This is a genomic window from Caballeronia udeis (genome assembly GCF_001544555.2).
Lineage (GTDB): Bacteria > Pseudomonadota > Gammaproteobacteria > Burkholderiales > Burkholderiaceae > Caballeronia > Caballeronia udeis.
In genome coordinates this window covers 1-82,500 of sequence record NZ_FCOK02000041.1, presented here as the reverse complement: position 1 = coordinate 82,500, position 82,500 = coordinate 1, and the positions used below count along the sequence as shown (strand labels likewise).

Genomic DNA, 82,500 nt, shown 5'->3' with positions numbered 1-82,500 from the left:
CCAGTAGCTATCCTGCGCTCGCACGCATAACAGCGTGAAATCAATGGCTTATGTTTGTGATCGAGTCAAAGTTCGGGCTAGCGGGCAATTTCGGCTCTGCCACGGCAGGCGTGCAATTTTCTCCGTTCGTCCTCGCGCTAATCGAGTCGGATGCGCGTGGAGCATCGGATTTCGGGTCTCTGGCGCCAATATACGTGGGCAACGTCATCACGACCGGGCTGTTTAACTCCAATGCGATTACCTACTCGAGTCCGACTTTTGCTGGACTGCAGGGAAGTGTCATGGTCGCCCTCGGCGGAGAAGCAGGTAATTTCCGGGCTGCAAGGCAGTACTCGGGAAGCGTGACCTATAACCGGAACGGCTTCTTCACTGACGCAGCCTTCTATCGCGGGAACTCAGGAGATGCAAATACTTCTGCTCCGGCAATCTCGACGATAGCGTTCACGGGAAGCACCATTGGGGCAGGCTATGCATTCGACAATTTGACACTCAAGGCAGTGTTCGTGACTTTCAAGGTTGCGGGATCCTTCGATAGCCGTGTGTATGGGGGCGGCGTAAGTTATACCGCGACGCCTGCGCTAGTTCTCGATGCCGGTGCGTGGCTGACTCGGGACGGCAACGACTCGAGCAATCATTCGATACTCGCCGCTGCCGGTGTGCGGTATTTCTTCTCGAAGCGGACGATGCTGTATACACAGCTCGGCTATGTGAACAATAGCGGAAAGATGAACACGGGTCTTTCCAACGATGGGCCCGTGTATTTGCCATCGGGAGGGACTTTCGGAGCCAATGTCGGGATCACCTATTCCTTCTAGCGCCAGGTCGAGTGCAATGGGGGCGTCGCGTGCTTTGGGTGTGTATGTCGAACAAACGGCGAGACTCATCGCCAACAACGCGGCCGGGATGGTAATAGCAGACTACGGACATTTTAGTCCCGAGGAAGCACCCGATACGTTCCTCGACGCAATCGAGCCATTTCTGCGGCCTCTCGATTCGCACTGACGTTTGAAGTTCAGTTAAAGAAGCTGTGGCGAAAGACTAAATAAATCGAGTGGATAACAGCTCCATTAACCTACGTAGTACTCAGTCAATATTCCAGTGACGATCCAGCCATATTGATCAAAAGCGGAACATCTTTTTTGACGAACGAAACGGAGACATTAGATGGGAAAGCTAACAGGAAAGGTCGCGCTAGTAACCGGAGGCGCACGCGGGATTGGCGCTGGCATCGCTCAGCGTCTTGCCAGGGACGGCGCGCACGTCACGATCACCTATCCCGGTGCATTCGACGGGCCCGATAACGTACTGCGTGCGATTAAGGACGAGGGTTGCAAGGCGTGGGCAATCGAAGCGGACAGCGCAGTGCCTGAAGCTGTAGCGGCCGCGGTCGATCAGGTGGCGCGGGAAAGGGGCGGCATGGACATTCTCGTGAACAACGCCGGCATCATTGTTGTTTCGCATATCGATGAGTTCTCGGCCGAAGATTTCGATCGCATGATGGCAATCAATGTCCGCGGTGTGTTCGTGGCCTCGCAAGCTGCGGCACGACATATGAAGGACGGGGCGCGCATCATCACCATCGGAAGTTGCAACGCCGACAGAATGCCGTTTGAAGGGGGTAGTGTGTACGCATTGACGAAGGCAGCTGTAGCCGGGTTCACCCGTGGACTGGCTCGCGATCTTGGTGCGAGGGGGATCACAGTCAACAACGTTCAACCCGGTCCCACGGATACCGATCTGAATCCGTCCGATGGCCCTTATGCGCCGATCTTCCGGCAGATGCTTGCACTACCGAGGTTTGCTCACGTGGACGAAATCGCGGGAATGGTTGCCTGGCTCGCGAGTCCCGAGGCCGCGTTTGTGACAGGTGCCAGTCTGACGATTGATGGAGGGTTTAACGCATAAGAAGGCGAATTGGTTAGGGGCACACTTTCCCGTCACGTCCGGATCGCCACTGAGGCGAACATTCGTGGCGACAAGAACGAATTCTTTGTGAGTTCTGTGATTCAAGGAGATAGAGATGAAAGACCGTTTCGCCGCTGTGGTCCACCTGAAGATCAAGCCTGAGAAACTCGACAGGATCAAGGCTTTGCTCTCGGACGTTGGGGATGCAATGAGCGCGGAGAAGGAGTTCGTTCACGCATGGGTGCATCATTCGAAGGACGATCCGACATCGCTGGTGATCTACGAAGCCTGGTCCTGCGATATCGACTATTTCATGGAGAACCTGTTTAGCAAGCCCTATCGAAAAACATACGAAGCCGAGATTGCCAGCGCTCTGCGGGAGGAGCGGAACATCGAAGTTCTCGACTACGTTCAGAGTTATCCGGGGCGGCGGGAGAGCTAGCAAAATGGGAGCGCCGGCTGCACGCACGAGTGCCATCGGCGCGCACCCCATCAGTATGCGCCGGCAAAGAGAATCTGTTTCCTGTGTGAAACAGTCCAGCGAATTAGAGATGATTGGAGACGCGCTTTGATCAAACTAACTGTATTCCTGCCGAGGAAAACTTCGATGACTCGGGAGGAGTTTGTGAACACCATCGAGAGATTCATGCGGCGTTGCTTCGCGGAGACGAGTTCACGAGATCGCTGGTAAAGCGGTACGAGCAGGTGCACAACACCGGCGTGACGATCCCCGGTATTGATCTTCCAGACCATCATTTTGATGGAATCGCGGAACTGTGGCTCGACAACGTCGACGACCTCGTTAAGTACTATACCGACGACCACTATTTCGAAGTAGTACAGCCAGATGAAATGCGCTTCATCGATCACTCGCGGGCACTCGTTATGATCTCGACCGTCAATGTCGTGTTTTGAAGAGCGGATCGAGAAGCCTCAGATGCTGGCCCAACGTGTACGCAGCGGGCAAGTGCGTTCCTTCATTATGTGGACCACAGATGTCCGGCCTTTACCGCTGAGCGATGCCAGCCGATAGCAACTCGCGTACTCAACTATCAAACAGGAGACATCTAGCTATGCAAGCGATATTTGAAGAGAGCCGTTCGACCCGCCCTTCTCTCGAAGGAAAGGTAGCCATTGTGACCGGCGCGAACGGTGGTATCGGTTCTGCGATCGCACAACAATTTTTGGCCGACGGCGCATTGGTCGTACTCACCGATCTCGCACAATCAGGCGAGCAACTGTCGTCACTGGGCAAGCGAGCAATCTTCCTCGAGCATGACGTCTCGCAGGAACAGGCCCGGAGCGAGGTCGTAGAGCGGGCGCTAAGTAGATTCAGAAAGATAGACGTCCTGGTTAATGCCGCAGGAATTCATCGGCACGGTGTGATGACCGACACAACAGTCGCCTCGATGGAGGCACTGTTCCGCGTCAATCAACTGGGCACGTTCCTGGGCATGAGAGCGGTCGTCGACGCATTTGCGAGCAACCGCCATGGTGCGATCGTGAATATCTCCTCCTGCCTCGCGACGCGCGGCGTGCCCGGGCAGTTCGCTTACGCAGCGTCTAAGTGGGCAGTTCGAGGTATGACGAAAAACGCGGCGCTCGAGCTCGCATCGCTAAACATCCGAGTGAACGCGGTTATGCCAGGTCCAACTGATACGCCAATGTTCCGCGGGCTTCCTGAGGCAGACCAGTCGGCGATCGCGGCAATGATTCCGTTTGGGCGAGTAGCGCGCCCCGACGAGATTGCGGCTGCGGTTGCCTTCCTATCTTCGGATGCAGCAGGCTATATTAGTGGCGCCGAACTGGAAGTCGATGGCGCGGTCTTCGCGTAGCGCAACTTCTCGATTGTTGACTCTCCTCGTGAACAATCGCTGCGATCTTATCGACTATCAACAGGCACGGACGGCAGGCCGTCAGGTGTCGTCTGCGTCCGCCGAGTCGGTTACGAATCCCTTGATAAACCGGCGACTCACGAAACATCAACAAATGCGTTGGTCGATGAAGGGCGCTCACTATCTTTTACAAGCGCATGTAGAACTGCTCGACGGCAGGTTGGAGACCTGTTTCGCCAAGCGGTTCCCTCGTTTAGATTGCCTGAGTTCGCCCGACACTGAACTTCCCTCCCCCATTTTTATCCGCTCCCGTGGAACTCGGGTCTGGTGCTGGTGATCACGTTGCATGGACCTTACGGCAGACGGACTTCAGACGTACCGCAGTTGAGGGCCGCCACGCCGATGGCCGCTTTGGCCTGCTTGACGTTGGGGTCGCCTGCTCGTAGAAGTAGTTTGCAGCATGAGCAATTTGCCCAAGAGTGACCAAAAAATGCGGCGACATCGATGGATGTGTGGACCGGAGTCCAAGGCGCAGATTACGATGACTTTCCTGGCCATGGTCGCTCCTCTGCTCGTACTTTTGATGTCATGCCTCGCGGCTCGTCGCGGATGATCTGGGCCTAGCTTCCCGGGGAAGCTCCGCGAATAGCCTCTGGGGTAAAAGAAAGTGTGCAAGCGCGGGAAGGAGTACGAGTGCGCCGACCATGTTCCAGACGAACATGAAGGCAAGCAATATTCCCATGTCGGCCTGAAACTTGATTGGCGAAAAGGTCCAGGTTGCTACGCCGGCCGCAAGCGTAAATCCTGTTAGCAGGACAACTTTTCCTGTGAACCGGAGGGCACGGTCGTAAGCCTCAGACAATGTTTTTCCCATTCGAAGTTCAGTCAGAATGACACTCATCACATACAGCGCATAGTCCACGCCAATGCCAACTCCTAACGCGATGACTGGCAGGGTGGATACCTTGACTCCAATGTTCAACCACACCATCAGTGCCTCGCAAAGTATCGAGGTCAGCATCAGAGGAAGAACGGCACATACCACTGCCCGCCACGACCTGAAGGTCAGAAGACACAACGCAATGACAGCGCCATAGACCCAATAGAGCATTTCGTGACTTGCACGTTTCACGACGGCGTTCGTTGCAGCCTGTATGCCCGCATTTCCCGCTGCAAGTAAAAATTGTGCATTCGGATTGTTGTTGTCCTCCGCAAACTGCTGGGCAGCTCCAGCAACGGTGAGCAACGTGTCCGCCTTGTGATCTTTCAGGTACGCAAACACGGACAGCAGGTTGCAACTCTGATTGAACGATTCCGGGGGCACACGTAGCAGTATCGAATTCAACATGCTTTGAGTCCGCAACAATTCATACCATTTCGGACTTCCTTCATTCATTCCAAGCATTACATTCCGGCTGATACTGGCCAGCGACGAAGTGGACTCGACACCCGGCACCTGCCGAAGCTGCCATTCGAGCGCGTCTACACGCATCAAGGTGTCGTAGTTGGCACATGCGCCGTTGGGCGTCTTTACCATCACGGCGAATACATCGCTACTCGCACCATAGTTCTTGGTGATGAATGCGTTGTCGCGGTTATAGCGGGAGTCCGGCCTGAGCTCCGGCGCTCCGGCGTCCAGATCCCCAATCTTCAAGTGCGTGCTACTGGCATATCCCGCGACCGCAAGGCCGGCGGAAACGAAAATGGCAATACCAGCGTTTCGGCGATTGGTAAAGCTACCGAGGAATCGCCAAGCCGCCCGTTGAGCACCGTTGTAACCAGAACTGGTCTCGGACACGAGGCTACGGCATGCAGCGTTGCCACTCACGCCCACATAACTCAGCAGAATTGGAAGAAGAATCAGGTTTGTGAATATGAGCGCGGCGACACCGATGCTCGCGATAACCGCTAGCTCCTGAATAACGCGAATCTTGATGACGGTCAACACCGCGAAGCCGACGGCGTCACAAAGCAGCGCGGTCAGCCCGGCTAGAAACAAACGTCTGAACGTGTATCGCGCCGCTACGACTCGGTGAGTTCCGCGTCCAATGTCCTGCATGATGCCGTTCATTTTCTGCGCGCCATGACTCATGCCGATAGCGAAAACGAGAAACGGCACCAGCACCGAATACGGGTCCAACTCGAACCCCACCATCGGGAGCAGGCCCAATTGCCACACAACAGCGACTAAAGAGCAGACCACGACCAGCACGGTGCTTCTGACGCATCGCGTGTACCAGTACAACATCGCTGCGGTTAGCAGGATCGCCCCTGCGAAGAACAGCATAATTTCCTTCAACCCTGCAATCAGATCACCGATGACCTTGGCGAAACCGATGATGCGGATGTGGATATGCTGGGTCTGGTAAGTCCGCCGGATTTTCTCAAGTCGATCAGACAGTGCTGCATAGTTCAGCGGCTTTGCAGAGTCCGTGTCGAACGAAAGCAACGGCACGAACACGACTGCGGATTTTCTGTTCGGCGCGACAAGCTGACCGATCTCACCCGATCTGGAAACGTTCAGTTGAAGCTCGTCGAGACTTCGCTGGGAGCCATCATAGGTGTCCGGGATCACCGGACCACCTTCGATACCATCTTCGGTGACCGCTATCCAGCGGGTATTTGCCGTCCACAGGGATTTCATAAACGGCCTGTCTACCCCCGGTACGAGGAATACTTCATCGCTGATTTTCTGGAGCGTATTCAGGAATTTTGCATCGTAAATCGTACCGTCAGTCTCCACAGCAATCCGAATCGAGTTTCCAAGCCCCTTCAAATCCGATCGATGTTCAAGGTAGTTCTTGATGTACTCGTGACCGGTCGGAATCATGTTCTCAAAGCTGGCGTTCAACCGCACCCTGGTAGCCGAATAACCAAGCAGGACCGTGACCACCGCACAAATGATGGCGACCACGAGCCGGTTATTGAACAGAAGCCTTTCGATACTCGAACCTGATGCCTGGTCAAACTGCGCCAGATCGCGGATTACTGGTTGGTCCGCTTTTTTAGACGTGTCTTTCACTTTACCGCTCCTTGCGGGATCGTGGACGCGATGGTGTTGCGACCCACGACTCTGACGCCCCGAAACCCCACTGTAACCAAGGACCCGTTGGCTGCCTCTACTGCTGCGTTCACGCTATGGGATGAAGCCACACCCAATGATTCCACAGGATGATTCAGGGATGGTTGGACAAAAAACTCGCCTGCTTCGTTTGCGAAAAGCAGGCGGCCATCCCTCATTCGCACAAGCGCTGAAAACGATTCGGATGATTCGAATGTCGTGGGTTGCCACGCGTCTCCCCGGTCGGTCGATTCAAACGCCGACCCTCGCAGACCCGCTACCACTACCCCGCCTCCTGGCATCACTTGCATGGCGAAGTAGCTCGCGTCGCGGGGCGTAGGAATATGTTTGAAGGATTTTCCACCGTCGCCGGATCGGGCGAAGTAGCCCTGCTCCCCTGCCAGATAAAGCGTGTTGCCATCACTCTGGATGCTGTACAGGTTCAGACCTTTAGGATTGTCTACAAATCGCAGCCACGATTGCCATGACTCGCCGCCGTCAGCTGTGTGGAAAATGAGTCCATAAGCGCCGACCACATACCCATGCAACACGTCGTCGAAATGCACATAGAGAAAGGGCTTGTCAGGTCCATCGGACAGAAACTGTTGAGCGGCTTTCAATGTGGCTTGCGCGCTTGATCCTGGGTTCGAGGCAATCGCGTGTTTCGCGTCCTCGACGATCAGCGACGCTGCACGAACGCCGTCGAGTTGCTTGGTCCAACTCGCGCCGCCGTCTTGTGAGCGAAGAACGACACCCGAGTGTCCGACGGCCCAGCCGTTCTTTGAATCGACAAACTGGACAGCAGTGAGGGTCACACTGACCGGAACGCTAGACTGACACCAGGACTGGCCGTTGTCGTCGGACGTAATGACGATGCCCCGCTCGCCTACAGCGACCAATCTCGTCCCTGCCCGGGCAATGTCGATCAGCACACTATGTGAGGCCTGCGGGGTTGCAAGTGCAGGCCTCACGAGTACCGGCATAACGGGCTCGGAAAACGCAGGTGATGCCAGGAAGGTCCACACGCTCGCCAGCGTGACAACGAGCGCGGACCGTGGAAGGAAGCTACTCATGGTATCAACGCAAGCGGCGGCGCCGCCTGCCTCCGCGCCAGGTTCATCAACGTACGCCTTCTGCCGAGAGGGCATCACCGGTAAAATGCGAGTCCGGCCACGGTTTGGTGAAATCGATGGTGTAGGACTTTTCGTTCATGATGTTGTTCGCCACCCAATCACCCGTCTGCAGGTTGTAGGTCATGAATGCTCCACTGACCACGCCAGGAAGGTCGGGACAATCGACGTTAAGCATCGTGAAGGTCTTCCACAGCTTCCCGCTCGCGTCCCACCCGTCTTCCAATTGCGCGAGCCACGTGTCTTCGTCGAGATAGAAACGACGGCGCGGCATGACATGTCGCTTGCCGGCGGCGAGCTTCGCCTCGACGACCCATACGCGATGCAATTCCCATCGAACATGGTCGGGATTGGTGAAGTGCTCACCGATGACATCCGAGTCCTTCACGGGCTGATAGAAACCGTTGTCGTTATAGGGGATATACATCTCCTTCTTGCCGACAATGGTCCAGTCGTATCGGTCCAACGGCCCGGCGAACAGGTAGATCTCGTCGTAGTTCGAGACACCTGACACGAACACACTTGGCGTGTCATAGGCCGCGTTAGGCAGCTTTCTCACGCGGCGTTGACCGGTGAGGTACTGCCACGCCTGTCGACCGATACCCACCTGGTCGAGAGGATCGCGTGTCACGACGGCTTCACCGGCGTGCTGCGGCGGCCCATTCGTCACGATGTGGATCATGTTGTACTCTTCCTTGTAGTCGGACTTGGGTCCGTCCTTGAAGTAGTACGGTGATTGCTCGTCAACCTGGATGTCACCCGCGAGGAAACGCTGGCCGTCAGACGCCGTGACGAGCACGTGGAACTGATATCGCCAGGCTTGTCCCTGCCACGCCAGGAGATGGTTCCACATTGCCTCGGCACCAGTCTTGGGAATGGGAAACGGAATCCCTCCGTAAGCCCCTTTGATCGAGTAACCGTTGTTGCTGGAAGTTGCGCTTTCGGCGTTCTTGCGCGTGTTCTCGTAGACCCAGGCGGGCGCAGAAGCAGTTCGATGAGTTGGGTAAACGTCGATCCGGTAATCGGGGTACTTCTTGAGCAATTCGATCTGCCCATCACTCAGCTTATCTGCATACTGGGTGTAATTTTTTCCCGTAATCGAGAAGAGCGGCTTCTCGCTGGCGAACGAATCGGGCCGGCGCGCCGTTCCCTTAAGCCCTTGCGGTACATTCTGATCGCCGCCTGTCCATGCCGGAATGGTGCCATCCTTATTGCCCGCCTTCTCCGCTCCGAGCGGCGTCAGCACGGTGCCCAGCTTGGCTGCCTCTTCCGCTGACACCGCAGCGTGTGCGAACTGAGTCGTGGCGAGCACCGTGCAAACCACGGCAGCGATCGCGTATTTAGAAACCATATCCGTCTCCCTCAAAATGTTCTTGATATGGACAGCGATACAAAATCGCGGTCCTTGTAGGACTGTCCGAATGTGTAGGCCTGAACCGCGGCGGTTGCCGGCCCAGTGACAGGATCAGCCGCACCGAAGTAGTGAGTCAGGTTCAGAGAGAAGTTCCATGATTGAAGATAGACACCGGAAATGCCGATGCTCATGTCCCCGCCGCGATAAGAACCGCCGTTGAAACTGCTGATGACCGACGAGCGGCCGATCGGGTTAAAGCCAATGCCGATCGGGATATTGATATCGAGCCCAGGCAGTACCTGGTAATAGGCCGGAGAAAGTACAACGCGCATCGCCGCAGCACCGCGCGTGGTATTGGGGTCAAGCGCCTGTGGGTTGGCCGTGATGTTCAGCCGCCGGTTATAGGCCACTTCGGCAAGCAGAAGTCCGCCTTGCCACAACGGCGTGCGCGGCAGAGTCGTGATCGACGACACATTGATATGCATCGTGTTGCCAACCGGATAGCGCGCGTTGTCGCCGTTATCGGCAAGTTCGCCGTACGGAACGGTGACCGCGCCGCCCTCGGGCACCAGCGGCATGTTGTGCCTGAACGAAAACTCGCCGGCGAAATTGGTGTCGCCGATTGAAGTCGTGAAGCTCGCGCCGAGCGTCTTGATATCGTTCGGGTAGACAAGCTGATACGTGCCGATCTGGCCGGAGACCGGATTCACCCCCACTCCCGGATGGACATAAACGATCGGATCCTTGGCGTTAAATTGTGCCGCGTAGAATCCGAACTCAGTCTCCCATTTCTCTGGCCTCCATCTCAGTTGAAATCCGCCTTGTCCGGAGTTGCGTCCGTACTCATCGGCCGTATGGAAGAATGCGGCCGGACCGCCGCCGGGCACGAGTGGCGGCCCGGCCAAGATCCTTTCCGCCCCCTGCTGCAGCAGGTCGACGTTGGAAAAATACCCGCCTACAGGCGGCAGCCGGTCGGCCTGCCAGCTGAATTGGTAGTACGCGCCAACAGACAGGTTCGATTTGACCTGAATCTGCGCCGATATTTGAGGCTGCGGAAGCACGACCTCCTTGAATTGCGAATCCGGCACGCTCAGGAGCCGGTTCACATCGATCGGTGACTGCGCGCCAGCGATCCCGTTGTTGCCAAAAAAGAGCGTCTCGCCGTAAAGCAGCGAGTATTGACCGAGCCGCACCGTCACGGGCATGTCGGCTACTTCACCCTTCTTGTAGACGAACGCGTCGAGCAACTGGATGTCGCGACCGTCGATGACCCGGGTTGCGCTCGTGAACTGGTTATACGGTACGGATACGGCGTTCGCGGTCCGCGGCGAATTGTTGGCGTTCGAGTGGTTGTAGACGGTGTCGTACCACGCCTCGGCACTGATGCGAGCACCGAAGTCCTTGTATGAAATGTCGAACTCAGACAATACATCCAGCCGATTCGAGATCAGGCCTCGATGGAAATTGCGGTCGCCGTCGTCCAGGTTCGGATTAGATGTCAGCAAAGACGACGGCGAGTCGAGGCGAAACGCATTGCTGTACTGAATGGTGTTATCCCAACGCACAGACAGGTCCGGGTTGTCTGTCGTGAACTGGTACGCGCCCGCCTGGCCGGACACCGCGAGTAGTGCTGCAGCGCTAATCCCGGATAGTCGATAACTTCCATTGGGTCTCGACAGCCTTTTTAAAGCTGCTTGCCTCCTTTGCCTCTTCATCTCCGTCTCCTTGGTGTAGCTTTTTTTATGGTCTCTGGTGAATGCCGGCGGTTTAGACCGGCTCGGTCATCCGGTCCCACGCCCGCCGCAAAAGACCTGCAAAGTCAGCGTCCGCGGCAGGATGGCCCGCCCATTCCTGCAGTTCCCACTGACCAAGTTGAAAGGAACTGTCAACAACGAATTTGCATCGTGTATAGCGGCGCTGTGCGAAGGCGGTGAGTACCGCGTCGAGAGGCTCTTCGGTGTCGAGCATGCTCGCCAGGACCACCGCGTCTTCGATTGCAATGGAAGCGCCTTGCGCAAGATGAGGGACTGTCGCGTGAACTGCATCGCCAATGAGGACCACGCGGCCTTTGTGCCATGGCTGCGGCAACATCATGGTTTCCAACGGCTTGTAGACAACCTCCTTTGGATCGGTGACCTGCTCGGCAAGCTCGGCAACTAGTCCGCTGTATTCCGACAGCCGTTGGCGAAGCAACGTGTGCAAACGATCGTCCGGCATGCGAGGATTTCCTGGCTCTGCCGTCACCAGCAGCAGGTACATCGATTCCTCGCTCACCGGTACGAGGCCCGCCTTGGTCTGCTTGCCATACCAGATCGAAGCCCAGGTCATGTCCTTCGGGCGCGGGAAGCTGTAACGCCATACCGACTGACCTGTGAATGTCGGGGTTGGTGTTTTTCCAAAAAGCAGCGACCGTACTTTCGAGTACGTGCCGTCGGCGCCGATGACGAGGTCGTATTGCTCGACGCTACCGTCGGTCAACGAGACGGAAACGCCTTCGGTATCCGACTCCAACTCCTTCACCGTGACCCCGAGCCTGACCTGGACACCGGCGGATTGAGCTGTGTCGACCAGAATTTGATGCAGCGCTCTGCGGGGAATCCCGTTGTTCGCGAGAAACTGCGGCGCAGCAGAATTGAGGTTCGGTACGTCCGCGATAAGACCACCCTCACTATTGAGGATGCGCCAGCCCGGGAACGGAAAACCAGCCGCGACGCACGCCTCGGCCAGTCCCAAACCGTGCAAGGCACGCAGGGCATTGGTGGGCTGTATGATCCCAACCCCGTACACGGTCCATTCCGATTTCAGCTCGACGATGCTGACGTCCACGCCGTTGCGTGCAAGTGCGACACTCGCCGTCAGACCTCCGATACCACCACCAACAATGAGAACCTTTTTTACTCGCGACATCGTTAAAGTCTCCTAAATGCATACGCCTATGGCGTGCGCAAATCTATGAACTGTTTTCTGTGTTACTTGCCGCTGGTCAAGGCGTAGCCAGGCTCAGCACCCGTCGCGAATTCGTCGAAATACCGGACTTCCCATTCCGGCGGTTCAATCAGGAAGTCCGGGAGGTTGTGAACGAACGAGATGTACCCGAACGACGGAACAAACCAGTCACGGGGTACCCACGTGTCGTCTACATAGTCACCATCGGTTCCATATTCAGCCTCGCCCCCGGCCGGGCATGGAAGGTAGAAAAACAAGGCAGAGTCAACGCGGTGCCGGCCAAGTCCGAGATGCGAGCGCTCCCATCCTTGCCGCTCCATGTGGTTGGCACCGACCATCATTTCGTCGATATCCTCAACGCCATAGTTGGCATGGTGGAATCGGACCTCTCCGTCGAAGCCGGGAAGTGGGAGATTGGCGTTAAGGAAGAAGATGTTGTGGTGGTTGTTTGCACCTTCCGCACGCATGTAAATGCCATACGTGCGTTGGTAGTCGCTCAAGCGAAAGCCCAGTCGGTCGCGCATGAAGAAAAACGACTGCTCAAAATCCTTCACTGCGAAGACGACATGCTGAATCGCTTTCGGGCGGGCTCTGCGGCGCCACTTCCGGTGCTGGTTGAACCGATTGATATTGCCGGGGGAGTTGACAGCATCCGGCGCGCTAAGGATCGGTGTCTTGTGAAAGACACGCAGTGCCATCGGCAGGCCGCAATCCGTCAGGAAGTGCGCTGTGCCGTCGTCATCAATATTGACTTCCCGATCTCGGCGCAAGTCGGCGACGAAGGCACTCAGACTGCCTGGGGTGTCAACGCCCCACACGACTTCCCGTACGCCGTTGCCCACAACAGCTGAACGGGGAATCGACGGATCATCGAGTTGCCTGATAACGATCGTCGAACCTTCGTCTAGCCGGAAACGTGATTCGGTATCCGACTCCACTTCAATGGGTAAACCAAAGTCAGTGAAAAAGCGCGTCGAGCGCTTCACGTCTTCGACGCCATAGAGAAGCGATGCGATTCCGACAATAGCCATTTTTATCTCTAGAAAATTGAAGGCGATACGACTCTCTGCCTTGGCAAAAAGCATCCGGGACCATTGGAAGGATGATTGCGACCGCACGAGCTATCTCGTGCGGTCGCAACAGGGGGAACGACTAAGTGATCAGACGGAAAAAGGCAGGCATGGCGTCTCCGATATCTTCGTTATGCGCCGCGGTGCTCTGGCGACTGGTGTAGGGGAAGTTTCGTATACCGCGATGCGTTTGGACAGTTTATTGTTTGCACACGATGCGTTTAAGCGATAAACACCAGGAGCACAGGCATGCGATTCAACAAGCTCGATCTGAACAATCTCGTGTGCCTGGACGCGTTGCTCGCAGAAAAAAGTGTCACCCGAGCGGCTGACCGGCTGTATCTCAGCAGGCCTGCGATGAGTTGTGCGCTCACTCGCCTGCGCGAATACTTCAATGACGAGTTGCTGACGCAAGTGGGGAAGACGATGGTTCCGACTTCTCTTGCCTTGTCGCTGGAACATCCGATTCGCGATGTATTGCTACAACTGCAGGCGATAACCTCCTCCACGTCGGCGGGCATCGAACTGGCGAACGTGAACCGGAACATTACGGTCACCTGCTCTGACTACGTGGAAACCGTATTCATGCCTGCCGTCGTTGAACGAGCTTCCCGTGAAGCTCCGTTGGTACGGTTCGACTTTCGCGCCCTCACCCCTCGCTTCGAAGAGGAACTTGACAGTGGCGATATCGACCTGTTGATTATTAGTGACAAGTCAGAGGCCAAGAAACATCCTTCAGAAGAGCTGTTCCGGGACACGTTTTCCTGTGTTGTCTGGAATGAAAATGATCAAGTGGGCGATGCAATTTCCGCCGACCAATACATCTCGCTTGGACATGTCAACACGCAGTGGGGTGCGGGTCGTCTGAGTACGGACGATGTCGAATTTTTTCGAGCACATGGCATCTCGCGACGAACGGAGGTATGGGTGTCTACATTCTCACGGGTGCCCATGTTTTTGAGCGGTACAAACCGGATTGGAACACTACAGACGCGGCTGGCGCAGAAGGCCTCTGCGCAGTGGCCCATTCGTGTATTGCCTTGCCCGATGCAGGTGCCGCCGTTGGTGGAGTTACTGCAGTGGCACAAATATCAGGAAAACGACCCCGTGATTACCTGGGTTCGTCAATTGATGCGGACGGTCGCGTCCGAGATGGCGCTTGTCGAATATTGATGTGGAAGATTGGGAAGGTAACGCAGCAAGCCGCGCACTAGTCCACTAGCCTTTCGCCGGGTACGCATTCGCTTGCGCATCAGGCTCTCCATTTTCAGCGCGAGCACCGTCGTCTCTCCCTCCTGCATCAGCAAGCCCGCCATTGAAATCTTCGCGCAGGTATCTCCTGACGTTTATGGTTTAAACGCATCGCGTAGAAACAATAAACTGTCCAAACGCATCGCGCTATACGAAACTCCATCTACACCAGTCGCCAGAGCACTTCGGCGCATAACGAAGATACCGGAGACGCCATGCCTGCCATTTTTCGTCTGATCACCTAGTCTTTCCGCCTGTTGCGACCGCACGAGATATCTCTTGCAGCCGCAACCACCCGTCCAATGGCCGCAGATGCTTTTTGCCAAGGCAGGGCGCCGTATTGCCTTCGATTTCCTGAATACAAAAGTTGCCATCGCAGGAATCACATCGTTTTTCTATCGCGTCGAGGAGATGAAGCGCTCGACTCGCTTCCTCGCTGGCCCTGATCTGCCGCTCACTGCTAGCCGATGAGATTTTCTTTCCACGATTGACCTACAGCCACGGAGAAGACCAATGCATTCCGCTGTGTCCACTATCACGCCACTTGCGCGAGAGACTGAAGTGAAGTTCGGCAAGAGCGTCTGGGCGGTTCTGATGCTCCTGCAAGTCATCGCGCTTGGCAGTGTGCAGACGCAACCCGTTTTCACGGGTGGACTTGCAGACCTGCTGGGGCTGACCCTGCAACAGATCGGCGTGGTGTTCTCCGCAGAGCTTATTACGGCCGCCGCGACATGCACCCTCGTGGCGATGATCGTGCATCCTTCCGACCGTCGCCGAATTTTGCAATGGGGATTAGTTGCGGTCAACGTCGGCACGTTTTCCAACGCGCTCGCGGGCACTTTCGCTTCGGTAACGGCTAGCCGCATCATCGTCGGAGTCGGGATCGGTGCCGTTCAGGCCGTCATGTACGCAACGATTGCAGGTTCGGGACAGGCTGCACGCGGTTATGCCATGGTATCCGCCGCCGCTTTGTTCTGGGGACCGCCTGCGGTCATTGGCTCGACTTTCCTGCTGCGCAAGTTCGGCATGCCGGCTTTCCTGATGCAGTTCGCTCTGCTCGCGGCGATCGCCCTCGCCGCCTCGTCTCTCATCCCTCGATCGCAGGCTCGGCCAACTGAAGCGGGGCGACCCCATCCTGCTCGACCTGGAAGTCTCCAACACGGAATCGGTCTGACGGCATTTCTGTTGCTCGCCTGCATTGGCCTGGTCCTCCTGGGCCACCAGGTGCTTTGGGTCTATCAGGAGCGGATTGGGCGCGCCATTGGTCTGGATCCGCAGACGATCGGCCTCGCCCTCGCAGCGGCCTTGATTACCGGCGGGCTCGGCTCCGTTCTTGCCGCGCTACTGGGGCGCCGGCTCGGCTACTGATGGCCCCAGGTCATCGGTTTCGGTGGTTCGATCATTGCGACCGTGACGATGGCCTATGGTCAGACCGTCTTCAGCTATTCGGTGAGTGCCTGCGCGGTCATGGGTGTCTGGTTCTTCGGCCTGCCTTACCTCCTCGCGCTCGCGGCCGAAATCGACCCGTCCGGACGGCTTCCGGCCTTGGGTGCGTCAGCGAGCACCTTCGGACAGGCCCTCGCCCCCGCGGTCGCCGCGGCAGCCGTCGGCAATTCGAACTTCCGTGCCTTGGGCTGGGTGTCAGCGACCATCTACGTTGTTTGCCTGATCCCCGCCGGCACGGCCATTCGACGACACGTGGCCGCTCGCGTCCAACGGGCGGCGTAACGATGGTGAACCCGTTCTCCTGAGCGGACAGTGCGTCCTCTTATAGCTTTTTCCTTGAAGGAGTTGTGATGCTGGAGTATTTCCCAACAAACTACGTCTGGAACCTCTCGACCAATCTCGCGCTGACCATGGGTGCAAACATCGGTGAGGTGGACTCCATTTGCCGCCACCTCGTCGAGCCATCCACGCGTGGCGACGACGGGGGCACCGAGGCGTTCTTCAACGCCTGGTGTGAGCAGGCCGATCGCCTCGTCGAACTGGCCAGGGAAGACCTGACGCTCAATCGTCGCCTGAGCGCCGGTGCAAAACACGGACGTGCTTCGACCTACTATCTGACCGCCGAGCGCATGCAGCACCGTGACTACGCGCCGCGCAAGGCCGTCTATCAGAAGATGCTCAGCAGTTTTGCAAGCTTCGTCGAACTGCACGAGGAGAACTGCGAGCGGGTTGATATCCCCTATCAAGGCACAACACTCGCCGGCCTGTTCGTCAAGGCTTCGCGTGTCGACGACCTGCCCGTGCCGTGCATCGCGCTATTCAACGGGTTGGACAGCACCAAGGAAATGATCTACGGCTCGGGCATCCAGCAAGCGCTCGCCCGCCGCGGCGTGTCGAGTATCTCGGTCGACCAGCCAGGTGTTGGCGAAGCGCTGCGCCTAAAAGGACTGACGGCAGTGATCGAGTCGGAAGTCTGGGCTGGCGCTGTCGTGGATTACCTCGAAACGCGCGAAGACGTTAATCACGGCTTCATCGGCGTAGGTGCCTGGTCTTTGGGTGGCTACTACGCACCCCGCGCCGCGGCTATGGAGAAACGCTTCAAGCTTTGTGTGGCTTGGGGCGCGAACTTCAACTGGGGTGAGTTGCAGAAACGGCGCCTTGCCCGTGAGGGTGACACGCCGGTACCGCACTACTGGGAGCACGTTCAGTGGGTTTGGGGCAAGAATTCGCTCGATGAGTTCATGGAGTTCGCGCCGGGCGTCACGCTCGCACCGGTCATCGACAAGATCACTGTCCCGTTCCTGACCACCCACGGGGCACATGACCGCCAGATCCCGCTTGAGTATGCACATCAGCAGTACGACGGTGCGGTCAACAGCCCGAAGCGTGAACTCAAATTCTTTACGAAGCGTGAAGGCGGCGTGGAGCACTGCAGCGCTGACAACCAGGATAACGCTCGCGACTACATCGCGGACTGGATCGCGCAGACGTTCGGCGAACTGGGCGCGCAAGGCGTCCGCACGTGACCGGTTGCCATCCACAAGGAGAATGAAAATGCCCACCTACATTGATTTGTCTGTCCCGCTCGAGAACAACGAATTCGCGGACCCACGTCATCAACGTGTGAACATCGAGTACACGGCGCACGCCGAGGGCGGCAAGGATCTGATCGCGTCGTTTCCCGGTGCACGTTTGGAGGACCTCCCTGAAGGCCTCGGTTGGGCCGTCGAGAATGTCCACATTTCCACTCACAACGGCACGCACGTCGATGCCCCCTGGCACTACCATCCGACCATGGACGGCGGGGAGCGCGCCCTGACAATCGATGAGCTGCCGCTTGGCTGGTTTTTCCAGCCCGGCATCAAGCTGGACTTCCGACATTTCGAAGATGGCTATCTGGTGACCTCGGACGATATGCGACGTGAACTGGATCGCATCGGCCACGAATTGCGTCCGTTCGAAATCGTGGTTGTAAATACCAGCGCCGGTGCCCGCTACGGCCAGAAGGACTATGTGAACTCTGGCTGCGGTATGGGACGCGATGCCACGCTGTTCCTTGCCAATCAGGGAGTCAAGGTCGTAGGAACCGACGGCTGGAGCTGGGACGCTCCGTTCGTTCATACCGCTCGCAAGTTCGCCGCGACCGGCGATGCGTCACTCATTTGGGAGGGACACAAGGCCGGGATGGAAGTCGGCTACTGCCAGATCGAAAAACTGCACAACCTCGAGCAACTGCCGGCCAAAGGGTTCCGCGTAGCCTGCTTTCCAGTGAAGGTGGCTCACGGCTCCGCAGGCTGGACCCGCGCGGTGGGCATCATCGACTAGGTATCCTGATGAAATGAGGGTGTCGTGCGACGCCTGTCTGAATTGGACTTTTTGAAAGGTGAATTTACGAATGAAACTCGCATCTCTCATCAACGGTGAAAAAGATGGCCGCTTGATTATCGTGTCGCGCGACCTCACCAGAGCCGTGAAAGCCGACGCCGCAACGACCTTGCTCAGCGCCATTGAACTGTGGGACAAGGTGGCCGACGCACTCGCCGCCCAAGCTCAAAAGTTGGAGAACGGCAATGCCGAAGGAGTGTTCGCGTTCGACAAGAAAGACACGCAGGCGCCCTTGGCCCGGGCACCACAATGGCTAGACGCATCGGCCTTCAAGACTCATAGCGAGCTGGTGGCAAAGGCCTGGAACAACAAAAACCGTTGGAGCGACACGACGCCACTTATGTATCAAGGAGCGTCGGATGACTTGTTGCCTTCATACGGGCCGTCGTACCTGCCGTCAGAAGCCCACGACATGGATTTCGAGGGCGAGGTTGTCGTTGTTGTGGACACTGTTCCGATGGGTATCTCCCCGGAACATGCTTTAAGCCATATCAAGCTGGTCGGCATGGCAAACGACGTGAGCTTGCGAGCTTTTGGTGCCGCGGAACAAGAAGCCGGATTCGGATTCTTGAGGGCCAAACCCTCGACAATATTCAGCCCGGTGTTCGTTACGCTCGACGAACTCAACGACAACTGGAGAGATGGAAAACTCCACGGTGCCCTTACTGTCCATGTGAATAACCGTTGGGTCGGCTCGCCGCGCGCCGAATATATGAATTTCAGCTTCGGCCGACTCATTGCCCATGCAGCAACGTCACGGAAGCTCGCCGCAGGGACCATTCTCGGTAGCGGCACCGTATCCGATCCGCTCGACGATACCGGATCGGCCACTCTGCTGGAGGTACGCGCCGTTGAGCAATTACAACACGGTGAGTGCCGAACCCCATTTCTGAAGTTCGGCGACACCGTCAAGATCGACATGACGGACCAGAATCGGCATTCTATTTTTGGTGTGATCGAGCATCAGGTCTTAAAAGGCTAGTCATTCGCTTAGCCATCAAGAAGCATCTATCGACGCCTCATGTTGCTGTTCAATGAGCCTCGGTCCGCTGCGCACGTCAGTTCGGGCCGGCGCGTGGCGTTGTTAGCCCAAACACCTCCGCGGCCACCCATCCCGGCAAACAGGCCGAGCCGCTTCGTACAACGACTAAGGGAAATCCTTCCCAATCCGTCAATTGACAATTCCCCATTGTAGGAATATAAATTCTATCCATGCAATCCAGTTCGTGATGCGAAACACGGCTTTGCGGACGCGATCGGATTCAGCACCGCTGTCTGGCGCGCTTCGGTCGCGAGAACTGTAATCGCATCTTCAGCGAAGTTTTCCGATAAAGAAAGCGCCGGTGGCCCACCTTGCACCAAGGGAGCGCGAAAAGGCTGGAGGTCGCCAGACGTTCGCGGTGAAATGCTTTTTAAACCGTTTCATATCAATTAGTACTATTAAAATATATATCGGAGACAGGCATGAATCGGATCACAGCGATCTCAGGCGTTCTCGTAGCTGCGCTCGCTTCAACTTGGTGTAGCGCGGCCCGCGCCCAGAGTGTCACGCTATACGGGATCATCGATACGGGCATTGAATACGTGAATCACGCGAACCCGACGGGCGGCTCGCTTGTACGGATGCCAGGCACCACGGGCGAGCTACCTTCGCGGTGGGGTCTGAAAGGCTCGGAGCCGCTCGGCGACGGCTACAACGCGGTGTTCACACTCGAAAGCGGTTTTGCAACCGGCACGGGCAGCCTCAATCAGGGTGGCCGGTTGTTCGGCAGACAAGCCTTTGTCGGGATTGACGGTCCGCTCGGTGCGTTGACCTTCGGTCGGCAGTATTCAATGTTGTTCTGGTCGCTGCAGCCTGCCGATATCGTCGGCACCAACATCTATGGACTGGCCTCGCTCGATGCATGGATTGCGAATCCCCGCAGCGACAATACCGTCGTCTATCAGAAGCACGTTGGAGGTCTGACGGTCGGCGCAAGCTACTCGTTCGGTCGGGATGCCTCACCGGCAAACGGATTCAATACGCCCGGGGAGGGAACGTGCGCAGGTAGCATTCCCGGCAATGCCGCGGCATGTCGGGAATGGTCGCTCCTGCTGAAATACGACGCCAGAAACTGGGGTGCCGCTGCGAGCTACGACCGTCAGAATGGTGGTCCAGGTGCCGCGGCCAGCCTGTTCAACGGCCTGACACCCGTTGCTCTGACCAGCAGCGGCAATCGGGACGCGCGTCTGGTGCTGGACGGGTATGCGAAAGTGGGCAAATTCACCTTCGGGGCAGTATGGCTGAATCGTCACGTGAACTCAGCCTCAACGACAACGCCCACCATCACGTCGAATCAATATGCGCTGGAGGCGGACTATCAGATGTCGCCGGCGCTGTTTTTCGACATGCTGCTGCAGCGGATTATCGATCGCCAGCAAGATACGCGAGCGACCATGGAAGTGGCCCGCGCCACCTACATTTTGTCGTCACGTACAGCAGTGTATGCGCAACTTGGTTTTCTGCAGAACAGCGCCAATGCCGCTTATTCCGTAAGCGGCGGCGGAGCGTCCACGCCAGGCAAAGGGATGAGTCAGGTGGGCAGCATGCTTGGAATCCGGCACTCGTTCTAGCCGTCCCCTCGATGAACGGCTGCCTGCGCGATTGTTTTGAGGCTGGCCGTTCTGCAGCAAACCTTCCGGTTACTCCGGAATGCTGGCCAGTTCGGGATCGATCTCGGCCAGCAGCCTCACATCTTCCTCGGGATGCTTGATCAGAAACTCCGGCAGATTCGCAACCCAATGCTGATTTGCAAACGGCGGGTTCCAGATCCTCGGTTGCCAGCGATCGTCCAGACAGTCGGTATCGGCCGAATACTCCGCCTCACCGCCTGCAGGATTGTTGATGTAGGCGTAAATCGTCGACGAAAGCCGATGTCGCCCCAGCCCCAGGTTGCTTGTCCAGCCCGTGCGTTGCATATGATTCGCACCCGCCACAAGCTCATCCAGATTTTCGACGCCGAACGAGATATGGACAAATCGGGCGCGCGTGTCTTTTAGCCAGAACAGGTTGTGATGATCGGACCGCCCGTCGGCTCGAAGAAATATGCCGCGATCGCGTGAAACATCCGTTACGCGGAACTTAAGTCGATCCCGATAGAACCGGGCCGCCTTCTCGTATTCCGGACAGGCAAAGACGACATGATGGATGAGCTGAGGTGCCGCGCGCTTGAACCATTTACGGTGGCGATTCCAGCGTAGCGAGCGGCCAGGCGAGTTGACCAGCTCCTCGTCCGAGATGAGCGGTTGGCGCTCGAAAAGACCAAACCCGATCGACAACCCCGCATCGTCGAGACAATAAATCCGCCCGTGAGCGTCTTTTTCGACGGTACGGTCGCTACGCAGGTCAGCCTCGATCGCGTCGAGGCTTTCCTGGCTATCGACTCCCCAGATAACTTGCCGGACACCCGGACCCGAACCAAAAGACGGCGGCAGCGAGGAATCTGTACTTTGCTGCAGAACCACGTGCGAACCTTCGCGTAGTTTGTACTCTACGGCATCGGTATCTTCTCTTGCCAGGCCAAAATCATCGAAGAACTGTGTGCAGCGCGCCATATCGTCGACGCCGAACACCACTGTTTGCACACCCAATATTGCCATTTGTACCTCCATTCAAGAACGCGAAAAAAGCCGCTTATTCCAATTCTCCGAAGCGGCCACGCTGTCACAAAGACAGCTTCAAACGGAGATTTCTTCGAGAATGCGGCCCTTGGTTTCGATCGCGGCAACGGCAACCGTCAGTCCACCGATCAATCCCATCACGGCAAGGAAGAGAAACACCGCACCAACGCCGATGTGGCTAAGGAGTGCCCCAATCACAAGCGGACTCACCACCTGAGCGATACGCAGCCAGGCCATGGCCGCGCCTGCACCTAGCGCCCGCATGCGGGTCGGATAAATTTCAGTGGCATAGGTATGGATACTGCCGAGCCCGATTGCGAGCAGGTAGTTACTCACCGTCAGCAACGACACCACCGCGAGCATCGGCAGATGGCCGGCCAACCCCAGCGCGATCAGTGGCACGGCGCTGCCGAACAACGACAGCATGAAAGTGCGGCGACGACCGATGCTGTCGATCACGAGAACGCTCGTAATGGCACCAGACAGGCCCGCGATGCCCAGCACACTGCTCAGCAGGAACGTGTTGGTGAGGGTGACGTGATAAACGGTCTTGTAGATCGTCGGCAGCCAGGTAATCAGCGCATTACCACATGCGGAGATGCAGAACATCAGGACCCAGATGCAGACGGTACGAACCGCATAGCCGTTGCGGAATAGATCCGCGAATCGGCCGTGTCGCCGTATCGGATGAAGTGTGAGCGGACCGACCGCCGGAAGGGGTCGCGTGCCCTGCTTCGATATGGCCGCCTCAATACGCTCCGTGGCTGCGGTGGCCTCATCGATTCTGCCTCGTAACGCGAGCCATCGCGGCGATTCCGGGACCACGCCGCCGATCACAAATATCAGCAAGCCCGGCAGCGCGCCCAGGTAGAACATCGATTTCCAGCCAAACTGCGGAATCAGCCAGACCGCCGCGAACGACGTGAGGAAAAGACCCGCGGCGAATATGCTCTGTAACGAACTGATAACGCGGCCACGAAAACGGGCCGGCGTCAGTTCGTTGACCAGGGTGGCGGCAACCGGCACTTCGCCGCCGAGTCCCAGTCCCTGGATCAGGCGCAGGATAACGAAGGTCATGTAACTGCCGGCGAAGGCAGTCGCCAGGCTAAGAACGGCCATGATCCCCAGCGCGAGTCGCAGTACACGAAGGCGCCCGAAGCGTTCCGACAACCAGCTCAAGCCAATCGCCCCGACGATCTGTCCGAGATACCCGATGGAAAAAACCAGGCCGACCTGCCCCGGCGAAAAGTGCCAGAGTTCGATCAGTACAGGCAGCACGAGCGCAATGGCCAGCGAGTCGAACGCATCGAGAAGATGCGCGATACCGACCACTGTCACCAGGCGCACATGCCAGGAGGAGAATGGCAGCCGCTCGATACGCGCGGTGATATCTGCCGCAGCGGCCGCATGATTGGCATCGGCCGCTGTTGCCGGCGAATGGGTTGCATGCTCCTCAGTGGGAACAATTGCTTTTACCGTCAACACGTCAAGTCTCCTGATATCGTCTGCCCGTCGACGAGGGCAGCTATTATTGAACGTCGATTCCGACGATGAATGAATCTAGGCTTGTCCCACCATGCGGCCGATGGCTGGCCAGGGATCGACGGATATCTCTTCGAACGGCGCCCGGTCCACCGCCGTCATGCTGCTGACGATTGCGCGCTCGACCGCAGGGCGCTTTCGCGTGCGCTCGTACCATGCCACCACATGGGGATAGGAATGCCACATTGGCGCGAGGCGCAACATGTCCAGACGGATCACGTAGGGTATGACCGCGATATCCGCGAGCGATAATTCGTCACCGGCCAGATAGTCATGATCGAGCGTTGCACGTTCGATCCACTGCAATAGCTTGATGAAATGCCCGACTGCCTCGACACAGAATTTCGAGTCCAGGCCGTGGGCTATCACATCGCGCTTGTGGTCGGAGCGCTTCTGATTCGGTGCGCCCGATAGATAGCTTTCGCGGTTGACCGGATCCATTTTCTGGAAGCGCGTCCGGAATGCGATAGCGAAAGTCAGCACGGTGCACGCGTTGTGCACGTACTCGTCAATGAACTTGTTGAACAGCCGCACGGTAACGCGATCCGTCGGGTCTTCCGGCATCAACCGCACGTCAGGAAAACAGTCCTCCAGATAGTAGAGGATGACCGACGATTCGATGACGGGCTGTCCGTCATGGATCAACGTCGGAACCACACCGTTCGGATTGAGCTTGAGATAGGCCTCGTCGAACTGGTCGCCGCGTAGGGTCATCTGATGGCTTTCCCAATCCAGGTCCTTTTCTGCCAGTTCGATCCTGACTTTCTGCGCGCAGACGGAGTTCACCGTGTGATAAAGCTCAAGCATTGACTTTCTCTCCTATCCGCTGAACACTGTCAATGATTTAATTCCCATTTATGGGAAATGTCAATATGCTTCGACTACGGGTACCGCCAATCTCGTCCTCACTACAATCGCGGATTGGGCATAATTCCGCTGCGATGCTGCAATCCCCCGAGTACGATTACCCGTCATAATCAGGAAAAGAACCAACCGGATATGCCAGCCCGAAAAACTGAAAAGACTCGACGCCCCCAGGGCCGCCCGTCCACGTCTGGGGCCGTCGGCAAGGAAGCCATCCTGGCCGCGGCGCGGGAGACGCTGAAAACCGTACCGCCGGGAGAGATCACGTTCCAGCAGGTAGCGCTGCTGGCAGGCATCGACAAGCGGTTGATCCGCTACTACTTCGGTCAGATGCCGGATCTTCTCAAAGTGGTCGCCATCCAGATCACGGAGGAACTGCGCAACCGCTTCGTCGCCTCCAACATCCACGACGGTTCCGTCAGAGATCGCCTGCGTCTGCGCATCTCGATCTTTTTGGACTTTTTCGGGAGCAACCCGCACTACCATCGTCTGGTGGTCGACTATCTCTTCAACACGATCGGCCCCGAGCGCGATGCCGCACTCGACAGGTTCCGGCATTCCATCGGCGAATTGCAGACGCTCCTGAGCGGTGAACACGCTACCGGACAGGCCTATCCCCTGGATGCGCGGTTTATTCACGTTTCGATTGCGGCGCTTTGCGAATTCATGTTCAGCGCGAAACCTGTCTTCACTGCATTGTTCGGAAACGAAGTCGACTCCCCTGCATTCAAGGAACGATTTTGCGACTTCGTCACCGATCTGGTGATGGGCTCCGCCGCACTCAACGTAGCGACGAGCGACAAAAGCACGGACAAGTCATCGGCAGCCGCACGAACGCCGCGCAAGCGATAACCGGTGAGCGTGCGCCCTTCACCGCTCTCCGACACTATCTAGATCGGCTCCGCGAGGCGCCGTTCGTGCGGCCGCGGCTGCGGGTCCTGGAAGGCAGCGCGCATTCGTTCATTGCGCAGTTCGCAAAGGACAGGGTCGTCGAGATTGCCGTCCTGTCCGATCTGGTGCGAGATGTCCTGCACGAATTTGCAACGCTCATAGCGGCGTTCCATGAATCTCGCGAGCGTTTTCTCCACGTTCTCACCCTCCGCAATCAACTCCGCCAGCACGACCGCGTCCTCGATCGCCATAGTCGCACCCTGCGATACATGCGGACCAGAGGCATGCGCGGCATCGCCGATTAGCAACACACTGCCGCGGTACCAGGGCGATGGAATGATGACCTCTTCGATCGGACCATAGATGACGCGCGCCGGGTCTTCAATCTGTTCGCGGATCTGTGTGACGAGAGGCGCAGTAAATGATTGCAGGCGTTCGCGCAGCAGGCGTGGAAGCTGATCGGCTTCGAAGCGCGGATTGCCGGGTTCGTTGGTGACCAGGAGGAGATACATCTGGTCCTTGGAGACCGGCATGATCCCCGCTTTAACCCCGACACCGAAATACATGATCTGATGGTCGATCTCAGCAGGCCGGGTGGTCGTAAAACGCCAGACACCGTGGCCCGTGTATTGAGGATCGAACTGACTGCCGAATAGCAGCGTCCGGATCCGCGAGCGGATACCGTCTGCCCCGACGACGAGATCGTATCTTTCCCGCGAGCCATCTGTCAGTGTCACGTCCACCTCGTCGCCGACCTGTTCAAGCGCCTGCACGCTCAACCCCAGCCGAATCCTCGCGCCCACAGCGGTAGCCGTCTCCGTCAGGATGCGGTGCAGCGCCGTGCGCGGCAAACCGTTGACGGCCGGAATATCCGGACTGGCGATCCGCAGCAGCTTCATCCTTGCAATGAACTCGCCGTCACTGTCGTTCATCACGTAGTAGTCGATCTGAAGCCCTTCGGCGAGACAACGCTCCATCAGGCCAAGACCGTTCAACGCACGCAGCGCATTACCGGGTTGGATGATGCCCACACCGTAGACGTTGTGTTCAGACTTGATCTCGACGATTTCAGCCTGAATCCCCCGGCGCCCCAATGCGACGGCCAATGACAGACCGCCGATGCCTCCACCCACAATCAGCACCCGCCTAATCGGCTTCATCATATTTCCTTTCATAGTGTTCAACTGCTGAGGATCTTCATTCATAAATTTGCGAATCATGCGGTCAGTGCAGCTGTGAATCATCGGCAAGTGGTCAGTAGTGGCGACCAGTGCCTTTGCGTCATCCGACCGCGGTCATCGCGTCGCCCGCGATCGTCACCGGCACCGCATCGATCAGGACAAAAGCGATGACACATGGCGTATCACCTCGATTGACCCAGTTGTGAATCGTGCCGCGCTGCACGAGCACATCTCCAGCGCGCAGCATCACGGCCTCATGATCGATTTCCATCGTGATCTCACCCGCGAGCACGATGGCGTAGTCGATCGAATCGGTCCGATGATTGCGCGGCGCGACACCCGGCGCGTATTCGATGACACGGAAGACCGAGCGCCCCTTCATTGCAGTGCCAACGATCTGTTTCGCTCCGTCGCTGGGGTCGTCGTTATCGGCCGGCAACGCCGCCGACCAGATATTGCAGACGGTGGCGCCTGGACGGAAGCTGACAACATCGTTGGACGGTTCGTCGATCAGGATCGTGGCCTCGCCGTTCGGCTTGTGTCCGGTGACTACCCTTCGAATCTGCATCGCCTACTCCTCTCAATCGTTAGTGCTGGGGATGTGGGGAAGCGTCAGATAGGACGCACGAGTCCCGCCGGTCAGAATGCGACTGCTGCCCTGGAAAGTCGCGCCGCCGCGGTCGGATGCATGCTTGTGCAGGATCCGGCCTGGAATGTCGGGGAACTCGAAATCCTTACCCATAATGGTCAACACCAATCGATAGCCCTTCGGAAAAACCATCGATGTTGGCCAGATCTCGACGTCCACTTCGTAGAACTCACCCGGCACCAACGGCTCGACCCGGTCATGAGCGTGGAAGGGACGTAGCGCATTGCTCCGCTGTGGATCGAGCCTGCGATGCGACACGCGAAGCCAGCCGCGCGACACGGGAGACGCTTCGTGCGCACCACTGATGACGAGCTCCTTGCCGGCCGCATCGACGATACGCAAGACGGCAAACAGGTCCATGTCTTCCGTCGATGAAGACACCCAAAGATGGGCCGTGATGAAGCCGGTAAATTCGGTATCGACTGCAAAGGGTGCTGTCGTGAAGCTCACCCCGTCTCCCATGGCGTCGAAGATCGCGCTGCACTCCTCTGCGGGACAATCGGTGGAGAGCATGCCCGACGCGACGTCAAGGTAGTGGCGTGTGGGTTGCGTCGCCGGCAATGGGAACGACGACGCTGTGCGCACCCGGTCGCCTCGTGGATCGCGCACAACGATCCGCACTTCAGGCTCGTTCTGCCAGCCGTTCTGCTCATCGCGCAGAAAATGATTGAAGAAGCGCTTCTGCATGGCGACGTATTCGGGAAGATAAAACCCCTCCCAGTGCTTGCCAACGTGCAGCGAGAGCCACTTCTGCTGCGAACCCGCTCCGAGAAAACCCTCGATGTTCCCGCGTAGATGCATGCCGGGGCCACCCCAGTTGCCGGCCGACAGGACCGGCACCTCGATACGATCGAGCACTGGCGTTCGTTCACGCCACCAGGCGCTATCCAGCGAGTGCCGCAGAATATCGGCGACGTAATCAGTGCGATTGGCAATGAGTTCCTGTTCACTCAATGCATCTTCGCCGGTGACACGCTTGCCGGACTCCCGTTCCCGATGCGGTGAGGCGCCGTTGCCGTGCTGCACGGCGAGACATTGCTTCGGCCACCAGTAGTTAGCGAAGCCGCTGCTCAGGATGCCGCCGTGATGCGTGCTGTCGCGGTAGTAGTCGGTATAACCCTCCCAAGGGCAGATCGCTGCCAGATGTGGCGGCCTTAACGTCGCGACGCGCCACTGCGTCACGGCGTAGTAGGAAATTCCCAGCAAACCGATCTTGCCGTTCGACCAGGGTTGCCGGGCCGCCCATTCGATGGCGTCGTAGTAGTCCACGATCTCGCGCGGCGAGCGAGGATCCAGGTAGCCGGGCGACTTTCCGCTTCCCCTCGAATCGATCTGGATGATCACAAAACCATCCGGAACCCACCGTTCAGGATCCGCTGTTTCCCAGCGGAGATATTTGCCTGTGGATCCGTTGCTGCAGAGGTCCGGATATACGCCGATTAGCTGATCCCATTGCGTCTTGAAGCCGTCCTCGAAATGAAGATCCTTGCCGTATACGCCCTGCGCCATGATCACGGGAAAGTTGCCTTCTGCGTCCGGACGGAATACGTTCGCACGCAAAACGAGCCCATCGCTTACGGGAATGGGAACGTCCTGTTCGAAGATCATGCCGTAGGGATTTTTCTGATCCGGCTCGCTTCGTTCCAATGCTGTTTCTTCAGTCATCCTCATCCTTATCTCCACTTCTTTGCACTGGACCGATGCCTTCATCGGTCGCTGTTCTGAACAGCCCGGAACACGTAGCCCGCCCGGACCGTGGACGACACCAATCGCCCTTGCTTTCGTACAATATATTCCCCACATTGGGAATATGTCAAGACGGTACTCACCTCCTTCGCTAACTGTCCTGCCTCACGGAACAACAGCCTCGACGGCGAAGAGAAATGCGGCTTCCACGGAAGCCTCTGGATTTCAGTTGAAATATTCCTTATTTTGGGAATAAACTGGCGACTGCACGATTCGCTGACAACAGAACTGGAGAACTTGGAATGTCTGATCGACCCGTTTTACTTGGAATCTCAGGAAGTTTGCGTAAGGCCTCGCACTGCACGGCGATCCTGCAGAACATCGTCGGTGCCGCTGAGAGCCGCGCGACACTCGAAATTTTTCCGCTCGACTCTGTGCCCTTGTACAACCAGGATCTCGATAACGGATCGCCTCCCGAGTCGGTGACTGCCCTGCGGCAGGCAATCGAACGCGCGGCAGGTCTGGTGATCGTCACGCCGGAATACAACTACGGCATGTCCGGTGTTCTGAAGAACGCGCTGGACTGGGCGTCCAGACCCTACGGAAAATCAAAGCTGAAGGGGAAAGTTGTGCTGACGCTCTCGGCATCGCCGGCCTTCACGGGAGGTGTGAGAGCACAGGCGCAACTCAACGAAACGCTGCTCTCCAACGCTGCCTTACTCGTATTGCGTCCGCAGATCGTCATCGGTATGGCGCATGAAAAAATACGGGACGGCCGAGTCGTTGATCAGGAAACCACACGATTTCTTTCCGACGGATTAAATGATCTGCTCCGCGATATCGCCGGCAAGACAACAGTCTCCGATCGAGAAGGCTGAGCCGTCCCGTAACAGCTATTCCTTCACCGTGCTTGCGTATCGGTATCTATGGCAAACGTTCGGGATAGCCCCGGCAAAGTCGTCGCCTCAATCGACCCAATGGAGATAACATGAAATTTCTGTCTTACGAGTTCGAAGGCGCTGCCCGTCTAGGGGCGCTCGTTGATGACGGTGTCGTCGACATCGGCAGGCGGCTCGGTGTGAACAGCTTGCGCCAATTGCTCGAGGCCGGGAAGCTCGCGGCGGCGGCTGAACTTGAGGGGGCACAACCCGACCACGCTCTCGGCGATGTGGTCTTCCTGCCGCTTATCCCTGACCCTGCCCATTTCTATTGTGTCGGCGTCAACTATGCGGACCATTTGAAAGAGGTCCAGGATGCCGGCATCGCGCGCCCGAAACCGAAGCACCCATCGCTGTTTCCCCGTTTTCCGGAATCGCTGGTCGCGCATGACCAGCCTCTGCAGATACCCAAGGTATCGGACGAATTCGACTACGAAGCAGAACTGGCCGTGGTCATCGGAAAAGGTGGGCGTTATATCGATGAAGCCGACGCATTGAGCCATGTCGCCGGATATACCTGCTTCAACGACGGCAGTGTGCGCGACTGGCAATATCATTCGAGCCAGGTCACCTCAGGCAAGAATTTCTGGCAAACCGGCGGGCTCGGTCCGTGGCTGGTCACGGCAGACGAGATCCCCGATCCGAGTTGCCTTGACATCAAGCTTTTGCTCAATGGCAAGACCCTTCAGAACAGCAATACCCGTCACCTGATCTTCGATGTCGCGCAAATCATCGCTTATGCGTCGGCACTCATACCGTTAAAACCGGGCGATGTCATTGCCACTGGCACACCATCTGGTGTGGGCTTCTCCCGCACGCCACCGATTTTTATGAAAGCTGGCGACATCTGCGAGGTCCAGATCGAGAAAATTGGTACTTTGCGAAACAAGGTGGAGAAGGCAGTCAGCTAATCCGTTCGCCGCGCAGGCTTCCGCTGAAGCAACGCCATTGTCTCGTAAGGCAACTGGCTGATCGCGAACAGCAATGTCAGACCTGATTTGCACGCGGTCCGGGTAAAATTGCAGGTTGATCCAGCCGGAGGGTTAGTGCGGCTGAACAACCGCACGATTGCATTCTTCGATACGAGCCGGGCCATCATTCTAGTTTTTCCGTGCGTTCCGGCACTTTGATGTCCGCTCGGCATCCATAAGGCACCCTTCGATTGACTGCGACTCAGGTCGTTTCGTCGGACAACTAGCCACTCGATTGATGTTTCCCGGATCATTCATTGCGGGTGGGGCGCAGCGTCAAGCTATGTCTCCGTCCCGCAAGGCTCGTGGCGCCGCCAATTCGCGCCGTCATATTTCAGAACCGCTATCGGAGTAACATGGCGCAATTTCTTGGCGAAGCGGAATGAGATGATTACCAACTACCGAGTCCGGCCGATGACTATAGGTCCGGGAAGAACCTCCGTGATTCTGCTCAGGACGCCACGGCTAGCCTACGACGCAGGGCTGGCGTGGCGTGTGAGCTCTGAGTATTGGCGCCACACGTGAAATCGTATATCAATACGTATATCACTCACTGAACCAAGCAACATATCTACTTATAGTCAACGTATTACGTCATTGATGAAAATCGCCACCTGGAACGTGAATGCCAACGCAATGTTGAGTTGATGTGGCTCACGGGTCGCCTGGCACCGGACTTCAAGACCATAGCTGACTTTCGTCGTGAAAACGGCGTCGGCATTCGCAACGTGTGTCGCCGCTTCGTCCTTCTGTGCCGTGAGCTAAAGCTGTTCTCACAGGCGCTGGTCCCCATAGACGGCAGCAAGTTCAAGGCGGTCAATACGCGCGATCGCAACTTCACCGAGGGTAAGGTCGACAAGCGCCAGAAGCAGATCGAGGAGAGCATCCAGCGGGATCTGAACGCGCTGGAGACGGCCGATCGTACGCAACCTGCTGAGCTGGAAGCGAAGACGACTCGATTGCAAGACAAGATCGCGCGCTTGCGCGAGCAGACGCGAAACCTTGAGCAGATCAAGGAGCAACTCAAGACGGAGCCTGACGGCCAACTCTCGCTGACTGATCCCGACGCGCGCTCCATGGCGACGAGCGGCAAACGCTCGGGAATGGTGGGCTACAACGTGCGGGTGGCCGTTGACGCCAAACACCACCTCATTGTGGCTCACGAGGTTACAAACTCTGGCAGTGACCGGGCGCAGCTTAGCCCCATGGCAAAAGCTGCACGCGACGCGATGGGTAAGACCAGACTGCGGGCAGTCGCCGATCGTGGCTACTACACCGGGACTCAGATCAAGGAGTGTGCCGATGCGGGGATTGCGGTCATGCTCCCGAAGCCGACAACACCAGGTGCGAAATACCGTGGCCGATTCGACAAGGCAGACTTCATCTACAACATGGTGTCAAATACAAAGGATTACGATGTAAATTTTCGACTTGCGAACGATCGGTTGGAGCACCCCAACCCACTCCTCCCTAGTTACGGCTGTTACTCGTCTCCGACGATGCTGGACAAGCGAGGTCCTTGCCCCAATGTCCATCGCAGACACGCCAGCGACAAATCTCGTCTGTGAAGAAGTTGTCCTTGCCGCATTCTCTCAAGCGGGCGGCCAGCGTCGCGTCGGCCTTCACGGACGACCGGGTCGCCTCTGCATCCTGCTTCCCCGTAGCGGGCGGCGTGTAGGGTTTGGTGTGCGAGACGAGCGCGGCAAGCAGGTCCACATCCTGATCGTCCGGCTTGCCCGCATTTTGCGCGGACGGATGTTTTTTGCTCTGCGCGGCAAGCGTCTCATGCCTGGACGTCTTGCTGTCGCGCGCTTCGCGCACGTCCTGCCTCAACGATCTCCTGGCGGCCTTCGCGTCGGCACGTGCGCCACCAGTCGTCTTTTCGGATTTCGCGACCTTCTTGCCGGCTGCGTCCGTCGTGTTCGCCACCTTGTTGGCCGGTGCCGCAGCGGACACCGCGACCTCCTCCGATGCACCGTTCTCGAGCGCGCTCGCAATCCGGCCTGTTGTCTTCGACGCGGCGTTGTCATCGTCGTCCGCGACGATCGAGGCCGCCTGCGAATTCACCGCCGCCTGAGCGCCGGCGACCTGCACTGTCGCGCCGCTCGGAGGCTTCGGCGCTGCAGCGGTATTACCCGCCGCACTCGTCGGATGGCTGAATGCGTCTGCCGCGGTAATTGTTTTATTTGCATTTGCGCCGGCCTGGGCGCTTATTGGCGAACCGGTCGGTGAGTCAGTCCGTGCATCATGGAGATAATGCCAGCCACCCCATGCGGCCGCGCTTGCTATCAAAAGAGAGAGTAGCGCATAGGCCGATTTAGAGCGCCGCGGGCGTACTGGCCCACTTTCCACTCGGCCTTCAAGACTGGCGAGAATTCGCGAGCCATTTGCGTGCTCGCCCTTCTCCTTGCCGGAAAGGAGGCTAGGCGGCGCTTTGGAATTCGACGGGTCCGGCACACTCATTAAAATGTCTCGTTGATACTTGATTAAATTCACCCGGATAATACGCCGTAAGCAGCCTCCGGTGGTTCAATGGACGCCTGATTCTAAAAGCAAGCAATACAAAATACAATGACCATAAATTCCCGGGGCAGATCTTGATCGCAGTTGCAATTTTCGCGTATTTCCTGATTGCTGTCGCAATAGCCGCGCTGTTGTTCTTACCAGGACTGCGATCGGCGGCATTCAGACTTTTATTTCAATGGTTTGACAATCTGCGTATTAGGTTGTCCGCCAGGCGGGCCTTTGCGAAAGACCGGCTGGCTTATTCGGTCAAAATTTCCCGTTCCTCGGTTATCGATGCACATCGGATCGTTGTCGGCAAGCGCTTGCTGATTTTGTCTACCGCGGGTATTCTTGTCGCGCCGCCATTAGTCGCGCTGGTAATGCGAAAGCGTCAATTATTTCAATATGACGAAGACCTGCGCGTTCCCGACGAGAAAATCGCGGCGCTTCTTAACGGCGAGCAACTCGTTCCGCCGCCACCCTTACCACCCGATGTGTTTGCAACACGTGAAGTCGAGCAGGTCCGGCCAGCCCTGAAAGACGCAAGCCGCGACTGGAATTTGCTGGATGCTGATTTTCGGACGCGTTTGTTGCTCGTGTACAAAGTCATGCGCGAACAACATGGATACGAAATGGCGCTACTGGAAGGATATCGAAGCCCGGAGCGCCAGAATAGATTGGCGCAAATGGGGAGCAATATAACGAATGCCGGGGCGTTTCAAAGCTATCACCAATATGGCCTTGCCGCAGATAACGCGTTCTTGCTAAACGGGAAGATTGTAATTTCCGAAAAGGATCCCTGGGCAATGCGGGGTTATCAGTTGTACGGCGAGACTGCCGAATCGGTCGGGTTGACCTGGGGCGGCCGCTGGAAATTGATGGATCTCGGCCATGTCGAGTACCACAAGCCTGGCTTCAAGATCGGGCAGGCGCATTGAACGCTTCACTGGACTCCCTGTTCCAGCGCTCGCTGTTGCGTCGTCGCCATTCGCGCGGTTGCCATGAAAATTTCAAAGACCTGACTGCACTATGCGACGTTTCCTGAACTTGTTGACTCGATCGGGCACGCTGACTATTGTCGGCGCCATTACGCTGGCCGTATTCCTCTTCGTGGTCGCCGACCTGTTCCAGATCGACTGGACCTGGCCCGCCGCGATCTTCGGCGCGGCCGTGTTCTTGTGGTTGCTCTCGTGGGCCTGGAAGCGTCACAAGACGCGGCGTGCCAACGCGAAACTGGGCGACATGCTCGAACAGCAAGCGGAAACCGGCCGAGGGCATGCATCGGCGGACCCGGGCAAGCGAGCCGAGCTGGAAACGCTACGCGCACGCTTGTCGGCGGCTGTCAAAACCATCAAGACGTCGAAAATCGGCCAGGCCTCGGGCGGCGCCGCGCTCTATGAACTGCCGTGGTACATCGTGATCGGCAACCCGGCTGCGGGCAAGAGCAGCGCCGTGTTGAACTCGGGCCTGCAATTCCCGTTCGCGGACAAAAACGATGCCGTGGTCCACGGCATTGGGGGCACGCGCAACTGCGACTGGTTTTTCACGACTGAAGGCATCCTGCTCGATACCGCCGGGCGCTACTCCATTCACGAAGAGGACCGCAGCGAATGGCTCGGTTTTCTCGGCCTGCTCAAGCACTATCGGCCGAAGGCGCCGATCAACGGAATCATCGTGACGGCAAGCATTGCCGAGCTTACCAACAACCGTCCCGAGTTTGCGATCAACCTGGCCAAGAACCTGCGCCAGCGCGTGCAGGAACTGACAGAAAAGCTGGAAGTGTTCGCGCCGGTCTACGTGATGTTCACCAAGGCGGACCTCATCACCGGTTTCACCGAATTTTTCAGCGGCAACGAGAAACAGGAATACGACCGCGTCTGGGGCGCCACCCTGCCCTACGAGCCGGATGAAAAGCGCGACGTGGTGGGCCTCTTCGACACCCGCTTCGATGAACTGCATGAAGGCCTGAAAGAAATCAGCATCGCGCAGATATCGATGAACCGCGGCCTGAAGTTGTCGCCCGGGCAACTGAGCTTTCCGCTTGAATTCTCGGCTATCAAGCCGACCCTGCGCACCTTCCTCGCGACCCTGTTCGAAAACAATCCATTCCAGCACAAGCCTATTTTCCGCGGTTTCTATTTCACCAGTGCGCTACAGGAAGGCGTGACCAGCAGCGCGGCGATACAACGTATTGCGCATCGCTTCGGACTGGAAGGCGAGGGATTGCCCAAAGCGCAAAGCACGTATTCGAAGAACGGTTTTTTCCTGCGCGACCTGTTCTCCAAGGTCATCTTCGCGGATCGCGAGACCGTGCGCCAGTTTGCGAGTCCGATCAAGACCCGCACACGCTACACCGCGTTCTTCGGTTTCGTCGCCGTCTTGGCGCTGTTGCTCGGCGGTTGGACCTGGTCGACAATCGGCAACCAGCAGCTTGCGTCGAATGTCGCAGCCGACCTCGACAAAGTGGTCAAGCTGCAGCAGAACCGAAACGACCTGCAGTCGCGGCTCGAAGCCATGGATATTCTCGAAGACCGCATCGAACAGCTCGACCAGTTCCGGCGTGACCGGCCGCTCTCGGTTTCGCTCGGGCTGTACCAGGGCGATCGTCTCGAACAGAATCTCCTCACCGAGTATTACTTTGGCGTGAAGCAACTGTTGCTCGCGCCGGTATCGGCGAACCTTGCTTCGTTCATGAAGGACGTCAACGCACATCCGGAGCAACTGTCGCCCATGACCCGTCCGCCCGAATCCGGTGCGATGGCGGTGTCCACTGCGAGTGCACGCAACGCAATGGCCGCGGCGAACAATAATGGCGGCCTCTATAACGATGCGTCGCCGTCCAACGTGGAAGACGCCTACAACGCGCTCAAGACCTACCTGATGCTGAGCGACAAGCGGCATGCGGAGACCGCTCATTTGACGGATCAGGTCGCACGTTTCTGGCGTGGCTGGCTGGAGCAGAATCGCGGCAACATGCCTCGCGACGAGATGATCCGCAGCGCCGAGCGCATGCTCACGTTCTATCTGTCGCGCGTCAATGATGACGACTGGCCGATGATCGATTCGAATCTGGCACTCGTCGACCAGACGCGTGAAAACCTTCGTCATGTGGTACGCGGCTTGCCCGCTCGCGAACGTGTCTACGAAGAGATCAAGGCACGTGCCTCCACCCGTTTTGCGCCCATGACCGTTGCACGCATCGTGGGCGAAGACAACAACGGCCTCGTGGCAGGCAGCTATGCCATTCCCGGCACCTTCACCCGTGAAGCTTGGAGCGATTACGTGCAGCCCGCGATCCGCGATGCTGCGACCAAGGAACTGCAGGCAAAGGACTGGGTGCTCAATGTGTCGGCGCACGACGACCTGACGCTCGAAGGCAGCCCGGAGCAGATCCAGAAGGCGCTCGTCGCGATGTACAAGACCGAGTACGCAGCGCAGTGGACCCGCTTCATGCAGGGTGTCGTGGTGCAAAGTTTCGGCAGCTTCGGACAAGCGGTCGATTCGATGAACCGGCTTGGCGATCCGCAGGACTCGCCCATCCGCAAGGTACTGGAAACCGCGTACGAGCAGACTTCGTGGGACAACCCATCGCTTGCCTCCGTCCAGGTCGACCGCGTGAAAGCCGGGGCCATGGAACGGGCGAAAAGCTGGATCACGAACCTGTTCTCGCGCTCGTCCAACGGTGCGATCAACGCCAACATCGACCTCAATGGTCGCCCTGTGCAATTGCCGATGGGTCCGGTCGGGCAGGAGTTCTCAGGGCTCGCACGCATTGTCGTGAAGCATGACAGCGGATCGCTGCTGCAGAACTACATGGACTCGCTCTCGAAGGTTCGAACCCGCTTCAACGTCCTCAAGAACCAGGGCGATCCGGGACCGGGTGCACGCCAGTTGATGCAGCAGACACTCGATGGCAGCGGCTCGGAACTGTCTGACTCACTGAAACTGGTGGATGAACAGATGCTCAACGGTCTCACCGAGTCGCAGCGCAGAGGCTTGCGTCCGCTGCTCGTGCGCCCGCTGATGCAGGCCTATGCGGTGGTCATCCAGCCGGCTTCCGTCGAGGTGAACAAGGTGTGGAACGCGCAGGTTTATCAAACGTTCCAGTCGTCACTCGCCGACAAGTATCCGTTCTCGGCAAACGGCAAGGTGGAGGCAGGAGCCGGCGAAATCGCGCAAGTGTTCGGGCCGGACGGCTCGATCGCGAAGTTCGTGGGGACGACCCTCGGACCGCTCGCGGTACGTCGCGGCGATGCACTGAGCGCGCGAACGTGGGGTGACATGGGTCTCGCGCTGACGCCTGGATTCACGAATGGATTTGCAAGCTGGGTCGCACCGCTTGCGGGCGGCGCATCGAGCGGAGTCGGCGCCGGCGGCGCGGGCTCGGCGGAACCGCAGACGGTGTTCCAGATCCTGCCTCAGCCGAGCTCCGGTACGACCGAATTCACCTTCGAGATCGATGGCCAGCAATTGCGCTATCGCAACACGCCGCCGCAGTGGACCAACTTCGTGTGGCCGAATCCGCAGGGAACGCCCGGCGCGCATTTGAGCGCAACCACGTTCGACGGCCGCACGGTGGAATTGGTCAACGAGCCGGGCCGCTACGGCCTCGAGAAGCTGATCAACGCGGCACAACGCAAGCGCCGTCCTGACGGCACCTTCGATCTCACCTGGACCCAGGGCAGCGTGTCGATCTCGGTGAGCATGCGGATCATCAGTTCGGCGCAGGCGGCCGGCGCCGGTGGCGGCAGCAGCAGTGGCAACAGCGGAGATCAGCCACAGCGTCAGAGCCTGCGCGGTTTGCAACTGCCTTCATCGGTAGCGGACGTTGCAGCCGCGGCGGCCAGAACGGCGGTGCCCGTGGCGCCGGCCGGATCCAGACAAACTGCTGCCGCGACATCGGCTAATGGAGACACGCAATGACGCAGACCGTACAGGCGCAGGTCGCGTACTTCGGCAAGATTCCATCGCGCGGCGACTTCGTGAAGAGCGCGAACAATCCGCAGTTGCTGAACACGCTCGACCGATATGTGGCGCAAGGCATGGAACTGCTCGCGGAAGATCCGCGCTGGAAGATCGTCTATGACGAAGCCAAGCCGGTTCACTTCGCCTTTCTCGGCTCGCAGAGCAAGCTCGCCATTGCCGGCCACATGGTGACGAGCCATGACCAGTCGCGGCGCCGCTTTCCGTTCCTCGCGGCGGCTGCGCTTGAAGTCGATCGGCCGCTGAGCTTCTTGCCGCGTAGTCCCCTCGCCTTCGCGCGACTGTGGTCGCGTATCGCGACGCAGATGCAGCCGCTGCTCGGCGACATCGAGCCGCCCGGTGCCTTGCAGGCGCTGGGAGAAACACAGATTGCCGTCGATATAGATTCGCAGCGCAACCCGCACGACGGCACCTTCGCCGATTTTGTCGAGCATCAGACGCTCGCAGGTCTTGAGCAGATGCTGCTCGCGAACGGTCATCCGGTGCGCCTGCGCGGCGCGATGCTCGCGCTCGGGTCGCTGCTCAAGCCGGTGATGGCAAGCGGCTCGTCGCATCTCGAACGCGGCCTGACGCTGCCGTTGCCGAATGATCCGTTCTATCGGAGTCTGGTTGCTGCGCTCTGGCTCGAACTGATCGCGCCGTTTGTCTCGCAGGCCGACTTCGAACTGGCGATCTTCATTGGCACGATTGCTTCGCGTGAGCGGCTGGTGGTCGGCTTCAACGGCGCTTCGGCGAAAACGCTGCACAGTATTGTCGATCCACAGGTATATGCGTCCCATAACATCGATATCGACGATCCCGAGTGGATCGACGCACATGCACAGAACGATCATGGCATCAGCAAGCTCGTCAGTTATCTCGATCAACCGCAACTCTCGCTGCGTGTCGCTATCGACACGTTCCGCGAAGTTTTCATCGGAGCTTGAGCGCATGCGTTCGATTGTCGCCCTGTGCTTCCTGTTCGGTGCGGTCAGTGCGCATGCGCAGACCGTCAATCCGGTCGGGGGCGATCCGGTAAAGACCACGCCGTTACCCGCGGTCGCTGCACCGGCTTCGCCAGCGCTTCAGAACCCCAATGCGACGGGCGCGATTGTGTCCGCGCCTGCCACGGCCAACACAGTGCCGGGACAAGTCGTGGCCGGTGGCACCGTGCCCGACGAAGCAACCAAAGCGGCAGTGCTTGCCCGTTTGCGCGATACGTATGGGGCGAGCAATGTGGTTGATCAGATCGAGATCGGCGATGTTGCAACGCCGCCGAACTGGGGCGCCAATGTGCAGAAGCTGATTAATCCGCAGTTGAAGCAGATCAGCAAGGGGCAGTTAAGGATCGACGGCACGGCAATTGATGTGAAGGGCGAAGTGCGTAATGAGGCGCAGCGCCAGCAGATTGCAAGCGACATGGCCAACTCATTGAACCCCACGTACACGATCAAGAATGGCCTTCGTGTCACGGCATCGGAACAGGGGTTACTCGACCGGGCACTGGCTAATCGTACGATTGAGTTCGAAACCGGTAGCGCGACTTTGACGCCGCAGGGGCGCACTATTCTCGATCAGATGGCAGCTGCACTCGTGAAGATGACAACGCGGACGGTCGAGGTGATTGGGCATACCGATAACGCGGGCAACCGGAGTTCGAACGTTGCGCTGAGCCAGGCGCGCGCGGACGCGGTGAAGGGATACCTGGTCGCGAAAGGAATCAGTCCGCAGACGCTGAATACAACGGGCGTTGGACCAGATCAGCCGATTGCATCGAATGATACGAATGACGGTCGGGCGCGCAATCGACGGATTGAGTTTAGGGCGGGGCAGTAGAGCAGGACGCGAGCGGCGTTCGACTAATACGAATGTCCCCTCTTACTATTCAACCTAAACCTTCACCCCCAGCAACTCCCGAATATGCGCTAACGACGCATCGTCCTTGACTACTGTGGTCAGCCATTCGTGCAATGGCATATCGGCCCACTCGGCGGCCTTATCGGCGAGATACGCCACCGGGCTGTGAGGCTCCGTACGCCGGAAAAATTCTGCAACCTCGCGCAATTGCGCCACCGCTTGAGCCCGTGCCTGGGCGCCGCTCGCACTTGCTGTGATAGGCATTGACATGAACACAGGCTCCTCACGAACGGGCGCAGCAGCTTGCTGCTCGAATGACGGCTCAACGCGCAGCGGCGCTTCCGGAACCACAGGCTTAGCCGCTTCGATAACTGCATTCACACCACTTTCACGAGCGAAACGCTCGGCCAGGCGATACACCGTCTCGTACGCATCCCTCGCACGGCGGAAGCTCGGCGCACTCTCCCCGGCGCGATGATCCAGCTCCTTTTCCAGTGCAAGCATTGCCACTTCGAAAGTCGCCAGTTGCCCAAGCAGCGCCGCATAAAAGGCCGTAGGCGTGGCGCGTCGCGACGCCTCGATTGCCTCGACCGATGGCTTGCCACGCGTGATGTCGTCAGCATGCTCAGGGTCGCGCTTGGCCGCTTGCGCGGCATGCGTAGCGACCTCCCAGTCCAGCGCGCTATAACGCTGGCCACCACCGTCCGTCAGCGCCACTCCACGCAACAACTCGGAACTACGGCCCACCAGCCACGCTACGTTGCCAAGGCGGTACTCAGCATCATCGCCCTCAGGCAGCGGATGAACGTGGTCCCAAAAGCGCTCGCATAAACCCTTGAGCAAGGTAAAACCGTCGGTGAGTCCCTGCAAGCCGTTGCGCATGGCAAGGGCCTCGGTCAGCCAGACCGCGAGACGCAGATCCTTCGTCTGTGTCTTCAGCAACGCCGTGCTGCGTTCGATCACGAAGGGCCAGTCCGCCTCCTTGATCTCGGTGACCCACTCACCCTGGTCGAGCGAAGGATCGTCGAAGCGGCGCGCTTGCTGAACGGCGTCGAAATCCGAAGAAAACAGCAAGTCATCGCCGCAAGGCGACGATGCAGAAACAGGATCGAGTAACGCAGAGGTCGTTGACATGATTCAATTCAAACGTTTAGTACTGCAACTATCTTGGTTGTTTCAGAAGGTCGAGTGAGGGTCCGTTCGAACCCTCACTCGATCGCATAGCTGAACCCGCCGCCCTCATCGGCGCCCGCGACAATGCGTGTGATCGCCGTGCCGCTCGCCATGCGTTCGAGCACATGTCCTGCAATCTCCGGCAACAAGGTTCCACTGAGGATGTGATCGACGTTGCGCGCGCCTGAATCGACTTCCGTACACCGCGCGAGCACCGCGTCCACGAGACTTTCATCCCATTCGAAAACAGCATTGTGGTTAGCCTCGATCCGCCGCGCAATGCGCCCAAGCTTCAGTTCGATAATCTCAGCCAGCACGTTGTCAGGGATCGGATAATACGGAACAACCTTCATGCGCCCGAGGAAGGCCGGTTTGAACACCTTGAAAAGCTGGGGCCGCAACATCTCGGCCAGCGCGTCGGCATTCGGCAGTTCGTCATCGGGCTTGTTAAGGCAAGCGGTCATCACCGCGGCAGATCCAACGTTCGATGTCAGGATGATGAGCGTGTTGCGAAAGTCGATTTCGCGGCCTTCGGCGTCGTCCATGGCGCCTTTGTCGAAGACCTGGAAGAACATTTCGAGGACATCGGGATGCGCCTTCTCGACCTCATCCAGCAACACCACCGAATAGGGATTGCGTCGCACGGCTTCGGTCAGCACACCGCCCTCCCCATACCCGACATATCCGGGCGGCGAGCCTTTGAGCCCCGACACGCTATGCGCTTCCTGATACTCGCTCATGTTGACGGTGACGAGCTTGCGTTCGCCGCCGTAGAGCACATCCGCAAGTGCAAGCGCAGTTTCCGTCTTGCCGACACCCGACGGCCCGACGAACATGAACACGCCCCGCGGCTTGTTCGGGTCCTCGAGGTTGGCGCTCGCGGTACGCACGCGCTGGGCGATGGCTTCGAGCGCATGGTCCTGACCGATCACTCGCGTGGTCAGGAGCGCCTTGAGATTCAGTACGGTTTGCAGCTCATTTTTCACCATGCGGCCGAGCGGGATGCCGGTCCACGATGCAACAATCTCCGCTACAACATGACCATCCACCTGGAGCGGCACAATCGGCTGCGCGCTTTGCAGCGTGCGCAGTTCGCTCACCCGTTCATCGAGCGTCGCTCGAATTGTCTGGAAATCGACCTGTGCATGACCGTCGCGTGCGGCATCAATCTGACGACGTAGTTCATCGATCTCGTTGACCAGCAAACGCTCTTGCTGAAACCGCGCTTCGTCGCGAGCGAGCATTTCGACGTCCTGGGCGCGTGCTTCACGCAGACCCGCGATGCGCTCGCCGTGAGCGGCACCGCTCGCGGCTTCCCGTTCGAGCGCCGCAAGTTCGACATCGGTTCGCTCGATACGCTTCTTCGTATCGTCGATCACCGCTGGCGTGGAACTCTGTGCGAGCGCGACCTTCGCGCAGGCCGTATCGAGTACGCCAATAGCCTTGTCGGGCAACTGGCGGCCACTGATGTACCGATGCGACAAGCGCACGGCTTCCGTGATGGCGTCGTCGAGAATGCGCACGTTGAAGTGCTTCTCCATCAACGCGCTCATGCCCCGCAGCATGGCCGCGGCGAGCGCCTCGCTCGGCTCTTCCACCTTGACCACCTGGAATCGCCGCGCGAGTGCAGCATCCTTTTCGAAGTACTTCTTGTATTCGCTCCAGGTCGTTGCGGCAATGGTCCGCAGCTCGCCGCGCGCAAGCGCGGGTTTCAGCAGGTTGGCTGCATCGTTCTGTCCGGCTTGCCCGCCTGCACCAATGATCGTATGCGCTTCATCGATAAACAAGATGATCGGATGCGGGCTCTTCTTCACCTCGTCGATCACCTGCTTCAGGCGATTCTCGAACTCGCCCTTCACGCTCGCGCCGGCTTGCAGCAGGCCCATGTCGAGCACATGCAGGGCGACGTCGCGTAACGGCGTGGGCACATCGCCGGCGGCAATGCGTAACGCGAGTCCCTCGACCACGGCTGTCTTGCCGACACCCGCCTCGCCCGTCATGATGGGATTGTTCTGGCGCCGGCGCATCAGGATATCGATCGCCTGGCGAATTTCTGCCTCGCGTCCAATCACCGGATCGATGCTGCCTTCGCGAGCACGTGCCGTGAGATCGCTCGTATAAGTGTCGAGCGCCGGTGTTTTGGACGGACCCGTTTGCGGTGATGACGCTGCCTCTTCGGCAGGCGTGGGTGCTTGCGCCTCGACCGATCCTTCGGTTACCTGATCGAAATCGTGTTTCAGCCGGTCTACCCGCACTGACGCGAACATCGGCGACATGCGTTGCGCGAACTGCGCAAGCTCAGGTGCGTTAGTCAACGCAAGCAGCAAATGGCCCGAGCGAATCCGTCCGATCTGCGAGTCAAGCGATGCAATCAGCCATGCCTGTTCGAAGAGCGCGATCAGGTGAACGGAAAAAACCGGCGTGCGCGTGTTGCCGGTCTGCAGCCGCGACAGTTCGCGCTCGAGGTCGCGCCGGACAGCCGCCTGATCGATGTTGCTTGCACGCAAGACGAGCAGCACGTCGCTCGCCGGCTCTTCAAGCAACGCGAGGAACAAGTGTTCCAGCTCCACTTCGTAGTGGCCGCGCGAAAGGCAGGCACTCGCGCCGCGCTCGGTTGCCTGACGGCAGGTCGGGTTCAGCTTGGCGATCAGCGTTTTTAGCGGCGTGCTCATGAGTGACGTCCAGTAATGTCGTTGCAGTGTTCGTGATGCGTCAGGAGATGACGTGAAGTTCGTAACATGCGTCTGCACGATCTCGCGGCGCTTGTTTCGTACAGAGAAACGCATCCCAGCCCAGTCGCGCGCCGAGACTGAGATAACTTGGCCCGACCTCCTCGCGGCGCAGCACGAGCGACACCTCGTATTCGAGCGTGACGCCGGCCAGCAGCGTCAACATACGTTCCAGCGCGAGCGCATTTTCGGCCCCGGGCAAGAACACCTCATAGTCCTTCTTCGATAACGGTCCGACGACCAGCCGCGCGCGCATGTCGCGCTGCCATACTCGCTGGCCTGCCAGCGCCGTAGCGCCGAGCGTTGCATTGACCCCGCCGAGCACGCTCAACTGTTCACGCGGCACGTCATACCAGCGGCCGATGAACTGCTCCACGCGAATGGGCACGCCGAAGTAATCGGACAAGGTGCGCTGCAGGTAAGCCGCCGACACCGGTCGATGCCGCGCTGCCAGCGCATAACCCGCTATGGCCTCGTCGAAGAGCGCCCCTGCCCCGCCCTGCAGCTCGGCGCGCGTTTCCGCATGCGAGACGCCGGCGAGCGAGAGCAGCAGTGGCAAATAGCGCTGGTCCCGGTCGATCTCGTAGTGAAGCGGCAGCCGGTACTTCTTCCATGCTCCATAAAACAGCGCGGTCGCGCGGTTCGAGAACATGTCGAAAAACTCGCGCGCCGCGTAGTCCTTATGCACTTGCTCGCGGCCGGCAATCTGCTCCGTATAAGCTAGCGGCAACGCGCCCTGCACCCCGAGCAGGCCAAAAAAGGCCGGCGTGATTTCGACCCGGCTCAAGCCGCCGTTCGCCAATGCTTGCGTGCGGGCCAGCTTGCTCTTCAACGCCGTGTTGTCGTGATCAAACGACATCGCGGCCTGGATCTCGCTGGGAGGAAACGATAACGACAAGCTATTGCGAAACGAGACATGCCTGGCGATGGCATCGCCGCGAGGGCGGCCGCCATCGGCCGCCTCGCGCGCGAACGTTATTTCGAGCAGGCGTACCGCCTGAAAAAATTCAAAGCGATACGGTTCGTCGAGCAGCCGCTCGACTACAGCAGGATCGATTCGCCGCTGCGGGGTTTGCATCGCAGGATCTCCTCGCCGGTCCGCTTGGAGACGACGACCAGTTGCACAAAGCTGTTCAGGTGCACATACAGCCCAAAGAACGTGGCGATCACACGCACGAAGGAACCGAGGCTCGTGCCGACGAAATGCTGCTCGTCGATCGTGAGGCGTATTTCGATGCCGCGCACAAAGGTCGCGAATGGTTTACCAGGAAGCCACTGGATGGTAGGCCGCTGCTCGATGGCGGCTATGCCTTCGATATGCCGCGCCGAGACCGCCGTGCGCCGGAGATCGTATAGTCGCAGTAGTTCCTTGAGCGCCGAGACGCCGCTTTGAGCGAGCGAGACGTGGTTGAGCGCGAGATGCGAAATCAGTCGCCAGTGTGCGGCACGTCCTCGTTCAAAACGCACGCTTGGCGTCGCACGCCGCAACATGCGCACGCCGCTCACAAGCGAGTCGCCTTCCAGAAACAGGTCACCGCCTTCCAGCCCGAACGCAAGTTGTGAAGGCAAGTCGCGATTGGTGCAAGTCAACTCAAGACTCAGCGTGTCCGTCTGCGGCTGCAGCGGTTCGAAGTCGATATCGACAATGGAAATTTCAGTTTCGTAGCCCGGACTGGATTTTGCAACCGCGTCGTCGCGACGAGCAAGCCAGTAATGGCCCGCCTGCCCGCTTTCGCCATGATGCAGCGAATAGAACGGCCGGAATTCGATCACGGATTCGCCGTCAGCCTGCTCGCGCACAAGATGCACCGAGTCGATCGAGCAAACCTCATACGCGGATGCACGGCGCCCGTCACACACTACCGGATACGCCACAGCCTGATGCGTGATGCGAATTGGGTCCCCATGCTGCTTGAAAAGATTGACGACCGGCGAGCAGAACAACCTCAAATGGTCCTTCGACAAACCGTCGAGCATCCGCGCCGTCTGCGAGTCACTGCGTATTTCCCTCAGCACCAGATGCAGCGTAATACGGTTGCATCGACCGCCCGCTCGCGTCATCGCGGCGAAATCGAAATCGATGAAATTGAATTTCTCGGGAAACGCGAAATACTCGGTCAGCAAGCGATACGCTGGATGCGACTTCTCCGGATAATCGATGAGTGCATCGTGTTCGCTGAAACCCGACTGCTCGACTGCGGAGTCCTGAAGCTTTTTCCATTTGCCGTTGCCATCTACCTCAACGTAGCTCGCCGTGGTATTGACAAGAAGGCAATCAGCTAACGCCGCGACGAACGACTGTTCGCCGTGCAGATGCACACGAACCTGGTTCAACGCGAGCGTCGCCAGATCGAACTGCGCCGCGGTGGACTCGAAGGTGACGGAGATCAGCGCTGCCGCGTCCCGAGGTAAGACCGTCGCGCTCGGTGCCGATGCCACCGGCGCGTACTTCGCCTCGACAATCCTGAGAGGCGCCAGCACGACGTCATATGCGTTGCGAAAGCGGCACTGCACGCCGCGAATCGGCCGGGACTTCAACTCGGTCCCGCGATCGATCGTGGCCGTCCCGGTGAGCTGGCCAAGCGCCTGCCCCGGGTCGAACTGTGCGATCGAACACGAGGGGAACGGGCGCAAGTAGTGCGGATATAGCACTTCCAGCAGCGCTTCCGTGAACTCGGGGTAATCGTCGTCGAGCTTCTTGTTGATGCGTGCCCCAAGCAACGCGAACGACTGGATCATGCGCTCGACGTGCGGGTCCTCCGCGTGTTCGCCCGACATGGCGAGACGCGCTGCGATCTTCGGATACCGTTCAGCGAAGTCGCGCGAATAACGTCTCAGGAACGACAGTTCGCGCTCGTAATACGGCAGCAGTTCTTCCATTGGTCAAATCCCCGTCTCCGTGTCTTTCACGGATGCTGCCTTGCAGAAAAACCAGACGACACACTAAAGTTCGCGGCTCAGGGCGCGCTTCAAAGCTTCGCCCGTGAGCGCGTCACGGAATATTGCAACGTCGACGGCAGCAACATGGCGTCGAAGCTGACCGGCTCTTCGGCCGGATGCACGATCAACACGGCGCGGATCGCGAAGTTGAGCGCGCTGGTGGACTGCTCGTTCAGTTCGAGCTTCACCGATACCTGTTGCAAACGCGGCTCGTGCCGGGCAATGGCCTGCTGGATCGACTGGCAAATAAACACGCGGTCGTAGTGGCTCGCGAGGCTCATTCCAGCAAAGTCGTTGAGCCCATAGGTCAGGATGGAGTACTGACATTCCGGCAACGCAGCCAGGTCTGCCTGCGTGAAAGCGATACGCGTGTTCAGGAGCGATTCGACATCGCGGGCAACGGTGTTCTTCAGCTCTTCAAGCGACAATTGACGCAGCGCAGTCGCAGCCGGTTCGTACGGGTCGTCGTCGAATAGTTTGTCGAGAAAGCTCGGCTCAAAACGTTTCATGAAGCCCTGCTGTTCTTGCGGTCGAAGCTTGGGCGTATGACCGCGACGCCGGCGCCGCACGCGGATGCGTACGGGCACCTTATCGGCACCTAAGCGTCGCAGCACCGCTCAAGATCAGGATGCCCCGGAACTCTCACCAAATGTTCCGGGGCGCACAGAACGCGAGAATCAGACCGCGTAGGTCTTGTCGTTCTTGGTCAGGCTCCAGGCACCTTGCGCGTTACCGCTCTGGTTGCCGCCGATTTTCTGTTGCGTGTACTTCCACTGCACGGCTGCATATTTCAGCGAGAACTGCTCGGACGGCAGGCTTGCGGTCGCGGAGGTACCCGTCGTGGCCGCCGCGGTGGGCGCGTTGATGCTCGGGTTGATGCTGGAGATAATCACGTACTTGAGCTTCACTTCAAGGTACTTGATGCGGTTGCCTTCGCCATCCGAACGCATGAAGTCGATGGTGACCTCATCGAAGGTCGTGCCACCGGAAGCGTGCTGGTACATGAGCGGGCTGACGACGTCGATGTCCTTCGTGAACACCATGTCGCCGTGCTCGCAACGCTCGGACGTGTGACCGCCGGCGGTGGACGCCGTAGCCGAGCGCGGCTGAGTGATCGCGTGACTCCACGAATCGATCTCGACCCAGTTCGCGTGATCCTTGTCCTGCGATTCGCCTTTAATCGCGGGATTACCAAATTTCAAGTAGATATCCTTCATACCTCGACTCCCCATAGAGTGGTTTTATAGCCGGCCTGGACGGTGTCCAGGCCACACGCAGTCATGCCGTTCAGGAAGAAGCGGGCTTCGGTAGATCTGCGACAAGCCGCAGCGAAATCGACAGTTCGTCCAGTTGGAAATGCGGGCGCAGGAACGCCACGGACCGGTACGAACCCGGCTTGCCGGGAATCTCTGCCACTTGTATGGATGCCTCGCGCAGCGGGAACTGCGCCTTTTGTTCCTGAGTCGCGTTGTCGTCAAGCAGCACATACTGCGAGATCCAGCGATTCAGGAACACTTCGACGTTCTGAGCCGAGGCGAAGCTGCCAATCTTGTCGCGCATCATGGCCTTCAGGTAGTGCGCCACGCGCGATACCGAGAAGATGTACTGCAATTGAGCAGACAGGACCGAGTTGGCATTCGCGCTATCGGTGTTGTATTTCTTGGGCTTCTGTACCGACTGCGCTGCGAAGAAAGCGGCGTAGTCAGAATTCTTGCAGTGGACCAGCGGGATGAAACCGAGGTCACTCAGTTCTTTCTCGCGACGATCCGTCACCGCGATTTCAGTCGGGCACTTGAGCGCCACTTCGCCGTCGTCGGTCTTGAAGGTGTGCGTCGGCAAGTCTTCCACCAGGCCGCCACCCTCCACGCCGCGAATGGCCGCGCACCAGCCAAAGTCATCGAACGCCGCTGTCAGGCGCGCAGCAAATGCCCACGCGGCGTTACACCACAGGTATTTGGCGTGGTCGGTTCCATCCACGTCTTCGACGAAGTTGAAGGTCTCGGCAGTCTGGCCATCTTTAGGATTGAATGGCAGGCGCCCCAGGAAACGCGGCAGCGTGAGGCCGACGTAACGCGAGTCTTCTGAATCGCGGAACGACTTCCACTTCGCGTACTCGACTGTATCGAACACCTTGCCGAGATCGCGCGGCCGGCCGAGGTCGGCGAAGCTCTCGAGGCCGATAAGTTCCGGCGACGCCGAAGCGATGAACGGTGCGTGCGCAGCGGCCGCGACATGCGACATCTGTTCGATGAAGTACATGTCTTCCGGCTGCCGCGTCACTTCGAAGTCGCCGATCAACGCACCGAACGGCGCACCGCCGAAGGTACCGAATTCTTCTTCGTAGACTTTCTTGAAAAGCGCGCTCTGATCGAACTCGATGGCCGTCTTGAAGTCGCGCACGATGTCGCGCTTGGGCGCGTGCAACGCCTTGATCTTGACGGTCGTGCCCGTGTTACTTTCCTTGCACAGGTAGTCGAGACCACGCCATGTGCTCTCCAGGCGCTGGAATTCCGGCGCATGCATCACGGCGCTGAGTTGCGAGGAAATCAACTGGTCGAGTTCCGCGACACGCGCGTCAATAGTTGCCGACAAGTTGTTCGATACAACCACCGTGCCGTCGAGCACCTGATTGACGAGCTCGCCGATCAGGTCCTTGGCGCGCGCGTGTTCGGAGTGAGACTTCGCGACCTTGCTTTTCTCGACGATCTCATCGAGCAGAGACGGAGCCGCTTCGGATTGTTGCGTGCCGACCTGTGCCGCAGCCGTTTGCTGATTCATTTCACACCCCGCTGGTTAGTCGCGCTGCTGGTCGTCGTGCGGCCGGTTGCCATGCTCAGACGTGCTTGCCCCGCCCGCGTCGTGCGCAAGCGATTGCAGTTGCTGCGTGTTGTGCAGCACTTCGCTCAGCAGATCTTCGAGCTTGTCGTTGCCGGCGAGCTTGTTGCGTAGGTCGGCAAGCTTGGACCGCGCTTCGAGCAAACGTCGAAGCGGTTCCACTTGCTGCACGATCGCGTCCGGATCGAAATCCGCAATCGAATTGAAGCGCAGGTCGACTGCGAATTTGCCGCCCGCTTCGCTCAAGCGGTTGTCCACCTGGAACGCTGCGCGCGGCTCAATTCCCTTCATCACGTCGTCGAAGTTGTCGCGATCGATGTTGACGAACTTCCTGTCGCGCAACCTGGGCTGTTCGACTTCGGATTGCCCCGCTAGGTCGCCCATCACTCCGACCACGAAAGGAAGTTCCTTGATTTCGATTGCGTCGCCACGCTCGACCTCGTAGGTCAACTGGACGCGTGGCGGTCGAATCTTTTGCAGGCGCTTCTGGATACTTTCTTTCTTGGCCATGGCTGGTCTCCGTGGGTCGGGTGTGAACGGGTATTCGATTTGCTTATGTGCTCAACATGTTTAACGCAGCGCGCTGAACGGGTCTGACGCGCCGCCGCCCTTGGCTGCTTTCTGCGGGGCGGGAGCAGGCGCTGGAGCCGCCACGGCAGGAGCCGCCGCTGCATCAGGCTTCGCGTCCGCATCCGTTGCGGCGGCAGTCGTCACTGGTTTCTTGCGCACAATGTGCCGCTTCTTCACGACAGGCTTCTGGACCTGCTGCTCGGGCGGGAACAACGCATCTTCGCCAAGCGTGTCGCGCAATTGTTTCGCGAGCGCTTGAGCGTCGGATTTCGCGTCGCCGGCCAGCGCCGCATCCTGGCGCAATTCGCCGAGCGATTGCGTGGCAATTCGCAAGCCGCTTACTGCGAGAACGCTTTTAGCCTGGCGATCCGTTTGGTCGCGCTGCAATGCCTCTTGGGCAGCCACGATTGCCTGGCCGTAATGCTGTTGCGTGAATTGGATTTGCGCGATTCGTGACCATGGTTCTTCGCGAGTCGGGTCCGATTTTGCAAGATCCTGATAAAGCCCGATTGCCTTGTCTTGATCCCCCCCTTTCGAGACGGCATCGGCATCTGCCAACTGCTTGTTAAATACGTCAGGGGTCGGAGGGACATTAGCCTGTTGAGTTGCACAACCGGCCACGATGGCGCACGCCACCACTACCCCGCTGATTTTTGTGAACAGCCGCTCTGTCATCATTTCTTCACTAAGGCTAATTTTTTATTCAAGAGCAAAATCGAATTTTGCTACGCTCGGAGTGCGCAGGTATAGTACAGGCCAAATTTTGTTAATTCAATCGTAACGTAAAACAAGAAAATTTTTATAGCCTGACCCAGTAATTCGGCAGCACACTCTGTGTTTTACTGAAACGTCTGATGATTCGGAATTTTTTTCCGAATTACGACGTTTAATAGGTTCAGAACAGATTCGGGGCGAGTTCGGAACCACCGCTATTCAAAACAAAACATTCTTATAAATCAAATGGTTGAGCGAAGACCGGACTGATTCGTCAATTATCGTCAAATGCTGATCATAATCGGGGAGCCCAAGCGCGGTGCGCGAAAGGCAAGGCATGAATACAAGATATCTTAAGTGCAGCGTTATATTCGCTTTCTCCCTTCTCATGGGGGGATGCGCAGCAGGGGTTTCGGTGCTCGGTGCCGCTGCCAGTGCGGGTTTGCAGGCGGTCGGCATTGGTAAACCCGATGTACCGGACGCTCAAAAACCACCGCGCGAAGTGCCGCTGACGCTATATGCCGCGCCGAATTTGAATGCAGCCACGGATAAACGGCCGCTGGCGTTGGTAGTCCGTCTTTATACACTGAAAGACGCGACTTCCTTCCAGCAGGCCCCATTTGATACATTCACAGACCCAAGTCGCGAAAAAGCGACTCTGGGCGAAGACTTGATCCGCGTGAGAGAAGTGACGCTGATCCCGGGACAGCGTTATACAGTAAAGGAAAAAGTGACGCGTGAAGCGGGCGCGCTCGGCATCGTTGCATTATTCCGCGATCCGGCGCAGCAGCGCTGGAAGTTCGCATTCGATCCGGCCAAGTCAGAGAAATCCGGCATAATGATCGGCCTGCATAATTGCGCAATGACCGTGACCGGCGGAACAGTGATACCCGCAGACCAGGGATTACCGGCGCAGCAACTGAATCTGCTGTCGTCGGTGAGCTGCGGCTAGGCCGTGTTAAATGATGAATTTCAAAAGAATATTATTGAACCCGCTGTGTGTGGCGCCAGTGCGGGCAATTTGAAGTGGATACCCGTCGCAGAATCCCAGTGAGCGGTCGGTTTTAAGACCCGAGCGAAAGCGAGTGTGCAGCGGGAATTTTTCATAATGCGCAATCGCCACCGCCAAACCTATACAGGTTGAATATGAGTTATTCCGCCAAAGTGCTGTGGGGAGAAGGGCTCTTTTTGCGGCCACAGCATTTTCAGCGTCAGGACGCTTATCACGAAGCACGTCTTTTCGAGTCCGTTCGAGCCATTCAGCCCTACAACTGGGGGGTGCGCTCAGTCAGGTTCGACCGCGACGCACTCGCGAGCAATGTGCTGCGCCTGAGTGACTTGGCGCTGGTATTTCCCGACGGCGAACTGTATTCCGCGCCGCAAGCGAACGACCTGCCACCGGCCATCGCGCTCGAGACATTGCCTGACGGCGTCAACGAGTTCACCTTCTATCTCGCCATGCATCCGTTGCGCGAAGCAGGGGCGAACTACGTTCAGGATCCGGCGGCCGGTTTTGTCTCGCGATATGTGAGCGAGCAGAACTCCGTAGGTGATCATTTCACTGATGCGGCCCAGGCCGACATCACCTTCCTCAAGGCCAGTGTCAAGCTGGTGGCGAACAGCGAGCCGCGCGACCAGTACATGTCGGTCCCGCTCGTACGCATCCGGCGCACGGCAACTTCAGGCTTCGAGATCGACGAATCGTTCGTGCCACCGAGCCTCGCTATCGAAGCGTCGCCGCTGCTGCATCAGCGCCTTCGCCAGCTCATCGAGGCGTTGCAGGCCAAGGTCAGCGCGCTCTATGGTTTTCATCGCGAGCCAACGAAGAACATCATCGAGTTCCGTTCCGGCGATGTCGCTTCGTTCTGGCTTCTGCATACGGCAAGCGCTGCCTTCGCCGCGCTCACGCATCTTTACCAGCATCCGGCATTGCATCCTGAGCGCCTGTTCCAGGAGTTGCTACGGCTCGCGGGCCAGTTGATGACGTTCTCGAAGGGTTACGCCCTCGCGGACCTGCCGGTCTATCGCCATGATGATCCCGGCCCGGCCTTCGACCAGCTCGACGGCATCTTGCGCGACCTGCTCGATACCGTGATCTCCACGCGCTACTTCGCGATCGCGTTGGACGAGGTGCGTCCGTCGTTCCATCTCGGGCGCATCGACTCCGGCAAGATCGACGACAAGACCACGTTCTTCGTCTCGGTCACGGCCAGCATGCCGACGGTGGAACTTGTCGAAGCCGTGCCTGCGCGGTTCAAGGTCGGGGCGCCCGAAGACGTCGATAAACTAGTGCTCTCGGCCATGCCAGGCGTGCGGCTCACGTACACACCCCAGGTCCCCCCGGCCATTCCCGTGCGTCCCGGCGCCTGCTACTTCGCTCTCGAAACGCGCGGCGCGCTGTATGACCGCATGCTGCAGGCGCAATCGGCCATGATCTACGCCCCGTCCGGTATCGACGACCTCAAACTCGACTTGATTGCGGTGACTTCATGAGCTACGCGCCCTCTCTTTTCGGCGATGCCCCTTCGCAGCAAAGCAATCGAAATTCCGTTCCGCCCACGGCATCGACGTATCAGATCCATTCCCTGCTTGATCTGCTATACGACGGATTTTTCATGTTGTTCTTGCTCAAGAACGGGCGCGAGCCTGAGGATTCCGCGAGCTTTCTCGCGCGCATCCAGGAGTTCCTGGGAGACTTCGACCGCGGCGCGAAAAAGCTGAACGTATCGGCCGACGACATGTTCGCCGCCAAGTTTGCGTTTTGTGCGGCAGTCGATGAGTCCGTGCTCGCGTCGGGTTTCAAGATCCGCTCGGAGTGGGAACGCAAGCCGCTGCAACTAACGTTGTTCGGCGAACAACTGGCAGGCGAGAAGTTTTTTCAGCATCTCGAGGAAGCACGTGCGCAAGGGGCGTCACGTCTGCAGTCTTTAGAGGTGTTCCATATGTGCCTGCTGCTGGGCTTCCAGGGCAAGTACATGATGGAAGGACCGGAAAAACTCGCGTACCTGACCGCGCGAGTCGGCGATGAAATCGCGCAGATGAAGGGCAAGCGCGCGCCGTTCGCGCCGCATTGGCCATTGCCGGATCAGATCGCTCACCGGTTGAAAAGCGAAGTGCCGTTGTGGGTCGTCGCGTCGGTGTTTGCGTTGATCGGCGTGCTGGCGTTTGTCGGGTTGACCTCGTATCTGAAGGACTCGACGCTGAAGGCTGTCGCGCCCTATTCGGAGATCGTCAAGGTGGGGCCGAAGTCGGCGAACTTGACGATCTCGTTGCCATAGTCGGGTGTGGTTGATTGGGTGATTTTGGGTGTCGTGGCACGTAAGCGTAGCGTGATGAGCGACGCGCCTGGCGACACAGGAGAACGTCTATGAGTTTTGCGTCGAACGGTAGCGGCCCCCTTTCCGCAAACGGGATGTTGAACGGCGCCTCGTTGAGTGATATCGGCTCGCTTGCCGGCATCACGAGCCAGGTTGCGGGATTGACCGGAATGCCCGGGGCGGGCGTGGTGGGTGGCACGGCCCGCGCGGTGCAACTGGCACAGACGGGTGCTTCGCTGCTAGGGAAAACACCCGCCTCAATTGCGGATGCGATCAACAGCGCGTCAGGCGCACAACCGAAACTCACGCAAGATAATCGCTTCGTTACGATGACGTCCCCATTGGGACCCGACGTCCTGCTCGTCAACGCGTTGGTCGTCGATGAATATGTGAGTCAACTGCCGGAGATTCATCTCGATCTGCTGTCTCATCGAAACAATATCGACATAGACAAGATCGTTGGGCAGCCGGTTTCGATCACACTCGATCCCCAAACCGCCAGCACTGGTCTGAGCGGGATCGTTGCGGCCTCGGATGCCGACCAGCGCCATTTTCACGGCTACGCCGTGTCGTTCGGGAGAGTGGGCAATTCCGGTACGGTGACGCGCTATGAAATGACCGTCGTGCCGTGGTTCTGGTTTCTGATCCGCTCGACCGATTGCCGTATTTTCCAGAACAAGACCGCACGGGATATTCTCACCGAGATCTTCACCGAACACGGTTTCCAGGACTACGAATTCAATCTCGCCGGCCAGCGCGCGTCGCTCGAGTATGTAGTGATGTACGGCGAATCGTATTTCAACTTCTGCTCCCGGCTGATGGAGCAGGAGGGCATGTTCTGGACGTTCCGATATGACAAGGACAAGCACGTCCTCGTTATCGGCGACAGCAACGACGCGTTCACGCCAATCGCCAACCTCGACGCCGTTCCCTATTTTGCGGATAGCACGGCGAGCGAGCACAACGGCATCGACCGTTGGGACGAAACATTCAGTTTCCGCGTGGGGAAGATCACCTTTCGCGATTTCAACTACAACACCCCTTCCACCCCGCTGATGCAGGTTGAAGTACCGACCATGCTGAAGACGCCGAACATCGGCAAGACCGAGCGTTACGAGTATCGCTCGCTCTACGATCATAGCGACGACGGCAACCGCTACGCCGGTTACGCAATGCAAGCCGAGGAAGCGCAGGCGCGCAGGTTTGATGGCAGTGGCTTTGCGTGGCGCATGACGACCGCCGGCCGTTTCAAGCTGTCCAACCATAGCGTGTCGGCCTACAACAACAAGGAGTTCGTGATCCTGCACGTGCGTCACCACGCCGTGAACGATTATTCACGCGATGACGCGAAACTGCCGTACCGCAATTCGTTCACCTGCCTGCCGATCGACGTGCCGTTCCGGCCCGAGCGCCGCACGCCCAAACCGTTCATGCATGGCACGCAGGCCGCAGTCGTGGTCGGCCCCAAGGGCGAGGAAATTTATACGGACGGCAGTCGCGTGAAGGTCCATTTTTATTGGGACCGTCGAGGAAAGCTGGACGGATCGGACACCATCTGGGTGCGCGTATCGCAACCCTGGGCAGGAGCGGGATGGGGCGGAAGCGCCATTCCACGCATCGGCCAGGAAGTGATTGTCGCGTTCAATGAGGGAGATCCCGACAACCCCGTCATTGTCGGCCGGGTCTTCAACGGCGAGGCGGCGAATCCCTACCACGGCAGCACCGGCCAGTCGATGGGCATCCGCAGTCAGACGCACAAGGGACAAGGCTCAAACGAGTTGCGTTTTTCTGACGTGAACGGTGCGCAGGAATTCTTCATGCACGCGCAGAAGGACATGAATACCGTTGTTGAAAACGCGCAGACGACCCGGGTGCTCAAGGGCGATCGATCCATCGCGGTGGCCAAGGGTGAGCATCTGACGACGGTATCTGTCGGCAACCTGCAGGACACCGTTACGCAGGGCAACACGACGCACCAGACGCCTGCCGGCGTTCACACGATCGAGGCAAAGGAACTGTGGATCAAGGTGGGTGGAGATGGCGGCACGAAGATCCACATGACGGCTGACGCGATTGAAATCTACAAGGGCTCGTCTGTCATTCATATCGATGACGGACAGATCAAGGTCCAGGCCAGCAGCACGCACATTAATCCCGATAACTGATTTCCAACCTGCCCCAACCTCCGCTCTACTGGAAAACAACATGTATCAGATGCAAGAAGGCTTCCTGTCGCTGCCATCCGACTGGCACGACAAGACTATGAACGTGTTTGTTTCGGCTGCCACGGGAACGGAGGGTGTGAGCTTTGTCGTGACCCGGGAGAACCTGCCCTGGGGGATGAAGTTTCACGAGTACACGGCCAACGAGGTCTTGAAGCTTGCGAAGCAGGTCGCCGGTTACGAACTGGTCGCCGGAACGGAGTCCGAGGTGTCGGGGCGCGTCGCGTATACCCACGAATTCAGGTGGCTGAACAATGGCAAGCCGATCCAGCAACTGCTCACGATGGTCGAGTACGGCAAGCGGGTGCTGATGCTGACCTTCACGGCGCCGGGCACGATCAGCGAAACACAGAAGAGCCAGGTACAGGACCTGATCCAGAGCGTCACGCTGAACGAACCAGACTGAGCGCCGCACGACCATGGCCGACCAGGACAACGACAACCCCGCTAGCGCCGGGAGCACCGGCGAGCCGACCGGCAATGCCAGCGAACGGTTGGCTCATCTGCAGACGCTCGAGGACGGCGAGGCGGTCAAGCAGCAGCAGATGAAATGGGTTGACGGTGCGAACTACGGGATGCTCGGCGCCGATGTGGGCTACGGTACGTACGCTGCTGGTTCTGCGGCAGTTGCGACCGGTGCGACGGGGGCGGCGGCAGCGGGCGCCGCAGCGCTTGCCGCAGTGCCGGCGGTGGTCGCACTGGCCGGCTCGTGGGCGTTGGGCAAACTGGGCGTGACCGGTGCCGTTGCCGAAGCAGCGAACAAGGTTGGCGATACGCTCGGCCTGACCATCGGTCGCGGGGACCCTCACCCGGCGTGTGTCGGCGACGACATCGCGCATTCGTCCGGCTTCATGGGGTTGATGGCGGGCCTTGCTGCGGGCATCGCAATCGGCGCGATGGTCGCCGCCACGGTAGCGACAGGTGGCCTGGCTGGTGCGCTCATCGTCGGCGTCTGCATGGCCGGCGGGCTGAGCCTCGGCAGCGCGCTCGCCTCCGCGAGCCAGAGCATGGGGAGCAACTGCGGAAAGATCACGAGCGGATCGGGCAACGTCACCTTCGAAGGCAAGGCGGCTGCGCGAGTTACCGATGTTGCGTCATGTTCCAAGCACCCGAGTTCTCCTGAGCCGCTGGTTGAAGGCAGCAAGACCATCACGATCAACGGGCTTCCGCTGGTTCGCATCGGCCATTCCACCCATTGCAGCGCGAAGGTCAATTCTGGCCGGAAAAGCATCTGGGTCGACCGAACGACGGGTCAATATGGGCCAAAAAATCCGGAGCTGACTGCTGGCGAGGAGTTCTTTGCGGGTTTGCTCGGTGGCCTGCTGGGTGCAAGGCTCGGCGGCATGCTTGGGGACGCGCTTCCGAAACGCGAATCGACTGAGTCGGCGGAGGTATCCGGGAAGAAAGACGAAGCCTCGACCTGCAAGGAAGACCCAGTCGATGTAGCGACCGGCGAGATGGTCGACGTCCGCACCGACATTTCGATTCCCGGTGTGTTGCCATTGCAACTGACGCGGCGTTACCGGACGCGTTCCGAAGATTCGGGGCTTCTCGGACCGAAGTGGTCAACCAACTGGTCGCAGCGTCTGTCGTTCCACGACGGACACCTCGTGCGGTTCCACAACGCGGGCGGGCAGGCGATCACATTCATCGCACCTGAAGCTGGGTTAGATGGCATCAACCTGCGCGAGCCGCGGTATCGCCTGATCGGCAAGCGGGATGAACCGCGAATTCTCGACCATGAGACGCGGCAGGTGCTGGTGTTTGCGCCGCTCGTCGACGGCGGCACCTCGCGGCTTGAGCGCATCGAAGACCTGAGCGGCAATGCCGTCTCGTTCTCTTACGACGGGGACGCTCGCCTCGCCGGCCTCGCGCACACGGACGGGTACCGGCTGGAAATCCGGTATCACGGTGCGAAGAGTGAAGTCGACCAAATCGTCCTGCGCGATGCGTCAGGCAAGTCTCAAACGCTCGTGAACTACGGCTACGGCGAGACCATGCTGTCCCATGTGGCGAGCTTCCAGCACGGCCATTTTCATTACACGTACGACCAGAACGGATGGATGACGGGCTGGCGTGACACTGACCAGACCGATGTCCGCTACCTGTACGACGAAACGGGCCGTGTGATCGAAACCGGCACGCGACAGGGGTATCACACCGGCCGGTTCATCTATGAAGACGGTCGCACACGAGTCATCGACGGTGACGGCGAATGGGTCTACGAATACAACGCCGACGGACTGGTCACGGTCGAGACCAACCCGCTTGGCCATACCACGCTGCGAGAATGGAGACTGGGACGGTTGCTGTCGCAGACGGATGCGCTAGGCCGGCGCACAGAATTCCATCACGACGAACGCGGCAACCTCATTGCTGTCGCGGAGCCGACTGGCAACACGACGCGGTTCGAATACGACAATAACCGGTTGCTGACTGCGGTAGTGCTGCCGGGTGGAGGACGCGTCAAGTTTGAGTACGATCATCTTCAGCGCCTGACTGCCCGTACTGCGCCGGATGGAACGGTGAGGCGTTACCGCTACGGCGAACGGGGCGAACTCCTTCGCGCCGTGAATCGCGATCTCGAAACGCGGCACGACTACGATGCGCAGTTGCGGCTCATCGCCTCCCGCCTGCCGACAGGCGCTCAATTTTCCACGGCGTTCGATGTGCTGGGACGTCTTGTTGAAGAAGCCGATCCGGACGGCAATGTCACCCGGTATGAATATGCACCCGGGCCGGACAATCCGCGCGGCGCGGTTTCGAAGATCACGCAAGCGGACGGTACCGTTGCTCGTGCGCGCTACAACAGCGAAGGTCTGCTGGTTGAGCAGATTGATCCGCTGGGCCGCGTTACTCGGCACGAGTACGGACCGTTCGACCTCGTTACGGCGTCGATTGACGCTGCGGGCCACATGACCCGCTTTGAGTATGACCATGCAACCCGATTGACCAAAATTGTCAACGCTTTAGGCGAGACATGGGAGTACCGCTACGACGCGACCGGGCGCATTGTCACCGAGATTGACTGGGGTGGCCGCACGACGCACCACGAACGGGATGCGGTCGGCCGGCTGTTGAACAAAACGCTGCCGGATGGTGGCATATGGCGCTATGAATACGATGCGCAAAACCGTCTCATCCTGCTCGATGCGGGTAATGTACGGCTTGCCTACCACTACGACGGTGGGGGTCGTCTTGCCACCGCCGAGGTACAGGGCGAATCACCTCACGTCACCCGATTTGCCTATGATGACAAAGGCCGCTTGATCGGCGAAGACCAGCATGGCCATCTGCTAAAACACATTTACGACGCACAGGGACAACGAAATGCGCGGTCAACGCCTCATCGAGAAACCCAATTCGAGTACGACGCGCTAGGCACACTGACGAAGGTTGGACCAATATCGATTATGCGCGACGGGCTCGGCAGGGAGACGGGTCGACAAGTGGGCGAGTTCGTCATGCAGCGGCAATACGATGCGTTGGGTCGCCTTCGCCGGCAGATCGCCGGACCGCGGTCAGCCTTTGAGGAAATGCAGTCGGACCCAGTGCGCGCTCTGGAGAAACTTACGCGCCAACTGTATGCGTACGATTCCGGCGGGCAACTGATTCGAGTCGATAGCAACACTGATAGCCTCGCGTACCAGCACGACGTTCGCGGGCAGGTAACATCGGTGCATAGCGCGCGCCTTTCCTCCGAGCACTACACCTACGACGCGGATCTCAACATCGCGGCACATGGACATCAGGGGCCTGCCGACTTACATCGATATCTGCCAGGAGGATTGCCAGAGCAAGTGGGCTACACCCACTACAAATACGATGCGCGTGGGCGCACTATCGAAAAAACAGTTGCGCAACCAGGGTTCAGGCCGAAGACGTGGCAGTACACCTGGGACGGGCTGAACCGGCTAGTCAAGGTACGTACGCCAGAGAAGGGCGCGTGGATTTACCGGTACGATGCTTTCCATCGAAGGGTTGAGAAACAAAAGGTTGGTAGCCGGGAAACGACCAGATTTCTGTGGGACGGCTATACACTAGCCGAACGATGGCAGCAGAAACGGGACGGGACCACTGGGCGGGTGGTGACATGGCACATCTCCCCGGACGAAATGACGTCGCTCGCGCAAGAGACCGACGATGGTGTATATCCAATGCTCTCGGACCAAGTTGGGCTCCCAAAGGCAATCTTCGATTCATCTGGCACTCAAGTCTGGAGCGCGAGCCATACGCTTTGGGGCCGGGTTAAATTCGCGAAAGCTGCGAATGACGGCGCGCAGATTGACACTGCGCTGCGCTTCCCCGGGCAGTGGGAGGATGACGAGACGGGGTTGTGCTATAACCTGCGCCGCTATCATGATCCCGATACGGGTTGCTACCTTAGTATCGATCCAATCGCCATCGAGGGAGGTATCCGCACCCACGGCTACGTTCCGAACCCTCAAGTCGAATATGATCCATTGGGCTTGGCAGTATGTAGCCTCAGGTACGAACGCTATAAGGCGTTCCGTGACGCTGGGTTCTCGGCGCAAGATGCGGCCAAATTGTCCAAAGGGATGGACGAAGGATATTTCTCGTCACTCATGGGTAAAAATGGACCGACGTATTTTGACAAGCCTGGCGCTACATTAGGTCGATCCGGCGGGTTGACATGGCTAGCACCTACCGAGGACTATGCCGGCGTTGCAACACGAGCCGACGCTGTAACCGCGACAGGGCATGCGCCCGGCGTCCTTCAATCGTACTTGCAGGGCGATCCTATTTACGGAATCTCCGTTCCTGCAGATGCAGTTGATGTTCGACCACCTGCGGCATCGGACAGTGGCGCGAACGTGCATTGGCGACCAGGGGCCTACACTGGTGTTCAGAATTCCACGACGGGCGAATGGACGACGAGCGGTGTACGAGAAGTTGTTACCGAGGGTGGTGGGCCTGTTCCGCCGGGGTCGGTGTTCTTTGAGATGAACCCAGATGGAAGCTGGACTCCGATAAGGAAATTCTGATGACATGCCGGAAATGCTTAAGGTTTCCCGTTCCTACCTCCAATTACGACGAGGTGGCCATAAACGTAACAATGCAATCGGAGCTTTATCGGTGCCGGACCTGCGGGCAGTTGATCCAGATTTTCGCGCTCGAGCGTGGGATTCATTATCTTTCGCCCGATGAAGCTAAAAGCCAATTCCCTGATGTAGATCTTTAGCAGTGTACAGCTTCGCATGGCGATGAATGGATCGCATTATTGCTAGGTTCGAGAAATATTGCTGAGGATGCGTCGCGAAACTTGATCGTGGTTCACCCAAACGGTTTTGTCGCAATAAGGCGTTCTGGTAACCTGGCTCAATCGAAATGGTAGCGTGGGTGAAGAATGAAGACGCTGGATCCGGGTGTGGCACGCGTGCTTAAACGGCTGCACTATCCGCGGGAAGTGATCCTGACGTGCGTGCGTTGGTACGTCGCCTATCCGCTTAGCTTGCGTCATCTCGAGGAAATGATGGCCGAGCGTGGGATTGCGGTCGATCATTCCACAGTGCACCGCTGGGCCATCAAGCTTCTGCCCGTGCTTGAGAAGGCGTTCCGCCGCTGCAAGAGAGTAGTTGGCAAGAGCGGGCGGATGGACGAAACCTACGTGAAGATCCGCGGCGAATGGAAGTACCTCTACCGGGCCGTGGACAAGGAAGGCAACACGGTCGACTTTCTCCTGCGAGCTAGGCGGAACAAGGCTGCTGCCCAGCGTTATTTCGAAAAATCGATCCAGCAAAACGGCGTACCCGAGACGGTGACGATCGACAAAAGCGGAGCCAATCTGGCCGCGCTACACGCGGTGAACGCCGAGCGCGACACACTCATCAAGATTCGTCAGGTCAAGTATCTGAACAACGTGATTGAGCAGGACCATCGGGCCATCGAACGCATCATCCGACCGATGCTCGGGTTCAAGGACTTCCGCTGCGCGCGCGTCATTCTGAGTGGCATCGAGATCAATGGAATGAACGCCTCCCACCCGTGAGCGATGGGTTTCAGCAATGAAGGTGGACCCTCACGCGCCGACGGGCATCAGAGTGCCTGGGATGGAGGATCATACAGGTCTTCATAGGCAAAACCGGAGGTGTCCGAAATGAACCTGACGCCAGTAGGGATCGATATTGCAAAGAGCGTCTTTCAGCTTCACTACGTGGACGCGGAGACAGGTGAAATCGTGAACAGGCCGATCAAGCGAGCCAGGTTTCTCGAACACTTTGCGAACCGGGCGCCCTGCCTGATCGGAATGGAGGCGTGTGGCGGTGCGCAGCACTGGGCACGGGAGCTGATAAAAATGGGGCATCAGATAAAGCTGATGCCTGCAGAGTTCGCCAAGGCGTTCAACATCCGCAACAAGGATGCGGCCGACGCCCGGCCGGTCTGACTGGCCGTGCAGCAGCCCAGCAAGGCCGTAGCGATAAAGACCGAAGCGCAGCAGGCGGTGCTGGCGCTGCACCGGATGCGTCAGCAGCTCGTCAAGTTCCGTACGATGCAGGTCAACAGCCTGCGCGGACCGTTGACCGAATACGGCGAAGTGATGGGCAGGGGCCGGGCTGCGCTCGACAAGGCAATACCCGCGGTGCTGGCCAGGATATCGGATCGCCTGCCTATGGTGTTGATCGATACGTTGCGCGAACAGTGGGATGGGTTGACGAAGCTCGATGAACAGATCTCCGTGATTGAGCGGCGGCTGCGCCAGTGGATGCTGGAGGACAAGGCGGTCAAGGCGATTACCGCGATCCCAGGCGTTGGTGTGCTCACGGCGACCGCTGCGGTGGCGACAATGGGCGATGCGAAGTCGTTCAGATCAGGACGCGAGTTCGCGGCCTGGATCGGTCTTGTGCCCAAGCAAATGGGCTCGGGAGGCAAAGTGACGCTGCTGGGTATCAGCAAGCGCGGTGACACGTATCTGCGCACGCTGTTGATTCACGGTGCGCGCAGCGTGCTGCACCACGTGAAAGAACCCGGTCCCTGGGTCGAGCAGATCAGGAAGCGCAGACCGCCGAACGTGGTAGTCGTAGCGCTGGCCAACAAGATGGCGCGGTCGATCTGGGCAATCCTCGCCCACGATCGAGCGTACCAGAAAGGGTACGTGAGCGCGAAGCCAGCCTGAACGGTGTAGCGCTGCGTAGAGGCTTAACGTTTTACACAGGATGGTACGTCGAAAGGTTGCGTTGGCAATCAAATGTGATGACAAGACAGGTTGGACCGGGACTCGCTAAACCTGAATGTGCATAAGAGCTACCGGCTCGTGAGGTCAATGACGTGCGAGTCAGCGAATTTCATAGGGGCCCACTGCGTCCGTATCGGCTGCAGTAAGGCCGTATATACAGCCGCAGCCGATCCTGTACGTCAAAGCAGGCGAAATTGCTTCGCAAACGGGAGGCGTTCATATGTGCGACATGAAGTCGCGTAAGTAATTGTTTCAGCTGTTCTCGGCGAAGAAACCCGCCGTTCCGTCGGCGGTAGCCTACCGATGCATGCGTGGCTGGTAACGGCCGGGTGTGAAGCCATCGGAACAACGTAACCCGTTATCACCGCCGGCCTCTTCGCTGCCTGGATGCGTCAGCATTTCTTCGGACTTGCGTTTCGCCAGCCTACGACCGCAAGTCGGAGAAATTCACCTTCCCTGCGCCTCGCCTCGACCCACTTGTTCAACCCGCCCCTGCCTGAGTCAGTCGAAACCGCCTGCGCTCACGTTTGCGGAGCTCATCATCGCGCCATTTCCACTTCGCTCACCGCCGGGCGAGAACGGCCATGGTCTAAACCCGTCGAGGGGCTCTGATGTGATCAGCGAACTCACGTATGCGGCAAGAAGCTGATCCCGAAGTGCGAAAGTCGCGCTCGCAGGCCCACAGCAGGCGTCTTGCGCGAGGCAAAATACGTGCGATTGTCGTCAGAGCCACCTCGAGCCGGTTCTGCAAACCGCTTCCACGCTCGTCGCGGGTTCAAATCGCACCCGGATTGTCGTTCGGGTGGCTGCGAACTGGATGGGTCACGGAGAGGAGCAAAGCGCGATCCGCCGTTTGTTCGACTGGGTAGTGACTGGATCATCGCAACCAATCCGGCCGCCTCAGTACGCGGACCGGTCGCACCGAAAAAAAGATGAGGCGCCATAGCTGCTGCCGCAAAGCGGGCGCATGGTACGCTTCGTACAAAGTTGCCTGTCAACTGATTGCGGGTTTCACTCTAGCGCAATCGGGGGGATGTGGAGGAGCGATGTGGCGTAAAGATACCGCTGCGCCCGCTGTGTGGAATGCCGTCCAGTCGGTTCGATAAGATGTCCTTACCTATACGAAACACCTAGATCAAAGCCTATTTGCGCCAGAGCCGTTAAAGGCAGGATTTTGACGCGGCGCAGATGCGCTGGGTTGTGGAATATTTGTTGACATTGATCGTTAGTTGCGTATCTGAATAACTGACAATCTCCTGACCCAGACCCCCGTACTCGGCGAGGCGGCAGTCGGTATGTCGGTATGTCGGTATGTCGGTGATGATCATCGGCAAGCCGCAGTGCCGGCAAACGAAAAGTTGGCGGCGCTCCCCTTGAACGCCGTGCGATGCTATATTGAGGCGGTTGCTTTACTCGCCCAATAATTATTTAGGATTACTTTTCATGACCTTGGCAAACGTTATTTCAGACCTTGCTCCAACCGGTAAAATTCGTGCGGCGATCAACTTCGGCAATCCCGTTCTCGCATTGAAAGATTCCGTCACCGAACAGCCGCGCGGCGTGTCGGTGGACCTCTCACGCGAACTGTCCGCCCGCCTCGGGGTCCCCGTCGAATTTGTCACTTATAGCGCCGCAGGGAAAGTCGTCGACGCGGTTACGGCCAATGAATGGGACGTGGCGTATGTCGCGATCGATCCCATACGGGGTGCGGGCATTTTCCAGACGCCTCCCTATGTCGTGATCGAAGGGGCCTATCTGGTGGCGAACAGCTCGCCGATTTGCACCAATGACGAAGTTGATCACGAAGGCATACGGGTGGCAGTCGGAAAAGGCAGCGCTTACGATCTCTTCCTCACGCGCGAACTGAAGCGCGCCAGCATCGTGCGAGCGCCGAGCTCGCCGGCTACCGTCGAAATGATGGTCCAGCAGAAACTGGAAGTGGCAGCAGGCGTCAGGCAGCAGCTCGAATCCGATGCAAGACGACTCTCCGGATTGCGCGTTCTCGACGGCCGCTTCATGGTGATCAATCAGGCCATGGCAACGCCCAAGGGACGTAATGCCGGCGGGGAATATCTGCATGACTTCGTCCAGGAAATGAAGGCATCAGGGTTTGTCGCCGAGGCGCTGCGGCGCAACGGAATTGAAGGTGCGGCCGTCGCGCCGATGAAAGGCTGGTAGTCGTCGAACACCTGATGGGACGGCGCACCCTTCGCCTACCCCTGCCGTCCCATGAACGCTTAGTTGTGGATACCTAAGATATCCTTTAAGCGAGCTTGCTGCGCCGAGCGGATGTGCGAACGAGCTGCGTTCTCAGCGCCGGCCACGTCCCGCGCGGCGATGGCCGCCACGATTTCCGCGTGTTCGTGCGCAGCTTGTTCGGCCCTGCCTTCGATATGGCGCGTGTAGTTGCCAAGAAGCGCGAGCGACGAAGTGAGCATACTGAGATTTCGCAGAAGGTAGCGGTTATGGGCCGCGCGAAAGATGCTCTGATGGAAATTTCTGTTGTGCCGCGCCCCGAGCACCGGATCGCCCATGACTTCGTGTTCACTCGCGCACAGATCCTGCATCACTTGGATTTCGGCCTGAGACGCGTGCTGCGCAGCAAATCCCGCAGCGCCGCCTTCGAGTATTTCGCGCATGCGATACAGCTCCACGACTCGCTCGTGGTCCAGCTTGACGAGCGTCATGCCATTGCGCGGCTCGTGAACGAGCAAGCCCTCCGCATCGAGCCGCTGCAGCGCTTCCCGGATCGGAGTTCTGCTCATGCCAAGCCAGGTCACGAGTTCGCCTTCGACAAGCCTCGAATCCGGCGTGAGAAAGCCGTCCTCGATAGCCTGGATCAACTTCTCGTAAGCCTTTTGGCCAAGCCCCCTGCTTGCTCCCTTGGCTAAGGTCTCTTGTATCATCACACTTCTCCTTGTCGTCTGCCACTCCGAACGTGCCGGCACGCCGTTTCTTTGCCTCGATCCGGCGCTCGCGCAGATAAATATACGGTAGTATACAACAAACGATATTGCCTTGATTGGATGCTGTCCGATTGGTCAAAATGGCAACTACCGGCAAATCGTTTCGTGGTTCAAGCCCATGCATCGAGGAGACCCATGCCAAGCGTTCGCGAAGTTTCCATTCCCGCCTTTACCCTGCCGCCCGGCGCCTGCGATTGTCACATGCACGTCTTTGGCGAACCACTCGCCTACCCACTTTCCACGTTCCGCAGCTATTCGGTCGGAACGGCTTCGGTGGAAGAACATCTGACGTTGCAGCAACGCTTGGGACTGCAGAGGACTGTTTTGGTTCAGGCTTCCGGATACCATACCGACAATCGCTGTATGCTCGACGCGCTGGCCACGCTGGGGGCTGCCGCCCGCGGCGTGGCAGTCGTCGATGACGACATCTCCATGGACGAGCTTTGCCGGCTCGACGCGGCCGGCGTGCGTGGCGTGCGCATCAATCTGGTTTCGGTGGGCTCGTTCACCCCACAACAGATCTGGGCAAACGTCGAGAGGCTGGCGAAGCTTCTGGCGGAGCTGGGATGGCACATGCAGTTTTTTGTGCCGCCCTCGCAGTTGCCAGAACTGAGCGGCTTGCTGCGCACTTTGCCGGTGCCCTCGGTGATCGACCACATGGGGCTTCCGGTTCAAGCCGCGGGTCCTGGTCAGAAAGGATTCGACGTGTTACTCCGATTGCTCGGTGAAGGCCGATGCTGGGTCAAGTTGTCCGGCGCGGACCGGATCACGCGTGGCCAGCCGGACATGTCGAGCGCCGGCGTATTTGCGCGCGCGCTCGTCGACGTCAACCCGGACAACCTGGTGTGGGGCTCCGACTGGCCGCATATCGGATGGCACAGCAGTGAGGTCCACGACAGCGACACCATTCTACCGTTCCGGTTCGTCGACGAAGGAAAACTATTAGATTTACTGAGTGAATGGGTGCCGGATGCCACAGTGCGAAACAAGATACTGGCCCACAACCCCGCGCGTCTTTACCGGTTCTGATCAACAGCGCCGCGGGCCCGGGATGTGGTCCGCCCCGGGCCCACCCGTCACTCCACCTTGATATTGAACGCTTTGGTAATCTTGGCCCACTCCTGGGTCTCCGCCTTCAACCGAGCAGCGAACACCTCAGGCGTGCTACCGACCGGCGTCAATCCTTCCCGCTCCATGCTCTGCCGCACATCAGGATCGCCCAGCAGCTTGATGACTTCGTCGTGAATGCGGGTAATGACCAGTTGCGGCGTGCCGGACGGCGCAAGCAAGCCGTACCATGAAACCACGTTGAAGCCGGGCAGTCCGGACTGGTCGAGTGTCGGCAAATCGGGCAGCACAGTCGAACGCTTGAGGCCGCTTACGGCGAGCGCTTTCAGCTTACCGGCTTTGATGAATGGCAGCGTCGACGCCACGCTGCCGAAGGCCATCTGCGTTTGGCCATTCAGCACCGACAGGATGGACGCCGCGCCGCCGTTGGCCGGCACATGCACGAGCTTGAGTCCCGTGCGGTCCGCGAACAATGCCCCTGCGAGGTGAAGCGGGCCGCCGACACCCGAAGACGAGTAGTTGAGCTGGCCCGGATGGGCCTTCCCGTAGGCGATCAGTTCCTTGACTGAATTGATCTTGAGCGAGGGATTCACCACCAGCACATATTCCGCGTCGGCGATCAGGGTAATCGGTGCGAAATCGTGCTCGATGTTCACCTTCAGATCCGGATAGATCGCGGGATTGACCACGAGCGCGGTGCTGAAACCCATCAGCATCGTATAGCCGTCGTTTGGCGCCTTGGCCGCGAGCATCGTCGCAATGTTGCCTGCGGCACCCGGACGATTGTCGATGATGATAGTCTGCCCCAACGTATTGCGCAGCTTGGCCGCCATGATGCGGGAAAGCGTATCCGTACCGCCACCAGGCGGGAACGGCAGGATCCAGCGGATGTATTTGTCGGGGTACGTGTCGGCCGCAGTGGCGGGTGTGCCCGCAAGCAGCGCTGACGCCAAAAGAACAAGCGCAAGCATCAGGCGCTGCGCGATTCTTGCGAGTGGCAATGCGTTCATATCGTCTCCTTTGCGAGAGACGTCGCGTCCCTCGTATTGTTTTGAAAAACTAGCCGACTGCTGGAATTAGTTGATGGCGGGCAGGCATTGCGAAAGTTCCCGGATCTCAATTTCCTCGAGCTTCCAGACCCTGTCCACCACTCGCGCCGCCCGGGCTTCGGACTAGCCGGCGAATTCCGCGCACTCGTGAAACTTGGTCTCGACCTCGACATCGGTAATTGGGTTGACGAGACTGCCCTTGCGAAATCCAGCTGACCTGCAGGGGTACGCCCGTCTTTCAGCTCTATGCCAAGCGAAGTCGTGACGACCATATGACCGGCCTCACAGGCCTGCGCTTCCGTGACCGTCCGGCAATCGATCAGACTGATCACCGCCTGAATATCTTGCCGCGCTGCTGGCTGAACGTCGGCTCACTCTTGTATCGTGCACCGACGAGTTTGTGCAGCGAGACGTTGCTGCATCATCGGCCGCGCACCGAGCTCGAGGCCAAGTTCAGCCCGGAGTTCGGAACGATGGCGACGGCGATGAAGTGCAAGTGGCGCTCATTTCGAGAACAATGTGAAGAGCTCGCGCACTGTGTGCTGTTCCAGGTTCCATGTTACATCGACGATCGCACGGGCCTTGCCCTCCCCGATGCGCGGCGCCATCAGCTTCATGGCTTTCTCTTCCACCTCGCCGCGCTCCATCGGATTGTCGGGCGTGCCGCGCACCGCGCCGGTGTGATGGGAAAGATGCCGTCCATCTTTGGTAATAATCTCGATGCGCGCCTGACGGGGCGGCGGCGTGCGCGTCATCTCAGCATCGGGCACGACCGTCAACCGTTCGCGGATTCCGAGCACCACGGGGTCGTTCATGCGGGCGTAGTCGTGCGACGACTCGAGCGTGACATCGCCATCGACCAGCATGAGCGAAATCAGGTGCTGCAGGCAGATCTCTGGCATATGCCGGTTGCTGATGATCTTGGTCTCCTTGTCGGGCAGCGTCGCAATCACGCTTTCGATATCCGACGGCTTGAGATTGTGCTCGCGGCGCAGGATCTGGGCTGAATCGATCGCGGCCTGGATCGGCGAGCCTACCGTCCACTTCTTGATCATGGCGCGCATGATTTCGTAATCGGTGCCAAGACCACGCACCATCTCGTCGCGGTTAGGCTGCGGCGAAAAGCTGTCGAAGAAATTGTGCTGGCCGTGGAAGGGATCGCTGCCTCCAGTAAAGCCGCTGTGCACCATGGCGGCCGCGGCGGCCGCGTTGCGTGCAGGATTGCCGCCGAAAACGAATGCCTTCTCGACATGCTCCGGATCCCGCATCCAGCACGTCACCCCCGCGGCCTGCTGCACCGCGAACGAGAACGCGTAGCGCACGTGTTCAGCATCGAAGCCGAGCAGTGCCGAGCATCCCGCGGTGCCGCCAAACAGGCCACCGAAACTGTGCGGGCTGTGAAACGCGCCGTCGAGAAGGGCCTCGTCGAGACTCATGGTCAGGCGGCAGCCTATGTCATAACCGAGTACCACCGCACGCAGGAATGCTTCGCCGCGCCGATCCCGCTGCTCGGAAACGGCGAGGATCGGCGGGACGATCGCGCAGCCGGGGTGCATCCGGGCAAGGTAATGGCTATCGTCCGTTTCGCCGGCACCTGCCAGCATGCCGTTGGCGAACGCCGCATTGACGAGCGAAGTCTTCTTGCCCGTTATGCCGATCGTGCATTCCGGCTTGCCACCCTGCGACTCGACAAAGGCCATGCCAACCTGGCCGGGTTTGAGCGAGGCGCCCACGACGATAGCGGCGAAGGTATCCAGAATGTGATGTTTGGCCTTTTCGACAACTGCGGCAGGCAAAGGCCGCTCGATCGCCGACGCGACATATTCGCTGAGTGCACGCATCATCGGCGCGATGTCATTTTTCTGCTGTGCCATGCCTTGTTCTCCTGTTTCACGCCGTTAGTCGACGTATATTGATTAAGCTGCTTGTTGCTGTGGCAACGTGCCGCTCAAGCCGCGCGTTGTGAAGGAAATGAGAGGCCGTGACCCAGGCCGAGTTCGCGCAGTCCGTCGGCGATTTCAGCCTTGATCGGCACGCCGTCAGCGCGATATGCCAGCGCGGTCTTTGCTTCGATCTCGCCCGGGTACATCACTTCCGGCACACCCGCCGCCGGCTTGAGCGCTTTGAGGTTGTCGATGAGCGTATCCATTCTCGATTTGAAGTCGGCGAGATCGATGAAGGCGTCGATTTTCCAGACCATGAAGAAATGCCCTACTCCCTGCGGCGCTTCGAAGTCGAAGTTCATGTCACGGATGCCGCCTGCAAACGCGGACCCCGACATGACCCCGCCGAAGATTTCTATCATCATCGCCAGCGCCGAGCCCTTCGGACCTGCGAACGGCAGCATGACGCCTCGCAAGGCCTTCTCCGCATCGGTGGTTGAACAACCGTCAGAATCCAGCGCCCATCCCTCCGGAATCGATTTGTGTTCTTTGGCAGCGATCCGGATATGTCCGCGCGCAGCCACGCTGCTGGCCATGTCCATGGTCCACGGCGGGTAGCGTCCGGTCGGGACCGACACGGCGTAAGGATTGGTACCGAGCAGGGGTTGCTTGCTACCGAATGGTGCGAGCGACTTCGAAGCCGGCGACATGCAGATTCCAACACCGTCTTCGCCGGAAAGCATGCGAGCGTAATAGCCCGCCGTGCCAAAGTGATTGCTTTCGCGGACCACCACAGCGCCTATGCCCGTCTCGCTCATCAGCCTGCGCGCGACACTCACCGCGCGCTCGGCTGCCACGGCCCCCATGGCGTTGTCGGCGTTCATTGAAGCCGACCAGCTCGACCGTTGATCGACCTTGAAGACAGGCACGCGATTGATGAGTCCGCGCCGCAGACGCTCGGCATAAGAAGGCAACCTCGCGACGCCATGCGTCGATACGCCGATGAGATCCGCGTGAACGAGGCTGGCGGCCACGAGCGCCGCGTCCTGTTGTGGCAAGCCCTCCCGCTTCAATATATCGGCGCAGAAAGCTTCGAGTTCCTCGTGCGCGAACCGGGCGCTTTTATCCATGCCTCCTCCTTAGTGGTTTATATATACGAATGTATACAATTGAATAATAAAGTCAAGAGCGATGCTGGCAGGCTGTCTGGCATCTAGAAGGTGTGGCGTATCGAGCCGCGAAAGGCCGCTTCGTGATTGGTGCTCGATGGCGCCAACAGGGAAAGGCTGCGACCGCGTTGTGTCCTGTCGAGTCGACGCCGGAAGCTTTTTGAGAGCCACCGAGCCGAAGCGGGGCCGTCCGCTTGGATAGGAGATAATCGGCATCCACTGCGACCTCGTGATAGTTCGTATCACTGATCTTGTCGACCGAACTGTGGTTTTATCTATAAATAGGCCTACGAGCCATCTATAGGTAAAAAATCAAGGGCAATAGCTATCCGGACACGTGCAGCTCACGCATTAGTCACCACTCCGGCGCAGCGATGCATGCGCGACAACCGTTCGCGCATGCATCAACTTGCATTCGGATCTACAGCGCGCTCTTCCCCACGATTTCTCGCGCCAGCTCCGTCAACCTGAGCGCGAATGCGGCCGTACCCAGTGATCCGCCCAGATCGGTGGTGCGAGATTCGGGGTCGCCGATCGCACGTTCGAGTGCGTCGTCCATGACTGAGGCTGCCCGCGTGAGAGCCTCATCGCCCCGCCGCTCTCCGAGCCAGCCAAGCAACATGGCCGCGGAACCGATGAGAGAAGCGGGATTGGCAATGCCGCGGCCGGCAATGTCCGGCGCAGAACCATGCTGCGCCTGCGCCACCGCGTACTCGGAGCCCGCGTTGAGCGAGGCGGCCAGTCCTAGGCTGCCGGCGATCTCCGCGGCCTCGTCGGAGAGGATGTCGCCAAACATGTTGGTCGTGACCAGTACGTCGAATACCATTGGATCGCGCACCAGCAGAGCAGCCATCGAGTCCACGAGCTTTTCCTCATAAGCGACTTGCGGGTAACGTCCGGCAACTTCCCGCACGCATTCCAGGAACAGGCCATCGGACACTCGAAGCACGTTCGCCTTGTGCACGGCCGTCACCTTGCGGCGCTGACGTCCCATTGCCAGACGAAACGCTTCCTCGGCGATTCGGATGGAGCCTTCGCGGGTCACCTTGCGAACGGAGAGTGCAAGGTGCGGCGTCGGCATGAATTCGCCCGGGCCGAGGAACATTGAGCGATCGGCGTAGAAGCCTTCGGTGTTCTCACGCACGATGACCAGATCGACCGGCGTGCCGCACCGCCCCAGCGTGTCGCCACGCGTGCGGGCCGGGCGAATATTCGCGAACAGGTCGAGCCGCTTGCGCAATTCGCCAGAGGGATTCAAGCCGCCCTGCGCGACCGGAGGATAGTCGTTGTGAGAGACCGGCCCGAGAATCACGCCATCCGCTATCTTCGCTGCTTCCAGCACCGATGCGGGAAAGGTCGTACCCTCGGCCTTCAGGGCGTCGAAGCCGATGGTCGCGTATTCGAAGTCGAAGTCGATGCCGAGGCATCGGCCGACTTCCGTCAGCACGTCCACCGTCGCGCCGGCTATTTCCGGGCCGATGCCATCGCCGGCCAGCACGAGCAGGCTGATTGAATTGCGGGACGGCGCTTTTACCAAGCTCATGACAGGTCCTTTGCGTTTGAATATGGATCGTGTTCCATGGAGTTCGCGACACGCGGCTCGCGGCGCCGCAATCCAGATGTGGCATATGCCACCAGCAACGCTGCGGCGACAAGGAGAAAGCCGAGGCTGATCGGGCTTTGCACGAAAATCATGGGATTGCCGCGTGATACGACGAGCGCGGTCCGCAGGTTCGCCTCCAGGATCGGCCCGAGGATGAAGCCCAGGATTAGCGGCGCCGGGCGGCAACCCAGCTCGAGCATGACGTATCCGAAGACGCCGAATGCAGCGGTCATCACCACGTCGGCGGGAGAGTTCGAAATGCTGTAGACGCCGATGCAGCAGAACACGAGGATGCACGGATAAAGAAAACGATAGGGAATGGTCAGCAGCTTGATCCATACGCCGATCATCGGCAGGTTCAGCACCAGCAGCATCACGTTGCCGATGAGCATGCTTGCCACGACGCCCCAAAAAAGGTCAGGATGCTCGGTCATGACCATGGGGCCCGGCGAAATGCCCTGGATGGTCAGGGCACCGAGCATGAGCGCCATCGCCGCGCCAGCCGGAATTCCCAGCGTCAGCATCGGGATGAAGTGGGTCAGCGCCGCGCTGTTATTAGCCGACTCGGGCCCGGCCACGCCTTCGATCGCACCCTTGCCAAAGCGGCTTGGGTCCTTTGCAATCTGCCGCTCGAGGCTGTAGGAAGCGAAGGAGCTGACGAGTGGCCCCGTGCCGGGCAGTATGCCGAACGCGGAGCCGAGGGCGGTGCCCCTCAAGATCGGTTTCCATGACATTGCGAAATCGCGTCGAGTTGGAAAGAGGCTCCTGAACTTCGGCGCAGCATGATGAGCCCCGTCCGCAGACGCGCTCTGCTTGCGCGCGGCATGGCGCAATCGCGACACAATCTCGGCAATCGCGAACAAGCCGACCGCGATAGCGACGAAATCGATGCCGGAAGCGATATTGCTCAAGCCGAATGTAAAGCGTTCCCGGCCTGAATTGACATCAGTGCCGACAGTCCCGAGCAGCAAGCCGAACGTCACCATAGCGATCGAATTGATTAGGGATCCTTCTGTCAGAACAGCCGCGGCGAGCAGCGCCAGAATGACCATGGAAGTGTATTCGGGCGCGCGGAAATCGAGCGCGACCTGCGCCAACAACGGCGAGAACAGCGCAATCACGATCACCGCGACGCATCCCGCAAAGAACGACCCCAGCGCGGCGATGCTCAGCGCGGCGCCTGCCCGGCCCTGCCGCGCCATCGGATGGCCGTCGAAGCAAACCACGACCGAAGTGGGCTCGCCCGGCATGTTCAGCATGATCGCCGTGGTCGAACCGGCGTGGTGCGCGCCATAGTAGATGCCCGAAAGCATGATGAAAGACGACACGGCAGGCATTTTGAAGGTAAGCGGCAACAGCATGGCGATGGTCGTCACCGGCCCGAGTCCCGGCAGGACACCGACCATCGTTCCGAGGCTCGCTCCGATCAGGCAGTAAAGGAAGTTCATCGGCGACAGCGCGACGCCAAAACCGCCCATCAAATTATGGAGGTCGTGTACGAGGTTCATGGTCTTCTTTTTGAATGAGGGTCGATATGGAGATCGGCCTTAGAAGCGGACGAGATAGCTGGCAGGCAAGCCAAGCCCATAGACGAAAAGCCCACCTGCGATCATGCTCAGGATCGCGAAGATGACCACGACCTCCCAAAGCCGGTAGCGCGCCCCCGTAAGGCTCGCGCAGGCTACCAAGGCCAGGATCGCCGGCAGCAGCCCGAATCTGTCGATGACGACGCCGAACAGCAGCACGCCAAGCGCAATCATCAGCAACGCCCTGAGCGCGGGCTGATCGAGGCGCGACGGCGATCGGGCTTTAAGCGCGATGACGACATTGGCGAGCCCGAGCGCAACGAGAAGCACGCCGATGAGCATCGGGAAATAGCCCGGGCCCATAGCCGTGGCGCTCCCCAGTTCGTAATTGCGGTCCAGGCACAGCACGGCAGTGCCGATTAGCCCGAACACGATGCCGCTTAGCAGCGTCTTGTCGTTTGCGAAACGCAAAACCATGACTTTGTCTCCTTCAACGTTTTTTTCGCCCGAGTACTCTTTGTGCGAGACAAAGCACCGTGGCTCCGTTGTGTCCAAGCCCTTTCCCGCCGGCGGACATGGTGAACTTTTAACAATATACAACTGTATACAAACAAATCATAAAGTCAACCTGCGTTATCCCGCATCTCGACGACGCGCCGGAAACAAGGTGGGACGGGGCTCGGACTCAAACATCACCTGCTCGAGAGCTTCACGGGCTCGCGGGATCTGAAGTTCGCCGATAAGCTCGAGGACATCGTGTGCCTGTACATGTCGTCGCCCGAGCATGCGTTGGTTCTGTGCTGCGACGAGAAGAGCCAGATGCAGGCACTTGACCGTACTCAGCCCGGACTGCCCTTGAAGAGAAGCCGTGCGTCGACCCAAACTCATGACTACAAGCGTCACGGCACCACGACCCCGTTCGCGACGCTCAATACCCTCAACGGTTCTGTCACCGCCCATTGTGAATTTCGCGCCGACCTCCGCATCGTGGCTGAACATGGTGGAGCGCTTCTTTCGCGATATCGCTACCGAACGTTTGCGCCGTGGCATGTTCCGCTGTGCTCCCGATCTGTCCTCGCTATCAAGGAGTACATCGTCGTGCATAACCAAGATCCCATACCATTCATGTGGACTGCCACGGCCATTGACATCTTGCAGAAAGTCACTCTCGCCAATTCCGTCCTGGTTCCACGAAAAACAAAGCACTACACAATAAACAATCATGAACAGGGACTTCACCGCAAACATTCAGGACGGGCGAACTGAGACTCGAAGTTCGCGGTGATTCAACCCGCAATCTGGCCTCGACCATCGGTACACAGCGAAGATTCGCCGAGCCTGACAACCACGCCAGCCCGGCAAGTCGTCCTCGCGTGCTCCGTTCCGTGATCGACCTTCTGGCTGGGTGGCAGACAGAAAGACCCTAGGGTGGGCCGACGTCAATCGATACGCGCCAAGGCAAATAAGTCGCCCACGTCGGCGAGTTCGTCGAGTTTCCAAAGTTGTGACAGCAGCATATCGCTTTGCCTCTTTGTCAACGCCCCGTCGGCGAGGCGGCGAAACTTTCCCTCTACCTCGTCGTTCGACATGGGATTGCGCGGATGCCCCCGATGATATTCGACTCTGACTGCTTCGCACCGGCCGTCCGCAAGGGTAAGGTCCAAGTCGCACAACATCGCCTCCGGCTCGCGGCGGTTAGCTTCCTCCGAAACGCTGCAGCGGATCCGGCTTACAAGCTCAAGCAACTCGGGATCGTGCAGATAGGGGTCCTCGAAGTGCGTACGGTCGACCCTGCCATGCATTAGCGCGACCGCAGCGGCATAAGGCATGCTATGGTCGGCTGACTCACGGTTGGACGGACGCCACTTTTCGGGATCGCCAGCCATCATACTGACCGCGGTCTCAAGCGTATGGATATGCACTTCGACTATATCCCGTACGCTTCTGATTCGCTCACGAACCAGAAGCGCCGCCTCCACCACGGACTGCGAGTATTGCCCGAGGGGATACTTCTTGATCAGACATTCCATGATCTTGAACGGCTGATTGCCGCCGCCGAACGGCGCAAGCTCGAACGGCTGGCGGCTGACGGCGGTGAAATAACCGGCTCGTCCCTCGAACACAGGAGACGGACCCGTCATACCGCGCTTCGCGAGCTGAGCGGCGAAAATCGCGTTACGGCTAGCGTTGGCATAAGCACAGCCCTTCCACATCGAGACATTCCCAATTCGCGTTTGGTACAAGGCCACGTTAGCGGCAACGGTCAGGTTGACCGCTTGGGTGATCTGTTCCGGCGTAAGGCCGAGCAGTCGCGCCGCACCGGTAACGCTTGCCATTGCGCCGAGGGTTACGTGGTCGAAGCCCATTGGTTTAATGTTGAGCGTGTCGCACATCCGACAGAAAATCTCGTATGCGACGACTGTCGCGGTTATGAGCGCGCGTCCATCAGCATGCATGACCTCACCAGTCGATATCAATGCCGCGATGCTGTCGCTCGGATGACCGGCCTCCTTACCCGTATAGCCGTCGTTAAAATCGAGATAACGTATCATTACCCCATTGACGAAGACGGCCAAATCGAGGCTGGTTTTCTCGCCCGAACATAGCAAACTCGCCGGTTCCTTACTTGTCACGTTCGCCGCAAGCTCCCGAGCAATCCTCACGGGATCGCTCGCGTAGCCGCCCAGCGCACAGCCTAGGGTATCTATGATCAGACACTTTGCTCGATGCACGACTTCGTCCGGCAGGTCTTCGTAGTGCAGCGACGAAGCATATTCGCTGAATTGTTCGGCGATGGTTTTCGAGTTCATTGGTAATCCTTTTTTGGTAGGGATGGTTAGGCATAGCCGAGTGCCTCTAGCTAATTGCACCGCGATGCACGAATGCACGAGCGCAAGGTGAGCGCCCTGGGCTGGAGGGCATTGGCGTCACCATCGTTGCACCTGCTCCTGTTCTGCTTCGCTCGATGCTTGACCGAACAGTCGCACCAAGGGAGGTGTCTTGCCACAAACGGGTTCGGTGATTCGCAAGGCATGACGACACGCAGCACCAGTGACAGCAGCCCAGATGTTGCTATCAGCCCGGCCATCACGATCATGCGGGCGGTGAATGAGCACCACGAGCGCGGTCGCGGCTGACAGCAGTCCCCAGAAGATCATGATGCGCGTCATCCAGCGCCGTGCGCCGAAGCGCACTAGCACTAGATTCCTAAGGACATCTAGAAAACACAGGCTGAAAAACAGAATCCCTGCGCCCCACCCAAACTGTGCCGGCGTGAACCCGAGATCGCGGTTCATTGTCAACGCCGCGAAACCAACGTTCGTGCGGTCCATATTATTCAGGAATAGCGCAAGCGACATGATTGGCAAGATACGCGAGGTCACTTTTCGAAACGTTGGCGCCCGCTCATCACACTGCGCCTGTGCGTTGTCCGCCACACTGGTCAGTGGTAAGTCCATGTCGTCCGTCTCGGTCTCATTTTGGTCCGCTCGAAGCGCGCCGTGCGACACCCTCTTCCCGACCGATAATTCGCCGACGCGACTATCGGGAGCTGAAGACGCCGACGCATCCGCCGCACGGGCCGCCTTTTTTCGGCAGTGGCAGAAAAACGTGTCCGTCCGATTCGCTTACTGCTACCGAATGCGCGTTGCCGCCCGTCGGGATGCTTTGCGTGAGGGTGTTGGTCTTGGCATCGATCACGCCGAGAACCGCACCAGTCGGCATGCTCCGAGCAGTGATGTAATACTGGCCGTTTCTCGCGCTATAGGCCACTTCGTCTGCACCGCCAATATCGGGAATCCTGGCAACTATTGCACCGCTATCGCCGTTGATCACCAACGTCACCGGTTTGAGCCCCGTTTTCTTGTCGCCAGCGCCACAGCCGATCACCAGATTGTGCCCCGGCCCGCGTGCCAAGCCAGCGGGCAGGCAGTCCGAGACCTTCATAAGGCCCGTGACTTTGCCCTTGACCGGATCAACCATCGCGATCGCACCCATTGACCTGTCGCCGTTGAGTTGCGGAACTGAAATCAGGAAAATGCTCTTGGGTGCATAGTAGACCGACTGCTCAATCCCGTCGGTGGCGTCTTTCATGGCGATTTTCTTTAGGATTTTGTGCCCTGGCTTTGTGGAAATCAGCGTCATGTAGGGCGGATCGTCCTCGTTGTTAGCGACGAGAACAATATGGTGCTTGGGATCGTAAGCCATCTCGTCGCTACGTTTCTTGCCACCTGTGCTTATCGTTTCGACGATCGAGTTGGTCTTGCGATCAATAACCTTGACCGTGCTGTCACCGTCGGCAGCCCACACCTCGTTATCGCCCACCGCGACGACGCCATTGGGTCCGGCCGTGCCGTAGTCTCCGCTGTAGCCCACGAAACCCGTGACTTGGGCTATCACCTTCGCACTCGTTGTATCGACGATGTCGATCGACTTGTTGCTGCGATCGGCCAGGAAAAAGGTGTTTGTCTTTTGATCAACGTAGCTGATGTCGAACTCATCCAGGGCATTGCCGGGAATTGTAATTTGAGAAATCATCTTCAGTTCAGCAGCACCAGCGTGACTGGCAAGAGTACAAGACAACAAGCTACCAAGCAGCAGGAACAACGTGAATTTGCGTGACATAGTCTCCATCCTTTGTAGAGTTATTGCTATTTGCGTGCTTCAGCTTCACCGGACTGGTGATTTTTAACTGGGCGATGCGTGATCCAACACGACTGGGGCAAACCGCTCGGCGAGTGGCGAGGTATCGCGTCAGAAGTGAGTAGTCATGCCCAAGAGAAAGCCAACCTGGTTTGGGGTGCTCGAGCTTGCCGCGATGTCAGTCAACGATCCGGCAGCCGGTACGATGCTGTTTCCGTCCGCGCTGAAGGTGGTGCCGTTTGCGTGGTTCCAGGCCGTGACCGCGTAGACTGTAGTGCGCTTTGACAGGTGGTAATACACTTGCGCCGCAACGGTGTTGTAGGTTGCCGCAGATGCGCCGCTTGACTTCGTGTAGTTGTACCCGAACACCAGTCCCGCTGCGAAGGTCAACGCGTAGTTGAGGGATACCCCGCCGACATTAAAAGTTTCCGTTCGGTTAAAGGCCGTGAACTTGGCGCCGGGTTTCCATTGCGCGTTGCTGTAGCGCAAGCTACCGATAAACGGACCGAAATTATACTGGGCGGCTACCATACTTATCAGGCGCGAACCTACGAAGGGGACGTCGCCAAACAGGGGAGTGACGGAGTTATTCTGCGTCTGGTCGGCCGTTCCCGCGCCGTTTGGACCGTCGTTCTTGGCAAAAATATATCCGCCAGCAACAGTCAAGACGCCGGTACTGTATGACACTGCGGCCGAAGAACTCGACTGCGACGATATATTGCCCGCGACGCCGCCCAGAGCGTATAGCAATTCATATTTGAAGCCGTCATAATTCGGGCTTATATACTTGACCGCATTGTTCACGTAAAACGTGCCATCGTTGTTGTCGGCGTCGCCCGGGGTCGAAAAGGCGGGACTGTAGGGATCGCCCGTGAGACCAGGAACGAGATCGTTCGCCGGAGAGTACTGGCGACCGATCCGCACCGTGCCCCAGGAGTCGCTCGCCAGCCCCATCCAGGCACCTAGCGCTTTACCAAACTCTTGGCCGGCTATGGCCTGCTTTCCGGTGTTGAGGTTAAAACCGCTCGCGAGGAAGAAGACCGTCTTGACGCCACCGCCCAAATCTTCCTCGCCTCTGAGGCCCCACCAGTTCCCCGTCATGTCGCCGACCTGCAGTTGGGTGACCGGACCTTTCCCCTCGTTGTTGTAATGCGCGATCGCATCATCCAAGGAAGTGAAAAGCGTAACACTGCTTTGGGCCTGGGTCGGCGAGGCAGTTACCGCCAAGCCAAATAGCACCCATAGCTTATGATTTATTTTCACCTACGTCTCCTTAGTTATATTAAGAAATTTCAATTCGAATTCGCTAGAAAAAATCTTTCAAACCTCTTTGTATGACGCATTGTGATTCGCTACCGAAGGTAAATGGAATCCGACGCACCCTGCCGACATAGCCGCGAGCGGGCGCAAGCGCTCGGTTACGATAGGCGTACCCTTGGCATTGATGCCTCATCACATTGTCCTCAACGGCAGATCAAGGCTTTGCATAGGGTCTCTTTTATTACAGTTTTCTTTTACTAAGTTATACAAAATGTTATTTTGTAAAGTTATCTTCAAAGAAGCCAGCTCCGATGGAACCGGGAGGACCACGATCACTAGCGGTTAACTGAGCGCGCGTCTACCCAGGACCGGAGGGCCGACCGCTCCTTGCTTTAGTTAGAACCGATTTGTCTAAAAGACGGCCTTGTTGACTCCGGACTCATTGCTGTCCCAACATCTCAACCCACTCCGGCATCTAGATCAGTCGTTACGCACTCGCTCATAAACCACTCTATCCGCCTCATATCGGCGGATGACTTGACGATTCATTGACCAACGTAATTTACCAGTTATCCTAAATACATTTTTTAAACATAGAAATAATATCGACCATATTGTGCACGTCGCTTCTATTCCGGACGTTCCGGTCTATCCACAGCCAGCACTTTCCTCGCCCTTCCTTACCGGCTTCGTGCTGCGCGTGATCGCTTTAACAGCGCGAACTATTCCGTCGCACATTCCTCACCATCGGGGTCAAACCTGCTTTTGCCAAAATTACATCGGCTTAATTTTGACGACTTCCAGCAATCAATGGCTGAATTGCCGGGCATTGCGCAAGCGACTATAACGTTTCGCAACAATAGAACACACCTACTTCCCACGGGCGCAGCGGATCCTGCCTCCACAACGCTTCCCAGCCAGTGACCGCGAGGACCAGCTACAGAAAGCCGGTCCGATCGGGCGACACGCCAGATAGAAGCGCGTCGAAGAGCGCCGGAGAAATAGCTCGATCTTGTTGAGATACCACTGCCTTGGACGTAGCTAGCGCCGAAGCAGACCATAGCGGCGCCGCTCGCATGAGTTCCGAAGCGGCTAAAAAGTCTTTTGGTGCCTACTTGCCGCGAGATCATGAATGGTTCCCTCTACTTTTCGGTGCGCCTGGACGCGAATCCACCAGGAGAGCCTGTAGCCGCCCCCGAATCGCGGCGACGATTTCTGGTGGACGGTTATCGATATACCATCGTATACATTTGAATAACGAAGTCAAGGCGGATTATCCCGAAACATCGAGAACCTGCATTTGCACGAGAGCGCGTTGGTTGACAAGGGGGAACGCTGAATCGCCTGCGCCACAAAATGGATGATTGCTCGGAAATTTGTTCCTCGGCATCGCCCCCGGAAGTTGGAGTATTTCCCCGATTTGTCTGTCGGGATCTAACCGTGCGCACGGATCATGGTTCGCAATACAGGGCCGATGCCGGCGCATACGTGTACGGCAAGAGTGGCAAACAGATGGCGATAGTAGATGGGCGTGCGCGCAAGAGCTATAAG

The 82,500-nt window shown here is 58.5% G+C and carries 61 protein-coding genes and 4 pseudogenes; 32 read left to right on the top strand and 33 right to left on the bottom strand.

Translation table 11 applies throughout. The features are described from left to right. Nucleotides 1–50 precede the first annotated feature (50 nt). The 5 genes from AWB69_RS25975 (at nt 51) to AWB69_RS25955 (ending at nt 3,740) form a co-directional block, all read left to right on the top strand. Complete coding sequence (locus tag AWB69_RS25975) at nt 51–815, top strand: porin (protein ID WP_062089696.1); 765 nt, start codon at nt 51–53, stop codon at nt 813–815. Between the two features lie 349 nt (nt 816–1,164). Then, the gene (locus AWB69_RS25970) at nt 1,165–1,905 is read left to right on the top strand and encodes an SDR family oxidoreductase (RefSeq protein ID WP_062089695.1); all 741 of its coding nucleotides are present in this window, start codon (nt 1,165–1,167) and stop codon (nt 1,903–1,905) included. A 115-nt stretch (nt 1,906–2,020) separates the two neighbouring features. Beyond that, a complete protein-coding gene (locus AWB69_RS25965) occupies nt 2,021–2,347 on the top strand; it encodes a putative quinol monooxygenase (RefSeq protein WP_062089694.1) in 327 nt (108 codons plus the stop codon). 113 nt (nt 2,348–2,460) lie between these two features. After that, nucleotides 2,461–2,820, top strand: coding sequence for an EthD domain-containing protein (locus tag AWB69_RS25960; protein ID WP_075643986.1), 360 nt, complete (start codon nt 2,461–2,463; stop codon nt 2,818–2,820). 104 nt (nt 2,821–2,924) lie between these two features. Then, nucleotides 2,925–3,740, top strand: a complete 816-nt coding sequence (locus AWB69_RS25955) for an SDR family NAD(P)-dependent oxidoreductase (RefSeq protein ID WP_331712693.1) — start codon at nt 2,925–2,927, stop codon at nt 3,738–3,740. Between the two features lie 586 nt (nt 3,741–4,326). Here AWB69_RS25955 and AWB69_RS25950 read toward each other — a convergent pair. The 6 genes from AWB69_RS25950 to AWB69_RS25925 all read right to left on the bottom strand — a co-directional run bounded on the left by AWB69_RS25950 (nt 4,327) and on the right by AWB69_RS25925 (nt 13,349). Beyond that, complete coding sequence (locus AWB69_RS25950; protein ID WP_062089691.1) at nt 4,327–6,762, bottom strand: efflux RND transporter permease subunit; 2,436 nt, start codon at nt 6,760–6,762, stop codon at nt 4,327–4,329. Next, the gene (locus tag AWB69_RS25945; RefSeq protein ID WP_063977909.1) at nt 6,759–7,874 is read right to left on the bottom strand and encodes a WD40/YVTN/BNR-like repeat-containing protein; all 1,116 of its coding nucleotides are present in this window, start codon (nt 7,872–7,874) and stop codon (nt 6,759–6,761) included. The genes AWB69_RS25950 and AWB69_RS25945 overlap by 4 nt, the downstream gene beginning before the upstream one ends. Before the next feature lie 46 nt (nt 7,875–7,920). Beyond that, nucleotides 7,921–9,282 (bottom strand): DUF1329 domain-containing protein, encoded by a 1,362-nt coding sequence (locus AWB69_RS25940; RefSeq protein ID WP_062089689.1) that lies wholly within the window; start codon nt 9,280–9,282, stop codon nt 7,921–7,923. 11 nt (nt 9,283–9,293) lie between these two features. Further along, on the bottom strand, nt 9,294–11,000 hold the full coding sequence (locus AWB69_RS25935) for a DUF1302 domain-containing protein (RefSeq protein WP_062089688.1): 1,707 nt from the start codon (nt 10,998–11,000) through the stop codon (nt 9,294–9,296). A 52-nt stretch (nt 11,001–11,052) separates the two neighbouring features. Further along, nucleotides 11,053–12,192: an FAD-dependent oxidoreductase gene (locus AWB69_RS25930; protein WP_062089687.1), complete on the bottom strand. Its 1,140-nt coding sequence runs from the start codon at nt 12,190–12,192 to the stop codon at nt 11,053–11,055. A gap of 62 nt (nt 12,193–12,254) precedes the next feature. Next, the gene (locus AWB69_RS25925; protein WP_197500322.1) at nt 12,255–13,349 is read right to left on the bottom strand and encodes a VOC family protein; all 1,095 of its coding nucleotides are present in this window, start codon (nt 13,347–13,349) and stop codon (nt 12,255–12,257) included. Nucleotides 13,350–13,550: 201 nt separating this feature from the next. On the opposite strand from AWB69_RS25925, the gene AWB69_RS25920 reads away from it, so the two are divergent. The 8 genes from AWB69_RS25920 to AWB69_RS25890 all read left to right on the top strand — a co-directional run bounded on the left by AWB69_RS25920 (nt 13,551) and on the right by AWB69_RS25890 (nt 20,996). Next, complete coding sequence (locus tag AWB69_RS25920) at nt 13,551–14,474, top strand: LysR family transcriptional regulator (RefSeq protein WP_062089685.1); 924 nt, start codon at nt 13,551–13,553, stop codon at nt 14,472–14,474. Nucleotides 14,475–14,831: 357 nt separating this feature from the next. Beyond that, nucleotides 14,832–15,023 (top strand): hypothetical protein, encoded by a 192-nt coding sequence (locus AWB69_RS25915; RefSeq protein WP_062089684.1) that lies wholly within the window; start codon nt 14,832–14,834, stop codon nt 15,021–15,023. A gap of 90 nt (nt 15,024–15,113) precedes the next feature. Continuing rightward, nucleotides 15,114–15,920 carry an MFS transporter gene (locus tag AWB69_RS25910; RefSeq protein ID WP_156528973.1) on the top strand — a complete coding sequence of 269 codons (807 nt, stop codon included), beginning with the start codon at nt 15,114–15,116 and terminating at the stop codon, nt 15,918–15,920. A gap of 48 nt (nt 15,921–15,968) precedes the next feature. Then, the gene (locus tag AWB69_RS47165; protein WP_082913590.1) at nt 15,969–16,280 is read left to right on the top strand and encodes a hypothetical protein; all 312 of its coding nucleotides are present in this window, start codon (nt 15,969–15,971) and stop codon (nt 16,278–16,280) included. Nucleotides 16,281–16,348: 68 nt separating this feature from the next. Beyond that, entirely contained in the window at nt 16,349–17,524 is a 1,176-nt protein-coding gene (locus AWB69_RS25905; protein ID WP_062089683.1) for an alpha/beta hydrolase family protein, read from the top strand. A 28-nt stretch (nt 17,525–17,552) separates the two neighbouring features. After that, nucleotides 17,553–18,323 carry a cyclase family protein gene (locus tag AWB69_RS25900; protein ID WP_062089682.1) on the top strand — a complete coding sequence of 257 codons (771 nt, stop codon included), beginning with the start codon at nt 17,553–17,555 and terminating at the stop codon, nt 18,321–18,323. 70 nt (nt 18,324–18,393) lie between these two features. Continuing rightward, nucleotides 18,394–19,365 carry a fumarylacetoacetate hydrolase family protein gene (locus tag AWB69_RS25895; protein WP_062089681.1) on the top strand — a complete coding sequence of 324 codons (972 nt, stop codon included), beginning with the start codon at nt 18,394–18,396 and terminating at the stop codon, nt 19,363–19,365. 482 nt (nt 19,366–19,847) lie between these two features. After that, nucleotides 19,848–20,996 (top strand): porin, encoded by a 1,149-nt coding sequence (locus AWB69_RS25890; RefSeq protein ID WP_062089680.1) that lies wholly within the window; start codon nt 19,848–19,850, stop codon nt 20,994–20,996. Between the two features lie 69 nt (nt 20,997–21,065). Here AWB69_RS25890 and AWB69_RS25885 read toward each other — a convergent pair whose 3' ends face one another. From AWB69_RS25885 to AWB69_RS25875, 3 genes are all read right to left on the bottom strand, one after another. Then, complete coding sequence (locus tag AWB69_RS25885; RefSeq protein ID WP_062089679.1) at nt 21,066–22,022, bottom strand: VOC family protein; 957 nt, start codon at nt 22,020–22,022, stop codon at nt 21,066–21,068. A 78-nt stretch (nt 22,023–22,100) separates the two neighbouring features. Beyond that, nucleotides 22,101–23,528: an MFS transporter gene (locus AWB69_RS25880; RefSeq protein WP_062089678.1), complete on the bottom strand. Its 1,428-nt coding sequence runs from the start codon at nt 23,526–23,528 to the stop codon at nt 22,101–22,103. Nucleotides 23,529–23,603: 75 nt separating this feature from the next. Continuing rightward, the gene (locus tag AWB69_RS25875; RefSeq protein ID WP_062089677.1) at nt 23,604–24,392 is read right to left on the bottom strand and encodes a glutathione S-transferase family protein; all 789 of its coding nucleotides are present in this window, start codon (nt 24,390–24,392) and stop codon (nt 23,604–23,606) included. A 57-nt stretch (nt 24,393–24,449) separates the two neighbouring features. Between AWB69_RS25875 and AWB69_RS25870 the strand changes: the two genes are divergently transcribed. Continuing rightward, nucleotides 24,450–25,301, top strand: a complete 852-nt coding sequence (locus AWB69_RS25870) for a TetR/AcrR family transcriptional regulator (RefSeq protein WP_156528972.1) — start codon at nt 24,450–24,452, stop codon at nt 25,299–25,301. 38 nt (nt 25,302–25,339) lie between these two features. Here the strand turns inward: AWB69_RS25870 and AWB69_RS25865 are convergent, their stop codons facing one another. From AWB69_RS25865 to AWB69_RS25855, 3 genes are all read right to left on the bottom strand, one after another. Continuing rightward, nucleotides 25,340–26,503 (bottom strand): FAD-dependent monooxygenase, encoded by a 1,164-nt coding sequence (locus AWB69_RS25865; RefSeq protein ID WP_197500321.1) that lies wholly within the window; start codon nt 26,501–26,503, stop codon nt 25,340–25,342. Between the two features lie 118 nt (nt 26,504–26,621). Next, complete coding sequence (locus AWB69_RS25860; protein WP_062089674.1) at nt 26,622–27,089, bottom strand: cupin domain-containing protein; 468 nt, start codon at nt 27,087–27,089, stop codon at nt 26,622–26,624. Between the two features lie 12 nt (nt 27,090–27,101). Beyond that, entirely contained in the window at nt 27,102–28,835 is a 1,734-nt protein-coding gene (locus tag AWB69_RS25855; protein WP_231937229.1) for a CocE/NonD family hydrolase, read from the bottom strand. A 323-nt stretch (nt 28,836–29,158) separates the two neighbouring features. On the opposite strand from AWB69_RS25855, the gene AWB69_RS25850 reads away from it, so the two are divergent. The 3 genes and pseudogenes from AWB69_RS25850 to AWB69_RS25835 all read left to right on the top strand — a co-directional run. After that, a complete protein-coding gene (locus AWB69_RS25850; protein ID WP_062089673.1) occupies nt 29,159–29,734 on the top strand; it encodes an NADPH-dependent FMN reductase in 576 nt (191 codons plus the stop codon). A 200-nt stretch (nt 29,735–29,934) separates the two neighbouring features. Beyond that, nucleotides 29,935–30,705 (top strand): fumarylacetoacetate hydrolase family protein, encoded by a 771-nt coding sequence (locus AWB69_RS25845; protein ID WP_331712692.1) that lies wholly within the window; start codon nt 29,935–29,937, stop codon nt 30,703–30,705. Between the two features lie 656 nt (nt 30,706–31,361). After that, nucleotides 31,362–32,168: pseudogene (locus tag AWB69_RS25835) on the top strand (transposase); the annotation flags it as partial. Between the two features lie 67 nt (nt 32,169–32,235). On the opposite strand, the gene AWB69_RS25830 reads toward AWB69_RS25835, so the two are convergent. Then, nucleotides 32,236–33,228 (bottom strand): hypothetical protein, encoded by a 993-nt coding sequence (locus AWB69_RS25830; RefSeq protein ID WP_062089670.1) that lies wholly within the window; start codon nt 33,226–33,228, stop codon nt 32,236–32,238. Between the two features lie 134 nt (nt 33,229–33,362). Here AWB69_RS25830 and AWB69_RS25825 point away from each other — a divergent pair, with 134 nt between their 5' ends. The 4 genes from AWB69_RS25825 (at nt 33,363) to AWB69_RS25810 (ending at nt 40,068) form a co-directional block, all read left to right on the top strand. Further along, complete coding sequence (locus AWB69_RS25825; protein WP_062089669.1) at nt 33,363–34,208, top strand: M15 family metallopeptidase; 846 nt, start codon at nt 33,363–33,365, stop codon at nt 34,206–34,208. 91 nt (nt 34,209–34,299) lie between these two features. Further along, entirely contained in the window at nt 34,300–38,193 is a 3,894-nt protein-coding gene (gene tssM / locus AWB69_RS25820) for a type VI secretion system membrane subunit TssM (RefSeq protein ID WP_062089668.1), read from the top strand. Continuing rightward, complete coding sequence (gene tagF, locus AWB69_RS25815; RefSeq protein WP_062089667.1) at nt 38,190–39,179, top strand: type VI secretion system-associated protein TagF; 990 nt, start codon at nt 38,190–38,192, stop codon at nt 39,177–39,179. Before tssM ends, tagF begins: the two co-directional genes overlap by 4 nt. Nucleotides 39,180–39,183: 4 nt before the next feature. Next, complete coding sequence (locus AWB69_RS25810; RefSeq protein ID WP_062089666.1) at nt 39,184–40,068, top strand: OmpA family protein; 885 nt, start codon at nt 39,184–39,186, stop codon at nt 40,066–40,068. Between the two features lie 54 nt (nt 40,069–40,122). On the opposite strand, the gene tssA is transcribed toward AWB69_RS25810, so the two are convergent. From tssA to AWB69_RS25765, 9 genes are all read right to left on the bottom strand, one after another. Then, nucleotides 40,123–41,223 carry a type VI secretion system protein TssA gene (gene tssA, locus AWB69_RS25805; protein WP_062089665.1) on the bottom strand — a complete coding sequence of 367 codons (1,101 nt, stop codon included), beginning with the start codon at nt 41,221–41,223 and terminating at the stop codon, nt 40,123–40,125. A 74-nt stretch (nt 41,224–41,297) separates the two neighbouring features. Continuing rightward, nucleotides 41,298–43,934, bottom strand: coding sequence for a type VI secretion system ATPase TssH (gene tssH, locus AWB69_RS25800; RefSeq protein WP_062089664.1), 2,637 nt, complete (start codon nt 43,932–43,934; stop codon nt 41,298–41,300). A gap of 40 nt (nt 43,935–43,974) precedes the next feature. Further along, complete coding sequence (gene tssG / locus AWB69_RS25795; RefSeq protein ID WP_062089663.1) at nt 43,975–45,069, bottom strand: type VI secretion system baseplate subunit TssG; 1,095 nt, start codon at nt 45,067–45,069, stop codon at nt 43,975–43,977. After that, nucleotides 45,033–46,871, bottom strand: a complete 1,839-nt coding sequence (gene tssF, locus AWB69_RS25790; protein ID WP_062089662.1) for a type VI secretion system baseplate subunit TssF — start codon at nt 46,869–46,871, stop codon at nt 45,033–45,035. Before tssF ends, tssG begins: the two co-directional genes overlap by 37 nt. A gap of 89 nt (nt 46,872–46,960) precedes the next feature. Continuing rightward, nucleotides 46,961–47,440 carry a type VI secretion system baseplate subunit TssE gene (tssE, locus tag AWB69_RS25785; RefSeq protein WP_062089698.1) on the bottom strand — a complete coding sequence of 160 codons (480 nt, stop codon included), beginning with the start codon at nt 47,438–47,440 and terminating at the stop codon, nt 46,961–46,963. A gap of 168 nt (nt 47,441–47,608) precedes the next feature. Then, the gene (locus AWB69_RS25780) at nt 47,609–48,148 is read right to left on the bottom strand and encodes an Hcp family type VI secretion system effector (protein WP_062089661.1); all 540 of its coding nucleotides are present in this window, start codon (nt 48,146–48,148) and stop codon (nt 47,609–47,611) included. Between the two features lie 70 nt (nt 48,149–48,218). After that, a complete protein-coding gene (tssC, locus tag AWB69_RS25775) occupies nt 48,219–49,709 on the bottom strand; it encodes a type VI secretion system contractile sheath large subunit (protein WP_062089660.1) in 1,491 nt (496 codons plus the stop codon). 15 nt (nt 49,710–49,724) lie between these two features. Next, nucleotides 49,725–50,276: a type VI secretion system contractile sheath small subunit gene (gene tssB, locus AWB69_RS25770; protein ID WP_062089659.1), complete on the bottom strand. Its 552-nt coding sequence runs from the start codon at nt 50,274–50,276 to the stop codon at nt 49,725–49,727. Nucleotides 50,277–50,336: 60 nt separating this feature from the next. Then, entirely contained in the window at nt 50,337–51,011 is a 675-nt protein-coding gene (locus AWB69_RS25765) for a tetratricopeptide repeat protein (protein ID WP_062089697.1), read from the bottom strand. A 376-nt stretch (nt 51,012–51,387) separates the two neighbouring features. On the opposite strand from AWB69_RS25765, the gene tssJ reads away from it, so the two are divergent. The 9 genes and pseudogenes from tssJ to AWB69_RS25715 all read left to right on the top strand — a co-directional run bounded on the left by tssJ (nt 51,388) and on the right by AWB69_RS25715 (nt 65,962). Continuing rightward, entirely contained in the window at nt 51,388–52,002 is a 615-nt protein-coding gene (gene tssJ, locus AWB69_RS25760; protein WP_062089658.1) for a type VI secretion system lipoprotein TssJ, read from the top strand. A 194-nt stretch (nt 52,003–52,196) separates the two neighbouring features. Next, on the top strand, nt 52,197–53,543 hold the full coding sequence (gene tssK / locus AWB69_RS25755) for a type VI secretion system baseplate subunit TssK (protein ID WP_062089657.1): 1,347 nt from the start codon (nt 52,197–52,199) through the stop codon (nt 53,541–53,543). After that, a complete protein-coding gene (icmH, locus tag AWB69_RS25750; RefSeq protein WP_062089656.1) occupies nt 53,540–54,328 on the top strand; it encodes a type IVB secretion system protein IcmH/DotU in 789 nt (262 codons plus the stop codon). Before tssK ends, icmH begins: the two co-directional genes overlap by 4 nt. Nucleotides 54,329–54,417: 89 nt before the next feature. Then, nucleotides 54,418–56,532 (top strand): type VI secretion system Vgr family protein, encoded by a 2,115-nt coding sequence (locus AWB69_RS25745; RefSeq protein ID WP_062089655.1) that lies wholly within the window; start codon nt 54,418–54,420, stop codon nt 56,530–56,532. Between the two features lie 40 nt (nt 56,533–56,572). Next, nucleotides 56,573–56,995, top strand: coding sequence for a DcrB-related protein (locus AWB69_RS25740; RefSeq protein WP_062089654.1), 423 nt, complete (start codon nt 56,573–56,575; stop codon nt 56,993–56,995). Between the two features lie 13 nt (nt 56,996–57,008). Beyond that, the gene (locus tag AWB69_RS25735) at nt 57,009–61,595 is read left to right on the top strand and encodes a DUF6531 domain-containing protein (protein WP_062089653.1); all 4,587 of its coding nucleotides are present in this window, start codon (nt 57,009–57,011) and stop codon (nt 61,593–61,595) included. Between the two features lie 362 nt (nt 61,596–61,957). After that, nucleotides 61,958–62,581, top strand: a pseudogene (locus AWB69_RS25725) (IS6 family transposase); the annotation flags it as partial. Between the two features lie 126 nt (nt 62,582–62,707). Next, nucleotides 62,708–63,724: pseudogene (locus tag AWB69_RS25720) on the top strand (IS110 family RNA-guided transposase). Between the two features lie 1,503 nt (nt 63,725–65,227). Continuing rightward, nucleotides 65,228–65,962 (top strand): ABC transporter substrate-binding protein, encoded by a 735-nt coding sequence (locus AWB69_RS25715; RefSeq protein WP_062089650.1) that lies wholly within the window; start codon nt 65,228–65,230, stop codon nt 65,960–65,962. Nucleotides 65,963–66,021: 59 nt separating this feature from the next. Here the strand turns inward: AWB69_RS25715 and AWB69_RS25710 are convergent, their stop codons facing one another. Next, nucleotides 66,022–66,690 (bottom strand): GntR family transcriptional regulator, encoded by a 669-nt coding sequence (locus AWB69_RS25710; RefSeq protein ID WP_062089649.1) that lies wholly within the window; start codon nt 66,688–66,690, stop codon nt 66,022–66,024. 195 nt (nt 66,691–66,885) lie between these two features. On the opposite strand from AWB69_RS25710, the gene AWB69_RS25705 reads away from it, so the two are divergent. After that, entirely contained in the window at nt 66,886–67,779 is an 894-nt protein-coding gene (locus tag AWB69_RS25705; RefSeq protein ID WP_063977905.1) for an amidohydrolase family protein, read from the top strand. Nucleotides 67,780–67,826: 47 nt separating this feature from the next. On the opposite strand, the gene AWB69_RS25700 is transcribed toward AWB69_RS25705, so the two are convergent. From AWB69_RS25700 to AWB69_RS25675, 6 genes are all read right to left on the bottom strand, one after another. Beyond that, nucleotides 67,827–68,828: a Bug family tripartite tricarboxylate transporter substrate binding protein gene (locus AWB69_RS25700; RefSeq protein ID WP_062089647.1), complete on the bottom strand. Its 1,002-nt coding sequence runs from the start codon at nt 68,826–68,828 to the stop codon at nt 67,827–67,829. 542 nt (nt 68,829–69,370) lie between these two features. Further along, nucleotides 69,371–70,741, bottom strand: a complete 1,371-nt coding sequence (locus AWB69_RS25695; protein ID WP_062089646.1) for an MmgE/PrpD family protein — start codon at nt 70,739–70,741, stop codon at nt 69,371–69,373. Between the two features lie 74 nt (nt 70,742–70,815). Beyond that, complete coding sequence (locus AWB69_RS25690) at nt 70,816–71,880, bottom strand: Ldh family oxidoreductase (RefSeq protein ID WP_062089645.1); 1,065 nt, start codon at nt 71,878–71,880, stop codon at nt 70,816–70,818. Nucleotides 71,881–72,340: 460 nt separating this feature from the next. After that, complete coding sequence (locus AWB69_RS25685; RefSeq protein ID WP_062089644.1) at nt 72,341–73,462, bottom strand: isocitrate/isopropylmalate dehydrogenase family protein; 1,122 nt, start codon at nt 73,460–73,462, stop codon at nt 72,341–72,343. Continuing rightward, nucleotides 73,459–75,030, bottom strand: coding sequence for a tripartite tricarboxylate transporter permease (locus AWB69_RS25680; RefSeq protein WP_062089643.1), 1,572 nt, complete (start codon nt 75,028–75,030; stop codon nt 73,459–73,461). Before AWB69_RS25680 ends, AWB69_RS25685 begins: the two co-directional genes overlap by 4 nt. Nucleotides 75,031–75,069: 39 nt before the next feature. Next, on the bottom strand, nt 75,070–75,525 hold the full coding sequence (locus AWB69_RS25675) for a tripartite tricarboxylate transporter TctB family protein (RefSeq protein ID WP_062089642.1): 456 nt from the start codon (nt 75,523–75,525) through the stop codon (nt 75,070–75,072). Nucleotides 75,526–75,669: 144 nt separating this feature from the next. On the opposite strand from AWB69_RS25675, the pseudogene AWB69_RS47985 reads away from it, so the two are divergent. Further along, nucleotides 75,670–76,233: pseudogene (locus AWB69_RS47985) on the top strand (IS630 family transposase); the annotation flags it as partial. 254 nt (nt 76,234–76,487) lie between these two features. Here the strand turns inward: AWB69_RS47985 and AWB69_RS25665 are convergent. The 4 genes from AWB69_RS25665 to AWB69_RS25650 form a co-directional block, all read right to left on the bottom strand. Next, the gene (locus AWB69_RS25665; protein ID WP_062089640.1) at nt 76,488–77,858 is read right to left on the bottom strand and encodes an MmgE/PrpD family protein; all 1,371 of its coding nucleotides are present in this window, start codon (nt 77,856–77,858) and stop codon (nt 76,488–76,490) included. 117 nt (nt 77,859–77,975) lie between these two features. Beyond that, entirely contained in the window at nt 77,976–78,506 is a 531-nt protein-coding gene (locus AWB69_RS50850) for an MFS transporter (protein WP_156528970.1), read from the bottom strand. Nucleotides 78,507–78,588: 82 nt separating this feature from the next. Further along, complete coding sequence (locus tag AWB69_RS25655) at nt 78,589–79,671, bottom strand: YncE family protein (RefSeq protein WP_062089638.1); 1,083 nt, start codon at nt 79,669–79,671, stop codon at nt 78,589–78,591. Between the two features lie 129 nt (nt 79,672–79,800). Further along, nucleotides 79,801–80,952, bottom strand: coding sequence for a porin (locus AWB69_RS25650; RefSeq protein ID WP_082913587.1), 1,152 nt, complete (start codon nt 80,950–80,952; stop codon nt 79,801–79,803). Nucleotides 80,953–82,500 lie beyond the last annotated feature (1,548 nt).

Excerpts from the sequence above, each read along its gene's own strand:
- AWB69_RS25975 (WP_062089696.1), top strand. The coding sequence starts at position 51 with ATGTTTGTGATCGAGTCAAAGTTCGGGCTAGCGGGCAATTTCGGCTCT.
- AWB69_RS25970 (WP_062089695.1), top strand. The coding sequence starts at position 1,165 with ATGGGAAAGCTAACAGGAAAGGTCGCGCTAGTAACCGGAGGCGCACGC.
- AWB69_RS25965 (WP_062089694.1), top strand. The coding sequence starts at position 2,021 with ATGAAAGACCGTTTCGCCGCTGTGGTCCACCTGAAGATCAAGCCTGAG.
- AWB69_RS25955 (WP_331712693.1), top strand. The coding sequence starts at position 2,925 with ATGCCAGCCGATAGCAACTCGCGTACTCAACTATCAAACAGGAGACAT.
- AWB69_RS25945 (WP_063977909.1), bottom strand. The coding sequence starts at position 7,874 with ATGAGTAGCTTCCTTCCACGGTCCGCGCTCGTTGTCACGCTGGCGAGC.
- AWB69_RS25940 (WP_062089689.1), bottom strand. The coding sequence starts at position 9,282 with ATGGTTTCTAAATACGCGATCGCTGCCGTGGTTTGCACGGTGCTCGCC.
- AWB69_RS25935 (WP_062089688.1), bottom strand. The coding sequence starts at position 11,000 with ATGAAGAGGCAAAGGAGGCAAGCAGCTTTAAAAAGGCTGTCGAGACCC.
- AWB69_RS25930 (WP_062089687.1), bottom strand. The coding sequence starts at position 12,192 with ATGTCGCGAGTAAAAAAGGTTCTCATTGTTGGTGGTGGTATCGGAGGT.
- AWB69_RS25920 (WP_062089685.1), top strand. The coding sequence starts at position 13,551 with ATGCGATTCAACAAGCTCGATCTGAACAATCTCGTGTGCCTGGACGCG.
- AWB69_RS47165 (WP_082913590.1), top strand. The coding sequence starts at position 15,969 with ATGGCCTATGGTCAGACCGTCTTCAGCTATTCGGTGAGTGCCTGCGCG.
- AWB69_RS25905 (WP_062089683.1), top strand. The coding sequence starts at position 16,349 with ATGCTGGAGTATTTCCCAACAAACTACGTCTGGAACCTCTCGACCAAT.
- AWB69_RS25900 (WP_062089682.1), top strand. The coding sequence starts at position 17,553 with ATGCCCACCTACATTGATTTGTCTGTCCCGCTCGAGAACAACGAATTC.
- AWB69_RS25895 (WP_062089681.1), top strand. The coding sequence starts at position 18,394 with ATGAAACTCGCATCTCTCATCAACGGTGAAAAAGATGGCCGCTTGATT.
- AWB69_RS25890 (WP_062089680.1), top strand. The coding sequence starts at position 19,848 with ATGAATCGGATCACAGCGATCTCAGGCGTTCTCGTAGCTGCGCTCGCT.
- AWB69_RS25885 (WP_062089679.1), bottom strand. The coding sequence starts at position 22,022 with ATGGCAATATTGGGTGTGCAAACAGTGGTGTTCGGCGTCGACGATATG.
- AWB69_RS25875 (WP_062089677.1), bottom strand. The coding sequence starts at position 24,392 with ATGCTTGAGCTTTATCACACGGTGAACTCCGTCTGCGCGCAGAAAGTC.
- AWB69_RS25870 (WP_156528972.1), top strand. The coding sequence starts at position 24,450 with ATGTCAATATGCTTCGACTACGGGTACCGCCAATCTCGTCCTCACTAC.
- AWB69_RS25865 (WP_197500321.1), bottom strand. The coding sequence starts at position 26,503 with ATGATGAAGCCGATTAGGCGGGTGCTGATTGTGGGTGGAGGCATCGGC.
- AWB69_RS25860 (WP_062089674.1), bottom strand. The coding sequence starts at position 27,089 with ATGCAGATTCGAAGGGTAGTCACCGGACACAAGCCGAACGGCGAGGCC.
- AWB69_RS25855 (WP_231937229.1), bottom strand. The coding sequence starts at position 28,835 with ATGACTGAAGAAACAGCATTGGAACGAAGCGAGCCGGATCAGAAAAAT.
- AWB69_RS25850 (WP_062089673.1), top strand. The coding sequence starts at position 29,159 with ATGTCTGATCGACCCGTTTTACTTGGAATCTCAGGAAGTTTGCGTAAG.
- AWB69_RS25830 (WP_062089670.1), bottom strand. The coding sequence starts at position 33,228 with ATGAGTGTGCCGGACCCGTCGAATTCCAAAGCGCCGCCTAGCCTCCTT.
- tssM (WP_062089668.1), top strand. The coding sequence starts at position 34,300 with ATGCGACGTTTCCTGAACTTGTTGACTCGATCGGGCACGCTGACTATT.
- tagF (WP_062089667.1), top strand. The coding sequence starts at position 38,190 with ATGACGCAGACCGTACAGGCGCAGGTCGCGTACTTCGGCAAGATTCCA.
- AWB69_RS25810 (WP_062089666.1), top strand. The coding sequence starts at position 39,184 with ATGCGTTCGATTGTCGCCCTGTGCTTCCTGTTCGGTGCGGTCAGTGCG.
- tssA (WP_062089665.1), bottom strand. The coding sequence starts at position 41,223 with ATGTCAACGACCTCTGCGTTACTCGATCCTGTTTCTGCATCGTCGCCT.
- tssH (WP_062089664.1), bottom strand. The coding sequence starts at position 43,934 with ATGAGCACGCCGCTAAAAACGCTGATCGCCAAGCTGAACCCGACCTGC.
- tssG (WP_062089663.1), bottom strand. The coding sequence starts at position 45,069 with ATGCAAACCCCGCAGCGGCGAATCGATCCTGCTGTAGTCGAGCGGCTG.
- tssF (WP_062089662.1), bottom strand. The coding sequence starts at position 46,871 with ATGGAAGAACTGCTGCCGTATTACGAGCGCGAACTGTCGTTCCTGAGA.
- tssE (WP_062089698.1), bottom strand. The coding sequence starts at position 47,440 with ATGAAACGTTTTGAGCCGAGCTTTCTCGACAAACTATTCGACGACGAC.
- AWB69_RS25780 (WP_062089661.1), bottom strand. The coding sequence starts at position 48,148 with ATGAAGGATATCTACTTGAAATTTGGTAATCCCGCGATTAAAGGCGAA.
- tssC (WP_062089660.1), bottom strand. The coding sequence starts at position 49,709 with ATGAATCAGCAAACGGCTGCGGCACAGGTCGGCACGCAACAATCCGAA.
- tssB (WP_062089659.1), bottom strand. The coding sequence starts at position 50,276 with ATGGCCAAGAAAGAAAGTATCCAGAAGCGCCTGCAAAAGATTCGACCG.
- AWB69_RS25765 (WP_062089697.1), bottom strand. The coding sequence starts at position 51,011 with ATGACAGAGCGGCTGTTCACAAAAATCAGCGGGGTAGTGGTGGCGTGC.
- tssJ (WP_062089658.1), top strand. The coding sequence starts at position 51,388 with ATGAATACAAGATATCTTAAGTGCAGCGTTATATTCGCTTTCTCCCTT.
- tssK (WP_062089657.1), top strand. The coding sequence starts at position 52,197 with ATGAGTTATTCCGCCAAAGTGCTGTGGGGAGAAGGGCTCTTTTTGCGG.
- icmH (WP_062089656.1), top strand. The coding sequence starts at position 53,540 with ATGAGCTACGCGCCCTCTCTTTTCGGCGATGCCCCTTCGCAGCAAAGC.
- AWB69_RS25745 (WP_062089655.1), top strand. The coding sequence starts at position 54,418 with ATGAGTTTTGCGTCGAACGGTAGCGGCCCCCTTTCCGCAAACGGGATG.
- AWB69_RS25740 (WP_062089654.1), top strand. The coding sequence starts at position 56,573 with ATGTATCAGATGCAAGAAGGCTTCCTGTCGCTGCCATCCGACTGGCAC.
- AWB69_RS25735 (WP_062089653.1), top strand. The coding sequence starts at position 57,009 with ATGGCCGACCAGGACAACGACAACCCCGCTAGCGCCGGGAGCACCGGC.
- AWB69_RS25715 (WP_062089650.1), top strand. The coding sequence starts at position 65,228 with ATGACCTTGGCAAACGTTATTTCAGACCTTGCTCCAACCGGTAAAATT.
- AWB69_RS25710 (WP_062089649.1), bottom strand. The coding sequence starts at position 66,690 with ATGATACAAGAGACCTTAGCCAAGGGAGCAAGCAGGGGGCTTGGCCAA.
- AWB69_RS25705 (WP_063977905.1), top strand. The coding sequence starts at position 66,886 with ATGCCAAGCGTTCGCGAAGTTTCCATTCCCGCCTTTACCCTGCCGCCC.
- AWB69_RS25700 (WP_062089647.1), bottom strand. The coding sequence starts at position 68,828 with ATGAACGCATTGCCACTCGCAAGAATCGCGCAGCGCCTGATGCTTGCG.
- AWB69_RS25695 (WP_062089646.1), bottom strand. The coding sequence starts at position 70,741 with ATGGCACAGCAGAAAAATGACATCGCGCCGATGATGCGTGCACTCAGC.
- AWB69_RS25690 (WP_062089645.1), bottom strand. The coding sequence starts at position 71,880 with ATGGATAAAAGCGCCCGGTTCGCGCACGAGGAACTCGAAGCTTTCTGC.
- AWB69_RS25685 (WP_062089644.1), bottom strand. The coding sequence starts at position 73,462 with ATGAGCTTGGTAAAAGCGCCGTCCCGCAATTCAATCAGCCTGCTCGTG.
- AWB69_RS25680 (WP_062089643.1), bottom strand. The coding sequence starts at position 75,030 with ATGAACCTCGTACACGACCTCCATAATTTGATGGGCGGTTTTGGCGTC.
- AWB69_RS25675 (WP_062089642.1), bottom strand. The coding sequence starts at position 75,525 with ATGGTTTTGCGTTTCGCAAACGACAAGACGCTGCTAAGCGGCATCGTG.
- AWB69_RS25665 (WP_062089640.1), bottom strand. The coding sequence starts at position 77,858 with ATGAACTCGAAAACCATCGCCGAACAATTCAGCGAATATGCTTCGTCG.
- AWB69_RS50850 (WP_156528970.1), bottom strand. The coding sequence starts at position 78,506 with ATGGACTTACCACTGACCAGTGTGGCGGACAACGCACAGGCGCAGTGT.
- AWB69_RS25655 (WP_062089638.1), bottom strand. The coding sequence starts at position 79,671 with ATGTCACGCAAATTCACGTTGTTCCTGCTGCTTGGTAGCTTGTTGTCT.